Source organism: Pelomonas cellulosilytica, from assembly GCF_021353265.1.
GTDB lineage: Bacteria > Pseudomonadota > Gammaproteobacteria > Burkholderiales > Burkholderiaceae_C > Pelomonas > Pelomonas cellulosilytica.
Genome location: NZ_JAJTWU010000006.1, coordinates 227044 through 338984 on the forward strand (window position 1 = coordinate 227044; position 111941 = coordinate 338984).

A 111941-nucleotide genomic window follows, 5' to 3' on the forward strand; every position below is an offset into this window, starting at 1 on the left:
CCGCCATGTCGCCCTCGGCGCTGGTGAAGCCGTCCTTCAGCATGCCGGCGATTTGGTCGTCAGACAGGCCGTAGCTGGGCTTCACGGTGATGGCCGCCTGCACGCCCGAGGTCAGCTCCTCGGCCGACACGCTGAGCAGGCCGTCCGCATCGACCTGGAAGCTGACACGGATGCGCGCGGCCCCGGCGGCCATCGGCGGAATGCCTCGCAGCTCGAAGCGCGCGAGGGACCGGCATTCGCTGACCAGCTCGCGCTCGCCCTGCACGACATGGACCGCCAGCGCCGTCTGGCCGTCCTTGAAGGTCGTGAAGTCCTGCGCCTTGGCGACCGGGATGGTCGAGTTGCGCTCAATGACGCGCTCCACCAGACCACCCATCGTCTCCAGGCCCAGTGACAGCGGAATGACGTCCAGCAGCAGGATCTCGCCATCGGCCGCATTGCCGGCGAGCTGGTTGGCCTGGATGGCGGCTCCGAGCGCGACGACCTCATCGGGGTTCAGGTTGGTCAGCACCTCGCGGCCGAACAGCTCGCTGACTGCGCGACGCACGACCGGCATGCGCGTGGATCCGCCAACCATGACGGCGCCCTGCACATCCGCCGGCTTGACCTTGGCATCGCGCAGCACGCGCTTCACGGCAGACAGCGTCCTGGCGATCAGCGACTGCGCGAGCTCCTCGAACTGGGCGCGGGTGACTGTCACGCGCAGCTCGCCGGCGTCCAGCGCCGCGACGAGTTCGGCCGACTCGACATCCGACAGGACCTCCTTAGCTGCCCGAGCCGCGACGAGGACGGCGCGCTTGTCGTGAGCGGACTCCACGACCCGCCCCGCCAGCGCCCAGTCGGCCAGCGCACGGTCGAAATCGTCGCCGCCCAGCGCGGCGTCGCCGCCAGTCGCCACGACCTCGAAGACGCCCTTGGTCAGGCGCAGCAGCGAGATGTCGAAGGTGCCACCGCCCAGGTCGTAGACGGCGTAGAGCCCTTCGCTGGCGTTGTCCAGCCCGTAGGCGATAGCCGCGGCGGTGGGCTCGTTGATGAGGCGCAGCACCTTGAGGCCGGCCAACTCGGCCGCGTCCTTGGTCGCCTGGCGCTGGGCGTCGTCGAAGTAGGCCGGCACCGTGATGACGGCACCGAACAGGTCGTCGTTGAACGTGTCCTCGGCTCGAAAGCGCAACGTCGCCAGGATCTCAGCCGACACCTCGACGGGGCTCTTGACGCCTTCGCGCGTGGTGATGCCCAGCATGCCCGGCCGGTCCTCGAAGCGGTAGGGCAGCCGCTCGCGGTGGGCCACGTCGGCCACGCCGCGCCCCATGAAGCGCTTGACGGAAACGATGGTGTTCTCGGGGTCCTCAGCCTGCGCGGCCAGCGCATCGGCGCCGATCTGGCGGCGGCCTTCCGGCAGGTAGCGCACGGCGGACGGCAAGATGACGCGGCCCTGCTCATCCGGCAGGCATTCGGCCACGCCGTGGCGCACGGCTGCAACCAGAGAGTGCGTCGTGCCCAGGTCGATGCCGACGGCGATGCGGCGCTGATGCGGGTCGGGCGAGGCGCCGGGTTCGGAGATTTGAAGAAGAGCCATGGGATCAGGCATCCAAAGCGGCCAGCCGCTTGTCGATGTCGGCGCGAAAGCGCTGGATGAACATCAAGGCACGCACCTGGGAGGCGGCGGCGGGCGCGTCGCCCGCCTCGTCCAGCAAGGTCCGGGCCCGCTCGAGCGCGGCGGTTTCGGCACGGGCCGCCTCGTCGTCCAGCGCCTGTAGTGAAGCTTCGTCCGCGGCGTCGTCCAGCGCCTCGCGCCAGGTCATCTGCTGCATCAGGAAGGCCGGCGGCATCTGCGTGTTGTTCTCGGCCTGCACGGGCGCGCCGCGCAGCTCGCACAGGTAGGCAGCGCGGGCCAGCGGGTCACGCAGGCGCTGGTAGGCCTCGTTGACACGCATGGCCCATTGCATGGCCACGCGCTGCGCAGCGGCACCATCTGCCGCAAAACGGTCGGGGTGAACCTCCGCCTGCAAAGCCTTCCAGCGCGCGTCAATGGCTGCGCGATCCTGCACCTGTCGTTCGGGCAGGCCGAAGAGCTGGAAGTCGTTGTCGGTCAGACGCATGATGATCGAGAAGAAAGCAAAAAGCGCGGCCGGTGCCGCGCTCAGCGAAAGAGCCCGCCACCACTCACACGCGGAATGACTCGCCGCAGCCGCAACGGTCCTTCTCCCGCGGATTGCGGAACTTGAAGCCTTCGTTGAGGCCCTCGCGGACGAAGTCCAGCTCGGTGCCATCGAGGTAGGGCAGGCTCTTAGGGTCAATGAGGATCTTCACCTCGTGGCCCTCGAAGACCACGTCCTCCGGCGCCGCCTCGTCGGCATATTCGAGCTTGTAGGCCAGGCCCGAGCATCCGGTCGTCTTGACGCCCAGGCGCACGCCGATACCCTTGCCGCGCTTGGCGATGTAGCGCTTGACGTGGCGGGCTGCAGCTTCGGTCAGGGTGACGGACATGGGCTCAGGCCGTGGTCGTGGCGTGCTTGGCACGGTAGTCGTCCACCGCCGCCTTGATGGCGTCCTCGGCCAGGATGGAGCAGTGGATCTTGACCGGCGGCAGCGCCAGTTCTTCGGCGATCTGCGTGTTCTTGATCGTCAGCGCCTCATCCAGCGTCTTGCCCTTCACCCACTCGGTCACTAGCGAGCTAGAGGCGATGGCCGAGCCGCAGCCGTAGGTCTTGAACTTGGCATCCTCGATCTTGCCGGTCGCCGGATTGACCTTGATCTGCAGCTTCATGACGTCGCCGCAGGCCGGGGCGCCGACCATGCCGGTGCCGACGTCTTCGTCGCCGTTGTCGAACTTGCCGACGTTGCGCGGGTTTTCGTAGTGGTCAACGACTTTGTCGCTATATGCCATGTTGTTCTCCTCAGTGGGCTGCCCACTGGATGGTGCTCAGGTCCACGCCGTCCTTGTACATATCCCACAGCGGGGACAGCTCGCGCAGCTTGGCAACCCGGTCGGTCAGCACGCTGATGGCGTAGTCGATCTCTTCTTCGGTCGTGAAGCGGCCAATGGTCATGCGCAGCGAGCTGTGCGCCAGCTCGTCGCTGCGGCCCAGCGCGCGCAGAACGTAGCTGGGCTCCAGGCTAGCCGACGTGCAGGCGGAGCCGGACGACACCGCCAGCCCCTTGACACCCATGATCAACGACTCGCCCTCGACGAAGTTAAACGAGATGTTCAGGTTGTGAGGCACGCGCTGTTCGAGGTCACCGTTAATGAAGGTCTGCTCGATGCCGGAGAGGCCGTTCACAAGGCGGTTGTGCAGCGCACGAATGCGTTCGCTCTCCGCGCCCATCTCCTCGCGGGCAATGCGGAAGGCCTCGCCCATGCCGACGATCTGGTGCACCGGCAGCGTGCCCGAGCGCATGCCACGCTCGTGGCCGCCGCCGTGCATCTGCGCTTCCAGGCGCACGCGCGGCTTGCGGCGCACATACAGGGCACCGATGCCCTTGGGGCCGTAGGTCTTGTGCGAGGCCAGGCTCATCAGGTCGATGGGTAGCTGCGTCAGGTCGATCTGAACCTTGCCGGTCGCCTGGGCCGCGTCGACGTGGAAGATGATGCCGCGCTCGCGGCACAGATTGCCCAGTGCGACGACGTCCTGGATGACGCCGATCTCGTTGTTCACGTACATGACGGACGCCAGGATGGTGTCCGGCCGCAGCGCGGCCTTGAAGGCCTCCAGGTCGACGAGGCCGTTCTCCAGCACGTCGAGATAGGTCACGTCGAAGCCCTGGCGCTCCAGCTCACGCATCGTGTCGAGCACGGCCTTGTGCTCGGTCTTCACCGTGATGAGGTGCTTGCCGCGCGTCTTGTAGAACTGCGCAGCACCCTTCAGCGCGAGGTTGTTGGACTCGGTGGCGCCGGACGTCCAGACGATCTCGCGCGGGTCGGCACCAATCAGCTCGGCGACCTGCGTGCGCGCCTTCTCGACCGCCTCTTCCGCTTCCCAGCCCCAGGCATGGCTGCGCGATGCCGGGTTGCCGAAATGCTCGCGCAGCCAGGGGATCATCGCGTCCACCACACGGGGATCGCACGGCGTCGTGGCGCCGTAGTCGAGGTAGATCGGGAAATGCGGGGTCATGTCCATGGAACGACTGCTTGTTTTGAGTTCTTGTCTTACTTGCTGAACGCGCCGCCTAGGGCGAACACCGAGTTCGGCGCGGTCACGCGGATGGGCTTGAGCACCGGCTGGCTGGAGATCGCCCGCTTGACCGGCGCCGCCTCGACCTCGAAGCCCTTGGCCAGTTGCTCGTCGGCCAGCTTGCGCAGCGACACGCTGTCGAGGTACTCGATCATCTTGGCGTTCAGGTTGGTCCAGAGCTCATGGGTGATGCAGCGGCCGCTGTCCTCGCCCATGCAGTTCTCCTTGCCGCCGCAACCGGTGGCGTCCAGCGCCTCGTCTACGGCGACGATGATGTCGGCCACGGTGATGTCCTCGGCTTTGCGGCCCAGCGAGTAGCCGCCGCCAGGTCCGCGGGTGCTTTCCACGAGCTCATGGCGGCGCAGCTTGCCGAACAGCTGCTCAAGATAGGACAGCGAGATCTGCTGACGCTGGCTAATCGCCGCCAACGCGACGGGGCCGGTGTTCTCGCGCAGGGCCAGGTCCAACATGGCGGTGACCGCAAACCGACCTTTGGTGGTGAGACGCATAAAAACTCCTTGGCGAGCCGCCGAACCCAGGGTCAGGCGAACGGTTTCGGGTTACCCCGTACTCACGGGACAATAGCCGAGCGATTCATTTCCGATGATTTTACTCGACTACACGACCGCTCTCAGGGTTGGGGCGATAGCCCGGGTTTCAACCGGGTCTTTGCTGCAGCGCAGCAGTCAGCGCGCGGAACCGGCCTTGCGCGCCGACTCCAGCGGCACGATGTTGTCGTGCACGCGGGCGCCAAACGCCTGCTCGCGCAGTTGGGCCAGCTGGTCCCGCAGGCGTGCCGCCTTCTCGAATTCGAGGTTGCGGGCGTGCTCCAGCATCTGCTTTTCCAGCTGGGCGATACGTTTGGCCAGATCCTTTTCCGACAAGTCCTCGACCTGCGCCGCGGCGAGCAGCTTCGCGTCGTCCCGACCGGCCTCTTCCGAATAGACGCCGTCGATCAGGTCCTTGATCCGCTTTTGCACGCTGCGCGGCGTGATGCCGTTCTCCGCGTTGAAGGCGATCTGCTTTGCGCGGCGCCGCTCGGTCTCGCCGATGGCCTTCTTCATGGAGTCGGTGATCCTGTCCGCGTACAGGATGGCCTTGCCGTTCAGATTACGCGCTGCGCGGCCGATTGTCTGGATCAGGCTGCGCTCCGCCCGCAGGAAGCCTTCCTTGTCGGCGTCCAGGATGGCTACCAGCGAGACCTCGGGAATGTCCAGGCCCTCGCGCAGGAGGTTGATTCCCACCAGCACGTCGAAGGCACCCAGCCGCAGGTCGCGCAGGATCTCGACGCGCTCCACGGTGTCCACGTCGGAGTGCAGGTAGCGCACCTTGACTCCGTTGTCGCTGAGATAGTCCGTCAGCTGCTCAGCCATGCGCTTGGTCAGCGTCGTGATCAGCACACGCTCGTTGACATCGACCCGCTCTCGGATCTCCTGCAGAACGTCGTCGACCTGGTGCGTGGCCGGCCGAACCTCGACGATCGGGTCCACCAGGCCGGTCGGCCGCACGACCTGCTCCACGACCTGGCCGGCGTTGTCCTGCTCGTACTGCCCGGGCGTGGCCGACACGAAGACGGCCTGGCGCATCTTGCGCTCGAACTCGGCGAACTTCAGCGGCCGGTTGTCCAGCGCCGACGGCAGGCGGAAGCCGTACTCCACCAGCGTGGTCTTGCGCGCCCGGTCACCGTTGTACATGCCGCCGAACTGGCCAATCAGCACGTGGCTTTCGTCCAGGAACATGACGGCGTCCGGCGGCAGGTAGTCCACCAGCGTCGGCGGCGGATCGCCCGGCTGGGCTCCGGAAAGGTGCCTCGTGTAGTTCTCGATGCCCTTGCAGTGACCGACTTCCTGCAGCATCTCCAGGTCGAAGCGGGTGCGCTGCTCGATGCGCTGCGCCTCCACCAGCTTGCCTTCCTTGACGAAGAAGTCGACGCGCTCGCGCAGCTCCTGCTTGATCGCCTCTGCGGCCGCGAGCACGCGCTCGCGCGGCGTCACATAGTGGCTGCTGGGGTAGACGGTGAAGCGCGGGATCTTCTGGCGGATCTTGCCCGTCAGCGGATCGAACAGCGACAGGCCCTCCACCTCGTCGTCGAACAGCTCAATGCGAAGCGCCAGCTCCGAATGCTCGGCCGGGAAGACGTCGATGGTGTCGCCGCGCACGCGGAAGTGGCCGCGGCTGAACTCCATCTCGTTGCGCGTGTACTGCATGCGGATCAGGTGCGCAATGACGTCGCGCTGACCCATCTTGTCGCCCACGCGCAGCGTCATGACCATCTGGTGGTAGTCCGCAGGCGAGCCGATGCCGTAGATGGCCGACACCGACGCGACAATGACCACGTCGCGCCGCTCCAGCAGGCTCTTCGTGCAGGAGAGCCGCATCTGCTCGATGTGCTCGTTGATCGCGCTGTCCTTCTCGATGAACAGGTCGCGCTGCGGCACGTAGGCCTCGGGCTGGTAGTAGTCGTAATAGCTGACGAAGTACTCGACCGCGTTCTTCGGAAAGAAATCCTTGAACTCGCTGTAAAGCTGCGCGGCCAGCGTCTTGTTGGGCGCAAAGACGATGGCCGGCCGGCCCAGCCGGGCGATGACGTTGGCCATCGTGAAGGTCTTGCCGGAGCCCGTCACGCCCAACAGCGTCTGGTAGCTCAGGCCGTCGTTCACACCCTCCACGAGCCGGGCGATGGCGGTCGGCTGATCCCCCGCCGGAGGGAAAGGCTGGAACAGTTGGAACGGGGAGCCTTCGAAGCTGACGAATTCGCCCTTGCGTTCCTCGGTGTCACCCTCGGGGGTGGCGATGGCGTTCAGCGCGTCTTGCATGGGGGAATCCTGGGAAAATCGGCGGCTTGCGCAATCCGTCAGCCTATCGCAGAGCCTGACCTGCCGCCCTCCCCCTGCTGCCAACGCCCTTTCAGGAATCCGCCATGTCTTTGTTCGCCGACGTCACTTTGGCCCCCCGTGACCCCATCCTGGGCCTGAACGAGCAGTTCAACGCCGACACCCGCCCCGGCAAGGTCAACCTCGGCGTGGGCGTCTACTACGACGAGAACGGCAAGCTGCCGCTGCTGAAGTGCGTGCAGGAGGCCGAGAAGGCGATGGCCGCCGCGCCCAAGCCGCGCGGCTATCTGCCCATCGACGGCATCGCCGCCTATGACAAGGCCGTGCAAAAGCTGGTCTTCGGCAGCGAACTGAAGCATGTCGCCACCGTCCAGGCCCTCGGCGGCACTGGCGCGCTCAAGGTCGGCGCCGACTTCCTGAAGCATCTGACGCCCGGCGCCAAGGTGCTGATCTCCGACCCGAGCTGGGAGAACCACCGCGCGCTGTTCACACAGGCCGGCTTCACCGTCGAAACCTATCCCTACTACGACGCCGCCAAGAAGGGCATCAACTTCGACGGCATGCTGGCCGCGCTGAACGCGGCGCCGGCCGGCACCGTCGTCGTGCTGCACGCCTGCTGCCACAACCCGACCGGCTACGACATCACGGCCGCGCAATGGGCCCAGGTCGTCGCCACCGTCAAGGCCCGTGGCCTGACGCCGTTCCTGGACATGGCCTACCAGGGCTTCGGCTTCGGCCTCAAGGAAGACGGTGAGGCGGTGCGTCAGTTTATGGCCGCCGGCATCGGCTTCTTTGTGTCGACCAGCTTCTCCAAGAGCTTCTCGCTGTACGGCGAGCGCGTCGGCGCACTGAGCGTCGTCTGCACCGGCGACGAGGAAGCGACGCGCGTACTTTCGCAGCTGAAGATCATGATCCGCACGAACTACTCCAACCCGCCGACGCATGGCGCCCAGGTCGTAGCCGCCGTGCTGTCCGACGACAAGCTGCGCGCGATGTGGGAGGAGGAGCTGGCCGGCATGCGCGTGCGCATCAAGGCCATGCGCTCGGCGCTGGTGAGCGCGCTGAAGGCCGCCGGCATCACGCAGGACCTGGGCTTCGTGACCGAGCAGCTGGGCATGTTCAGCTACTCGGGCCTCAGCGCCGCCCAGATGCAGCGCCTGCGCAACGAGTTCGGCGTCTATGGCGTGGACTCGGGCCGCATCTGCGTCGCCGCGCTGAACGAGGGCAACCTGCCGACCGTCGCGGCCGGCATGGCGGCCGTCATGAAGGGCTGAGCACGCACCGTTGAAGTGCGGAGGATTGGCGGTTTGACCGCCAATCCATGTTGCAGCGCACAATGCTGCAACCGTTTTCTGGCACCATCAACGCTCCATCTCCGTTTCCAAGGCCGCCATGCTGTACCAGCTCTTCGAAACCCAGCGCGCCCTGCTCAGCCCGTTCTCGGAGTTCGCCGCCGCGTCGGCCAAGCTCTACAGCCACCCGCTGTCGCCCTTTGCGCACACGCCGATGGCGCAGAGGCTGTCGGCCGGCCTGGACCTGGCGCACCGCCTCGCCAAGGACTACGAGAAGCCCCAGTTCGACATCAAGACGGTCGAGGTGGACGGCGTCGACGTGGCCGTGCAGGAGCTGGTGGCGCTGGAGAAGCCGTTCTGCCGGTTGCTGCGCTTCAAGCGCTACACCGATGATCAGGCCGTGCTGGCCAAGATGAAGGACCAGCCCACGGTGCTGGTCGTGGCGCCGCTGTCAGGCCACCACAGCACGCTTCTGCGCGACACCGTCCGCCAGTTGCTGAAGGACCACAAGGTCTACATCACCGACTGGACCGACGCTCGCATGGTCCCGCTGGAGGTGGGTCCGTTCCACCTGGACGACTACATCTTCTACGTGCAGGACTTCATCCGCCTCATCGGCGGCGCGGACTGCCACGTCATCTCCGTCTGCCAGCCCACCGTGCCCGTGTTGGCCGCCATCTCGCTGATGGCCAGCAACGGCGAGCCGACGCCGCGCAGCATGACGATGATGGGCGGCCCCATCGACGCCCGCAAGAGCCCAACGGCGGTCAACAACCTGGCGATGAACCGCAGCTTCAGCTGGTTCGAGAACAACGTCATCTACCGCGTGCCGACCAACTTCCCCGGCGCCGGCCGCGCGGTCTACCCGGGCTTCCTGCAACACACCGGTTTCGTCGCGATGAATCCGGACCGCCACCTGTCTTCGCACTACGACTACTTCCTGGACCTGGTGCGCGGCGATGACGAGGGCGCCGAGGCCCACCGCCGCTTCTACGATGAATACAACGCCGTGCTGGACATGCCGGCCGAGTACTACCTGGATACGATCAAGACCGTGTTCCAGGACTTCGCGCTAGTCAACGGTACCTGGGAAGTGGAGGGCCAGTTCGTGCGTCCGCAGGACATCAAGACCACCGCGCTGCTGACCGTCGAGGGCGAGCTGGACGACATCTCAGGCGCCGGCCAGACGCGTGCGGCGCACGACCTCTGCTCGGGCGTAGCCAAGGAACACCAGGTTCACTATGACGCGGTCGGCGCCGGCCACTATGGCATCTTCTCGGGCCGCCGCTGGCGCGACAACGTCTACCCGCAGGTGCGCGACTTCATCGCCAAATACGAAGCCGCACCGTTGAAGAAGACGGCCAAGGCCCCCGTCAAGGTGGCGGCCAAGCCGGCCGCGCCAGCCCGCAAGCGCCGCGCGTGAGCCTCGCGGACCGCATCGACGCCGCGCTACCGCAGACCCAGTGCACCCGGTGCGGCTACCCGGACTGCCGGGCCTATGCCGAGGCCGTGGCCGCCGGTGATGCAAATATCAACCAATGCCCGCCGGGCGGCGCCGAGGGCGTGACGCGGCTCGCCGCCCTCACCCACCGCCCCGCCCTACCGCTGAACCCAGCCAACGGCGTGGAGGCGACGAGGGGCGTGGCCGTCATCGACGAGGCCTGGTGCATCGGCTGCACGCTGTGCATCAAGGCATGCCCGGTCGACTGCATCGTCGGCGCGCCGAAGGCCATGCACGTCGTCGTCGCCGCGCAGTGCACCGGCTGCGAGCTATGCGTGCCGGTCTGCCCGGTGGACTGCATCTCCATGCCCGAGGTCACAGTGACCACCGGCTGGGCTGCCTGGAGCCAGCCGCAGGCCGACGAGGCGCGCGAGCGCTATGCCTTCCATCAGTTCCGCCGCCAGCGCGATGTGCAGGAGAACGACGCACGTCTGATGGCCAAGGCCGAAGCCAAACTGGCCGATGTCGCCGCCGCCTCTGTCATCACGGACCCGGCGATGCTCGACCGCAAGCGCGCCATCATCGAGGCCGCGCTGGCTCGGGCCCGTGCCAAACGGACCTGACAATGCCGGCATGAACGCCGCGCAGATCGACCGCTTCTTCGCCACGCTGAAGGCCGCCAACCCGGCACCGCAGACCGAGCTGGAATTCGCCAGCGTCTTCGAGCTGCTGACGGCCGTGCTGCTGTCGGCCCAGGCCACCGACGTCGGCGTCAACAAGGCCACACGGCGCCTGTTTGCCGTGGCCAACGCGCCGGCGCAGATCCTCGCCCTCGGCACCGAAGGGCTGGAGGCCTACATCAAGACCATCGGCCTGTACCGCAGCAAGGCGCGACACCTGCTGGAGACGTGCCGCATCCTGATCGACCAGCACGGCGGCGAGGTGCCCCGCTCGCGCGAGGCGCTGGAGGCGCTGCCGGGCGTCGGCCGCAAGACCGCCAACGTCGTGCTGAACGTGGCCTTCGGCGAGCCGACGATGGCCGTGGATACCCACATCTTCCGCGTCAGCAATCGCACGGGCCTCGCACTCGGCAAGACGCCGCTGGCCGTTGAGCTGGGCCTGCTGGAACGCGTACCCGAGGCCTACCTCGTGGACGCACACCACTGGCTTATCCTGCATGGCCGCTACGTCTGCCAGGCGCGCCGCCCGCTGTGCGAGGCCTGCGCCGTCGTCAACGAATGCGACCACGGCCGGCACCTAAAATCCGCCACCGCCTGATTCCAACTCCGCCATGGCCAGCCTGACCGACCTGACCGACCGCGTCGAACGCCTGCTGTTGCGCCACGACGAAATCTCCCGGACCAATGCCCTGCTGCAGGAGCAGATCGCGACCCTCACACAGGAGCGCGACAGCCTGCGTTCGCGCCTGAACGCGGCCCGCGCGCGCGTGGACGCGCTGCTGGAACGCCTGCCGGTCGAAGCCCCCAAGGAACAAGAGCAGCCATGAAGCAGATGGAAGTCACCATCATGGGCCAGAGCTACCTGCTCGGCTGTCCGGAAGGCGGCGAGGCCGCGCTGGCGGCCGCCGTGGCCCAGGTGGACCGCGAGATGAGCGCCATCCGCGATGCGGGCAAGGTCAAGGCGCGCGAGCGCATCGCCGTGCTGGCCGCATTGAACCTCGCCTACCAGCTGGCCGACGCACCCCGCGAAGCGCCGGCGGCGCCAGCCGGTTCACCGGACATCGCGTCGCCCGACCTCGACGCCCTGATCAAGCGCCTCGACGAGGCGCTGGGCCACGACGGCCAGCTGCTCTAGGCGCCAGCGGTTCTAGGCAACGACCTGCGGGTAGACCGGCTCGAAGGCACCGCGGCGGATCTCGTCCAGCGTCGGTGCCTCACCGGCCCACAGCACGAGCACCGGGCCGGGCAGGCTCAGGTGCTGTTCGAGCCAGCGGCACAGCTCGTACCGGTCCTCATCCGCCATGCCGGGCAGCTCGACGAAGGCCAGGTAGGCCCGGCGACGCGGGAACTCGCGCAGCGTCTTGCACACCAGCCAGGCGCGCACGACCGGCCGGCAACGTGCCAGTTCCGCCTGCACTTCACCAAGCTCGAACGTCGACAGGTCGTGGCGCGTCACCTGGCTGAAGTACGGCATCTGGTGCAACTCCTCCCAGGCGCGGTCCTCGGCCTCCTCCGCCTGCTTGCGGCGTTCTCGCCAGAGCTTCAGCGCGGCCGCGTCATGCTCGAGGCCGGCGCGAGACGTCTCCAGCGCCTCGACGGCGCGGCGTGCGGCCCACCAGCGGTAGTCGCGGCTCGCGTCCCACAGGCGCTGCAGCGCCTGCAGGCGCGCACCCCGATCGGCGGCCGGCGTGGTCTGCACCAGGCCCTGCAATGCGCCCGGATGCTCGTCGCTGCGTTGCAGTGCCAGCTCGTACAACGGACGCAGGTCGGCATGCGGGTCGAGCTGGCGCCGCAGCGACGCCTCCTCCACCAGCTCGGCCGCGTTGTTGGTGGCACGGGAGGCGGCCAGCGCGTCGGCACGCTCGCGCACGCGGCGCAGCCACGCGTGGTGCTGCTTCCACCCGTCGGCGTTGTCCCTGCACCATTGCTTGTCGAAGTGCTCGATCCAGCGCTCGGCGCCTTCTCCCAGCAGTTGCAGCGCACTGCGCCGTGACCATTCCGGCAGCGCGGGCTGGCCGCCCAGCGCGGCGACGCGGTCGCGCAGCCCCGGGTGGGTGTCCGAGACATTGCTGACCCGCGCGAGCGCCTGCCGCAGCGCCTCACGCGCAAAATCGGGCTCGGGCGTCTGGTTGAGCTGCTTGCGCATCGCCTGGAAGGGGCCGACCGGCAGCGCCGTCGTCGCAGCCGTGCGCCAGTGGTCGGCCCAGAACTGTTCCGACAGCCAGGAACCCTTGACCTCGATCTCCACAAGCGCTGCCGTCGCCACGTCCGTGCCAAGCAGCCGGCCTGAGATGCGGTCGGCCTCGTACTCGTCCTGCCGCGCCAGCGCGAAGGTGCGGGCCGCGAAGCGCGGGAAGTACCAGTTCAGGAAGGCCTGCGTCGCCGCCGAGGCGACGTTCTGATCGCCGCGGATGCTGTCGTGCAGCCGCATCCACGACAGGCGCGTGCGATAAATCCACGCCGCGAACCGACCATGGTCTCCGCGCAGGTGTCCGTACTCGTGCGTCAGCACGGCCAGCAACCGCTGGCGGTCCAGCGCCATCAGCATCGGCAGGCCCAGCGTCAGCGTGTTGACGGCGCCACCCAGCAGCCCCCAGCGCGGTGTCTGCTGGATGCTGGCGTTGAACTCACCATCGAGATAGACCGCGTGGATGGGCGGGCCCTGGATCTTCTTGCGGATGCGCTCCAGTGCTTCGAACAGCAGCGGTGCGTCGCTCGCCGTGAGGGTCACGCCGTCGGGCGCATCGAAGCGCAGCCACAGCGCCCGCAGGCTGGCCCACAACAGGCCGAGCGCGGCCAGCAGACCCCACACCAGCGCGAAGCGGAAGCGTCCGTGCAGCAGGCGCGGCACTAGCCAGACGATCAGGCCGGTGGCCAGCACCAAGCAGCCGATGACCCACGCATAGCCGAGCGCCGCGAACATTGCGACATTGCGTCGGTAAGCGCGGCTGTCCTGCGCGCTGGCCTGCTCGCTCAGCCGCACTAGGTGCACGAATTCGGCCTGGTCCATCGAATGCCTCCCGCGGCCCTGCCGCATCGCCTGGTTGCTTGTCGGGCGCGCATGCTAGCCAAGCTTTGCGCTGCCTCAGCCCCATCGGCGCCAGGGCGATGTCTCAGGTCTTAGAATTCGTGCTGTCCACCGCAGTCCCCGGGGCTTTTATTTCCTTCATCCGATGCTCTTTGAGCAAGGGCTTGGAATATTCCGGACGGGCGTGATCGTCTCGCGTCAGATGAACCCGAAGTCCGGCTGACCTCGCCCACCTGTATACCCCAGGGTGTTCAGGATCTCGGCCCCCAGGATTCGCGGTGGACACCTTCCCGTTCGCCTCCTCACTTAGCATCGGCCGATGAACTACTGGCTGATGAAATCGGAGCCCGACGAGGCCTCCATCCTCGACCTGCAACGCGCCGGCACGCTGCCTTGGACGGGCGTGCGCAACTACCAGGCGCGCAACTTCATGCGCGACGTCATGCGGTTAGGCGACGGCGTGCTGTTCTATCACTCATCATGCCCCGAGCCGGGTGTCGCCGGCCTGGCCGAGGTATGCAGCGCGGCCTACCCGGACGCCACGCAATTCGATCCCGCGAGCCCCTACTTCGACGCCAAATCGCCCCGCGAAGTACCGCGCTGGCTGCATGTGGACGTCCGTTGGCGCGAGACCACCCGGTTGCTGAGCCTGAAGGAAATGCGCGAGGCGCCCGAGCTCGCGTCCATGCAGGTGCTGCAGCGAGGCAACCGCCTGTCCATCACGCCCGTCTCGCCACAGGAATGGCAGGCCGTGCTGAAGCGGCTTCACACCGCCTGAGCGCGCCTGACGCCGCCGTCAGCCGAACGAGATCGACGCCAGCACCACCTGGTTGCCGCCGCGGCGCTGCGCTTCGTGAACGGCCGCCTCGCTGGCCGCCATCAACTCGTCCTGGCGGGACGCCGTGTGCGGGAAGCTGGAGACACCCATTGAGATCGACAGGCCCAGGTCTTCGCCGTTGAGCACGACGATCTGCGCCGCACACTGGCGGCGCAGCTGCTCCATGCGGGCGTGCGCCGTCGCCAGACCGACGCCGGACAGCAGCACCGCGAAGCGCTGCGCGCCGATGCGGCACGCCGAGTCCATCGCCCGCGTGTTGGCGCGCAGCATCCGGCCGATGCCTTCGAGCAGCCGCTGTTGCGCCTCCTCACCCAGCCCCGCGACCGCTGGCGAGGCGTCCAGCGCAATGACGACCAGCGCGAACTCGCGATGCTCACGCGACGACAGGTCGATTTCCCGCAGCAGCAGGTCGTCGAACTGCGGACGCATGTAGAGGCCCGAGACCTCGTCCCGGCCCGAGCCCTGCTGCAGTTCGCGGCGGATCTGCTCCAGCGCCGCCTGCTGCTGCTCGATCTGGGCGAGCGCGCGCTGAAGCTGCACCTCGCGATGCCGCTCCTCGGTGCGCTCATGCCAGACGGACAGCAGGAACTCGGTCCCGAGTGCCAGCCGCGTCACGCTGAATTCGCGTCGGCGCCCCTTGATCTCCAGCTTGTGCTCGGACGCCACCGGGTGGCGCTGGGCCATCACCGTCTGCTCGACGCGGCGCAGCGCCGTCGTCTCGTCCGGCGTCAGGACTTCAGCATCGGTGCGGCCGATGACGTTGTCGCACTCGAACATCTGCGCGAGGCCGGCGCTGGCCACAACGTAACGACCGGTCGCCACGGCCTTGATGGCGGCCTGGCTGCCCAAAGGCTCGATCAGCGACACCATGCCGGCCAGTGCGTCCCCGCCCAGCTCGGCATGCTCGGCCAGCCACAGTGCCAGGCTGCCGGGCTGCGTCGAGGTGGAGTCGGCGGTCATGTCCATGGGATCGTTGTCGATGCAATCCATGCCACCGGCGGGGAACCAGGGCATGCCAAAGGTGTCGAAAGACTGTAGTGGGGCGTCAGTGCGGCCAGCAAGGCGGCCTCACCCCACGAATCGGGCCTCCCCCCTAGAAGGCCTCGGGCATCACATGCCGCCCATCCTAACGAGTTTCAACACCTGGACCCGCGACAATCCGGCCCCATGAACGGGAGGTTTATGCAGGGTTTCGACGCGGTGGTGGTGGGGGCAGGCGCCGCAGGCCTGTTCTGCGCCGGACAAGCCGGCCAGCGGGGTGTCAAGGTCTTGCTCATCGACCATGCGCCACGACTGGCTGAAAAGATCCGTATCTCGGGTGGCGGCCGGTGCAATTTCACGAATCGCGAAGCAGCCCCGGCCAACTTCCTGTCCGAGAACCCCGCCTTCTGCCGTTCGGCGCTGGCCCGCTACACCCCGCAGGACTTCATCAAGCTCGTGCAGCGCCATGGCATCGCCTTCCATGAGAAGCACAAGGGTCAGTTGTTCTGCGACGACAGCAGCGAGCAAATCATCCGCCTGCTGGTGCAGGAATGCGAGGCCGGCGGCGTCACGCGCTGGCAGCCATGCACGGTCGCCGACGTGCGGCCGGTGGCTGGCAGCGGCTTCGAGCTGGACACCAGTCAAGGCACCGTCACCACTCGCCAGCTCGTGGTGGCCACCGGCGGTCTGCCCGTACCCAAGATCGGCGCGAGCGACTGGGGTCTGCGCCTGGCCCGGCAACTGGGCCATCGCATCGTCGAACCGCGCCCTGCGCTGGTGCCGCTGACGTTCGATGCCGAGGCCTGGGCGCCATTCGCTGCACTGGCCGGCCTGTCGCTGCCGGTCGAGGTGTCCTGCGGCAGCGGCAAGGCGCGCATCCGCTTTCTGGAAGACCTGCTGTTCACGCACCGCGGCCTGAGCGGGCCGGCCATCCTGCAGATCTCCAGCTACCGCAACGACGGCCAGCCGCTGCAGATCAATCTCGCGCCGGAACTGCAGCTCGATAAGGATCTGATGGCTGCCAAGGCCACGTCGCGCCGCCAACTCGGCAACGAGTTCGCCGCCCGGCTGCCGCAGCGGCTGGCCGCCGCCTGGCTCGACCGCGCCGGCCTGGACGCCGCCCGCTCAATGCCCGAGTGCCGCGATGCCGACCTGCAGCGTCTGGGTCGCAGCGTCCACGAATGGCAGTTGATGCCCAGCGGCGACGAAGGCTGGCGCAAGGCCGAGGTCATGCGTGGCGGGGTGGACACGCGGGAACTGAGCTCACAGACGATGGAAAGCAAGCGTGTGCCGGGCCTGCATTTCATTGGCGAAGTGGTGGACGTGACGGGCTGGCTGGGGGGCTACAACTTCCAGTGGGCCTGGGCCAGCGCGGCCGCCTGCGCACAGGCGCTGAGCGCCGCCAGCGCGAATTTGGCAAGTGCTTGATTTCCCGGCTACAATCCTCGGCTTTGCTGGCAAACCCCGCGCGTCGATTCGCTGCTTTCTCCAAGTGAGGCAGTAATCCGGAACCTGCTGCTGATCCAGCCGCGAACACCGAGCGCAATCTGAAGGAACTACATGACCACCATCCGCGTCAAGGAAAACGAGCCGTTCGACGTCGCCCTGCGCCGCTTCAAGCGCACCATCGAAAAGCTGGGCCTGCTGACCGAACTCCGCGCCCGCGAGTTCTACGAGAAGCCCACTGCCGAGCGCAAGCGCAAGAAGGCCGCGGCCGTCAAGCGCCACTACAAGCGCGTGCGCAGCATGCAGCTGCCCAAGAAGCTGTACTGAGAACGTCTCTGACGCGACCCGGGGTCCTTACCGCCCCGGCTTGACTCCAAAGCCCGCCACAGGACGCTGTCGCGGGCTTTCGTTTTTGCTTACCCTCACGCCCATGAGCCTCAAAGACCGCATCACCGAAGACATGAAGGCCGCGATGCGCGCCAAGGAAGCCGACCGCCTTCTGACGATCCGCAGCCTGCTAGCCGCCGTCAAGCAGAAGGAAGTCGACGAGCGCATCACCGTAGATGACGCCGCCCTCGTGGCCATCATCGACAAGCTCATCAAGCAGCGCAAAGACTCGATCAGCCAGTTCGGCGCCGCGGGCCGTGACGACCTCGTCGCCAAGGAAACCGCCGAGCTGAACGTGCTGCAGACCTACCTGCCCGAGCGACTGAGTGCGGAGGCCGTCGCCGAGAAGGTCGCCGCCATCGTCGCGGAGCTGGGCGCCAGCGGCCCCGGCGACATGGGCAAGGTCATGGCCGCCGCCAAGGCCCAGCTGGGTGGCGTCGCGGAAATGAGCACCGTGTCCGCCGCGGTCAAGACTGCACTGGCCAAGTAAGGAGATGCCATGAGCCTGCCGCTGCAAGCGCTGACACCCGACGTTTGCGTCGCCCCGCAATTGACACCCGAGGCGATGGCCGAGGCCGCCGCGATGGGCTTCAAGAGCGTCATCAACAACCGGCCCGATTTCGAGCACGGCCCCGATCAGCCGACGTCGGCCCAGATCCAGGCCGCCGCCGAAGCAGCCGGCCTCGCCTACAGGCACCTGCCCGTGGCCGGCGGCTACCAGTCGCCGGAAGAAATCGCTGCCTTCGCACAACTGCTGCAGGAGCTGCCTCGGCCGCTGCTGGCGTTCTGCCGCTCGGGCGCGCGTTCGACGCGGCTGTTCCTGCAGGCGCAGCAGGCCGGCTGACACTGACCTCGGGCTTTCCCCGGGACGCCCCGCCCTCGTGAGAGGACGGGGCGTCTGTACATTGGCGGGCTTTCCTTCGCTGCCCCGCCATGGACGTCCTGCTCTGCCTTGCACGGCGCATCGACAGCCTTAACGACCGCTTCGGCACGGTCGCCGCCTGGGCGGTGCTGCTGTCCTGCGTCATCAGTTCCGCCAATGCCGTCGTCCGCTACGGGCTGGACTACAGCTCCAACGCCTTCCTGGAGATCCAGTGGTACCTGTTTGCCGCCTGCGTGATGCTGGGCGCGGCGCAAGTGCTACGCCTCAATGAGCATGTGCGCGTGGACCTGGCCTACAGCCGCCTGACCGGCCGCAGCAAGGTCGTCGTCGACCTTTTCGGGCTTGTTGTCTTCCTCATGCCGGTCATGGCCTACCTGGCCTGGCTGTCGTGGGGATTCTTCGTCGTCAAGCTCAGCACCGGCATGGCGCCGGAGGATTCCGTCGCCAGCCTGGGCTTCGCCGCCTACATGGCAAAGCTGCTGACGAGCGGCGAGCTGTCAAGCAACGCCGGCGGCCTCATCCGCTGGCCCGCGGCGCTGATGCTGCCGCTGGGTTTCGCGCTCGTCATGCTGCAGGGGATGTCCGAGACGATCAAGCGCGCCGCCTGGCTGGCGCGCCGCTTCGACATGGACACGCATTACGAGAGGCCGCTGCAATGATCCCGATGGAGAGCTTCCCGCCGCTGATGTTCGCGGGGCTGATCGTGATCCTGCTGATCGGCTTTCCGGTGGCGTTCTCGCTGGCGGCGCTCGGACTGGCCTGCGGCTTCTTCGCGGTCAGCCAGGGCTGGTTCCCGCCAGAGTTCATGGCCGCGCTGCCGCAGAACGTGTTCGGCATCCTATCCAACGACCTGTTGCTGGCCATCCCGTTCTTCACGCTGATGGGTGCGTTGCTGGAGAAATGCGGACTGGCCGAAGACATGCTCGACTCCATGGGCCAGCTCTTCGGCCCCGTGCGCGGCGGGCTGGGCTACTCGGTCATCATCGTCGGCTTCATCCTCGGCGCCATCACCGGCACCGTAGCCGGGCAGGTCATCGCTATGGCGATGATCTCGCTGCCAGTCATGATGCGCTACGGCTACGACATGCGCTATGCCACCGGCGTGCTGGCCGCGTCCGGCACGATCACGCAGCTGGTGCCGCCATCCCTTGTGCTCGTCGTGCTGGCCGACCAGTTGGGCCGCTCCGTGGGCGACATGTACAAGGGTGCCTGGGGGCCGTCCATCCTGCAGGTGCTGATCTTCGCGCTCTACACCTTCGTGCTGAGCCGCGTGAAGCCGCATCACGTGCCGGGCGTGCCCAAGGAGGCGCGCACGCTGCAGGGCTTGGCGCTATGGCGCCGGTGCCTGCGCGGGATCATTCCGTCGGCCGTGCTGATCTTCGCGGTGCTGGGCTCCATGGGCGGGCTACCGGGTATCAACACCGCCATCTGCACGCCCACCGAAGCCGGCGCGATGGGTGCCGTGGGGGCCATCATGCTCGCCGCAATGCACCGGCGGCTCAACTGGTCCCTCGTGCGGGAGACGATGCTGGGCACCATGCGCATCACGGCCATGGTGGTGTTCATCCTGATCGGCTCGCGGACGTTTTCGCTGGTCTTCCAAGGCGTGGAGGGCGGTCGCTGGATCGAGCACATGCTCAGCAACCTGCCGGGCGGCCAGCTCGGCTTCCTCGTCGTCGTCAACGCGTTCATCTTCTTCCTCGCGTTCTTCCTCGACTTCTTCGAGATCGCCTTCATCATCTTGCCGCTGCTCGGGCCCGTGGCCGACAAGATGGGCATCGACCTCGTCTGGTTCGGCGTGATGCTGTGCGTGAACATGCAGACCAGCTTCATGCACCCGCCTTTCGGCTTCGCGCTGTTCTACCTGCGCGGCATCGCCGACACGCTGTTCAAGAACGGCTCGCTGCCCAGGCGCGTCCAGTCCAGCGACATCTACCTCGGCGCCCTGCCGTGGGTGGGCATGCAGCTCATCCTCGTGGCCATCGTCATCTTCTTCCCACAGACGGTCACGGCCTTCCTCGATAAGGAGAAGGCCGTGGACCTGAACCAGGCGTCCGAACTGCTGCAGCAGATGGGCGGCCACGACAAGGCCGACGACATCAGCCCAGACGACGCCAGCAAGCTCTTCGCACCCGAGCCGGCTACATCAGCCGGCAGCGCGCCGGCTGACGACGGCAACGCGGTGCGCCGTGCGCTGGAGGACGCGTCGCGGAAGTGAACCCTGCCGGCGGGCGAAAAAAAGCCCCGCAGCGCGGAGCCTGTCGCGGCACGGCATCGGCCGCTCAGAGCTTCTGGGCCTGCATGAAGTCGTCGAAGCCGGCTTCGGCGAAACGGAACCACAGGTTCTGGTCGCGGCGGAAGCTCGCGTAGTCCTCGTACACCTTCTTCCAGTGCGGGTTCCTGGCGGACAGCTCGGCGTAGATGGCCATCGACTCCTTGAACGCCGCCTCCATCACGTCCTTCGGAAACTTGAACAGCTTGGTGCCCGAGCCCACCAACTGCTTGAGCGCCGCCGGGTTCCTGGCGTCGTACCGCGCCTGCATGCCCGTGTGGGCGATCGCCGACGCGGCATCGACAACGGCCTTGTATTCCGCCGACAGGCCGTCATAGGCCTTGGTGTTGATGAAGAAGTCCAGCTGCGGGCCGCCCTCCCACCACCCCGGGTAGTAGTAGTTCGGCGCGACCTTGTTGAAGCCCAGCTTCTGGTCGTCGTACGGGCCCACCCACTCGGCGGCGTCGATCGTGCCCTTCTCCAGCGCAGAGTAGATCTCGCCACCGGCGATCTGCTGCGGTACGGCGCCCAGCCGCTCCATGACGCGGCCCGCGAAGCCGCCGATGCGGATCTTCAGCCCTTTCATGTCGGCGATGCCCTTGATCTCCTTGCGGTACCAACCGCCCATCTGCGCGCCGGTATTGCCGCCGAGGACGTTGACGATGTTGTAGCCGCGGTAGAACTCGCGCATCAGCTTCAGGCCGTTGCCCTCCACCATCCACGCCGTCATCTGCCGGCTGTTCAGCCCAAACGGGATCGCGCAGCCCAGCGCGAAGGTCTCGTCCTTGCCGAAGAAGTAGTACGGCGCCGTGTGGGCGATCTCCACGGTGCCGGCCTGCACGGCGTCCACCACCTGCAGCGCCGGCAGGATCTCGCCGCCCGCGTGCACCGAGATCTGGAACTTGCCGCCCGTCAGCTCGGCCACCTTCTTCGCGAACACCTCGGCAGCGCCGAAGATGGTGTCAAGCGACTTCGGGAAGCTTGAGGCCAGCCGCCAGCGCAGTTGCGCCTGCGCCTGCACGACGGCAGGTGCGGCACTGGCCGCCAGCACACCGGCCAGGCCCGCGTGGCGAACGAAGGAACGACGCTCCATCAAAGTCTCCCGTCTGGTCTGCGAATACCTTCGCAGCGATTCTGGCCGGGCGGGCCCGGCGCGCTCAGTTACCCGCCAGCTTCATGCCCGTCACGAGGAGCGAGCCGACGGTCTTCGTGCCCATCGTGAACTCGTCGGCACCGATGCCGACGATGTTGTGCAGCATGTCCTTCAGGTTGCCGGCGATCGTCACCTCGTGGACCGGGTAGGCGATCTCGCCGTTCTCGACCCAGTAGCCGCTGGCGCCGCGCGAATAGTCGCCGGTCACGTAGTTGACGCCCTGCCCCATCAGCTCCGTGACGAGCAGGCCGCGGCCCAGGCGCCGGATCATCGTCGGCAGGTCGTCACCCGGCGCGGTGGCCCGGCTGGTCATGCGCAGGTTGTGCGAGCCACCAGCATGGCCGGTCGTCTTCATGCCCAGCTTGCGGGCCGAATAGCTCGACAGGAAATAGCCCTGCAGCACGCCGCCCTGCACGACAGAGCGCGCCCGCGTGACGACGCCCTCGTCGTCGAACGGCGAGCTGCCCTTGCCCTTCTTCACGTGCGGGTCCTCGGCGATGTCGATGTGCGGCGCCATGACCGGCTGGCCCAGGCTGTCCAGCAGGAAGGTCGTGCGCCGGTACAGCGCGCCGCCGCTGGTGGCCTGCACAAGCGCGCCCAGCAGTCCGATGGCCACCGTGCTCTCGAACAGCACCGGCACCTCGGCGGTGGCCACCTTGCGCGCCTTCAGGCGTGACAGCGCACGCTCGGCGGCGTAACGGCCCACGGCCTCGGGCGACGCCAGATCGGCCGCGTCGCGCATGGAGCTGTACCAGGCATCGCGCTGCATGTCGTTGCCGCGGCCGGCGATCGGCGCGACCGACAGCGAATGCCGCGAGCTCGCATAGCCGCCGCGGAAGCCGCGCGTGTTGCCCATCCAGAAATGCGACTGCTGTGCCGATACGGCCGCGCCCTCGCTGTTCGCGATGCGCTTGTCCACGCCCAGCGCCGCCGCCTCGCAGCGCAGCGCGATGTCCGCGGCCTGTGCGGCATCGATGGCCCACGGGTGGAACAGGTCCAGCACAGGACGGGCCGCCGGGTCCAGCGAGAGATCGGCCTCGTCGGCCAAGCCTGCGAACTCGTCCTCGGCCGTGAAGCGGGCGATGTCGTAGGCGGCGCGCACCGTGTCGCGGATGGCCTGCGCAGAAAAGTCCGACGTGCTCGCGTTGCCGCGGCGCTGGCCCAGGTAGACCGAGATGCCCAGCGACTTGTCGCGGTTGCGCTCGACGTTCTCCAGCTGGCCCAGCCGTGCCGAGACGGACAGCCCGCAGCCCTCCGACACCTCGGCCCCGGCATCGGTCGCGCCGAGCTTCTTCGCCTCGGCGAGGGCGTCTTCGATCCACTGCTGGAACTGTTCGGGGCTATAGGCGAAACCGTCTTGAGCTTGAGGCATGAACGCAAAGCGCCGGGGGTGCCGGCGCCGTGTTGAATGGGTCGGCGACAATGATAGACCCCGCCTTTCGATGCCATCGATGCACGACCCCGAACCCGACTTTTCCGACGAGGACGACTTCGATCGCCCGAGCAAGTCCCAGATGAAGCGCGACATGACCGCGTTGCAGAAGCTGGGCGAAGAGCTGCTGACGCTGCCCGAATCCCGCTGGCCGCCGCTGGCGCTGCCCGAGATCCTGAGCGACGCCCTCAAGGCCGCCAAGAAGATCACCAACTTCGAGGGCCGGCGACGGCAGATGCAGTACATCGGCAAGCTGATGCGCAAGATCGACCCGGAGCCGGTGCGCGAGGCCGTGGCCGCGTTCAAGCTGGGCCATGCGCAGGACAGCCTGAAGCTGCACCAGTCCGAGCGCTGGCGGGAACAGCTGCTGGCAGACGACGCCGCGCTGCAGACCTTCATCGAGGCGCACGTCAACGTCGACATCCAGCAGCTGCGCAACCTCGTGCGCGCCGCGCGCAAAGACGCGGCCAACGCGCCCGAGAAGCGCAGCGGCCGCGCCTACCGCGAGCTGTTCCAGTTCATCAAGGCCAGCGAGGCCGCGCCAGAGGCCGGCGATGAGTGACGCCATGCCCGAGCCGGTGCGCATCGGCATCGTCTCCATCAGCGACCGCGCGTCCAGCGGCGTCTACGAGGACAAGGGCCTGCCCGCGCTGAAGGCCTGGCTGACGAGCGCACTGCTGAACCCCATCGAGTTCGTACCGCGCCTCATCCCTGACGAACGGGCCGGCATTTCGCAGGCGCTCATCGACCTCGTCGACACCGAAAGCTGCAATCTCGTGCTGACCACAGGCGGCACCGGTCCCGCACCGCGCGACGTGACGCCGGAGGCGACGCTCGCGGTGGCGGACCGCGAGATGCCCGGCTTCGGCGAGCAGATGCGGCAGATCTCGCTGCACTTCGTGCCCACGGCCATCCTGTCGCGCCAGGTGGCCGTCATCCGCGGCCAGGCCTTGATCATCAACTTGCCAGGGCAACCCAAGGCCATCGCCGAGACGCTGGCTGGCCACGAGAAAGCCAGCGGCATCTTCGCAGCCGTGCCCTACTGCGTCGACCTGATCGGCGGGCCCTACCTCGAAACACGCGACGAGGTCTGCAAGGCCTTCCGGCCCAAGAGCGCGCAACGGCCAGCCACCCCGCGCGCATGAGGGCCGCACGGGTCACTGCGGCCGCGCTGCTCGGCGCGCTGCTGGCGGCCGGGCCGGCGCAGGCCCAGTCCGACGCCAAGCCGTCTGTGCTGACCCGCGCCCGACAGGGCATGGCGGCGCCAAGCACCGCACCCAGGCCCGATGCCGCCGCGTCGCTCGCCGCCCTGCCCGACCGTGCTGCCTTCGACCGCCTGGCCCGCGACTTCGAGCCCGGCGCACAGCAGTCGCAGCCGCATGTGCTGTTCGTCGTGGACCGCGCCGACGGCAACCGCGTGCACTTCATCAACACGCGCCGCTTCGCGCTGCATGCCGACTACCTCGCCGCCCGCCACCTGCTGCCAGCGGACGGCCTGCCGCCCAGCACCTACCGCAGCCCCGCGCGCCGCTTCGTGCTCGGCACGCTGAGCCTGCACCCGCAGGGCAGCCGGTGGATCTACGAGTTCTGGCAAGGCGACCGGCTGACGGCCGAGCTGCTGCACCTGGTGCAGGCCGCGCTGGATCGCACGGTGGGCTTCACGCCCGTGGCATTCAAGGCCAACGCGGCGCAGCACGAGGCCACGGCCGCGGACGCCGGACTGCCCGTCATCACGCAGGCCGAGCTGATCCGCGAGCGCCCCTACCTCGCCTACAACACCGGCACGGCCGTCGGCCGGCTGCGCGTGGTGGCGGCGCTGGACGGCACGACCGACATCGAGCCGACCGACATCGTCGTACTGACCGAGGTGCCGCTGGCACTGTCGCCAGTGGCCGGCGTCATCCTGGCCGAACCGTCAACGGCGCTGTCCCACGTCAACCTGCTGGCCAAGGGCTGGGGCATTCCCAACGTCTACCTGCGCGATGCGCAGACAGAGCTGCGCGCCCTCGACGGGCAGTGGGTACGGCTGCAGGCCGACGGCCAGCGCTACCGTCTGACACCCGCCACTGCGGCCGAGGCACGGCCCGCGCACCGACCCACCGCCCGCGTGCTGAAGGCGCCGGACCTGCAGCGTGACGCGCTGATGCCGCTGGCCAGCCTGCGCGAACGCGATGCCGGCGCCTGCGGCGGCAAGGCCGCACGTCTTGGCAGCCTGGACGCGCTGCGTCGCGCCGGGCAGCTGCCAGCAGGCACGGCGCCCGTGCCGGATGGCTTCTGCATCCCCTTCAGCCACTACGCCCGTTTCGCTGCCCAGCCTGCGGTGCGTGCCCGCGTCGACCAGGCGCTCGCCGCGCTGGATCAGGCAACGTCCCGCGGCGAGCGGCGCGACCTGCTGGCCGCCCTGCGAGCCGACCTGCAGCGCATGCCGCTGCCCGACGGCCTGGCGGCGCAGTGGCAGGCCCGCTGGCAGCAGCAACTGGGCAAGGACGGTGTGTTCGTGCGCAGTTCGTCCAACTCCGAAGACCTCGCCAACTTCAGCGGCGCGGGGCTCTACACGACGGTGCCCAACGTGCGCCAGCAACTGGCCGACGCGGTGCTCACGGTGTGGGCGTCAGTCTGGAATGCCGAGGCCTTCGAGGCGCGGCGCACCGCGGGCCTGCGCCACGCCGACGTGGTGATGGCCGCGTTCGTGCAGCGCGCGGTGGACTCGCGCACCTCCGGCGTCATGATCACGCGCGATCCGTTCGACCCCAGCCGGCGCGGCGTGGTCTACGTGTCGGCAAAGCGCGGCATCGGCATCAAGGTCGTGGAAGGCCGGCGCATCGCAGAGCAGGCGCTGTTCGAGCAGCGCAGCGGCTCGGTCGAGCGGCTGAGCCAGTCGGCAGAGTCGACCGAACTGCGGCTGGACGCCAACGGCGGCCTCGTCGAGCAGGCGGCGTCCAGCAGCACCGTGTTGAGCGATGAGCAGGTGCAAGCCCTCGCGCGGCTCGCGCTGGCAGTGCAGCGAGGCCTGGGCGGAGGCGACCAGGATATCGAGTGGGCCATTGGCGGCGATGGCCGCCTCGTGCTGCTGCAGGCGCGCCCCTACGTGGCGGCGGGGCGCTAAAGTCGGGTCACTTCACAAGCCGGCTCATCTCCGCGGCGTCGAAGGCTTCGTCCCGCTGCGCGTCGCAAGGCACACAGTCGGCAACCGGCCTGCCCAGTTCCGCCGACAGCTTGCACACGGCGTTCCACAGCAGCGCGATCTGGTGGTCGTGGCCGGAGGCGCTGTCGATAAGGCCGCGCATCGCGCGGGCCACCGGGTCGTCGCCCTGCGTGACGCCGTAGGCCGAGAAGCCCATACGGGCAGCAGCTTCCTCGCGGGCCTGGTCGCTCTCGGCCTCGATGATGCGAGCCGGGTTGCCAACCGCCGTCGCACCGGCCGGCACCGGCTTGGTGACGACCGCGCCCGAGCCGATGCGGGCATTCGCGCCCACCGTGAAGCCTCCCAGCACGCAGGCGTTGGCGCCGACAATGACGCCCGGACCCAGCGTCGGGTGGCGCTTGGCGCCTTTGACGAGCGACGTGCCGCCCAGCGTGACGCCCTGGTAGATGGTGCAGCCCTCGCCGATCTCGGCCATTTCGCCGATGACGATGCCCATGCCGTGGTCGATGAAGACCTTGCGGCCGATCTTGGCGCCGGGGTGGATCTCAATGCCCGTAAGCCAGCGGCCCCAGTGCGACACCCAGCGCGCCAGCCAGCGGAAGCCGCGTTGCCACAACCAATGGGCACGGCGGTGCATCCACAGCGCATGCAGGCCAGGGTAGCAGGTCAGCACCTCCCACGCCGAGCGAGCGGCGGGGTCGCGCTGGAGGATGAGGGCGATGTCTTCGCGCAGGCGCTGGAACATGGGGCGTCCCTGAAGAAGCTGGCAGGCCAGTGTAGGCAGCCGGTCAAGAGCCCGATCGGGCTGAGGTCTTCTGCATCTGGCGGGCGATGCCGCGCAGGATGTGGACTTCCTCGTTTGTCAGCGCCGCGCGGTTGAAGAGCTGGTTGAGCCGTGGCATCAGTTTCTTTGGCGCGGCCGGGTCGAGGTAACCGATGTCGGTGAGCGCGGCCTGCAGGTGCTCCAGCAGACCTTGCACGGCGCGCCCATCGGCGCGCTCGGGGTCGGGCGTGCGCGCCTGCACGTCGAAGCCGCCGATCGCCTGCCGCAGGTCGTAGGCCAGCAGCTGCACGGCCTGCGCCAGGTTCAGCGAGCCGTAGTCCGGGTGCGTCGGGATGCTCAGCACGGCGTGACAGCGGTAGACATCCTCGTTGCTCATGCCGTAGCGCTCGGAGCCGAAGACGAGCGCGAGCCGCGGCGCCGGCTCGCGGGCGGCCAGGTCGGCGAACAGCGCGCGCGGCTCATGCGTCGGCGGGCCGAAATCGCGCGGCGTCATCGCCGTCGCGCAGGCGAAGTCCACGCCGTCCAGCGCCTCGGCGAGCGTCCCGACGACGCGGGCACGCGCCAGGATGTCCGCCGCGCCGCTGGCCATGGCCACCGCCTCCTCGTGGCACAGCACGTCCGCAAAGCGGGGCGCCACCAGCACGAGGTCATGGAACCCCATCACCTTCATCGCCCGTGCGGTCGCGCCGACATTGCCCGCATGGCTGGTGTTGATGAGGACGAAGCGGGTGGAATGCACGGGTTTACACGTAAGCGGCGGCTAGAATCGCGCGATTATCCGGGCCATCCCCTGGCCGGCCCGACGCTCTTTCCCCCTGTCAGCCCCTTCTTCCCAGCGAGTGCACGCATGCAGCAAACGTCCCTCCATCCCATGCTCAATGTCGCCATCAAGGCGGCGCGTGCCGCCGGCGCCATCATGAGCCGCGCGTCGCTGGACCTCGAGGCTCTGCGCATCAACACCAAGAGCCCGAACGACTTCGTCACCGAGGTCGACCACGCCTGCGAAGGGGTGATCATCGAGACGCTGCTGGGCGCTTATCCCGACCACGGCATCCTGGCCGAAGAGTCCGGCCGCACCCACGGCGCCAAGCATTCCGAGTTCGTCTGGATCATCGATCCGCTGGACGGCACGACCAATTTCATCCACGGCTTCCCCGTGTACTGCACGTCCATCGCGCTGGCGCACCGGGGCGTCGTGCAACAGGCCGTCGTCTACGACCCGACGCGCAACGACCTGTTCTACGCCACCAAGGGCCGCGGCGCCTTCCTGAACGACCGCCGCCTGCGCGTTTCCAAGCGCACCCGCATGAGCGACGCGCTCATCGGCACCGGCTTCCCGTTCCGCCGTGGCGACAACTTCAAGCGCTACTTGAAGATGTTCGAGGAAGTCATGCAGCAATGCGCCGGCCTGCGCCGCCCGGGCGCCGCGGCGCTGGACCTCTGCTATGTGGCCGCCGGCAGCTACGACGGCTTCTTCGAGACCGGCCTACAGCCCTGGGACATCGCCGCCGGCTCGCTGATCGTGTCGGAAGCAGGCGGTCTGATTGGCAACTTCACCGGCGAGGCCGACTACCTGCACCAGCGCGAGGTTGTGGCCGGCAACCCGAAGATCTACGCTCAGCTCGTGCAGACGCTGACGCCTTATTCCCGCGTCATCAAGGAAGACGAGCTGAATGCCCCGGCCCCCGCCGCACCCGCGGAACCGGTCGCCGTGCCGGCCGCCAAGAAGCGCGGCCCGGTACGCATCAAGAAGACCGAAGGCGACGACGCGCCGCTCTGACGTCCGACCGTCTTCCCGCTCGAAGCCCTCCTCGCGAGGGCTTCGTCGCCTCTGGCGGCGTGAAGGAATTGGCAGCGCTACCCGACGACGAACGTGGGAGCGCAAACGTCGTGACATCCGCACGGCCGCACCCCTTAACACTGGGGGAAACCCTTGCCAGAATTCGTTCCGTCACGCGGCCTCGGGTCGCACCCCACCGATACACCGACCAAGAAAGACCCTCCGATGTTCGCTCGCTCCGTTATCGCTCTCGCCCTCATCGCTGCTGCTTCCCTGGCCCAGGCCGACGTCAAGGTGCTGAAAAAGGTTGCTCCCGAGTACCCGAACGAAGCCGTCAAGAAGAACATCAGCTCGGGCAGCGTGCGCGCCAAGCTGAACATCGCCGGCGACGGCAAGGTGGCCAACGTGGAAGTCGTTGAAGCCGAACCCAAGCGCGTCTTCGACCGCGCCGCCATCGACGCGCTGAGCCAGTGGAAGTTCGAAGGCACCGGCGCCGCCCAGACGCACGAAGTCAAGCTGGTCTTCAAGTCGGAAGACTGAGATCCCCGGGGACAGTCCCGACGGACTGTCCGAAGCCTCCCGAAGGACAGCCGGCATGCACGCCGGCTGGCGTGAGGCACATCAACAAGGCCCGCTTTGCGGGCCTTTGCTTTTGGGCGCCAGATAATGCGCGCCCCGATGAAAGCCGACACCGCCCCCGATTTCTCCGCCCACACGCCCATGATGGCCCAGTACCTGGGCTTGAAGGCCGACTTCCCGGACACCCTGCTGCTGTACCGGATGGGCGATTTCTACGAGGTGTTCTACGACGACGCGCGCAAGTGCCACGCGCTGCTGGACATCACGATCACCACGCGCGGCCAGAGCGCCGGGCAGCCGGTTGTCATGGCCGGCGTGCCGGTGCATGCGCTGGAGAGTTATCTCGCCAAGCTCATCAAGCTGGGCGAGGCGGTCGCGATTGCCGAGCAGGTCGGCGAGGTCGGCGCCGGCAAGGGGCCGGTGGAGCGCAAGGTCGTGCGCGTCGTCACGCCCGGCACGATCACCGACACCGAGCTGCTGGCCGACAAGCAGGACGCCGTGCTGCTCAGCGTCAGCGGCCACGGCCGCCGGCATGGCCTGGCCTGGCTGTCGCTGACGCAGGGCGAGATCGGCCTGGCCGAGTGCAGCGATGTGGAGCTGCCGGCGTGGCTGGCGCGGCTGATGCCGGCGGAGATCCTCGTCAACCGCGAGCAGCAGCCGGCGGGCGTCATGCGGGCGCGCTTTCCGGTAACGAATCGGCCGAGCTGGCAGTTCGACGGCGCGTTAGGCCAGCGCAAGCTGAGCGAGCAGTTGGGTGTGGCCAACCTGCAGGGTTTCAACGCGCATGAGCTGACGTTGGCCCACGCGGCCGGCAGCGCACTGCTGGCGTTTGCCGAGCACACGCAGGGCCGTGCGCTGACCCACGTTCGCTCGCTGCGCGTGCAGCGTGCCAGCGACCTGCTGGACCTGCCGCCCGCCACCCAGCGCAACCTGGAACTGGTGCAGACGCTGCGCGGCGAGAGCAGCCCCACCCTCTTCTCGCTGATCGACACCTGCAAGACCGGCATGGGCAGCCGCCTGCTGCGCCAATGGCTGCTGCATCCCCGGCGCGACCGCGCCGAAGCGACCGGCCGCCACGATGCCATCGCGGCGCTGCAGGCCGAGGGCTTCGAGCCGCTGCGCGAGGCACTGAAGTCGGTAAGCGACGTCGAGCGCATTGCCGCCCGCATCGCGCTGCGCCAAGTGCGCCCGCGCGAGCTGACCGGCCTGCGCGCGACGCTGCAGGCGCTGCCGCAGTTGCGCGCCGCCACGCCCGCCCGGTTGCGGGAGGCTGCGCTCACGCCCCCGGGCGACGTGCTTGAACTGCTGGAGCGCGCCATCGCGGCGGAACCGGGGCTGCTGCCGCGCGACGGCGGCGTCATCGCCGACGGCTTCGACGCCGAGCTGGACGAGCTGCGCGGCATCCAGCAGAACTGCGACGGCTTCCTGCTGGACCTGGAGACGCGCGAACGCGCCCGCACCGGCATCGGCAACCTGCGCGTGCAGTTCAACCGCGTGCACGGTTTCTACATCGAGGTCTCGCAGGGTCAGGTCGACAAGGTGCCGATGGACTACCAGCGCCGCCAGACGCTGAAGAACGCCGAGCGCTACATCACGCCTGAGCTCAAGGCGTTCGAGGACAAGGCGCTGTCGGCGCAGGAACGCGCGCTGGCGCGCGAGAAGCTGCTGTACGAGCAGGTCATCGACGCCCTCATCACGCGGCTGGAGCCGCTGACCGCGCTGGGCCGTGCGCTGGCCGGCCTGGATGCGCTGGCCGCGCTGGCCGAGCGGGCGACCACGCTGGGCTGGTGCCGGCCGGAGTTCGTGCCGCATCCCTGCCTGGAGATCGAGGCGGGCCGCCATCCGGTCGTGCAGGCGCGGTTGGCGGAGACGGGCGGCGCAGAGTTCATGCCCAACGACTGCAAGCTCGACGCGCGCACCCGCATGCTGGTCATCACCGGCCCCAACATGGGCGGCAAGAGCACCTTCATGCGACAGGTCGCCCTGATCGCGCTGCTGGCTGCCATCGGCAGCTATGTGCCGGCCACCAGCTGCCGGCTGGGGCCCATGGACGCCATCCACACCCGCATCGGCGCAGCCGACGACCTGGCCAACGCGCAGTCCACCTTCATGCTGGAGATGACCGAGGGCGCGGCCATCCTGCATGCGGCGAGCGACCAGTCTCTCGTGCTGATGGACGAGATCGGCCGCGGAACGTCCACCTTCGACGGCCTGGCGCTGGCGTCGGCCATCGCCAGCCATTTGCACGACAGGACACGCGCCTTCACGCTGTTCGCGACGCACTACTTCGAGCTGACCGAGTTCCCAACCAAGCACCCGATGGCGCAGAACTGGCACGTCTCGGCAGTGGAAAGCGGCGAGGACATCGTCTTCCTGCACGAGCTTCAACCCGGCCCGGCCAGCCGAAGCTACGGCGTGCAGGTGGCCAGGCTGGCCGGCATGCCCGCCAGCCTCGTTCGCCAGGCCCGTGCGACGCTTGAGGCGCTGGAGGCACGGCAGAACGCAGCCGACGACCAGTTCGACCTCTTTGCCGCGCCGCCCGCCCCGCCGGCGCTGCCCGAGCCCAGCGCCCTCGTGCAGACGCTCGACGGCATCGACCCCGATGCGCTGTCGCCGCGCGAGGCGCTGGAGGCTCTCTACAAGCTCAAGGCGATTGCCAAGGCATGAGCGGCGAGACACATGGCCCGACGGATGCTGGCCACCCCGCATGAGCCGGTGCATCGTCTTCGCCCATGCCAACAGCTACCCCGCGGGCTGCTACCGCGTGCTGTTCGAGCGCTGGCGCGGCGCCGGCTGGCGAGTTGAGGCACTGGACCGCTTCGGCCACGACCCGCGCTTCCCGGTCACGAGCAACTGGCGCCAGCTCTGCGACCAGCTGCTGCACTTCATCGACGAGGACGTCCGGCCCGACGGCCCGGTGGCACTGGTGGGCCACTCGCTGGGCGGCATGCTGAGCCTGATGGCCGCCTGCCGCCGGCCCGAGCTGGCCCGCAGCGTCGTCATGCTGGACTCGCCCGTCATCGCCGGCGTCAAGGCGGCCTTCGTGGCCGTCGCCAAGACGACCGGCCTGGCGCATCGCGTGGGCCCCGCGCCCATCGCGCGACAGCGCCGCCAGACCTGGCCTGACCGCGAGGCGGTGCGCCAGCATTTCTCGGCCAAGAAGATGTTCGCCCGCTGGGACCCGCGCGTGCTGGACGACTACGTGCAGCAGGGTTTCGAGGAGGCCGACGGCCAGGTGTGCCTGCGCTTCAGCCGCGAGATCGAGGCCCGCATCTACCGCACGCTGCCCCACCACCTGCCGCTGCTGCTGCGCCTGCGCCCACCGCAATGCCCGGTGAGCTTCATCGGCGGCACGGCGTCGGTCGAACTGCGCCAGGCAGGCGCCGCGGCGTCAATGAAGCTGGCCGGCGAGCGCTGGCGCTGGATGGAGGGCACTCACCTCTTCCCGTTCGAGAAACCCGACGAGACCGCCGGCATGGTGCTCGACCTGCTGGGCTGAAAGCGGGCCTCTCTTACAATCCGAATTTCCCACCACAGCAGCCTGGTCTGGGCTGCTGCAAGACATGACCAAATACGTCTTCGTCACCGGCGGTGTGGTGTCCTCCTTGGGCAAGGGCATCGCGTCGGCCTCCCTGGCTGCCATCCTCGAATCGCGCGGCCTCAAAGTCACTCTCATCAAGCTGGACCCTTACATCAACGTCGACCCCGGCACGATGTCGCCGTTCCAGCACGGCGAGGTGTTCGTCACCGACGACGGTGCCGAGACCGATCTGGACCTCGGCCACTACGAGCGCTTCATCACCACGCGGATGAAGAAGGCCAACAACTTCACCACCGGGCAGATCTACATGTCCGTGCTGGAGAAGGAACGCCGCGGCGACTATCTCGGCAAGACCGTGCAGGTGATCCCGCACATCACCAACGAGATGCAGGAGTTCATCCGCCGCGGTGCCGGCCAGGGCACGCCCGAGGCGGTGGACGTGGCGATCGTGGAAATCGGCGGCACGGTGGGCGACATCGAATCCCTGCCCTTCCTCGAAGCCGCGCGGCAGATGAGCCTGAAGGCCGGCCCGAACAACGTCGCTTTCGTCCACCTGACCTACGTGCCGTGGATCGCCGCCGCCGGCGAGCTGAAGACCAAGCCCACGCAACACACGGTGCAGAAGCTGCGCGAGATCGGCATCCAGCCCGACGCGCTGCTGTGCCGCGCCGACCGCCGCATCCCCGACGACGAGCGCGAGAAAATCTCGCTGTTCACGAACGTGCCCGAGTACGGCGTGATCTCGATGTGGGACGTGAACACGATCTACAAGGTCCCGCGAGTGCTGCACGAGCAGGGTCTGGACCAGCTCATCTGCACCAAGCTCCAGCTCAACACCAAGAGCGCGGACCTGAAGCGCTGGGACAACCTCGTCTATGAGGTCGAGAACCCAAAGGAGCAGCTCACCATCGCCATGTGCGGCAAGTACACCGACCTGTCGGACTCGTACAAGTCGCTCAACGAGGCGCTGCGCCACGCCGGCATCCACAACCATGCCGGCGTGAAGATCGAGTATGTCGACAGCGAGACGCTGACGCCCGAGACGGTCTCCAGCCTCGCGCAGTACGACGCCATCCTCGTGCCCGGCGGCTTCGGCAAGCGCGGCGTGGAGGGCAAGATCCTTGCGGCGCAATACGCCCGCGAGCACAAACTGCCCTACCTCGGCATTTGCCTCGGCATGCAGGTTGCGACCATCGAGTACGCCCGCCACATGGCAGGCCTCGAAGGCGCGAACTCCACCGAGTTCGAGCCCGACACGCCCCACCCTGTCATCGCGCTGATCGACGAATGGCAGGACGCCGACGGCAGCATCCAGAAGCGCGATGCCAACAGCGACCTCGGCGGCACGATGCGCCTGGGCGCGCAGAGCTCCGACGTCAAGACCGGCACGCTGGCCTATGACATCTACGGCCCCATCGTCACCGAGCGCCACCGCCACCGCTACGAGGCCAACGAACATTACCTGGACCGCCTGACCAAGGCTGGCCTCGTCATTTCGGCCATCACGCAGCGCGAGAAGCTGACCGAGATGGTCGAGCTGCCGCGTGAGGTGCACCCCTGGTTCGTCGGCGTGCAGTTCCATCCCGAGTTCAAGTCCACGCCATGGGGCGGCCACCCGCTCTTCACGGCCTTCATCAAGGCCGCGCTCGATCACAAACACCAGGCAGCCTGACCATGAAGCTCTGCGGATACGACGTTGGCCTCGACAAGCCCTTCTTCCTGATCGCCGGCACCTGCTCCATCGAGGGCCTGCAGATCACGCTGGACGTCGCCGGCCTGCTGAAGGAAGCCTGCGACTCACTCGGCATTCCGCTGATCTACAAGGGCTCGTTCGACAAGGCCAACCGCTCGTCCGGCACGTCCAAGCGCGGTGTCGGCATGGATGCCGGCCTGAAGATCCTCGACGAGGTGCGTCGCCAGACCGGCCTGCCGGTGCTGACCGACGTGCACGACGCCACGCAAGTGGCCGAAGTGGCCGCGGTCGTCGACGTGCTACAGACGCCCGCCTTCCTGTGCCGCCAGACGGACTTCATCCGCGCCGTGGCGCAGAGCGGCAAGCCGGTCAACATCAAGAAGGGCCAGTTCCTCGCGCCCTGGGACATGAAAAATGTCATCGACAAGGCACGCGCCGCTGCAGCGGAAGTGGGCCTCAGCGAGGACCGCTTCCTGGCCTGCGAACGTGGCGTCAGTTTCGGCTACAACAACCTCGTGGCCGACATGACGAGCCTGGCCGAGATGCGCAACTCCGGCGCGCCGGTGGTGTTCGACGTGACGCACTCGGTGCAGAAGCCCGGCGGCCTGGGTGGCTCCAGCGGCGGCGTGCGGGAGATGGTGCCAGTGCTGGCCCGAGCGGGCGTCGGTGTCGGCGTGGCAGGCCTTTTCATGGAGACCCACCCTAACCCGGCCGAGGCCTTCAGCGACGGCCCCAATGCCGTGCCGCTCAAGCACATGAAGACGCTGTTGACGCAGCTCGTCGCGCTGGACCGCATCGTCAAGCAGCAGCCGCTGCTCGAGAACGACTTCTCCTGCTGACGCTCCAGCGATGAGGATGCGTCGGACCGAGGTGTTGTCGATGCTGTCCGCTGGCGCCTGACAGCCATGCAGCTGCTCGCCCTGCTGCTGGGCGCCCTGTTCGGCGGTCTGGCGTCGGAGAACTTCGGCGGCGCGCTGCTCGGCGCGGTCATCGGCTGGCTGGGCTGGCAGCAGGTGCTGCAGGGCCGGCGCATCGCCGAGCTGGAACGACAACTGGCCGCCCGCCCGGCATCCGCCCGATCCAGCGCCATGCCGACGGCCGATGTGCGGCCCGTCCCCGGGCAGCCTGTGGTCCCGCCGACGACCGAAGCTGTGGCACCGCGGCCGCAGCCCGTTGCGCCGCTGATCACGACACCACCAGCCGCGATGCCGGTGCCCGGGGCGACGCCCCAGCCCATGTTTCCGCCGCCTCCGGCCCGCCCGCCACGCCATCCCGTACCGATGCCGGCCTGGGCGCAGCGCCTGGCGGCCGCCAACACCATCGTCAAGGTCGGGCTGGCGATGCTGTTCCTGGGCCTGGTCTTCCTGGCACGCTTCGCCGCCGAGAACGTCACGCTGCCGCTGGAAGTGCGCCTGGCCGGCATCGGCGCGACCGGCGTCGCGCTGCTGGCCATCGGCTGGCGGTTGCGGCTGCACTCGCGCGGCTATGGCCTGCTGCTGCAGGGTGGCGGTGTCGCCGTTGTCTACCTGACGCTGTTCGCGGCCGTGAAACTGGCCGGCCTGCAGCCGCTAGCGCTGGTTTTCGCGCTGATGCTGACCGTCTCGCTGCTGGCGGCGCTGCTGGCCGTGCGCCAGGACGCGCAGGCGCTGGCCGTCGTCGCGGCCATGGGCGGCTATGCGACGCCACTGCTGCTGTCCACCGGCGGCGGCAGCATCGCGATGCTGCTTGGCTATGACTTCGTGCTGGGACTGGGCGTGGCGCTCGTCGCATGGTTCAAGCACTGGCCGCGGCTCAACCTCGTCGCGTTCGGCTTTACGGCGCTAATCGCCAGCGCCTGGGGGCTAACCGGCTACACGCCCGCGGACTACGGGGTGGCTCAGGGCTTCCTCGTCGCGTTCTGGCTGCTGTTCACCGCCGTGCTGTTGATGCCCGGCCGGCACGCGCAGCCGGCGGGGCGCTGGCTGCAGTCCACGCTGCTGTTCGGCGTACCGGTCTTCGGCGGCGCGATGCAGTACGCGCTGCTGCGGCCCGATGCGATGGCCATCGCCGTGGCGGCGCTCGTCATCGGCAGCGGCTATGCGGGCCTGGCCGCCTGGGCGCGGCGGCGTGCCGCGCATGGCCTCGTCTTCGAGGCCTTCATCGCGCTGGCGGCTGTGTTCGGCACGCTTGTCATCCCGTTCGCGTTGAGCGCCGAGGCCACAGCCGGCGCCTGGGCGCTGGAAGGCCTGGGCGCCGTGTGGCTGGGCCTGCGCCAGCAGCGGCTGCGCGTGCTGGGCAGCGGCCTGGCGTTGGTCCTGCTAGGCGGCCTAACGCTGGCGGCATCGCTGCCGCTCGCCAGCACGGACGGCACGCGAGCCGCCTCGCAGCTGTTAAACGCACTGCTGATCGCCGCCGCCGGCCTGGGTGCCGCGCGCTGCCTGAGCCGCATGGACGGCCGCCGCTGGCATGCACCGGCCGCCTTCGCCATGGTGAGCTGGGGCACGCTGTGGCTGGGGGTGGCGGCGGCTGTCGTGCTGCGGCACTGGGTGCCGGAGCCGCAGCGCTGGGCCGCGGCCCTGGCCTTCGTCGCCGCCGGCAGTGCCGCGCTGCTGGGCCTGCAGGCGCTGTGGCGCTGGCCCGTGGTGGCCTGGCCCACGGCCGTGCTGCTGCCGGCCTGGACGCTGCTCGGCGCGTGGGGCGCGGTCGTGCACGGCGCGCCGCTGCAGGCCGGTGGCGTCTGGGCGCTTCCGCTGGCGCTGCTCGCACAGGCCCGGGTGCTACACGCCACCGCGCCGCACTGGCCAGCGCCGCTGCGCCATGCCACGCACGCCGGCAGCCTGCTGGCCGTGGCCTTGTTGGGCGCGTTGGAGGCCCGGCACTGGACGGCCGACTTCGGCGACGCCGGCAGCGCATGGGGCTGGCTGGGCTGGCTGGTTGTGCCTACGCTGCTGCTGGCGGCCGTGCTGCGCCAGCAGCGTCATGCGCCTGCCCAGCAGGCCTGGCCGCTGCGCCTGGCGCCCGAGGCCTATGCGCAAACCGGCGCTGGCCTGTTGAGCCTCGCGCTCTCCGTCTGGGCGCTGGTGGCCAACTGGGCAAGCCCCGGCAGCGCCCAGCCGCTGCCCTACGTACCGTTGCTGAGCCCGCTGGACCTCGGCATCGCCGCGGCGCTGCTGGCCGTGGTCACCTGGCTGCGCGGCCCGGCCGCCGCTGCACTGCGCCTGCCGCCATCGACGCTGGCGGTGCCGGCGTCGCTGGCTTTTTTGTGGCTCAACGGCATGTTGATCCGCTGCTTCCACCACTGGGGCGGCGTGCCCTATCACCTCGACGGCTGGCTGGCCTCGCGCGGCGTGCAGACGGGCCTCGCGCTGCTGTGGAGCGCGCTGGCGCTGGTGCTGATGCTGCTGGGCACGCGCCGCGGGCAGCGCGTGCCGTGGCTCGCCGGCGCGGTGCTGCTAGGCGCCGTCGTGCTGAAGCTGATGCTGATCGACCTACAAGGCAGCGGCACGGTACTGCGCATCGTGTCCTTCATCGGCGTGGGCGTGTTGATGCTGGTGATCGGCTATGTTGCGCCGCTGCCCGGCGCCGCCACGACGGAACGTCATGAAACGCCTCGTCATTGAACTGCTTGCGGCACTGGCCGCCACGTCGGCCGGCGCCGCGCCGTACCTGGCAGCCGTCGAAGTCACCCGACCCGCACCTTTCGTCATGCTGGACCCTGGCGCCGATGTCTGGCGGCACAGCCTGGCCTCCGACCTGCGCGACTGGCAGCTGCTGGATGCCCAGGGGCGCCGCGTGCCGTTTGCACTCGTGCCCGACGACGCCCAGACTGCACCGCCCGAGCGCGAGCTGAAGCTGTTCGCGCTCCCGCCGGCCCCGGTATCCGCGTCGGCACCGCCGAACAAGGCACCCGCCGGGTGGTTGCTGGACTTGGGCGAGCCCGCGGACTGGCAAGGCGAACCTCAGCAGCTACGCCTGCGCTGGCCGGCCGACACTGTCTCTTTCCAGGCCGGCTACCGGCTGGAGACGAGTGCCGACCTGCAGCACTGGCAACCGCTGGCCACCGGCCAGTTGCTGGGCCTGCGCCATGCCGACGGCGCGCCGCTGAGCCAGCCGCTCGTGGCGCTGCCCGACCGGCCGCGGCGCTACCTGCGCCTACTGTGGGACGACGCGCCCAGTAGCGTCCAGCCCGACGGCGCCATGCTGCTGGCGGCACCGGCAGGACGGGTGCCGCAACAGCTCACCGGCTCGGCGCCGCTGCCGGCGCCGGATGCCGACGGCGGCTGGGTCGTGCCGCTGGGCGGGCCGCAGCCGCTGCTCAGCCTGCGTCTGTCGGGCACGCAAGGCACCTGGGTGCTGCCCGTGCAGGTGCAGACGCGTCCCGCGCCCAAGGCAACCTGGCAGACCGTCGCGCGGCCCGTGTTCTACCGCGTCGAACGGGCCGGCGCCCCGGCCGACCTGGCACCGGCACTCACGCTGCCGCTGGACGCCGGCGAACTGCGGCTGCTGCCTCCGCCCGGCACCGCACTGCCGCCTGCCGGCACGCTGAGGCTGGACTGGACGCTGCGCCGCGTCCGCCTCGTCTGGGCCGCACAGGGCGAGCCGCCGTTCTCGCTGCGCGTGGGCGCCACCGGTCAGGACGGCGGGCCGCGACCGCTGGCCGAGGTGGTGCCCGACTGGCCTCGCGAGCGGTCGCTCCTGGGCGCTGCATCACTCGGAGCGTTCGCAGCCGATGCCGCCGTCTCAGCCTCCACCGCGCTGCCACCGCGCCGTCTGCTGCTGTGGGCAGTGCTGTCGCTGGGCGCCGCCGTGCTGGGCGGCGTGACGTGGCGGCTGTGGCGGCAGGGGCCCGTCGAGGAACGCAGCACTTAAACTCGCAAGGCTGCGCCGGTCGCTTGTTCTGACACGGTAACCGTCCTTCGGCACACTGCGCCCGCCCGAATTTTTTACCTCCTGGAGACCCTGAATGAGCGCCATCGTTGACATCGTCGGCCGAGAAATCCTCGACAGCCGCGGCAATCCCACCGTCGAGTGCGACGTCCTGCTGGAGTCCGGCGTCATGGGCCGTGCCGCCGTGCCGTCCGGCGCGTCCACCGGCAGCCGCGAAGCCATCGAACTGCGCGACGGCGACAAGGGCCGTTACCTCGGCAAGGGCGTGCTGAAGGCGGTCGAGCACATCAACACCGAGATCAGCGAAGCCGTGCTGGGCCTGGACGCTTCCGAGCAGGCCTTCCTCGACAAGACGCTGATCGACCTGGACGGCACTGAGAACAAGAGCCGCCTGGGCGCCAACGCGATGCTGGCCGTGTCGATGGCCGTGGCCCGCGCCGCTGCCGAAGAGTCCGGCCTGCCGCTGTACCGCTACTTCGGCGGCATGAACGGCAACCAGTTGCCCGTGCCGATGATGAACGTCATCAACGGTGGTGCGCACGCCAACAACTCGCTCGACCTGCAAGAGCTGATGATCATCCCCGTGGGCGCGCCTTCGTTCCGCGAAGCGCTGCGCTGGGGTGCAGAGGTGTTCCATGCGCTGAAGAAGATCCTGCACGACAAGGGCATCTCCACGGCCGTCGGTGACGAGGGCGGCTTCGCCCCCAGCGTCGAGAGTCACGAGGCGGCCATCCAGCTGATCCTGCAGGCCATCGAGAAGGCCGGCTACACCGCGGGCGAACAGATCGCCATCGGCCTGGACTGCGCCGCCAGCGAGTTCTACAAGGACGGCAAGTACGTGCTCGAAGGCGAAGGCGGCATTCAGCTGACCTCGCAGCAGTGGACCGACATGCTGGCCACCTGGGTCGACAAGTACCCCATCATTTCCATTGAAGACGGCATGGCCGAAGGCGACTGGGACGGCTGGAAGATCCTGACCGATCGCCTGGGCAAGAACGTGCAGATCGTTGGCGACGACCTGTTCGTCACGAACACCAAGATCTTGCAGGAAGGCATCCAGAAGGGGATCGCCAACTCGATCCTGATCAAGATCAACCAGATCGGCACGCTGACCGAGACCTTCGCCGCCATCGAGATGGCCAAGCGCGCCGGCTACACCGCCGTCGTGTCGCACCGCTCTGGCGAGACCGAAGACAGCACCATCTCGGACATCGCGGTCGGCCTGAACGCCGGCCAGATCAAGACCGGCTCGCTGTCGCGCTCTGACCGCATGGCCAAGTACAACCAGCTGCTGCGCATTGAAGAAGACCTGGGCGACGTGGCGGTCTACCCGGGCCGCGCTGCGTTCTACAACCTCAAGTAAGCGTTGAAGGCGCTAGCCCTGGTCCTGGCCATCTTTTTGGTGGCCATCCAAGCCCAGCTCTGGACGGGCCGGGGCAGCATTCCCTATGTGGCGCACCTCCGGGAGGAGGTGGCAGCCGCACAGGCTGACAACGAGCAGGCCCGTGCACGCAATGCGCAGCTCCAGGCGGAACTGCGCGACCTGCGTGAGGGCCTGGAGATGGTCGAGGAGAAGGCCCGCTTCGAGCTGGGCATGATCAAGGCGGACGAGGTTTTCGTGCCCGCCGCCCCCACCGCGGCGCCGCTCGCGGCCTCCACCGTCAGGCGCTGATGCTGGCCGACCTCTGGGCGGCGCTGCTGGCGCCTGCCTTCACTGCTTTTGGCAGCCCCGTGTCGTGGCTGGAACTGATGGCCTTCGCGCTGGCCGTGTGGATGGTGGTGTGCAACATGCGCGTCCACCCACTGGCGTGGCCGCTGGCCTTCATCAGCTCGCTGCTGTACTTCGCATTCTTTTGGGATGGCAAGCTCTACGGTGAGGCCGGCCTGCAGCTGCTGTTCGCCGCATTGGCCGTCTGGGGCGGGTGGCAGTGGCGCTTCGGTCGCACGCGCGAGGGCCGGGCGCTGACCGTGCGGCGCCTGGGCCTGCGCGGCTTGGCCGGGCCCGCGCTGCTGACGCTGGCGGCGTGGCCGCTGCTGGGCTGGTTCCTCGCCCGGTTCACAGACAGCCCCCTGCCCTACTGGGACGCCTTCCCCACCGTCGCCAGCCTGCTGGGCCAATGGCTGTTGGCGCGCAAGTACGAAGAGAACTGGCCGACGTGGATCGTCGTCAATACGGTCAGCGTCGTGCTGTTCGGCATCAAGGGCTACTGGCTGACGGTCGTGCTCTACGCCGGCTTCATCCCGATGAGCGTCATCGGCTGGCGTGCCTGGAGGCAGGCGTGAGTCGCCTAGTCGCGCTGCTGGGCGCCGAGTGCACCGGCAAGACGACGCTGGCCGAGGCGCTCGCCGCGCATTGCGGCGGCGGCTTCGTCAGCGAATACCTGCGCGAGTGGTGCGACACGCACAACCGCACGCCACTGCAGTACGAGCAGGCCCACATCGCCAACGAGCAGGCCGCGCGCATAGAGGCCGCCGCCTGCCGGCATGCCGTGGTGTTCTGCGACACGACGCCCATGATCACCGCGCTGTGCAGCCAGCACTATTTCGACGACGACTCGCTGATGGCACCGGCCGTGGCCTTCCAGCGCCGCTGCGACCTAACGCTGCTGTGCGCGCCCGACCTGCCCTGGCAGGCCGATGGCATCCAGCGCGACGGGCCCGAGGTGCGGGCGCGCTTCGACGCCCGGCTGCGCGCGGCGCTGGATGCCCACGGCCTTCCCTGGGTGGACATCCGCGGCAGCGACGACGCGCGCGTCGCGGCAGCACTGCAAGCCCTGCGCGCCATGATGACTCCGGCGGGCTGAACAGGCGGCTGGCGCGCCGTCAGCGCTTGACCACGTCCTGCAGCTGAGAGATCGCGTCAATCGAGCGGTTGATCGCGCGGTCCAGCGTGGCTGCGAGGCTGGGGTTGTCGGCGGAGATGGCCGACAGCTTGGCAGCAAAGCCGAGGTGCAACCCGGCAAGCCAGTTCGGTTGCGGATCGGGCTCGGGGATGGGCGGCCAGTGGATCGGGAACTTGATCTTGTGCGGCCGCGTGGGGCACCAGTCGTCCAGGTCCTGTGCCACGTTCTTCCAGGCCAGGCCCAGCCGGTCTGCCGTCCATGCCGTGTGGGCGAACTCTTGGGCAAGCGCCGCACCGAGCGCCTCGGGCGGCAGCGGCTGCGGATTGAGGGCTGCAGCGTTGACGCGCTCGTGCAGCCCGGCCAGGCCCTGCGGGCCGCGCGGGATCACATCGTAGATGGCGGGCAGGCGGCGGCCGATGATGGCCAGCAGTCGTTGATCGAGATTCATCGTGACAAGCTCCGAAGGGGTCGGCATTCCAGGCGATGCCGGATCGCTGAACCCGGCGCACGAGCTGTGCACCGGGCTCCCTTCAACACTAGTCGCGCCGCGCGGGAACACCATCGTATGGAAGCGGGACAAAGCCGCCGCGGGCGGGCCCCGGACTTGCCAGAGACTGCCGCACTCATCGGCCGAGCAGCAGGTAGTCGAACAGCTGCGTGCCGCCCGCCCCGCCCAGCGGCACCAGCATGGCCTTGAGCAGCGGCTGATCGAAGAACGACGCGAACGCGCCGCGCTGCTCGTTCTCGATCTGCGCGATGAGCCGCTTGTAGGGCTCGACCAGATCGCTCATCGGCTTGCCGCTGCCGGCCAGCCAGCGCAGGTCGGCCTGCATGGACTCCAGCGCCCGCCGCCGCGTGTTCTCGGCTGCCTGCTTGAGCAGGAAGGCCAGGCTGATCAGCGCCAGCACGTAGACGCTCACGGCCACGGCGATGGCAGGCGTCAGCGCCCAGTTGTCGAACAGCCGGCTTCGCGCAACGACCAGCAGCGCCAGCACGACGAAAGGTCCGATGACGAGCCGGGCGACCGGCGCGCTGCGGCGGGCCACCACCTGCACGTCGATCCAGTCGTCCAGCAATGTGTGCCTCGGAAAGCCGCCTTCGGCTTTAGTCCGCTCTTCGGGCCGGGCGTTGAAGCGATGGGACCACAGCGCCTGGTGCTCTTCGCCGAGCGAACGGGCGAACATCTCGATGGTCGCGTCAGGGTAGAAGCTGCGGCCGGCGTTGAGGTGGCGTACGAAGCGCGTCAGCAGCAAGATGGCATCGGCCACGGCCACGATGAGCAGCGGCAGCATCAGCAGGATGACGTAGAGCGTGGCCTTGACGATCTGGCGGTGCTCCTTGCCGCGCACCGGAACTTCCGGGATCTGCCCTTCGGACAAGCCGAGGAACAGCAGCCCGACGAGGCAGATCGTCACGACGAACCACACCAGCACCCGGGCGGCCCGTGGCCGGGCTTCGCCGCGATCACCGTATTCCCGCCACAGCTGGCTGAAGTCGCAGCTGTAACCCACGCCCGGCCGCCAGAACAGCACGCTCACGTGCGTGAACCAGCCTTTGGCCAGATGGCGCAACGTGCTGCGCGAGACGGCCGTCGGCGCGGTGCGCTGCAGGCCCAGCCAGACCGAGTCTTCGCGCAGGCGCTGCAAAGTGCAGGCCCAGGCCCAGTCCAGCGTCCAGAAGATGGTGAACAGCGCCAGCAGATGGATGAGATGCGACGGCCAGGCGCTGACGCCCTCTAGCCAGGCGACCGGCTCGCAGGTGCTGCAGAGTTCGTCGCTGTGCCAGCCTTCGGTCGGCCAGGCCAGTGCCAGCCACCCGCCCGCCATCATCAGCAGCACAACGAGGTGCAGCCGGTCCACGCCCGCCGGCTGTGGCGCTGGTGGCGGCTCTTCCCGGCGGGCGGACAGCAGCGCGGGCAACACGGCCAGCAGCGCGCTGAAGGCCGCCAGGCTCGCCAGCAGCAGCGCATGGATGAAATCGAGGCGGCTGGGCAGCACGAACTCAATGAGGCTGGCCAGCACGTACGAGAACAGTCCCGCATGCAAGGCCACCAGCACGATCGCCGTCATGTCCATCTGCGGCTGATTGGTCGGCGTCGGCACGCGAAGGAAGACACGCCTGGCCTGCTTGATGGCCGGCGTGGACGGCCACACCAGCAGCATCGTGCCTGTCAGCACGACGAGCAACGCGGCCACCAGCATGCGGCTGGTGTTGCTGCCGGGCGGCCGCGCCTGCAGCGCATAGCCGTCCAGCGGCACGGCGTTGCTGCGCCCGATCTCGTACAGCGACGGCTTCTCCAGCACCTTCTCCAACGCCTCACGCTCGCGCTGCTTGCAGCCCTCGTCGCGGCAGCCGGCACGTCGCGCTGCGACGTAGGTGCTGGTCTGGTAGATGTCGCGCAGCGGCGGCGTGCCGGCCTGCAGGTTGAGCGGCGGGGACTCGCCACGCTCCTGGGCCTGCCTGGACTGCGGCGGCGGCGCGTAGAACGCCAACGGCAGGCTGCTGGCCACGACGAGGTTGCGCGTGAAGGCCTGCGTGCGCGGGTGCAGGTAGCGCGCATCCATGTCCGTCGTGAAGAACATGCGGTCCGAGAAGTCCTCGTGCAGTGCCTGCAGCACGAGCAGCTTGTCATGCACGTCATTGGCGAAGATGCCGATGGCGCCGATCGGCGGCAGCCGGGGGTCGGTTTCACTGCGCTTGAGTTCGGCGCCGAGGCGGCGCAGGTAGTCGAGCTGGTCCCGGCTCTCCGGCCACTCCAGCGTGGTGGACGGCTTGGCGGCGACCGGGGTGGCAGTGGTGGTCTCACGCGTGGTCACGCCGTCCAGCCCGCGGAAGAAATACACGACCTCGGGCTTGAGCTGGTCGTTGCCGCCCTGGGCCAGCCGGTATTGCAGCTCGGCCACCAGCGACTGCGCGTAAAGCGAGTCCCGCTCAGCCACGATGACAACCCGGCGCTGGCTGCTGGGCGACAGCCGCTGGCGGATCTCGACGTCGAGCCGGCGGATCAGTTCGCCATCGTTGCCGACCGTGCGCTGCAGTACGACCGACCGGTTCTCCTGGGTGATCTGGCTGAACTGCTCGGTGACGAAGGCATCGAGGTCCTGCTTGTTCAGCTCGGCCAACATGCGGTTGGGGGCCGTGGAGGCGGAGTTGTAGAACTCCGCCCACGACAGCAGCCTGTAGCCATTCTTCACATCCTCCGGCAGCGCCAGGCCCTCCGGCTGTCCCGGCGGGGCACAACGCTCGGCAGCCGGCGAGCTGGCGCCGGCCGGCACGAGCGCGCGGTCGGCCGCGCAACGCAAGTCGGCCAGCGCGGTGCGCAGTGCGTCGGTCGACGAAGGGCCGATGACGGCCAGGTGCGGCGGGCGGCCATCGTTGAACTTCGGGCTGGCGGTGTTGCGTGCCTTCGCCCCCATGACCTGCTCGGTCACGCGCGCCAGCGAGTCGAGCTTGCGCTGCGGCAGCGAGTTCTCGTCCACCCACAGCACCGCAACCTGCGCGTAGCGGGATCGACCTCCCTTGCCCGGCTTGTCGCGAGGCCCGGTGCGTTGCGACAGCAGCTCGTACGGCACGACGAAGCGCTCCGTCGATTTGGCCGGCGCGCTGGCCGCTGAAGCCGGCGCGGCCGGCGGGGCGCTGGCCTTGTCGGCAGGGCTGTCAGCCAGGGCCAGCGTCTTCGCCTTGGCCGGCGCACTGGCGGCGACGGCCGGCGGCAGCAGGTCGAACTCCAGCAGGCTCAGCCGCTCGGCGTTGTCGGGCACGTAGTCCATCGACAGCAGGCCGGCCAGCGTGGCGTAACGCAGCCGGCGACGGGCCTCCTCGGCGCCGACGAAGTCGGCGCCCGGCAGCAGGCCCAGCACGATGAGCGTGTCATCCAGGCTCTGGTCGTGGTCGCGGTCCAGCTTGGCGAGCATGCGGTGCGGGTCCCGCACCTCGGCCACGCGGTCCAGGCAGTCCACGTCGGTGTCCTTAGACGCCTGCTTGCGAAAGCGCTCGCAGCGCTCGGCGCGCTCGCCTTCATAACGGCGCAACGCCGCGAAAGGGTCCTCCCACAGCCGGGCGTTGACCTCAAGCTCCGGGTCCAGCGGCGCCAGCGCGCGCGGCTTCTCGGCCGGCCGCAGCGGCTCGAACGCATGCGGCACCAGTTGCGTGCTGGCCACGAAGGCGACCAGCACGGCCGCGCTCGCCCACGGAAACCCGCCAATGCCGCCCTTGGCCTCTGCCATCGCCCGCTCCCGTCCCGCGTGTTCGCGGGTCAAGCCGGCAAGGTGTCAGCTCGACAAGATCGCGTCAATGACCGGACGGCGCCGCATCCTCACAGTGCATGAGGCGCACGTTGCGGGTCGGCTACTGCAGCGTGCCGCCCTCGGGCTGGCTGCCCGGCGCGAACAAGGCGCCCACGTCCACAGCATCGAAGCGATAGTGCCGACCGCAGAAGTCGCAGCCGATCTCGATGTCGCCCCGCTCGGCCAGCACGCTGTCGGCCTCCTCGCGGCCCAGGCCCAGCAGCATCTGCCCCACGCGCTCGCGCGAACAGGTGCAGGCGAAGCGCGGCGTCTGCGGCTCGAAGCGGGTGACCGTCTCCTCCCAGAACAATCGGCGCAGCACGGTGTCGGCGTCCAGCGTCAGCAGTTCCTCGGCCGTCAAAGTGGCGGCCAGCATCGAGATGCGGTTGAAAGCGTCCGACAGGCCGATGTCGTCTTCGTTGCGGCGGCCCTCAAGGTTGCCCTCGCCCTCCACCGGAAGCCGCTGGATCAATAGACCCGCGGCGATGTCGCCGTTGGCCGCGAGCACAAGCTTGGTGTCCAGCTGCTCGGACTGCAGCATGTAGTGCTCCAGCACCTCGCTCATCTTCTGCAGCGGCTCGCGCTGGTCGCCGTGCAGCGGCACGACGCCCTGGTACGGCTGCTGGCCGGGCAGGCGGTCCTTGGGGTCCAGCGTGATCGCGCAGCGGCCCTGGCCGTGCAGGTTCATCATTGCCTCCAGCGTCGCGCCGGGCTGAACGCCGCCCACGCACTTGGCCGTCACGCGGAACGTCAGGTCGTGCTGCGCCTCCGCCACCGCCAGCTTGACGGGGCCGTCACCGAACACCTGCAGCACCAGCGAGCCGTTGAACTTGATGTTGGCCTGCATCAGCACGGCCGCGGCGCTCATCTCACCGAGCAGGTCGCGCAGCTCGGGCGGGTATTCGTGGCCGGGCTCGCGGCGCGACAGCACCTCGCGCCACGACTCGGTCAGCCGCACCAGCATGCCTCGCACCGGCAGGCCGTCAAACAGGAACTTGTGCAATTCACTCATCGGATTCTTTTCAGGCCGGCGGCATACCGGCGGCCGTTGTTGACGTAATGGGCGGCGCTGGCCTTCAGCCCCGCGATCTGCGCCTCGGTCAGCTCGCGCACGACCTTGGCCGGCGCGCCGACGATCAGCGAGCCGTCGGGGAACTCTTTGCCCTCGGTGACGAGCGCACCCGCACCGACGATGCAATTGCGGCCGATGCGGGCGCCATTCAAGACGATGGCCCCGATGCCGATGAGGCTTTCGTCGCCGACCGCGCAGCCGTGCAGCATGACCTGATGACCCACGGTGACGTTCTCGCCCAGCACCAGCGGGAACCCATGGTCGGCATGCAGCACCGAGCCGTCCTGGATGTTGGAGCCGGCGCCGATGGTCAGCGTGTCGCTGTCGCCGCGAAGCACCGCGTTGAACCAGATGCTGACGCCCTCGCCGAGCGTCACGCGGCCAATGACCTCGGCGCTGTCGGCGACGAACGCGGATGCCGGCACCTCGGGGAGGTGGTCGTCGAGCTGGTAGATCGCCATCGCAGGCCTCCCGTCAAAACCGGCGATTCTAAAATTCACCGATGTCCGACCTCCGCCTGGCCACGCTCGGCCCGCTGCTGATTGCCGATGCGCCCGCCAAGGCGCAAGCCACGCTGACACTGGACGCTGCCGCGCCTATCGATGCCGACGCGCTGCTCGCCGAGCCCGCCGGCATCCCCGGCCGGCCCGAGCTCCCTCGCCTCGTGGCCCACACCACGCTAAAGCCCCCGCCACTGAACACGCCGGCCGGCGTCGCGGCGCTGGTGCATGCCATCGCCCACATCGAACTCAACGCCATCGACCTGGCGCTGGACATCTGCTGGCGCTTCCCAGGCATGCCGGAGGCGTTCTACCGCGACTGGCTCCGCATCGCGCAGGAGGAGGCCACGCACTTCACGCTGCTGCGCGATCACCTGCTGGCACTGGGCTTCGACTACGGCCGCTTCGACGCCCACAACGCGTTGTGGGACATGGCCGAGCGCACGAAACACGATCTGCTGGCCCGCATCGCCCTCGTACCGCGCACGCTGGAAGCCCGCGGCCTGGACGCCTCGCCGGGCGTGCGCGCCAAGCTGGTGGGCGCCGGCGACAAGCGCGCCGGCGCCATCCTCGACGTCATCCTGCGCGACGAGATCGGCCATGTGGCCGCTGGCAACCGCTGGTACCGCTTCCTGTGCGAGCAGCGCGGGCTGGATCCGGTCACGACCTACGCCGAGCTGGCTGCGCGCCACCAGGCGCCGCGGCTGCGCGCACCGTTCAACCTGGCGGCCAGACGCGCCGCCGGCTTCACGGACGAGGAACTCGCCGCGCTGGGTTGACCCGCATCGCCCCGGCCCGCCTGGACGCCACAATCTGACCAACCTGTCAGAATTACCGCTTCACCACCCGCCCGGAGACCCGCATGAGTGCCGACGCGTCCCGCCTTGACGCCTACTGGATGCCGTTCACCGCCAACCGGCAGTTCAAGCAGGCGCCGCGCCTGCTGACGCGGGCGGATGGCATGTTCTTCCGCGACGACAAGGGCCGCGAGGTGCTGGACGGCATCGCTGGCCTGTGGTGCGTCAACGCGGGCCACAACCGGCCGCGCATCGTGCAGGCCATCCAGAACCAGGCGGCGGAGCTGGACTTCGCGCCGCCGTTCCAGATGGGCCATCCCAAGGCCTTCGAGCTGGCCGACCGGCTGGCACGGCTGACGCCCGCGGGCCTCAACCGCATCTTCTTCACGAACTCCGGCTCCGAGTCCGTCGAGACGGCGCTGAAGATGGCCATCGCATACCACCGCGTGCGCGGTGAAGGTGCCCGCACCCGCCTCATCGGCCGCGAGCGCGGCTACCACGGCGTCAATTTCGGCGGCATCTCGGTGGGCGGCATGGTGGCCAACCGCAAGATGTTTGGCAGCCTGCTGGCCGGCGTGGACCACATCCGCCACACGCACGACGCCGCGCGCAACGCCTTCACCGTCGGCCAACCCGCGCACGGCGCCGAGTTCGCCGACGACCTGGAGCGCCTCGTCGCGCTGCACGACGCCAGCACCATCGCGGCCGTCATCGTCGAACCCGTAGCAGGCTCCACCGGCGTGCTGATCCCGCCCCAGGGCTATCTGCAGCGGCTGCGAGACATCTGCGACAAGCACGGCATTCTGCTGATCTTCGACGAGGTCATCACCGGTTTCGGCCGGACGGGCCAGCCCTTCGCGGCCCAGACCTTCGGCGTGACGCCCGACCTGATGACGGTGGCCAAGGGCCTGACCAACGGCTGCGTGCCGATGGGCGCGGTCATCGCGCAGCAGAAGATCCACGACACCTTCATGACAGGGCCGGAACACCTCATCGAGTTCTTTCACGGCTACACCTACTCCGCCCACCCGCTGGCCTGCGCCGCCGGCCTGGCGACGCTGGATACCTACGCCGAGGACGGCTTGCTGACGCGCGCCGCCTCGATGGAGGCCGAGTTCGCGCAGGCGCTGCTCTCGCTGCGCGACGAGCCCAACGTGATCGACATCCGCAACATCGGCCTGGTCGGCGGCATCGAGCTGAAGCCGCTGGACGGCCAGCCCGCCAAGCGCGCGTTCGACATCTTCCTGGACTGCTGGGACCAGGGCCTGCTCATCCGCACGACGGGCGACACCATCGCGCTGTCGCCGCCGCTCATCATCGAGAGCGGCCACATCGCACGCATCATCGACACCTTGCGGGCCGCGCTGCGGCGCGCCGCCTGAGACAACTGCTCCCCCATGAAATGGCTACTCGCCCTGCTGATTGCAGGGTCCGCCCACGCGCAAACCCTGGGCTATCTCGGCCAGCAGATCGTGCCCACCAGCGCCAGCTTCCACGGCGTACCGGTAGGCGGGCTGTCCAGCATCGACTACGTGCCGACGACGGGCCACTACCTCGCCATCAGCGATGACCGCAGCGAATACGGTCCGGCGCGCTTCTACGAGCTGACGCTGGATCTGTCCAAGTTCAGCCGCAGCGCCACGCCTGGCGACGCCGGGGTCGCCTGGGTCAACATGACCACGATGCTAGACGCAGACGGCCGGCCCTTCGGCCGCAACATGGTCGACCCCGAAAGCCTGCGCCTGGACCCCAGGCGTCACCTGATTTACTGGGCCAACGAGGGTCAGCGCAAGGCCGGTGCCACGCAGAACCCGACGATGCGCCGAATGCAGCCGGACGGCGGCTATGCCGGCGACTTCCCCGTGCCGGCCTACTACCTGCCCATCGGCAGCCCCTCCGGCCGGGAGCCGGGCGACATGGGCGTCTACAACAACCTCGCTTTCGAGAGCGTGGCCATCACGCCCGACGGCAAGACGCTGTGGACCATGACCGAGAACGGTCTGGCGCAGGACAGCCCGCCCACCGCCGTCGGCAAGGGCAGCCGCGCGCGTCTGCTGTCGTTCGACCTGGACACCGGCCGCGCCGGCGCCGAGTACGTCTACGACGTGGGGCCTGTGCCCTTCCCGCCCGCCAGGGCCGGCAGCTTCGCCACCAACGGCGTGCCGGACATGCTGGCGCTGTCGGCCACCGAGTTCATCGTCATCGAACGCGCATATGCGGTGGGCGCCGAGACACCGGGTCGCTCACCCGTCACCGGCAAGCCCACGAGCAACACGATCAAGCTCTACCGCATCGACACGCGCGGCGCGACGGACGTGTCGGGCTGGCCCAGCATCCAGGGCCGTGACGTCGTGCCCGTCAAACGCGAGCTGCTGCTGGACCTGTCCTCGCTGACCAACGATGACGGCAGCGTGCTGGCGGTGGACAACATCGAAGGCCTGACGCTAGGCCCCGTCGTGGACGGCAAGCGCACGCTGATCCTTGTGTCGGACAACAATTTCAACCCCGAGCAGTTCACGCAGTTCATCGCGTTGACCTTGGACTAGCCTCTCGCGGAGATGGCGATGGTCGTGGCATCGAGCCGCCAGCACATCGCCTGACGGGCCGGCTTTGTGGGCGGCCCGGGCCCGGTCCGACACACACCCGCCGCATCACATGCATCCCATTCCCTGGCGCGCCTATGCGCTGCTGGCCGCCAGCACCAGCCTGATCGGCAGCTATGTCGGGCTGTCCAAGCTGCTGGTGGCGGCCTTCCCCGTCTTCCTACTGGCCGGGCTCCGGTTCGCCACCGCCGCCGTGCTGATGCTGCCCTGGCTCAGGAAGCCAGCCGACGAAGCCCCGCTGGACGCGCGCTCACGCGGCTTGCTGTTCCTGGAGTCCTTCCTCGGCAACTTCCTGTTCTCCATCTGCATGCTGTTCGGCCTGCGGCAGAGCTCGGCCGTCGTGGCCGGCGTCATCATGGCCGGCATCCCCGCGGCCGTCGCGCTACTGAGCTGGGCGGTGCTGCGAGAGAAGCCCACCGGCCGCGTCTGGGGCGGCATCGGCTGCGCCGTCGCGGGCATCGCGCTCGTCGCGGCCGGCCGCGAAGGCGGTGCCGACACCTCGCCGCTAGGGGCTGCGCTGCTCGTGGCCGCCGTGTTCTGCGAGGCCAGCTATGTCGTCATCGGCAAGAAGCTCACGGCCGGCCTCAGCCCCCGGCGCATCAGCGCACTGATCAATCTGTGGGGCCTGGTGCTGGTGTCGCCGCTGGCGCTGTGGCAGGCGGCCAGCTTCGACTTCACGGCGCCCGAGCCGCACCACTGGGGCCTGCTGCTGTACTACGCAGCCACCGCCAGCGTCTTCACCGTCTGGCTGTGGATGGCCGGCCTGAAGGGCCTGCCCGCAGCCCAGGCCGGCGTGTTCATGGTGTTCCTGCCCCTCAGCACGGCGCTCGTCGGGCTGCTGATGGGCGAGTCGCTGTCCGGCCCGCAGGCGCTGGCCTACGGGCTGGCACTGGCCGGCGTGCTGCTGGCGACATGGCCGGGGCGCGGCGCGCGTCGGTAGGATGCCGGCATGTCCCTCGAAGCCGATCTCGCGCGCTGGCGCGAGCACCTGACCCGTTTCGCCGCGCTACTCGGCAACCCACCCGACCGCCAAGCCCTGCCCGCGCCGGACGCCCGGCCCGGCCACTGCCTGATCTTCGCGCCGCATCCGGACGACGAATGCATCGTTGGCGCGCTGCCGTTGCGCCTGCAGCAGGAAGCCGGCTGGCGCGTCACCAATGTTGCAGTGACGCTCGGCAGCAATCCGCAACGGCGCGCCGCGCGCTGGGCCGAGCTGCAGGACGCCTGCGGCGTGCTGGGCTTCGGCTGCATCGGCGTCGGTGCCGAAGGCCTGTCGGATGTGCGGGCCGATGCCATCCAGCCGGCGCAGATCGACGCGCTGGCCGCCGTGCTCGCCGAGCACCGCCCCGACCTCGTCCTCACGCCGCATGCGCTGGACAACAACCCCAGCCACCGAGGCGTGAACCGTCTCGTCGTCGAGGCGCTGGCCGCCGCCAAGCTGGACACGGTGCTGGCGCTCACCGAGTTCTGGTCCACGCAGGCCGCACCGAATGCGCTTGTGCAGACGAACGTGGCCGACACCGCCCGGCTGCTCGCCGCGCTGGAGCGCCATGCCGGCGAGATCGAGCGTAACCCCTACCACCTGCGCCTGCCGGCCTTCCTGGCCGATGCAGTGCGCCGCGGCGGCGAGACGGTGCTGGGCGCCGGTGAAGCGCCGCCCGACTTCGCCTACGCCACGCTGTACCGCCTCGTCGCCTGCCGGGCCGGCCAGGCCGTGGCCGACTTGCCCCGCCGCGTGTTCCCGGCCGACCAGGCCCTGTCCTCCCGGATGCTCCAGCCATGACCCGACCGACCCACCTCCGCATTCACCAGTTCGCCGGCCTGCAGCCCGGCCCGCGCCTGCTCGTAACGAGCGCCGTGCACGGAAACGAGGTGCACGGCACGAAGGCGATGGCCGAGATCGCCCGCCAGCTGGACGCCGGTCAGCTGACGCTACGGCGCGGCACGCTGACCTTCGTGCCCATCGTCAACCCGCTGGCCCACCAGCTCGACCGTCGTGAGGGCGACCGCAACCTCAACCGCAACCTGCGCCCGCCCGTCATCGCACAGGACTTCGAGGACCGCATCGCGCGCGTGCTGTGCCCGCTGATCGCGCAGCACGACGGCATCCTGGACCTGCACAGCTTCCAGAGCGCCGGCCAGGCCTTCGCGATGATCGGCCCGCGCAACAACACCGGCGAGCTGGAACCCTTCGCGCAGGAAGCCACCGAATCGGCGCTGGCCGGGCGGCTGGGCGTCAGCCGCATCGTCGAAGGCTGGCTGTCGACCTATGCGCTGGGACTGCAGCGCCGCCAGCAGCGCCAGAGCGACGGCTCGCGCCGCGCCCAGTTGATCTCCGACCCGCACTACGGCGTCGGCACGACCGAATACATGCGCTCCACCGGGGGCTGGGCCATCACGCTGGAATGCGGGCAGCACCTGGACCCGAACGGCCCCGAGGTCGCGCGGCTGGCCATCCTTCGCACACTGGTGTTCCTGGGCATGTTGGATGACGCCGCGGTCGAACCGCACCGGCCGGCCCAGCCGCCGGAGGTTCTGCAGCTCTACGACGTCATCGACCGCGAGGACATGGGCGACAGCTTCGAGCACGCCTGGGCCAGCTTCGATGCCATCAAGCGCGGCCAGCAGATCGGCACGCGCGCCAGCGGCGAGGCAGTGCTCGCGCCCAGCGAGGGACGCATCGTGTTCCCGAACGTCAAGTCGCAGCCGGGCACGGAGTGGTTCTACCTGGCGCGGCCGAGCGACCGGGTGCTAGGCTGACCCTCGTCGCCCGGCGGAGCGCCGTCACGGCGCGAGCTTGTCCTGCGTCTTCGTCTCGAAGTCGCTGGCATCGTGCCGCTCGTGCAGTTGCTCGGCCGGCTCGCCCCAGGTGCGGTTGACCATCCGGCCACGCCGCACCGCCGGCCGCTGGCCGATCTCGTCGGCCCAGCGGAGGACGTGGCGGTACTCGTGCACGGACAAGAACTCGCCCGCGCCGTAGAGCTGCCCCTTCACCAGCGCGCCGTACCACGGCCACGTGGCGATGTCGGCCACCGTGTACTGGTCGCCCGTCAGGTAGCGGCGCCCGGCCAGCAGCCGGTCCAGCACGTCCAGCTGGCGCTTGACCTCCATCGCGTAGCGGTCGATGGGGTACTCCTGCTTCGTCGGCGCATACGCATAGAAGTGGCCGAAACCACCGCCCAGGAAGGGCGCGCTGCCCATCTGCCAGAACAGCCAGCTCAGCGTCTCGGCGCGCGCGGCCGGATCGGTCGGCAGGAAGGCATGGCCGAACTTCTCGGCCAGATAGACGAGGATGGCGCCGGACTCGAACACACGCACGGCTTCCGGCCCGCTGCGGTCCAGCAACGCCGGGATCTTGGAGTTGGGATTCACGGCGACGAAGCCGCTGCCGAACTGGTCGCCCTGCTGAATGCGGATCAGCCAGGCGTCGTATTCGGCGCCCACATGGCCGGCGGCCAGCAGCTCCTCCAGCAGGATGGTGACCTTGGCGCCGTTGGGCGTGCCCAGCGAATACAGCTGCAGCGGATGCCGGCCTACGGGCAGCTCGGACTCGTGCGTCGCGCCGGCCATGGGGCGGTTGATGTTGGCGAACTGGCCGCCGTTGGCCTTGTTCCAGATCCAGACCTGGGGCGGGGTGTAGGGTGTGGGTGTGAGTGAGGTGGTGTCAGTCATGGCGGCAACGCTAGCGCAAAAGCCTGCTTGCCGTTCCGCTTGACGTGATAAAGCGCCTCGTCGGCCGCGCGCACCAGCGTCTGTGAGCCGATGCCATGGACGGGCACGCAGGCCACGCCGATGCTGACGCCCACGCTGACTTCCTCGCCCGTGGACAACATAACCGGCCGAGACAGGCCGTCGATGAGATCGCCCATCACCTGCGCCAGCACCCCATCCATCGGGCCCACGTCACGCAGCGCAATGAGGAACTCGTCGCCGCCCAGCCGCGCGACGAGGTCGGACGAACGGCGCACAGCCGCGCGCATGCGCTCGGCGCATGCCACCAGCACCTCGTCGCCGGCCGCATGGCCGTGCATGTCGTTGATCTGCTTGAAGCCGTCCAGGTCCACGCAGGCCACGCACAACGCACCGCCGCGCGAGCACGTGTCACCCAGAAAGCGCTCCAGCGTTGCCATGCCAGCCGCCCGGTTCTTCAGCTGCGTCAGCGCATCGTGCTCGGCGCGGCGGCGCATCGCGTGCTCATCGCTCTTGCGCTCGGTGATGTCGTAGATGACGCCCTCAACCGTGCGCTCGCCCGCGGGCTGCACGGAGATGAGGCAATGGACCCAGCGGCGCACGTCGCCTGTCTGCAGTTCCAGGTCGGCCGACACCGTCTCGCCACGCGCTGCCGCCTCGTCGATCATCTGCCGCACCTGCTCGGGTCGATGAAATACCCGGGCGAAGAAATCCACGTCGCCGTCAGCCCGCAGCTCATCCATCGTCAGGCCCACGACGCGCGACACGGTGGGGTTGCCGTTGATGAGCCGGCTCTCCGCGTCGAGCACGAAGATGCCCGCGCTGCTGGAATCGAAGATCTGCCGGTATTGCGCCTCCATGGCTTCAACCTCGGCACGCAGCCGGCGTTCGGTCAGCAGCGCACGCTCGTTGGAGTCCAGCAACTCGTTGGCGCCGTCGATCAGCAGGCCGATCTCGTCACCGGCATGGTCCGGTGGCGTTTCCAGCCGTTCGCCATGACCCGGCTTCATGCGGCGCAGCGCCAGCGACAACCGCACGATGGGACGCGACACCAGGCGGGCCGCCAACAGGTACAGCACCAGCGCCAGCAATGCGGCCTGCCCGACCATGGCTGCCGCCAGCGTGTAGGCCTCCCGGTCGGCGTCAGCCTGCACCTTGGCGTCGTTGAGGTGCACGCGCAGCTGGCCCAGCACCTCCCCGGCATCGAACGGCGATGCCAACGGGCGCGTCAGCAACGTGGTGGCGCGGCGCTCGGGCGCCCCGCCACGTCGCGCACCGGCCAGCACCCGGCCATCGAGCGCCACGACCTCCACTGCGTCCACCAATTCGTTGCGCGCCAGGCCGCCCGCCACTTCCTGCAGCAGCACTTCGTCCTTGGCATAGGCGCCGATGGCCAGCGTCTTCTCGACGGCGGTGGCCAGCACCTCGACGTTGTTGCGGCTGCTCGCCAGCGCGCGCGCCTGCCCCAACTGGTACGCCAACGTGGCAGCCACGACCGCCAGCAACACCGCGCTGAGGACGACCAGGCTCATGAAGCGCAGTTGCAGGCTGCTACCGCCCCGCAGGCGACGAGGGGGTGGCGTCATTTGGCAGCCGCCTCACGGATGACGAGCACCGTGCGCAGCCCCGGGTCCCCGGGCTCCTTGCTGAGCCAGCCCAGCGCGCTGGGGTTGCGACGCAGCACGCCGGCCATGGCGGCCTCGTCGGGCAGCGCCTGCGGCGGCACGCTCTGGCCGGAGAACATCAGCCGCGACCAGTAGCTGTTCACCTGCGCGACGCTGAGCCCAGTGAGGGCCTCGTAGAAGGCGGTCCGCCGCGGGTTGTCGCGCGGCAGGTCGAAGATCAACGCGAACTCGCCGTTCGCGAAGGCCCGGCTCCGGCCCATGAAGAGATCCACGGCCTGCTTCTGCGTCAGGCTGCGCTGCGGGTTGCTCGCGTGCACGACGACGAAGAAATCCGCCCACGCCGGCGAGGCCAGCGCCAGCAACGCAGCAGCGAGGAGCGTGCGAAGCATCATGGCGTCAGAACATGAAGTCCACGACTGCCGTCGCGACGCGCGCGGCCGACGGCTGGCCGCTGGCCCGCGTCCATAGGCCCGAGCCGGCCTGGCCGATATGCATGCGGTCCCACTGCAGCTTCAACGCAGCCTGCGGATGGAAGTCCCAGCGCAGGCCGACAGACCAGCCGGCCTGCTGCACGCGTGTGCCGTTCACATTGGCCACGACGGCCGCGGCCACCGACTGTGCCTGCGCGGCTGCTGACGGGCCGAGTAGCGGCGACAGCAGCGGAAGCCAGGCCGGCTCCGGCTGCACTGGCATGCCGTCGCGGGTGCGGCCGTAGCCGATGAACGGCGTCCAGTCGCCCAGGTGCCGGCCCACCGTGGCATAGACGGACGACTGCTTGATGAGCGGCGCGGCATCGATATGCACGGCCTCGACGCTCCACTGCCAGTCGGCCAGCTCCTGGCGTACGCCCAGCTCCAGGAACGTCGTCCAGATCCCGGCCGTTCCCAGCCGGGCGCTGAGCTGGCGGGCTTGGTTGGCGACCGCCGGGATCGGCAGCACAGCCAGTTGGTTCAGCCCCTCGACGATAGGCTGGGCGCCGGACAGATCGATGTCGATGCGAGTGCGCGCGGCGCTGCCCCGCAGCAGCAGCCCGCCCTCATCGCGCGAGAGCATCGCGCCGAACAGGCGGCGCACGCGGCTGGGTACGGTGGTCTGCGGGTCACCGATGGATGCGGTGCCGGCCATGAGCTTGACGCGCCACTGCGTGTCGCCGTCCAGCCAGCTGCGCCCCACGTCCGCGCCGTCCAGCGCAGTGGGCAGCATGCCGTACAACTCCACCGGTGGGCGCGCGGCGGTGAAGCCATAGCCCACGTTGCGGTAGTCGGCCATCAGGAAAGTGTCGAGATTGACGCGCCCCAGGCGCAGCGTCCAGTGGGCATCGGGACGCCAGGCGGCATAGGCCCACTCCAGTGCATCGCCGTCCCTGGCATACAGCGCCCGCCGCTTGCCGATGACTTGGGCGACCAGCTCGAAACGGCTGCCGAGGCTGTAGTTCAGCTGCAGGCCCAGGCGGCTGTCGACATCGGCGCTCCACGTCTCATCGCGGCCCGGCTGGGTCAGCTCGCGGCGAAAGCCCCACCCCGCCGGCGCGCTAGTGTGCGTGACACCCAGGCTGCCGAAGCCGCTGAATCGCAGCCCGCCCTCGGGGCCGGCGGCCTCTTCAGCAGGCGCAAGCCCGGCCAATGCCGCGGCGGCCAGGCCGACGAGCGAGTGGCGGGACCACGAACGGAAGCATCGGGAATCGGTGAAAGCCATGACGGAGGGGGACTGCTGCATCATTATTGGGCGCCGGCCCGGGCTTGGGCCGCGGCAGACCGCCCTCCCCGGCAACAGCGTCACGCTTGCCCACCCGACCCCGCGCCGACCTCGCCTTGAGGCCGTGAAAATGCCGCACATGCGAATTGATTTCATCTCCGACGTCGTCTGCCCGTGGTGCGCCATCGGGCTGCATTCCCTGGAAGCCGCCGCCGCCCGCATCCCCGGGCTGGTGCTGGACCTGCACTTCCACCCCTTCGAGCTGAACCCGGACATGGGACCGGAAGGCCAGGACATCGAGGAACACCTGGCGCAGAAGTACGGCGCCAACGTGGCCCAGTTGGCCGGCACGCGCCAGGCCATCCGCGAACGCGGTGCGGCGCTGGGGTTCGAATTCCGCATGGAGGCCCGCAGCCGCATCTACAACACCCTCGACGCACATCGCCTGCTGCACTGGGCCGGCGAGTCCTTCGGCGCGCCGCTGCAGCGGGCGCTGAAAGGAGCGTTGCTGAAGGCCTACTTCACGGACGGCCGCAACGTGTCCGACCCCGCCGTTCTGCTGGACATCGCCACGGCTTCCGGGCTGCCTGAGGCCCAGGCTCGCCAACTGCTGGCCACCGACCGCTACCAGGCGGAAGTGCGGGACGCCGAGGCCCAGGTGCAGGCCCAGGGCATCCACAGCGTACCGGCCATCGTCGTGAACCAGCGCCACCTGATCCAGGGCGGCCAGTCGGTCGAGGTGTTCGAGCAGTTGCTGCGGCAGGTGCTGGCCGAGCCATCCTGAGACAATCCCGCCCAACCTCCCGAAGCCCGCCGCTGGCGGGCTTCCTGTTTTGCCTGACAACATGTTCAAGAACCTGATCATTTACCGCATCGGCGAGGGCTGGACGGCCGACGCCCACCAGCTGGCCGAGCAGTTGGCCAAGGAAACCTTCCTGCGCTGCGAGCCCACGCAGCCGCTAGCCGTGGGCTGGGCGCCGCCGCGCGGCATCGAGCACGCGCCGCTCGTCGAGGTCGTCGATGGCCACTGGCTCATCAAGCTCAAGCGCGAGGCGCGGCTGCTGCCCTCCTCCGTCGTGCAGGAGCGTGTCGACGAGCTGGCCGAGCACATCGAGGAAACGACCGGCCGCAAGCCCGGCAAGAAGGCCCGCAAGGACCTGAAGGAGCAGGCCCAGCACGAGCTGCTGCCGCGCGCCTTCACGAAGACCTCGGCCACGCAAGTGTGGATCGCACCGAAGGACCGACTGCTGTTCGTCGACGCCGGCTCCAGCGCCCGGGCCGACGAGGTCGTCACGCTGCTGATCCAGGCCAGCCCCGGGCTGTCACTGCAGCTGGTGCAGACGGCCGAGAGCCCCGCCGCCGTCATGGCCGCCTGGCTTATGGACGGCGTGACGCCGGAGGGCTTCCAGATCGAGCGTGAATGCGAGCTCAAAGGCAGCGACGACCAGAAGCCCGTCGTGCGCTACGCCCGCCATGCGCTGGACATCGACGAGGTCCGCGCCCACCTGACCAGCGGCAAGATGCCCACGCGGCTGGCGCTGAGCTGGCGAGAACGCGTGGCCTTCACACTGACCGAGGGCTTCACGATCAAGAAGATCAGCTTCCTGGACCTGGCCTTCGAGGGCCGACCGGAAGCCAGCGGCGACGAGGCCTTCGACGCCGACCTCGCGCTGGCCACCGGCGAACTGGGCCGGCTGGTGCCGGCGCTGATCGAGGGGCTGGGCGGCGAGCATGACTTCGCCGCCGCGGGCACGACGCCGGCAGCCCTGCCGGCCGCCGGGGAACAGGCCGCACCCGCAGCCGAAGAAGCCTTCAGCGAGTCGCCGCCCTGGTGAGGGGGGCGGCGGCGGGCCAATAGCCCCGCGTCGCCAGCTGCCAGGGCGCGAGCTCGCGCCGGCTGACCGGCTGCCCGCCGGCCAGTTGGCCCGCCGTCCACGAGGTGTGCGCCCAGGCGCGCTCGGTGAGCGCGTCCCGCCACGCCAGTAGCGCCGTCATGAGCCCAGGCTGCAGCCAGACGTCCCAGCAGGGTTGCCCGGGCGCCAGGCGCTTCAGGCCCAGGTGGACGGCATCGGCCAGCAGCTTCAGCCGTGCCTCGGCCGCCACGCTGCCGCAGGCGGGCAGCAAGCCACGCAACAGCCGATTTCGCGAGGCCGCGGGACCGGCGGTGACGGTCAGCAGCCGCTGCACCTGCTGCAGTGCCGTGCGCACTGACGTAGCAGGCAGCGGCGCACACAACGGCAGCGCTGGCGCAGCCTGCGGCTGCGTGGCATGGGCCGGGCCAAGCATCAGCACGGCCAGCCGCAGCCATTCGACCGGCGCCAGGCTGGACGTGGGCTCGGCACGCCGCGACAGCGCGAGCACCTCGTCGAAGCTGCGACCGCCCTTGATGCGGTTGACGCGGGCCGACAGCATCGCCAAGTTGGACGCGGCATAGGCACCGTCGTTGTTGAGGCGATCGACCGATGCATCACGGCCCAGGCGTGTGCCGTACGTCAGCGGCTCGCGGGTGACCGGGCAATGGCTGACATCCAGCCGGTGCAGCAGGTCGACGGTCACGTCGGCGGCAACGGCCCGGCCGCGCACCAGCGCCCCCAGCCGCAGCTGCAGCCACTTGCGCACGAACCGGTCGTCCTGCCGCGGGCGCGCGGCCCGGCTCGCGGCAGCGGCTTCGAAGCCCTCTCGCACGGCCGGCGGCCAGCACGGCTGCGGCGGGATGCGGCACAGGCGGTGCAGGTCGTGGCCGAGGCGACGCCCGGCCTCGACCGCGTCCATGGTATCGACGAGATTCACGATGAATCCTCCAGCAACTGGCCACGCCCCGCTGCACGGGGCGCGGCGGCCCGTCAGAAGCCCAGCTTCAGCGTCACCCGCACGGTGCGCGGCTCGGCGGGGTGAACATGCCTGTCGGCCACCGGCGCGACCTCACCGGGCAGCTGCGATTCGTAGAAGTACTCGATGTCGTTGACCTTGCGGTCGGCCAGGTTGAAGACGTCCATCGTCAGCTCCGCCTGGCGCCACAGCTTGCGGGCCACGCGCAGGTTGGTCGTCAGCGACGGGCGCGACCGCACGCTGTTGTCCTCGATGAGCGCGCCCGAGCCGAGATAGCGCCACTGCAAGCTGGCCGACCAGGACCCGAGGTCGCGCAGCGTGACGGCGACGGAGGCGACCTTGTCGACCGCGTTTGGGATTCGACTGCCGGCCGGATCGGCGCCCTTGAAGCGCGCGTGCGTCCAGGCCAGGTCGGCGTCGACCAGCAGCCACGGCACCGGCACGTAGCGGTTGTTCCACTCGATGCCGCGCCGCCGGCTCGGTCGGTTGGCCTCGGTTGCGCCGGCATCCCCGACGTAGACCAGCTCGGAGTCAAAGTCGAGCGTCCACAGCGCCAGCGACGACTGCAGGCCGGGCACCCACTCCGTGCGCGCGCCCAGCTCCAGGCCCCGCGCGGCGACGAGGCCGGGCACATGGTCGACGGCCTCGCCGGTCCTCGGGTCGATGCGGGCCGTGGCGCCCCGCGCATCGTTGCTGTGGAAGCCGCGGCCGGCGTTGAGGAACAACTCGGTCTTCGCCCACGGGCCGACGATGAGCGCGAACTTGGGCGAGTAGAGGTGAGCCGACACCCGGCCCGAGTTGGCCGCGTTCGTCAGGCTGTCGACGCGGAACTGCGCCTGGTCGGCGCGCAGGCCGACGATGCTGCGCAGCCAGGGCGTCAGCTCCACCGTCGTCTGACCGTACACGCCGGCCAGCGACTCGCGCACGTCGTCGTCGCGCGTCGTCGCGGTGATGTGCCGCTCGACGGTGTCGAACAGCCCCACGCGGATGCGGTCCTGGCGCAGCTGCACGCCGAACTCGCTGCGCGCGGGCAGGTCGCCCAGCCGGTGGTCGACGGCATGGCTGGCGTTCAGGCCGTAGACGTTGCGACGGTCCTGCTGCGAGAACTGGTCGCCATCCTCCGGCCGCTCCATCGCATACGTGAAGTTGCTGAAGAGCTGGAGCCGGTAACTCATCGCGTAGGCCGCCACGCGCGTCGCGCCAGCATCGCTGTCACGGTGCCATTCGCCGGACAGGCTGGTGCGGCGCGTCTGGCCGCCGTCGCTCGGATCGATGGCATCGAAGCGGCCGAACGGCCGGCCGTCGACGGTGCCGGCGTGGATCAATCGCTCGGGCACCTGGTCCGTCGAATTCCACCGGGCGTCATAGGCCATCAGGCTGGCGCTCCAGCCTTCGGCCCGTGTGCCGGCCGACAGCGTCAGCACGCCGTTGCTCTTGCGTAGGTGCTCGGGCTGCCTCCACGGACCGTCGTTGTGCTGGGCCTCGATGGCGCCGAGCAGGGTCAGCCCGCCGCCCACTGCGGTGGACGCGCCGCCGACGAAGCGCTGGAACTGCCGCTGCCCCAGCGTCAACGCGACGAAGTTTTCGTCCAGCGTGCGGCGATAAGCGATGTCGGCCGAGCCGGCCGCCGAGAAGTCGCCGTTGCGGGCGAAGTACGGGCCCTTGCGGTACTCGATGCGGTCGACCAGCTCGGGGATCAGGAAGTTCAGGTCCGAGTAGCCTTGGCCGTGACCGTGCGTAGGCATGTTGACCGGTATGCCGTCGACGGAGGTGGCGAAGTCGGTGCCGTGATCCAGGTTGAAGCCGCGCAGGAAGTACTGGTTGGCCTTGCCGTCGCCCGAGTGCTGCGTGACGATGACGCCGGGCACGAACTCCAGCACCTCGCCGGGCCGTAGCGCTGGGCGGCTCTTCAGCAGCTCGGCGCGGATGACGCCCTGGGACGCCGCATCGGCGCTGCCGACGGCGTTGTCGTAGTGGCGGCCGCTCACCTCCACGCGTTCTAGCGGCGTGGCGACGGCCTCGGTGTCAGGCTCGGCAGGCGCGGCCGAAGTGGCCAGCGATAGGCACGCGGCGGCAAACAGCGTCGGCCGCGAAGGGATCTTGGACATGGAAGGTCTCGTGGTTCGGCCTGCGCGCAGGCGCAGGCACTGGCCGTCACGGGCGGACAGGCCAAGGCAAGTGATGGCGCGAAGGATCGGCGGCGGGCCGCCGGGCGGTCGCTCAGCCGCGGGGTGGTGCGAGCAGCGGCGCGACGACGCGATCGCGCCAGTGCTGCAGCGGCGCGGCGGGCCGGCCCCCCCGTGGCGCGACATCCACGGCCAGCGCGCCGGGCAGCCAAGCCAGGAAGGCGGTCACGCCGGGCTCATGCGCCGCGTCGTCACCGCCGTCGCTCAGATCAACGGCGTCCGTCGTGTCCGCCGTGTGCCGGTGGTAGACGCCGCCATGCTGATGCAGCCCGGCGGCCGGCCCGCGGCTCGCCACCCAGGCGGGCGCAGGCGCCTGCAGCCGCGCGTCCTGCGCGGCGTGCAGCCGGTCCAGCACGGCGCGTAGCGGCTGGGCCAGGCGGGTGAACACGTCAGCCCGCGAGGCCGCCGCAGTGTGCACGTGGCGATGCCCGTGGATGCCCGCCACGAGCTGCACGATGCTTTGCAGCGGCAGCACGACCAGCAGCAGCACAAGCAGGCTGGTGCGCGTTCGGCGCAGGAGGATCAACAGGACGGGTGGCACGGGTTTGGCGACGTGAGGGCAGCAGGCCGGGGCGCATCGTCGGGCGCTGCGGTTGCCTGCGTGTGACAGCAGCTGCAGCTTCTACGCAGCCCGGCCGCGTCTGGACGCACGCTGACGTGCGATCACCAGCTCGTGAACGGCCGCACGGCGAGGTTGGCGTTGACGTACCGCCCGTCGCCGGTGACGTCCTCGCCCAGCCATTGCGGATGGGTGAACGCCTGCTGCTCGGACGCCAGCTCGATCTCGGCCAGCACCAGCCCGGCGTTCGCGCCGACGAACTCGTCCACCTCCCAGGTCATGCCATCCACGACGCACAGGTGGCGCACCTTCTCCACGACCGGCCCGTCGCACAGACCCAGCAGCTCGGCGGCATCGGCCAGCGGGATCGGATACTCGAACTCGGCGCGCGTGGCGCCCCGCGTGCGGCCCTTGATGGTCAGCCAGCCCGCCTCGCCGGCGATGCGCACGCGCACGGTCCGCGCGGGGTCTCGGCTGAGGTAGCCCTGGCTGAAACGCGTGGCACTGGCAGCCGCCTGCCGCCACTCGTCGTTGCGGACGAGGAATTTGCGTTCGATCTCGATGCCCATCTGCTGTCGCTCACTGCACGGTGCGGGGCGCGCAGTGTGCCTCAGAGGTCAAGGCGCGGTGGTGAACGACCAGGCCAGGTGCAGCGGCTGGTCAGCCAACGTCGCGTCGAGCTCCACGCGGTAGGTCGTGCCCGCCGCCAGCGGCGCATTCGGCACCAGCGCGGCTTCGCCGCTGTCGAGCACGCCGTTGCGGTCGTTGGCCGCGGTGATCAGCGTCGCGTCGACGGCCCCGCCATCGGTGGCGCGCGTCATGACGAAGCGGCTCACCTGCACGGGCGCCGCCGCGTGGATCGAGGCCGGGTAGCCCTCCACGACGCCAGCTTCCAGCGGCTTCATGTCCGAGCGCTGCATCTGCGCCGGCAGGCTCGTGGCGCCGTCGCGCGGCCAGAAGGCGTAAGTCGCAGCCGGGGTCGGCGGCGTGTCGGCCAGCAGCGCGGCGTCCAGCACCAGCGTCCGCTTGGCCGAGCCGGGCAGTCCCGAGCCGCCCACGCCGAGATCCCGCATGCGCGCGTCCAACAGGAAGACGCGGCCGTACAGGCTGTGCAGCATGTAGTTGACGGCATCCCAGGGCGGCAGCTCTGCATTGGCCGGCACGTCATAACCCAGCATGACCTCGCTGCGCACACGGACGTTCGCCTGGTCGGGCACCGTCACGCCTGCACCGGCCAGGCGCTCGGCGAGCGTCGCGCCGGTGAAGCACGGGCGATCGGGCTGTTCATCCTGCCCAGCGTGGTTGTTGGTCGCGCTGTAGCGGGCATGGGCCTGGGCGGCCGTGTCCAGCGCGGTGTCCCGCACGAACGGCGACAGGCCCACGGTCGTTCGCACTAGATTCAGCAGCAGGAAGACGTTGGTTCGTACCGACGATGCATCGTCGCCGGTGCAGCCCGTCGTCGGATCGGGCGTGGGCTCGGGCACGCCGGACGACGGCGTGCTGGGCGGCGCAACGACGCCGGAGGCCGCCGGCTCCGTAGGAGGCGGCGCGGTCCCGACGGCGGCACCACCGCTGCCACCACCGCACGCGGTCAGCAAGAGGGTCATCAACAGCGCACAGAACGAAACGCCCGGCTGGCGTCGGATGAGGAACATGCAAACTCCGCGGCCGGGTATCGACCAGACATGCACCGGCACAGCGCCCGGCAGTTCCATTGGAGAAGGGCGCGTCCGGCAGCAGGGTCGGCAACCGCTCGCTCGTCTTGTAGGACAGCGCCGGTTTTGCGCGGAGCGGCGTCCCTCAGAAGAGCGCTTGCTGGTCACCCGCCAGTTGGCCGGCCGAACGGGCCTCGATGAGCAGCAGGCGGCGCTTCGTCTCCAGCCCTCCCGGCGCCGAGAAGCCCGTCGGTGCACCGCCCGCGCCCATGACGCGGTGGCAGGGCACGATGGGCGGGAAGGGGTTGTGGCCCGCCGCGCGCCCCACCGCCCGGGCCCCGCCGGGCTGGCCCAAGGCCGCGGCGATCTCGCCGTAGGTGCGCGTCCGGCCGACCGGGATCGTGCGCGTCAGCCACAGCACCCGCCGGTCGAAGTCGGGCAGGCGCCGGTCGTCGAGCGGGATGTCGAGCAGCTCGCGGTGGTCAGGCGTTTCACCGGCCAGCAGCCGCTGCACGGCGGCGATGGCACGCTGCACCGGCTCGGGCGGTGGCGCCTCATGCGCATCGCCGAAGCGCTGCTGCATCAGCGCCCGCAGTGCCGCCACGTCGCCGGCCGGCAGCTGGGAGCCGGCGATCCCCTGCGCCGCATCACCACGCCACGCGATGCCACAGGCGCCGAGGGCCGTGTCGAACACGGCGAACCACACCGGCGCGCGAGGGCTCAACCGCCCTGCCCTCGCCGCGCCGCCGTCGCCTGTGCAGCCACTTCGCGCGGCGGCAGGGTCTTGAGCCGGTGGTCGCTCCACACCTGGCGCCAGCGCCGCGCACCGGGCGTGCCGTTCCACAGCCCCAGCGCATGGCGCATCGCGTACGCCCACGACCGGCCACTGGCGTGCACGCGGTCCAGGTAGTCCAACCAGCGGGCCTCCACGTCGTCGCGGCTCGTGGCGGGGTCACCGGCACCGAAGAAGCGCGAGTCCCACTGCGCCATGCTCCAGGGCTCGTGGTAGGCCTCACGGCCGATCATGACGCCGTCCACCTTCAGCAGCTGTGCAGCGATCTCATCGAGCGTCTTGAGGCCGCCGTTGATGGCGATCGTGAGGCGCGGGAAGTCGCGCTTGAGCTGCGCCACGACGTCGTAGCGCAGCGGGGGGATTTCACGGTTCTCCTTCGGAGACAGGCCTTGCAACCAAGCATTGCGGGCGTGGACGATGAAGACCTCGCAACCGGCAGACGCCACCGTGCCGACGAAATCGCGCACGAATTCGTAGCTCTCGATCCTGTCGATGCCGATGCGGTGCTTGACGGTGACGGGCAACGCCGTCGCGTCGCGCATGGCCTTTACGCAGTCGGCCACCAACTGCGGCTCGGACATCAGGCAGGCGCCGAACGCGCCGCGCTGCACGCGCTCGCTGGGGCAGCCGCAGTTCAGGTTGACCTCGTCATAGCCCCAGCGCTCGGCGAGCCGGGCACAGGCGGCCAGGTCCTCCGGCTCGCTGCCGCCCAGCTGCAGCGCGACGGGATGCTCCTCGGCGTTGAAGTCCAGGTGCCGGGGCTGGTCGCCGTGCAGCAGCGCGCCGGTCGTCACCATCTCGGTATAGAGCAGCGCGTGGCGGGTGATAAGGCGGTGAAAGTACCGGCAATGGCGATCGGTCCAGTCCATCATGGGCGCCACGCTCAGGCGCCAGGGGGAAAAGCCGGTGCCCGGCTGCTGTTCTTGCTTGGAATCCATCCGGACGGTCAACCCACTGCCAAGTAGCGGATTGTGCCTGCCGGGGCTGCGGGAACCGCGTTTGCTCCGCGAAGGCCCCATGCCGAGACGCCTCCGAGCCACTGCAATGCCTACCTCCCCTTCGCCACTCCTGCCCCATTTGCCATGCGCCGATACGTGACGACCGGCGGTCAGCAGGAGCCGCTGCCACACTCGCGCCGCGTGTTGCTGCTGGTGGACTTCATCAACCCGATGAGCTTCATCGGCGCCGACGATCTGGCGCCGCACGCGCTGGCGGCGGCGCGTGCGGCAGCCGCGCTGAAGCAGCGCTTCGATGTCGCGGGCGAGCGCACGATCTACGTCAACGACAACTTTGGCCAATGGCGATCCGACTTCCGAACCCTTGTCCAGCACTGCCGACGCCAGCGCGGCCCCGCCGCACAGCTGGTGCGTCAGCTCTCCCCTGGGGCCGACGACCTCACCGTGCTGAAGCCCCGCCATTCCGGCTTCCACGCGACACCGCTGGAGCTGCTGCTGGAGCAGCTTGGCACACGGCAACTGGTCATCGCCGGGCTCGCCACGGACTACTGCGTGATGTGCACCGCGATGGACGCCTTCGTGCGCGGCTACAGGCTGTGGATCCCGGCGGACTGCACGGCGGCAGAGTCGCCCGAGAAGCACGAACTTGCGCTCGCATGGATGCATGACGCGTTGAAAGCCGACATTCTCCCTGCCGCCCGGCAGCCACTCCGCGCCCGATGACGACGAAGATCATCCTGCTGCGCCACGCCGAGAAGCCATCAGCCGACGGGACCGTTGGCGGGGTGGATGCAAGCGGCAGGCCCAATGACGACGACCTGAGCGTGCGCGGCTGGCAGCGCGCCGGGGCACTGGCGCGCTTTTTCGCACCGGGGGGCGGCAGCCTGGGCGTTCCGAGGGCGCTCTATGCGAGCCGTCCGACCGCCGAGCACCCCAGCCGGCGCGCCGTCAGCACGCTGCAACCGTTGGCCCGGTGGCTGGGCCTGCCGCTGAACCAGAGCTTCACCTGCGGCCAGGAGCCTGCGCTGACACAGGCGCTCGCAACGGACGAAGGGGTGACGCTTGTCGCGTGGGATCACCGCGGCCTGTGCCGCATTGCGCAGGCGCTGGTTGGCGCCGCCGCGCCGGACCATTGGCCCGCTGGCTGCTTCGACCGCTACTGGATCTTCAGCCGCGACGCCGATGGATGGCGGCTGGCGCCGCAGCCCCAACAGCTGCTCGACGGCGACGACTAAACGACCAAGAATTCAGGCGAGATCGCTTAGCGGATGCTCGCCGGCCGGCCACGGGCTCGCGAAGAAGGCGGCCACCTCGGCCGGGTCCACGTCGGCCAGCGTGGGCGGATGCCAGCGCGGCGCATGGTCCTTGTCAACGGCCAACGCCCGGATGCCTTCCACCGTCTCGCTGCGGGCGGCGCCCCGCAGATGAAAGGCGTGATGCACCAGGTCGCGCTCTAGGCGAAGGTCGTCCGCCAGGCTGAGCCCGCGCGCGCGGCGCACCAACTCCAGCGTGACGCACAGCATCAGCGGCGAGCGCTTGAGCAGCGTCTCGTGGGCCTCGCGCGCCCAGTCGTCCTCCGCCGCGGCCAGCGACGCCAGGATGGCCGACAGGCTGGCCTGGCCGAAGTGGCGATCGATGCGGTCCAGCGTGGCCTTCGGCGCAGACGCCGGCGCGAGGTCGGCACGCTCCATGACAGTCGCCACGACGTGCTCGGCGCTCGGCTGGCTGCCGTGGCGCAGGTCGTCCACGAGGGCGGGCCACTGCTCGGCGCGCACGTACACGTCGCCGAGTCCCCACTCCAGCGCGTCGCCGACGGCGATGGCCTGGCCGGTCAGAGCCAGCCACTCTCCCACATGGCCCGGGCACTGCCCGAGGAACCAGCCACCGCCGACGTCGGGGAACAGGCCAATGCCCGTCTCCGGCATCGCGAGCCTGGAGTTCTCGTTGAGCACGCGCAGCTTGGCGCCCTGGCTGATACCCATGCCGCCCCCCATGACGATGCCGTCCATCAGAGCGACATAGGGCTTGGGGTAGTGGTGGATGAGGTGGTTGAGGCGATATTCCTCGGTGAAGAACTCGCCCAGCGCCGAGTCGCCAGCGAGGGCCGCCTGGTGGAAGAAGCGGATGTCGCCGCCCGCGCAGAAGGCCGCCGGTTTGCCGTCGCGACTTGCGCCCAACACGGCGACGGCCTGGATTTCCGGCTGGCCGGCCCAGTGGCGCAGCAACGCCGTCATGTCGCGGATCATCGGCAGCGACAAGGCGTTCAGCGCCTGCGGCCGGTTTAGCGTGATGAGGCCCAGGCAGCCGTTGACGTGGGCCAGGATCTGGCCGTCGGACTGGAGCGTCGGGATCAGGTCGGTCATGCGTTTTTCAGGGCGGTGTCACGGGAGGAAGGAGCCAGGGCCTCGTTGGCGACCAGCGCGGCGAGCACAAGGCTACCGCCAATCAGCGCCGCGTCTCCTGGGTGTTCGCCCGCAAAGGCCCACGCCCACAAGACGCCCAGCAGCGTCTCGGACTGGCCCAGCAGCGCGATTTCATGGCTGGGCAGCTCGCGGGCGAGCCGCACGGCCAGCAGGCACGGGATGGCGAGCTGGAAGACGCCCAGCAGCGCCAGCAGGACCAGGTCGTGCGCGCCGGCCTGCAGCGGCCAGGCCGGCGGCAGCGTGGCGCCGGCCGACATCAACGCGCCGAGCAGCACGGCCGGCAGCATGTCCTGACCGGCGCCCTGCCCCACCTTCTGCAGCAGACACCAGTTGGTGGCGGCAGCCAGCGGTACGCCCAGCGCCACGATCACACCCGCCAGGCGACCGCCAGCACCGGCCTGCTGGCCGAACATCCACGCAATGCCGATGCCGGCCACGACGATGGCGGCCCAGGTGCGCCGGGGAATGTGCTGGCGCAGGAAGGCGCGCGCGAACAGCGCCGTCAGGAGCGGCCCGAGGGACATCGTGACCAACACGTTGGCGACCGTCGTCAGCGATAGCGCCACCATGAAGGCGGTGAACATGACAGCCCAGCAGACGCCCGATGCCCACACGGCCACGCCGCGCAAGGCCGGCCACAGCGCCCGACCCCGTATGGCGCCGAGCAGGACGACCAACGCCGCCGCGTTGAAGGCGCTGCGCCAGAACGTGATCTCGAACCCGCGCGCCGCCTCCAGCTGCCGCGTGACAACGCCCGCCGAACTCCACATCAGCGTGACCAGCAGCATCAGCAAGACGGCAGACCGGTGACTCATGAACGAGCGCCCCTGAAAAGGGGCGCGGGCAATCAACTGGCGAGGGCGCCCCTCTTGGAGGGGGCTGAGCCCGGACATGAGCAGTCCTGACGACGGTTCATGCCCAGCGAAGGACGGGACCTCCAGCGCCCGGCAAGGGGAGCACAGGGTGCCGCGCCGGCATGCGTTGCGAGCTCAAGCTCGCGACGCACGCTTTCTTTCGTTTTCGGTCAGGAAGCGCTTGCGCAGGCGCACGCTCTTGGGCGTGATCTCGACCAGCTCGTCGTCATCGATGAAGTCCACGCCGTACTCCAGCGTCAGGTCGATCGGCGGCGTGACCTTGATCGCGTCTTCCTTGCCGCTGACGCGGAAGTTGGTCAGCTGCTTGGTGCGCGTGGCGTTGACGACGAGGTCGTTGTCGCGGTTGTGGATGCCGACGATCATGCCTTCGTAGACCGGGTCGTTGGGCTTGACGAACATGCGGCCGCGGTCGTCCAGCTTGCCCAGCGCGTAGGTGAAGATCTCGCCGTCGTCCATGGAGATCAGCACGCCGTTCTTGCGGCCACCGATCTCACCCTTGTGCGGCTCGTAGCCGTCGAAGATGGACGAGATCAGGCCCGAACCGCGCGTCAGGTTCATGAACTCGTTGGCGAAGCCGATCAGGCCACGCGCGGGGATGCGGTACTCCAGGCGCACGCGACCGTTGCCGTCCGGCTCCATGTTCAGCATCTCGCCCTTGCGCAGGCCCAACGCCTGCATGACGCCGCCCTGGTGGGTTTCTTCAACGTCGGCGGTCACCAGCTCCATAGGCTCGCTCTTCACGCCGTCGATGTCCTTGAACATCACGCGCGGCTTGGAGACGGCCAGCTCGTAGCCTTCACGACGCATGTTTTCCAGCAGGATGGTCAGGTGCAGTTCACCGCGGCCGCAGACCTCGAAGACGCCGTCCTCGTCGGTCTCGGAGACGCGCAGCGCCACGTTGTGCTGCAGTTCCTTCTGCAGACGGTCCCAGATCTGGCGGCTGGTGACGTACTTGCCTTCACGACCGGCCAGCGGACTGGTGTTGACGCAGAAGTTCATCGTCAGCGTCGGCTCGTCCACCTTCAGCATGGGCAGCGGCGTCGGGTTGGCCGGGTCGGTCACGGTCACGCCGATGCCGATCTCCTCAATGCCGTTGATCAGCACGATGTTGCCAGGGCCGGCTTCCGTGACCTGCACGCGATCCAGGCCGTGGAAGGTCAGCACCTGGTTGATGCGGCCATTGACGGACTTGCCGTCCGGGCCTTCCATGACGGCGACCTGCATGCCGGGCTTGATCGTGCCCTGGCTGATGCGACCCACGCCGATGCGGCCGACAAAGGTGGAGAAGTCCAGCGCCGAGATCTGCAGCTGCAGCGGTGCCTTGGCATCGCCGGACTGGGCCGGCACATGCTTCAGCACCGTGTCGAACAGGGCCGACATGTCGGGGCCCCACTGTTCGCCGGGGGCACCTTCGGTCAGCGAGGTCCAGCCGTTGATGCCGGAGGCGTAAACGACCGGGAAGTCCAGCTGCTCGTCAGTGGCACCGAGGTTGGCAAACAGGTCGAAGGCGGCATTGATGACCGCGTCGGGCTTGGCTCCCGGCTTGTCCACTTTGTTGACGACGACGATGGGCTTGAGGCCCAGCGCCAGCGCCTTTTTCGTGACGAAGCGCGTCTGCGGCATCGGGCCTTCCTGCGCATCGATCAGCAGCACCACGCCGTCGACCATCGACAGCGCTCGCTCCACTTCACCGCCGAAGTCCGCGTGTCCGGGCGTGTCGACGATGTTGATGTGCGTGCCGCCCCAGCTGACCGCACAGTTCTTGGCCAGGATGGTGATGCCCCGCTCGCGCTCGATGGCGTTGCTGTCCATGACGGTATCGACGACCTTCTCGTGGTCGGCGAACGTGCCGCTCTGGCGCAGCAGCTGGTCGACCATGGTGGTCTTGCCGTGGTCGACGTGGGCAATGATGGCGATGTTGCGGATCGGGGTGGTCATGGGACTTCTCGGGGTGGAACGTGTACGGTCAGCCTTGGCGGTGCGTCAGGCGGCGAGGATCGCCTGCACTTCAGGCGGTGTCAGCAGGCGATCGGGAATGAGTTCGCCGGCGGTGATGTGGGCGCTGCCGAGGAAGGCGCGCGGCTCGGGGCCGTAGACGCGCACGCGCTCGGCGTCCGGCGCCTCCACGCGGCGTCGAAGGCCGGACAGGAAGCGCACGGCATCTGCCATGTTCAGGCGCAGCTCCGGCGTATCCAGCAGCAGGCGGTCGGGCGAGGTCAGCAGGCCGGCACGCTGCTCGTCCGGCAACGCCTCGATCTGCGCGAGCGTGACGCTGCCCTCCAGCGTCAGCGCGCCGGACCCGGTGCGCCGCAGCGCCGCGAGCGAGGCACCACAGCCCAGCGCCGCGCCGATGTCCTCGGCCAGCGTGCGGATGTAGGTGCCCTTGGTGCAGCGAACGTCCAGCGTCACGGTGCCAGCGTGCATCGCGACGATGTCGATGGCGTGAATCGTCACGCGGCGGCTCTTGCGCTCGATCTCGATGCCCTCGCGGGCGTATTCGTACAGCGCCTTGCCTTCGTGCTTGAGCGCCGAGTACATCGGCGGCATCTGGTCGATCTCGCCGGTGAAGGCGCCGCAGGCCGCGGCGATCTGCTCGGCCGTGATGCCGTCGGGATCGCGGCGCTCCAGCACCTGCCCTTCTGCATCGCCCGTCGTCGTGCGGATGCCCAGCGCGAGCGTCGCGAGATAACGCTTGTCGGCATCCAGGCTCAGCTGGCTGAACTTGGTCGCCGCGCCGAAGCACAGCGGCAACAGGCCCGTGGCCAGGGGATCAAGCGTGCCGGTATGGCCGGCCTTCTCCGCACGCAGCAGCCACTTGGCCTTCTGCAGCGCGTCGTTGCTCGACAGGCCCAGCGGCTTGTCGAGCAACAGCACGCCGTGCAGCGGGCGGCGCTGGATGCGTTGGCGGGGCGGGCGGGCCGCGGCGACGACCTCAGTCATTCGGTTCCTCGCCCTCGTCCGCCGCCCGCGTGGCGTTGGCCCTGCTGATCAGCGCGCTCATCTCAGCCGCACGCTCGGTCGTGCGATCGAACTGAAAGTGCAGCGTCGGCACGGTGTGGATCTGCAGTCGCTTGAACAGGCCGTTGCGCAGGAAGCCGGCAGCCTCATTCAGCGCCTCCTGCGTCTCGGCAGGGTCGCCGATCAACACCGAGAAGAACACCTTGGCGTGGGCGTAGTCGGGCGTGACCTCGACCGCGCTGATCGTGGCCATGCCGATGCGCGGGTCCTTCAGCTCGCGGATGAGCTCGGCCAGATCACGCTGGATCTGGTCGGCGACGCGGAAGCTGCGATTGGGGATGGCGCGTTTGTGTTTCATGGTGCGATCTCCTGAAAGAACAAACCCCGCCCCGAGGGGCGGGGTTCACCTTCAGAGTGAAGCGTTACAGCGTGCGGGCCACTTCCTTGATTTCGAAGAACTCGAGCTGATCACCTTCCTTGATGTCGCTGTAGTTCTTGAGCTTGATACCGCACTCGAAGCCTTCCTTGACCTCGCGCACGTCATCCTTCTCGCGCCGCACCGATTCCACCTCACCCGTGTAGATGACGGTGTTGTCGCGCAGCAGGCGGAAGCGCGCGCCACGGCGGACCAGGCCGCTGGTGACCATGGAGCCGGCCACCGTGCCGATCTTGGAGGCGACGAACACGACGCGGATCTCGGCCGTGCCCAGTGCTTCTTCGCGCTGCTCGGGCGCCAGCATGCCGGACATCGCCTTCGTCACGTCGTCCACAGCGTCGTAGATGATGCTGTAGTAACGCAGATCGACAGCATTGCCCTCGGCCAGCTTGCGCGCGCCGGCATCGGCCCGCACGTTGAAGCCGATGATGACGGCCTTGGACGCGATGGCCAGGTTGACGTCGCTCTCGCTGATGCCGCCGACCGCTGCGTGGACGATCTGCACCTTGACCTCGGCGTTGCTGAGCTTGAGCAGCGAAGCGGCGAGCGCTTCCTGCGAGCCCTGCACGTCGGCCTTGACGATGAGCGGCAGCACCTGTGCCTGGCCTTCGCCCATGTTGTCGAACATGTTCTCGAGCTTGGCGGCCTGCTGCTTGGCCAGCTTGACGTCACGGTACTTGCCCTGGCGGAAGGTCGCAACCTCGCGGGCGCGGCGCTCGTCGGACAGCACCATGAACTCGTCACCGGCCTGCGGCACTTCAGTCAGGCCCTGGATCTCCACCGGGATGGACGGGCCAGCCTCGGTGCTTGCCTTGCCGTCCTCGTCGAGCATGGCGCGCACGCGGCCGTAGGTCGAGCCGGCCAGCACGACGTCGCCGCGCTTGAGCGTGCCGCTCTGCACCAGGACGGTGGCGACCGGGCCGCGGCCCTTGTCCAGCTTGGCTTCGATGACCAAGCCCTTGGCCATGGATTCCACCGGCGACTTCAGCTCCAGCACCTCGGCCTGCAGCAGCACCTGCTCCAGCAGCTCGTCGACGCCCTGGCCGGTCTTGGACGACACGCCGATGAAGGGCGAATCACCGCCGAAATCTTCCGGTACGACCTCTTCGCCAACCAGCTCGCTCTTCACCCGCTCGATGTTGGCGTCGGGCTTGTCGATCTTGGTCATCGCGACCACGATGGGCACGCCAGCGGCCTTCGCGTGGTGGATGGCTTCCTTGGTCTGCGGCATGACGCCGTCATCGGCTGCACAGACCAGGATCACGATGTCGGTTGCCTTGGCACCGCGAGCCCGCATCGCCGTGAAGGCCGCGTGACCCGGGGTGTCCAGGAAGGTGATCATGCCGCGCGGGGTTTCCACGTGGTAGGCGCCGATATGCTGCGTGATACCGCCAGCTTCGCCAGCCGCAACACGCGAGCGGCGGATGTAGTCCAGCAGCGAGGTCTTGCCGTGGTCGACGTGGCCCATCACGGTGACGACCGGCGCACGCGGCAGCGCTTCGTGCTGCTGCTCGGCGCTGGCGCCCTCTTCTTCCAGGAAGGCGTCCGGGTCATCCAACTTGGCGGCCATCGCCTTGTGGCCCATTTCCTCGACCACGATCATGGCCGTTTCCTGGTCCAGCTGCTGATTGATGGTGACCATCTGGCCCAGCTTCATCAGCTGCTTGATGACCTCGGCAGCCTTGACCGACATCTTGTGGGCCAGGTCAGCCACCGAGATCGTCTCGGGGACATGGACCTCGATAACCTGCTGCTCGGCCGGCGGCGTGAAGGTGGAGCCGCCTTCATCGCGGCCACCACGACCACCGCGGCCGCCGCGGGCCGGCGCACGCCAGTTGCCGCCGCCCGGACGACCAGCGCCGGCAGGGCCAGCGCCGACGGTCTTGATGCCACGCTTCTTGGCGGCATCGTCGGCCCAGCTGGACGACAGCTTCTCGGACTTGACCGACTTCTTGTCGCCCGGCTTGGCGCCCGCACCGGCCGGTGCGGCAGCGGCCGGCGTCGGAGCCCCGGCCTTCTTGTGGATGGTGCCCTTGATGCCCGCGCCTTCGGCCGGCTTGGGTTCTTCCTTCTTGGCCGCGACGAGCACCTTCTTCGGCGCGTTCATCATCGCGCGGATCTTGGCAGCCTCATCCTCGGCGGCCTTGCGGCGGCGGGCCAGGTCGTCTTGCTTCTGCTTCTCTTCGGCAGCGGCATCGACGGCCTTGACGACGCGCAGCGCCGGCTTGGGCGGCTCGACAACGGGCGCCGGCGCGGCGGCTTCTGGCACAGGGGTCGGCGCGGGCGCCGGCGCAGCCACAGGCTCAGGCGCCGGGGCGGACTTCGCGGTCCGCTTGGCAGCGGCAGCCTTGTTGATCGCGGCGGCTTCGGCGGCGGCAGCGGCGGCGCTGCGGGCACGCGTCTCGGCCTGCTCGTCCGCCTTGCTTTCGGCCTTGGCCTGCGCGGCCTGCTGAGCCTGGGCGGCGGCTTCAGCGGCGGCGGCCTCGGCGGCGGCGCGGGCTGCTGCTTCGGCAGCAGCTGCTTCGGCAGCGGCCTTCGCGGCCGCGGCTTCGCGGGCTGCGCGCTCGGCCTCCTCGCGGGCCTTCACCTTGGCTGCAAGTTCTTGTTCCTGCACACGCAGGGCCTCCGCCTGGGCCTGGGCCTCTTCTTCGCGACGGCGCAGCTCGGCGTCATCGGGGCCGGCAGACGCCTCGTCAGAGGCATCGTCACGCTTGACGAAGGTGCGCTTCTTGCGCACTTCGACCTGGATGGTGCGGGCCTTGCCAGAGGCATCGGCCTGCTTGATCTCGGTGGTCGACTTCTTGACGAGGGTGATCTTCTTCCGCTCGGTGCCTGCGGTGCCGTGGGTGGAGCGCAGGTGGTCGAGCAGGCGTTCCTTGTCGGTCTCGCTCAGCGAGTCGTCAATGGAAGACTTCTTGACGCCCGCGGCTTGCAGCTGCTCCAGCAGCGTGCCGGCCGGCTTGTTCAGCTCGGCAGCGAATTGGGCGACGGTAGTCACGGCCATGGGTGGGGGTCCTTCAAATTGCTTTCGGTGCGGCGCGGCGTTCAATGCGGATCAGTCGTTGAACCAGTGTTCGCGGGCCTTCATGATCAGCGCGCGCGCAGCCGCTTCGTCCAGGCCGGACAGGTCGACCAGCTCGTCCACGGCCAGGTCGGCCAGGTCGTCGCGGGTGTTAATACCGCCTGCTGCGAGCTTGGCGAGCAGTTCGGGCGAGATGCCTTCCAGGTCGCGCAGGTCTTGCGAGACCTCCTCGACCTTCTCTTCCTTGGCGATTTCCATCGTCAGCAGCGCATCCTTCGCACGGGTGCGCAGCTCGGTGACGGTGTCCTCGTCGAAGGCCTCGATCTCGAGCATTTCCTGCATCGGCACGTAGGCGACTTCTTCCAGGCTGGTGAAGCCTTCGGCGATCAGGATGTCGGCCACCTCAGCGTCCACGTCGAGTTTCTCGACGAAGAGTTTGCGGATGCCTTCGGTTTCCTGCTCCTGCTTGGCCGCCGATTCCTCAGCCGACATGATGTTGATGCGCCAGCCGGTCAGCTCGGAGGCCAAGCGCACGTTCTGTCCGCCACGGCCGATGGCGATCGCGAGGTTCTCCTCGTCGACCACCACGTCCATCGCGTGCCGCTCTTCATCGACCACGATGGACTGCACGTTCGCCGGGGCCAGCGCGCCGATGACAAACTGCGCCGGGTCCTCGCTCCACAGCACGATGTCCACACGCTCGCCGGCGAGCTCGTTCGTCACCCCGTTGACACGCGAACCGCGCACACCTACGCAAGTGCCGATCGGGTCGACGCGGCGGTCATGGCTGACGACGGCGATCTTGGCGCGCGAGCCGCTGTCGCGGGCGCAGCTCTTGATCTCCAGCAGGCCCTGCTCGATCTCAGGCACTTCCTGCGCGAAGAGTTCCTTCATGAACTCGGGCGAGGAACGCGACAGCATGATCTGCGGGCCGCGCTGCGTCGGGTCCACGCCGAGGATGACGGCACGCACGCGGTCGCCGGTGCGCAGGTTCTCTTTCGAGATCATCTCGCTGCGCTTCAGGCGGCCTTCCACGCGACCGCTCTCGACAATGATGTCGCCCTTGTCCAGGCGCTTGACGGTACCGACGAAGATCTTCTCGCCGCGCGACATGAAGTCGTTCAGCAACTGCTCACGCTCCGCGTCACGGATCTTCTGCAGGATGACCTGCTTGGCAGCCTGTGCACCGATACGGCCGATGGGCACAGACTCGACCGGTTCCTCGATGTGGTCGTCCACCTCGATGTCGGGAATCTGCTCCTGGGCTTCGAACAGCAGGATCTCGGCGTCGGCGTTCTGCAGGCCGGCCTCGTTGGGGACGACGTGCCAGCGGCGGAAAGTCTCGTAATCGCCGGAGTCACGGTCCACGCTGACGCGAATGTCGGCCTCACCGCCGTAAATCTTCTTGGTGGCCGAGGCCAGTGCGGCTTCGACCGCACCGAACACGACATCGCGCTCCACGCTCTTCTCGCGCGAGATCGCGTCCACCAGCATCAACATTTCGCGGTTCATTGCTTGAGACCTCCGTCAACCTTGTCTTGGCCGGGCGCCACCTCGAGAGGTTCGCCCGCTTGTTTCTTGGGAGCCGCCGCCTTCGGCATCTTCTTGGGCTTGATCACGCCCCGCTGGCCGGGCTTGCGGTCCGGCGCACGTTCGCCGCCTCGGCCCTTGAAGCTGATCACCGGCACGAGACGCGCGTCGCGCACCTCTTCCAGCGTGAAGTCCAGCGCCTGCTCGGCTGCACCGTCATCGAACACGATGCGCCAGGCCTGATCGCTGGCCACGTCCGGCTGCGTGCCCAGCACGCCGCGGTACTTCTTGCGTCCTTGGAACGACAGCTTCAGCGTGATGTCGATTTCCTGGCCGACGAAGCGCGCATAGTGCGCTGCGTTCCTCAGCGGCCGGTCGAGCCCCGGCGAGGACACCTCGAGCCGGGCGTAATCGAAGCCTTCGACCTCCAGTACGTACTGCAGCTGGCGGGTCACCTTCTCGCAGTCGTCCACCGTGATCAACTCGCCAGCATCGGCCTGGGCCGGCAGCTTGTCGATCGTCACGCGCAGCAGTCCGCCGGCACTGCGTTCGCAGTCCACGAGGTCGTAACCGAGGCCGGTCACGGTCGTTTCCACAGCGGTTTGCCAACTCATGCGGGATGCGCGTTCCTGATTCAGGGAAGAAAAACGAAAAGCAAAAAAAATGGGCTGGATGAATCCGCCCACCTCGTTCACCAAATCCTGCCTCCGGGGGATATCGTCCGGCGCGGGTTTTATTCTGGTGAAGCTCGTATTGTACTGTGCAAGCCCCATGCCGGCAAGTTGCCGGGCCGCCGCATGCCAGAATCGCGGGCTGTTTGGGACCTCACAGGAGACATGAATGGGCTTTCTCGCCGGCAAGCGGCTGCTGATCACGGGCGTGCTGTCGAACCGCTCCATCGCCTACGGCATCGCCCGCGCCTGCCACCGCGAAGGTGCCGAGCTGGCTTTCAGCTATCAGGGCGAGCGTTTCAAAGACCGCATCAGCGAATTCGCAGCGGAGTTTGGCTCCAGCCTGATCTACGACTGCGACGTGACCAGCGACGAGCAGATGGAAGCGCTGTTCAACCAACTGGGCGAGGTCTGGCCGGAGTTCGACGGTTTCGTCCACTCCATCGGTTTCGCCCCGCGCGACGCGATTGCCGGCAACTTCCTCGACGGCATGACGCGCGAGAACTTCCGGATCGCCCACGACATCTCGGCTTACAGCTTCCCGGCGATGGCCAAGCTGGCCGTGCCCCGCCTGCGCCCCGGCGCCGCGCTGCTGACGCTGAGCTACCTCGGCGCCGAGCGTTACGTGCCTAACTACAACACGATGGGCCTGGCCAAGGCTGCGCTGGAAGCCAGCGTGCGCTACCTGGCCTACGACCTGGGCGCCAAGGGCGTGCGCGTCAACGGCATCTCGGCCGGCCCGATCAAGACGCTGGCCGCCTCGGGCATCAAGGATTTCGGCAAGCTGCTGACCCAGTTCGCCGCCTCCGCGCCGATCCGCCGCAACGTGACGATCGATGACGTCGGCAATGCCGCTGCCTTCCTGATGTCCGACCTGGCCGCAGGCGTCAGCGCGGAGATCATGTATGTCGATGGCGGCTTCAGCCACGTCGCCCTGGCCAGCGGCGAATAACTCACACGCACCAACGACAAGGGGGCCATCGGCCCCCTTTTGTTTTGCCTTACTGCTTGACGCAGTCGACGTAATAGAAGCCGCGGCCCGTCTCTTCGTCGATCTCGTGCACGAGGCCGTGCACATCCGTCGCGAAGCCAGGGAACTTGGCATTGAAACTGCGCGTGAACTTCAGGTAATCGACGATCTTCTTGTTGAAGCGCTCCCCCGGGATCAGCAGCGGGATGCCCGGTGGGTAAGGCGTGAGCAGCGACGTCGTGATGCGGCCTTCCAGCTCATCGATGCCCACACGCTCCGTCTTGCGCTGGGCGATGTGGGCGTAGGCATCGGTGGGCGTCATGGCCGGCTGCAGATTGGACAGGTACATGTCGGTGGTTAGCCGCGCGATGTCACCCTCGGCATAGGCCAGGTGGATGGCCTGGCAGAGGTCGCGCAGGCCCATGCGCTCGTACTTCGGGAACTGCGCGCAGAACTCCGGCAGGATGCGCCACATCGGCGCATTCTTGTCGTAGTCATCCTTGAACTGCTGCAGTGCGGTCAGCAGCGTGTTCCAGCGGCCCTTGGTGATGCCGATGGTGAACATGATGAAGAACGAGTAGAGGCCCGTCTTCTCGACGACGACGCCATGCTCGACGAGGAACTTCGTGACGACGGACGCCGGAATGCCGCTGGCGGCGAAGCGCCCTTCCATGTCCAGCCCGGGCGTGATGATGGTGGACTTGATCGGGTCCAGCATGTTGAAGCCTTCGGCCAGCGCGCCGAAGCCATGCCAGTCCTCGTCGGCGTGCAGCATCCAGTCGGCAGACACCGGCTCGCTGCCCTCTTCCGCGCGCAGGTAATCCGGCCCCCAGACCTTGAACCACCAGTCGTCGCCGTAGTCGGCCTCCACCTTGCGCATCGCGCGGCGGAAGTCGAGCGACTCCTTGATGCTCTCCTCAACGAGCGCCGTGCCGCCGGGCGGCTCCATCATGGCGGCCGCCACATCGCAGCTCGCAATAATCGAGTACTGCGGCGACGTCGACGTGTGCATCAAATAGGCCTCGTTGAAGAGGTGCTTGTCCAGCTTGACCGTCTGCGAGTCCTGCACCAGCACTTGTGACGCCTGCGAGATGCCGGCCAGCAGCTTGTGCGTGGACTGCGTCGCGTAGACGACCGCCTCCTTCGGGCGCGGGCGGTTCTTACCCATCGCATGGAACTGGCCGTAGAAGTCGTGGAAGGCCGCGTGCGGCAGCCAGGCCTCGTCGAAGTGCAGCGTCGGGATGTAGCCGTCGAGCTTCTTCTTGATCGTCTCGGTGTTGTAGAGCACACCGTCGTAGGTGCTCTGTGTCAGCGTCACGATGGACGGCTTGACGTTCGCCGCATCGACATGCGCCAACAGCGGGTTGGCGGCGATCTTGGCGCGGATGGCCTCCGGGCTGAACTCGCTCTCCGGGATGGGGCCGATGATGCCGTAGTGGTTGCGCGTGGGCGTCAGGAAGACTGGAATCGCACCGCACATGATGATGGCGTGCAGGTTGCTCTTGTGGCAATTGCGGTCGATGACGACGACGTCGCCCGGCGCGACCGTGTGATGCCACACCATCTTGTTGGACGTGGACGTGCCGTTGGTGACAAAGAAGCAGTGGTCGGCATTGAAGATGCGCGCTGCGTTCTTCTCGCTGGCCGCAACGGGGCCCGTGTGGTCCAGCAACTGGCCAAGTTCCTCGACGGCATTGCAGACGTCGGCGCGCAGCATGTTCTCGCCGAAGAACTGGTGGAACATCTGGCCCACGGGGCTCTTCAGAAAGGCAACGCCGCCGGAGTGCCCCGGGCAATGCCACGAGTAGGAGCCGTCGGCTGCGTAGTCCATCAGCGCCTTGAAGAACGGCGGCGCCAGGCCATCGAGGTAGCTCTTGGCCTCGCGGATGATGTGGCGCGCCACGAACTCCGGCGTGTCCTCGAACATGTGGATGAATCCGTGCAGCTCGCGCAGCACGTCGTTCGGCAGATGCTGACTCGTGCGCGTCTCGCCGTAGACGTAGATCGGGATGTCAGGGTTTCGGAAGCGGATCTCCTCGATGAACTTGCGAAGGTTCAGCACCGCCGGATCGAGGTCGGGGCCGGGCGTGAACTCCTCGTCGTCGATCGACAGGATGAAGGCGGACGCGCGGCTCTGCTGCTGGGCGAACTGCGACAGGTCGCCATAGCTTGTCACACCCAGCACCTCCATACCCTCCTTTTGGATGGCTTCGGCCAACGCGCGGATGCCCAGGCCCGAGGTGTTCTCGGAGCGGTAGTCCTCATCGATGATGACGATGGGAAAGTGAAAACGGATCATCGGCGGCCTCCAGCGGGCGGGCATCAAAAAACGAAGCGGCGAAGTGTAGGGCCGCGATGTGTTCGGCCTGTGTCGTTGCCGTCTATACACTGGACTGAAACGAAGGGGATGAGAGGAGACACGATGGACTGGAATCCGGCCACCGTCTGGTGGGTCGCAGCGGGCGCGCTCGTGGCAGCCGAGCTGACCACCGGCACGTTCTATCTGCTGATGCTCGCGCTGGGCGCTGCTGCCGGCGCCATGGCCGCCCACGGAGGGCTGGCCTCCTCTTCTCAGATGCTGGCTGCCGCGCTGGTCGGCGGCATCGCCGTCGTGGGCTGGCACCTGCGCCGTGACCGCCTGCCGGCACCGGCTGGCAGCAACCCCGACGTCAATCTCGACATTGGCCAGCGCGTGCAGGTGGACACCTGGACACCCGACGGCCGCGCGCAGGTCCACTACCGCGGCGCAGCCTGGCAGGCGCGCTTCGTCGGCACCCCACCCGCTCCGAGTGGCGCCTATGTCATCCGGGCGCTGGAAGGCAACTGCCTGCTACTGGACCGCGAGGCCTGAACCAATGTTTCCCGAAAGCACTTCCATGACCGTTGCCCTCGTCCTGCTCGTCATCGCCGCCATCTTCATCGTCCGCTCGATCAAGGTCGTGCCACAGCAGCACGCATGGGTCGTCGAGCGGCTGGGCAAGTACCACGCCACGCTGACCCCCGGCCTGAACTTCCTCGTGCCATTTGTGGACCGCCTGGCCTACAAGCACTTGCTGAAGGAGATCCCGCTCGACGTGCCCAGCCAGATCTGCATCACCAAGGACAACACGCAACTGACGGTGGATGGCATCCTGTATTTCCAGGTCACCGACCCCATGCGCGCCAGCTACGGCGCGAGCAACTACGTCGTGGCCATCACCCAGCTGGCCCAGACCACGCTGCGCTCCGTCATCGGCCGCATGGAACTGGATCGCACGTTCGAGGAGCGCGACGTGATCAACAGCTCTGTCGTGCAGGCGCTGGACGAGGCGGCGCTGAACTGGGGCGTCAAGGTGCTCCGCTACGAAATCAAGGATCTGACGCCGCCGCCGGCCATCCTGCATTCGATGCAGGCGCAGATCACCGCCGAGCGCGAAAAGCGCGCACTGATCGCAGCGTCCGAGGGCCGCCGCCAGGAACAGATCAACATCGCCACCGGCGAACGCGAGGCGGCGATCGCCAAGTCGGAAGGCCAAAAACAGGCGGAGATCAACAAGGCCCAGGGCGAGGCGGCCGCCATCACGGCGGTGGCCGACGCCACGTCGGACGCCATCCGCAAGATCGCCGCGGCGATCCAGCAGCCCGGCGGCGATCAGGCGGTGCAGCTGAAAGTGGCGGAAAAGGCGGTGGAGGCCTTTGCGCAGCTCGCCCAGAAGAACAACACGATGATCGTGCCGGGGAACGTCAGCGAAGTCGCAGGCCTGATCGGCACGGCGATGGGATTGCTCAAGGCCGGCAACAAGGCCTGAACATCAGCCCAATGCAAAAAAGCCCGCGAGGGCCCTGGTGAAGGGCGGTCGCGGGCACAAAGACGTTCGGGGGGCGCCGAACGAAAGCGGTGAGGAGACGCTTTCCTGATCAGCCGCCGAAATAGGGCAGACCGAGAACTTCGTAAATCAGTTTCCACATGCTGAGCTCCATCGGCCTAGTGGCCAAAAATCGATGAAGTCAGTGTCCCGGACGACTCGCAGTTAGGGAACTACAAACCCTTGTAGTGGCCACTGCGCCTTGTGGCTACAGCAGCCCTAGTTCCATCGCCTTCAGAACCGCGTGGTTCTTGGTCGAGACGTCCAACGCCCGGAACAGCTGCTTCATGTGGTAATTGACGGTGTTCTCGCTGATGCCGAGAAGGCTTCCCACCACCCACGCGCTCTTGCCATCCATCGTCAGGCGGAGGATTTCCAGCTGCCGGGCACTCAGCTTGGGCGCCGCCACAGGCATGAGCAGACGGGACGCAGCATCCTGTGCATGCACGGCCAGCAGCTGAAGGTCGGCCAACATCCGACTCAGCTTCACCGGATCAGTCGGAAGCGGGCGCTCCCGGTCAACGCCGAGCAGGAAGCGTCGGTAGCCTGGCATATGCACACTGACAGCCAGGCCGGTGCGGTACCCGAACGGCGCTTGCATCTCCCAGAGGTCACCCGCCCCTGCGTCAACGTAGAGACGCTGGTCGTAGATGAGCGGTGCAGCATTGCGCATCACGTGGCGGTGCACCGGATCGCGTTGCGCATTCTCGGCATTGCTGGCCGCAGCAAGGAACTCCGGCGGCGTGTTGCCGATGGGGATGTACTCCGATTTGCCGCCGACACCTCGCTCGATGGCCAGCACTCCGGCGATGAGCCCGAAGTCCATGTCGTGCGCGAAGTCGATCAGCCCCTGCCGGAAATCCGCGAAGTTTTTCGCTTGGCTGACTTGTTCGTACCGCTGCAAGTTCATCTGAGCATCAGGCGCTACTAGGGTTGGTAGGCGCAGCGCGCCGCCGACGAACGCAAACTGCAAGTCATCCAGATGACGGGAGACACGAATGCAGATAGCAGCTTGGCAACTGATGGCCTGCGAAACGGTCGTTAAGACTGTAAACGAGTTTGAAATGGTGACCCATGAACTCCGTCAAGTCGGCAGCAGCGTGAGAGTGGATAACGCACGGTGCGGACTGCGTTGCGGACAGGAGGTGTGGGCCACGGAGGACGACCTACCGATCCAGATCGCGTGGGAATGGACAGAGATCCAACCCGACATCGTGGCGCTGTTCGACCCGATGAACATCCTGTCCAACGTGGCGCTCATCGACCGCGATGGCCACGCGCTGGCTCGGTCGCGGCGGATGCTTCACCTCAACAATGTCGTGCATCGGCTCGACTGGCGCCCCGCCATCGACCGACCACGCTTTGCCGCGATCGCCCCGTAATGGGTTATGATGGCGGGCTTGCAGGAGAGGTGGATGAGCGGTTTAAGTCGCACGCCTGGAAAGCGTGTGTGGGTTAATAGCCCACCGCGGGTTCGAATCCCGCCCTCTCCGCCAAAGTTCAACGGGCCCATTGGGGCCCGTTTTGCTTTTGCGACGAACAGGTTCGCCATCTTCAGCAGCACTTCATCCCGCCCAAAGTGCAATTCGTCGCGCCGCGATGGCGACGATGCACGCGTGGCGCAACACTGCGACCTGCACCTTGCCGCCCGCAAGCTGGAGCCACGATGTCGCAACCGTTCCCAAAACCCGCCCAATGGATGAGCCTCTGCCTGATGGCAGCGCTGTGCGGCGCCGGCATGCCCGCCCAGGCCAGTGAGGTGGTCAAACTTGCACGGCTCGTCACCAGCGGCAAGCGAAGCGCCGGCGATGCGCCCCGCGCGCCAGCGCAGGAGCCCCGGGCGGGCTCAGGCGGCAGTGGGACGCAGGCACACGGCAATGGCAGCAATGACGATGCCGGCACGGCCCCCGCGCCGACTCGTGGCGTCTCTTGACGCTTGATTGCTTGCCAACTGGCCGACGCTGACAAAGCGTCAGCCCCAAAGACAAACGGCCACACAAGGTGGCCGTTTGCGCGTCGGGCTGCCCCGATTCGAATTTTGGCGGAGTGGACGGGGCTCGAACCCGCGACCCCCGGCGTGACAGGCCGGTATTCTAACCAACTGAACTACCACTCCGCGTGGGATGAGTTCAATATCGCCTTGCAGCCATATCCGAGTTCATCAAACTCGCCGCCTTGCGACGGAATCTCAAACCCTGTCCTGCGACAGAACCTGGCGTCCCCTAGGGGATTCGAACCCCTGTAGCCACCGTGAAAGGGTGGTGTCCTAGGCCTCTAGACGAAGGGGACAAAACCAACTATTGCGTGCCACCAACAACCAGCAAAGGATATTGGTGGAGGTAAGCGGGATCGAACCGCTGACCTCTTGCATGCCATGCAAGCGCTCTCCCAGCTGAGCTATACCCCCGCTCATTTGAACGGTCGCAAAAGACAAACGGCCAATAAATTGGCCGTTCATGCTGGAATCCTTGGCGGAGTGGACGGGGCTCGAACCCGCGACCCCCGGCGTGACAGGCCGGTATTCTAACCAACTGAACTACCACTCCGCGTGGGATGAGTTCAATATCGCTTTGCAGCCATATCCGAGTTCATCAAACTCGCCGCCTTGCGACGGAATCCAAACTATGTCTTGCGACAGAACCTGGCGTCCCCTAGGGGATTCGAACCCCTGTAGCCACCGTGAAAGGGTGGTGTCCTAGGCCTCTAGACGAAGGGGACTAAACCTTCTGCTTGAACCGCGCGCCGCCAAATGATCAAACCATTTGGTGGAGGTAAGCGGGATCGAACCGCTGACCTCTTGCATGCCATGCAAGCGCTCTCCCAGCTGAGCTATACCCCCTGCGTTTTCAACTTTACCGTTACCGGCTTTGTTGTTAACGGCGCTGTTCAAGCGAGACCAAGAGTATATGACGAATTTCAGGGCGTTTGCAAGCGGTCGAGCACTTTTTTCTTGTCGAACAGGGCCAGCACAGCATCCAGACTCGGAGTTTGCGCACGACCACACACCAGCACGCGCACCGGCACGGCCAGTTGAGGCATCTTGAGCCCGGTCGCGGCGAGGGTTTCCTTCAACGCCTGCTGGATCGTCGTCTTGTCCCAATCGGTCAGCGCAGACAGCCGCGTCGCAAATACCGCGAGCGCCGGGCGCACCGCGTCGGTGACGTGCGCGGCAAGGTCGTCCGCCGACGGCGTGACAGGGCCGAAATACATCGCCAGCCAATCGGCCAGGGCGGCCACCGTCGAGCAGCGGTCCTTGAACAGCCCGACCTTCGGCAGCACCTCGTCGACGGTCGCCACGATGCCCTTGACCGCGAGCTGTGAAACCGTCAGCGCCGCCAGCCGCTCTTCGTCGATCTGCTTGAGGTAATGGCTGTTGACCCAGTCCAGCTTGGCGGGATCCCACTGAGCCGGGCTCCGGGACAGGTGCGAGCCGTCGAACCACGCCACCATCTGCTCGGCCGTGAACAGCTCGTCGTCACCATGGCTCCAGCCCAGGCGCGCCAGGTAATTCAGCATCGCTTCCGGCAGATAGCCGTTGTCGGCGTAGGCCGTGACACTGACCGCGCCGCGGCGCTTGGAAAGCTTCAGTCCATCATCGCCCAGAATGATCGGGAGGTGGCCGAACTGCGGCAGCGGCGCGGCCAGCGCGTTGAAGATGTTGATCTGCCAGGGCGTGTTGTTGACATGCTCGTCGCCACGGAAGACGTGGCTGATGCGCATGTCCCAGTCGTCGACGACGACGGCGAAGTTATACGTCGGGACGCCGTCCTGCCGCACGATGATCAGGTCGTCGATCTCACGGTTGTTGATCGTGATCGACCCTTTGACGAGGTCGTTCCACGTGACGTCGCCATCGACCGGGTTGGCAAAGCGGATGACGGGCTTCACGCCCTCCGGCGGCGGTGGCAACGTCTTGCCGGGCTCTGGGCGCCAGCGGCGGTCATACAGTGTCTTCTCGCCGCGCGCGCGCTGAGCCTCACGCATGGCCTCCAGCTCTTCGGGTGTCGCGTAGCAACGGTAGGCCCTGCCTTCGGCGATGAGCTGGTCGACGACCGCCTGGTAGCGGTGCAGGCGTTGCATCTGGTAGACGGGGCCCTCGTCATAGTCCAGACCCAGCCAGTTCATCGCCGCAATGATCTGGTCCACCGAGTCCTGCGTGGAGCGGGCGACGTCGGTGTCCTCGATGCGCAGCACGAACTCGCCACCATGGTGGCGGGCGTAGGCCCAGGAATACAGCGCGGTGCGGGCTGTGCCGAGATGCAGAAAGCCGGTCGGCGACGGCGCGATGCGCGTGCGGACCTTGTCGAAAGCGTTGGAACTCATCGGGTCGTCAGGGTGGAAAGGCCGCGCAACAGGTCGTCGGTGATGTCGTCGACATGCTCGAGGCCGACGGCCAGGCGGATCAGGCCCTGGCCGATGCCGGCTGCCTGGCGCTGGGCCTCGGTGAGGCGACCATGCGAGGTCGTGGCGGGGTGGGTGATGATGGTCTTCGTGTCGCCTAGGTTGGTAGCGATGGAGATGACGCGCGTGCTGTCGATGACGTGGAAGGCGGCGGCGCGTGCCGCCTCCGGCGTGTCGGCCTTCAGGTCGAAGGACAGTACTGCCCCGCCCTGCCCGCCCTGCTGGCGCATCGCCAGGTCATGCTGCGGGTGGGAGGCCAGGCCGGGGTAATAGACGCGATCGACCTCCGGCTGGGCTTCCAGCCAGCGGGCCACGGCGAGGGCCTGCTCGCTCTGGGCCTTCATGCGCAGCGACAACGTCTCCAGCCCCTTGAGCACCACCCAGGCGTTGAACGGCGCCAGCGTCATGCCGACGGTGCGCAGCACCGGGCCGAAGATGTCGCGGATCAGCTTGTTGGGCCCGCACAGCGCGCCAGCCATCACGCGGCCCTGGCCGTCCATGTACTTGGTGGCCGAGTGCATGATGATGTCGGCGCCCATCTCCGCCGGGCGTTGCAGCGCCGGCGTGGAGTAAGTGTTGTCGACGGCCAGCAGCGCGCCGGCGCCATGAGCGATGTCGGCCAACGCGCGGATATCGCAGATGTCGGTCAGCGGATTCGTCGGCGTCTCCGCGAACAGCAGCCGGGTCGTCGGCTTCAGTGCGGCACGCCACTCGGCGAGGTCGGTCTGAGATACGAAGCTCGTCTCGACGCCGAACTTGCCGAACTCCTTGACGAACAGGTTGATCGTCGAGCCGAAGACCGAGCGCGAGCAGATGACATGGTCGCCTGACTTCAGAAGGCCCATGGCCAGCAGCAGGATGGCGCTCATGCCGGTGGACGTCGCAATGGCGGCCTCGGTGCCCTCCAGCGCGGCCATGCGCGCCTCAAGGCTGCGCACGGTCGGGTTGCTCGTGCGCGAGTAGGTGAAGTCCTCCGAATTCGCGAACTTACGCGCCGAAGTCTCTGCATCCGACTGCACATAGGCCGTCGTCAGGAACAGGCCCTCGGAGTGCTCGCCATGCTGGCTGCGCGCCAGGCCCGTGCGGATGGCCAGAGTCTCGGGGCGCAGGCCCTCGGGCAGCGGGCGGCGGTTGTCGTCGGCCATGGTTCAGTTCTCCCTGGCGCTTTGCAACGCCAGCCGGGTGCGGGCATCGGCGTCTTCCTCGCTCGGCTGGCTCGTACGCTGCTCGCGCATCGCCGCGAAGTCGGCCAGGCTCACGTCGCCGGTCACGTAATGGCCGTCGAAGCAGCTGGCCTCGAAGCCGGTCAGGTCCGGACGCAGTGCCGCCACGACGCGCTTCATCGCGTCCACATCCTGGTAGATCAGCGCATCGGCGCCGATGTACTCGCGGATCTGCTCGATCGTGCGGCCATGGGCGATGAGCTCTTCCTGCGTCGGCATGTCGATGCCGTAGACATTGGGATAGCGCACCGGCGGCGCGGCGGACGCGAGGTAGACCTTGCGGGCGCCGGCATCGCGGGCCATCTGCACGATCTCTTTTGACGTCGTGCCGCGCACGATGGAATCGTCAACGAGCAGCACGTTGCGCCCCTTGAACTCCACGCCGATCGCATTGAGCTTCTGGCGCACACTCTTCTTGCGCGCGCCCTGCCCCGGCATGATGAAGGTGCGGCCGACGTAGCGGTTCTTCACGAAGCCCTCGCGGTAGGGTTTGCCGATGCGATGCGCCAACTGCATCGCCGACGGCCGGCTGCTTTCGGGGATCGGGATGACCACGTCGATCTCGTTGGGAGGCATCGTGGAGATGACACGCTGCGCCAGCGTCTCGCCCATGTTGAGCCGCGCCTGGTAGACCGAAATGCCGTCCATGACCGAGTCAGGCCGCGCCAGGTAGACGAACTCGAACATGCAGGGGTTGAGCTGCGGGTTGTCGTTGCACTGCTCGGTGTGCAGCTTGCCGGTCATGTCCACGAACAGCGCCTCGCCCGGCGCCAGGTCGCGTTCCAACTGGTGGGCCGTGCCCTCCAGCGCGACGCTTTCGCTGGCAACCATGAAGTCACCGTTTCCCGCGCGGCCATAGCACAGCGGCCGGATGCCGAACGGGTCGCGGAAGGCCAGCAGGCCGTAGCCGGCGATCAGCGCGATGACGGCATAGCTGCCCTTGATGCGCTTCTGCACGGCGCGCACCGCCGCGAAGACCTCCTTGGGCGTCAGCGGCAGGTCGCGCGCGGCCATCTCCAGTTCGTGCGCCAGCACGTTGATCAGCACCTCTGTGTCGCTCTCGGTGTTGATGTGGCGGCGATCGATGTCGAACAGCTCGTCCTTCAGTGCATGCGCATTCGTCAGGTTGCCGTTGTGCACCAGCACGATGCCGAACGGCGCGTTGACGTAGAAGGGCTGGGCCTCCTCTTCGCTGTAGGCATTGCCGGCCGTGGGGTAGCGCACCTGGCCGAGGCCGATGTTGCCGGGCAGCGCGCGCATGTTGCGGGTTCGGAAGACGTCCCGCACCATGCCGCGGGCCTTGTGCATGAAGCACTTCTGGCCCTGCATCGTAACGATGCCGGCCGCATCCTGGCCGCGGTGCTGCAGCAGCAGCAGCGCGTCGTAGATGAGCTGGTTGACGGGAGAGGCAGCGAGAGTGCCGACGATGCCGCACATGGCGTGATCCTTAGTCAGTCAATTCCGTCTCAGATGGGGTCATCGAGCGGGAAACAAATTGGGCGAGAGGTTCGGGCAGCAGCGGCGCGGCGTCGCGCAGCACGCCGCTGAGCACGGGCGCCGCGAGCGAGGCCTGCCAGGTGGTGGACTGAGCCAGCGGCGACGCGCCGACGACCAGCACCAGCAGCAACGCGATGAACACGCCACGCAGCGCGCCGAAGCCGGCGCCACCCAGGCGGTCCAGCACCGACAGCGGCGTCGCGTGGATCACGGCCTTGACGAGCCGCGTCGCCAGGCTCCAGACCAGCAGCACCGCGATGAAGGCGATGACCAGCGACACGAGATGGACGGCCATGGGGCCTAGGCGGCCGGGAGGCATCCAGGCCTCGATAACCGGCGCCAGCGGCGGCGCGGCGAAATAGGCCACCACCCAGCCGGCCAGCGACATCACCTCGAAGATGAGGCCGCGCCACAGGCCGATGCCGATGGAGATCAACAGCAAGACCGCCAATGCGAGATCGACCCAGCTCAGCGCGATGTCCATAGGTCCGCGTCAGAGCGTGAGGATGGCGCCAGGCAGGCCCGCACCCTTGAGCTTGGCGGCCGCACGCTCGGCCTCGTCCCGGCTGGCAAACGGGCCCAGCCGCACGCGCACGCGGCGGCCATCGGCCGTGTCGACCGCCTGGGCATAGGTCTTAAGGCCCAGCTTCTCGACCTTGCTGCGCACGTCCTGCGCCGTCTTGTTCTCGCCGTACGCCCCCACCTGGACGATGTAGCGCGCAGCACCAGCCGCGGCCGCCTCCCTGCCGTCCAGCAAGGCCTGGGCACGCGCACCGTCGCCGGCCGTGCGGGGCTTAGCCTTGTCGGCGGCCTTGTCGGCGACCTTAGGGGGCGCCTTGTCGACCTGCTTCTCCGCGGCCTTCGCCGGCGGCTTCTCGGCAACATGCTCGACGGGCTTGTCCGCGATCGGCTTGTCGGCGGGGCGCTCTGCGGGACGCTCCTCCGCCTTGGGCTCGACCGGCAGGTCCGCACCAGCCACCGACGCTGCGGTTGCGGCCAGCGACGGATCGGCTTGCGCCAGCGGTTCGCGGGTCGGCACCGTCAGCGGCGGTGCCGTCTCCTTGCGCGGGATCTCGATTGGCAGGTCGACCGGAATGGGCCGGGGCTGCGTCTCGAAGATCAGCGGGAAGCCGACGACGCCGATGGCCACCAGCACCGCGGCGCCGATGAGGCGGCGCCGCGCCCGCACGCGCAGCAGCTGCACGTCATCTGCGGCGCTGGCCTTGGCGCCAGACTTGGCCGAGGACTTCTTGGGCGCCGCAGCCGCGTCGGCTTCGTCGCGCTTGAGGAAGGAAAACAGGCCCATCGGCGGCGTCTGGCTCAGTGGAAGGTGGGGTGCTGCGGCGCGGTGGCGCCAGCGGTCACGCGGGGGATGCCCTGCTGCAAGACTCCTCCCACGGTGTAGAAGGAACCAAAGACAAGGATTCTATCGGCCGAGGTCGCCCCGGCGGCCGCCGCCTGCAGGGCGTCCAGCGGGCTGGCATGGGTGTGCGTCTCGACGCCGGTCGGTGTCTTCAACCCGGCGGCGAGGAAGGCCGACTCCAGCTGCTCGGCACTCGCTGCCCGGGGCAGCGGCAGGTCCGTGAAGTGCCACACGTCCACCAGCGGCGCGATGCGGGCCAGGATGCCGCCCAGGTCCTTGTCCGCCATCGCGCCGAAGACGGCATGGGTGCGCGGGAAGAAGCCCATCTGGTCCAGGTTCTGCGCGAGCGCCGCCACCGCGTGCGGGTTGTGCGCCACATCCAGCACGACGGCCGGCTGGCCGGCCAGCACTTGGAAGCGGCCAGGCAGTTCGACGAGCGCCAGGCCCGTGCGCACGGCCTGGGCGCTGATGGGCAGACGGTCGGCCAGCACCTCGAACGCGGCCAGCACGCCGGATGCGTTCAGCAGCTGGTTCACGCCCCGCAGCGCCGGATAGGACATGCCCGAGTAACGCTTGTCCCGCCCGGCCCATTGCCATTGCGTTCGGTCGCCGCTGAACGTGAAGTCCCGGCCAAGCTGGCGCAGGTCAGCGCCCAGCTCGGCCGCACGGGCCGCGAGCGACGCCGGTGGCATCGGATCGCTGACGACGACCGGCCGGCCGGCGCGCATGATGCCGGCCTTCTCGCGGCCCACGCTCTCGCGGTCGGGGCCGAGGAATTCAGTGTGGTCGAGGTCGATGCTGGTGATGACGGCGCAGTCGGCGTCGATGACGTTGACGGCGTCCAGCCGGCCGCCCAGGCCTACCTCGAGGATGACGAGATCCAGCGGCTCGTGCTGCAGCCGGCGCATGATGGCCAGCGTCGTGAACTCGAAGTAGGTCAGCGTGATGTCGCCCCGCGCAGCTTCCACCGCTTCGAAATGCGACTCCAGCGACTCAGCGGCGACCGGCGCGCCGCCGACGCGGCAGCGCTCCTGGAAGTGCACAAGATGCGGCTTGATGTAGAGGCCAACGCGGTAGCCGGCGTGCAGCGCGATGGACTCCAGCATCGCGCAGGTCGACCCCTTGCCGTTGGTGCCGGCGACGACGACGGTCGGCCCCTCGAAGGCGATGCCCAGCCGCTCTTTCACCGCGCGCACGCGGTCCAGCGTCATGTCGATGGTCTTGGGGTGCAGGCGCTCGCAGTGGGCGAGCCAGTCGTCAAGCGTCATGGCGGATCACTGAAAAACAAAAGCCAGGCACGGGGCCTGGCTCGGAGGTTGCCGGGTCGCGTTCAGGCCACCGCATCGGCGCTCTGGCGCTGCAGCATCGCGAGCTGGCGGGCAATCGTCTCGCGAAGCTGGCGACGGTCGATGATCATGTCGACGGCGCCCTTCTCCATCAGGAACTCGGCGCGCTGGAAGCCCGCGGGCAGCTTCTCGCGAACTGTGTTCTCGATGACGCGCGGGCCGGCGAAGCCGATCAACGCCTTAGGTTCGGCCAGCACGATGTCGCCGACGAAAGCGAACGAGGCCGACACGCCGCCCATCGTCGGGTCGGTCAGCACGCTGATGTAGGGCAGCTTGGCTTTGGCCAGGCGGGTCAGCGACGCATTCGTCTTGGCCATCTGCATGAGAGACAGCAGGCCTTCCTGCATGCGCGCGCCACCGGTCGCGGTGAAGCAGATGAACGGCGTCTTCTGCTCGATGGCCGTCTCGACGCCGCGCACGAAGCGCTCGCCGACGACGGAGCCCATGGAGCCGCCCATGAAGTCGAACTCAAAGCATGCCGTGACGACGGGCACGCTCATGACGGCGCCGCCCATGACGATCAACGCGTCGGTCTCTCCGGTGGATTCCAGCGCTTCCTTCAGGCGATCGGGGTACTTCTTGCTGTCCTTGAACTTCAGCGCGTCGACCGGGAGAACCTCCTGGCCGATCTCATAGCGGCCTTCCGCGTCCAGGAAGGCGTCCAGGCGTGCGCGGGCGCCGATGCGGTGGTGGTGGGAGCACTTGGGGCAGACGTTGATGTTCTGCTCCAGGTCGGTCTTGTAGAGCACCGTCTCGCAGCTCGGGCACTTGATCCACAGGCCCTCGGGGACCGTGCGGCGGTCGGCGGGGTCACCTTGCTGGATCTTGGGCGGGAGCAGTTTGTCGAGCCAACTCATGGTCAAGCGTCCTTCTTGTCGAGGGCGGCGCGGATCTCGCGGATGAAGGCCGCGCCGGTAGAGGCAACATTATCGGCGGGCTGGCGCTCCAGCAGTTCGACCAGCTTGGAGCCGATGACGACCGCGTCCGAAACGTCGGCCACGGCCCGCGCCGTGGCGCCGTCGCGGATGCCGAAACCGACGCCCACCGGCGTGCTGACATGCCGGCGGATGCGCGGCACGGCCTCAGCGACGGCGGCCGTGTTCAGGTGGCCGGCACCGGTCACGCCCTTAAGCGACACGTAGTAGACGTAGCCGCTGGCGAGTTGGCCGACCTGGGCCATGCGCTGTTCCGTGGACGTAGGAGCGAGCAGGAAGATCGCGTCCATGTTGGCGGCGCGCAGCCTGGCTGCGAACTCCTCGCACTCCTCGGGCGGGTAGTCGACGATCAGAACACCGTCCACACCGGCCGCCGACGCATCGGCCACGAAGGCATCCTGCCCATAGCGCTCCACCGGATTGGCATAGCCCATCAGCACCAGCGGCGTGGTGTCGTTGCGAGCGCGGAACCCGCGCACGAAGGCCAGCACCTGGCGCAGGCCGATCCCGTGCTTCAGCGCGCGTTCACCGGCGCGCTGGATGACGGGGCCATCGGCCATCGGGTCGGAGAACGGCACTCCCAGTTCGATGACATCGGCGCCCGCCTCGGCCATGGCCAGCAGCAGATCGACGGTAGCGCCGGGGTGCGGGTCGCCCGCGGTGACAAAGGGGATCAGCGCCTTGCGGCCTTGCGCCTTTAGTGCGGCGAAGGTGGTGTCGATGCGGCTCATGCCCGGCCTCCCGGCAGCGTGACGACGGACTCGCCGCCCTTGACGGATTGCCCACGGCAGGACGGGCGGCAGTAGAAGTCGGCCTGGGACAGGTCTGCCACGGTGCCGATGTCTTTGTCGCCTCGACCCGAGAGGTTGACGAGCAGGATCTGGTCCTTCGCCATCATCGGCGCGATCTTCATCGCGTGGGCGACGGCGTGGCTGGACTCCAGAGCCGGGATGATGCCCTCGGTGCGGCACAGGTGATGGAAGGCCGCCAGCGCCTCGGCATCGGTCACGCCAACGTACTCGGCGCGGCCGATGTCCTTCAGGTGCGCATGCTCGGGGCCGACGCCGGGGTAGTCGAGGCCGGCCGAGATGGAGTGCGTCTCGGTGATCTGGCCGTCCGCATCCTGCAGCAGATACGTGCGGTTGCCATGCAGCACGCCGGGGCTGCCGGCCGACAGCGTGGCCGCGTGCCGGCCGCTGGCGATACCTTCCCCGGCCGCCTCCACGCCGATCAGACGGACCTGATCGTGCGGGATGTAGGGGTAGAAGATGCCGATGGCGTTGCTGCCGCCGCCGACGCAGGCGAGCACGGCATCGGGCTGGCGGCCCGTCATCTCGGGCATCTGCACCAGGCACTCGTCGCCGATGACGCGCTGGAAGTCGCGCACCATCATCGGGTACGGGTGCGGGCCAGCCACGGTGCCGATGATGTAGAAGGTGTTCTCGACGTTCGTGACCCAGTCACGCATCGCCTCGTTCAGCGCGTCCTTCAGCGTCTTGCTGCCGCTCTCCACCGGCACGACGGTCGCGCCGAGCAGCTTCATGCGGTAGACGTTGGGCGACTGGCGCTTGACGTCCTCGCTGCCCATGTAGACGACGCATTCCAGGCCATAGCGGGCGCAGATCGTCGCCGTGGCCACGCCGTGCTGGCCGGCGCCGGTCTCGGCGATCACGCGCGGCTTGCCCATGCGCTTGGCCAACAGTGCCTGGCCGATGACGTTGTTAATCTTGTGCGCGCCGGTGTGGTTCAAGTCCTCGCGCTTGAGGTAGACCTGCGCACCGCCCAGCTCGCGACTCAGCCGCTCGGCGTGGTAGATCGGGCTCGGACGGCCGACGAAGTGCGTGAGCTCCTTCTTGAACTCGGCGATGAACTCGGGGTCGTTGCGGTAGTGCGCGTAGGCATCCTTGAGCTGGTCCAGCGCGTGGACAAGGGTCTCGGAGACGAAGCTGCCGCCATAGGTCGGCTTCGCAGGCGCGCGGAAATGCCCGGAGGCATCGGGCTGGTCGTACTGGAACATGGTCTTTCCCCTAGCGGGAGAGTTCAGCATCGGCGCCGCTGTCAGCGAGACGAACGGCGCGGCAGAACTCATGAATCAGGTCGGCGCTCTTGATGCCCTTGGACACCTCGACGCCGGAGCTCACATCAACGGCCCAGGGCCGCACCCGTGCGATGCCATCGGCGACGTTGACTGCATTCAACCCACCAGACAAAACGAGCCGAGAGCTGACGCTTGGAGGAATGAGTGACCAATCGAAAACCTTGCCGCCACCGCCATAACCGTCGACATGGGCGTCGAGCAGCAAGGCCTGGGCGTTGGGAAATTGAGCAGCGAAGTCTAGCAAATCGACGCCGGGCGCCATGCGGGCAGCCCGCAGGTAAGGTCGCTTGGTGCGGTCGCAGTCGGCGGGCGTTTCGTCGCCATGGAACTGCACCAGCATGTTGGGCAAAGCCTCGATGCCCGCCTGCAACTCGGCGTCGGTGGCGTTTACGAACAAGCCCACCGGCGTCACGAACGGCGGCAGCAGCCGGGCCAGCGACCTCGCCCGCCCGGGCGTCACGGCGCGCGGACTCCTGGCGTAGAAGACAAAACCGATGGCGTCGGCGCCGGCCGCCACCGCCGCTTCGACATCGGCCTCGCGGGTCAGACCGCAGATCTTGATTCGGGTCATGGGAGCCAATCGAGCGCGGCGACATGCCGCGGAATGTCCAGCTCGGCATCGTAGGTCGGGCCGAGGAAGTAGAGGCCGTCGGGCGCAAAGGTCGGCGCGGCCACTTTGCGGTCGCGCGCCGCCAGCACGTCGCTGACCCAGTCCACCGAGCGCGTGCCGCTGCCGACGGCCAGCAGGCAGCCCATCAGGTTGCGCACCATGTGATGCAGGAAGGCGCTGGCCTCGAACTCGAACCGCCAGTAGGCGCCGCGGCGCTGCACGGTGATTTCGCGCAACGTCTTCACCGGCGACGCCGCCTGGCATTCGGACGAGCGGAACGACGAGAAGTCGTGTTCGCCGATCAGGCGCCCGGCTGCGGCCTCGAGCGCCGACTGGTCTAGCGGACGGAAGATCCAGCCGCATTGCCCCGACTCGATGGCCGGACGCACGGCCGACTCCAGCAGCAAGTAGGCATAGCGCCGGCCGCGCGCCGAATTGCGCGCGTGGAAGGCGTCACCCGGGAACCGGCTCCACTGAATGGCGATGTCAGGCGGCAGGTAGCGGTTGACGCCGCGCACCCACGAGAACGGCTCGCGCTCGACGTCTGTGTCGAAATGGATGACCTGGTTGATGCCGTGCACGCCGGTGTCGGTGCGCCCCGCGCAGATCGTGCGGACGGGCTGGGCCGCGAACGCGGACAAGCCTTTTTCGAGCGCATCCTGGACCGTACGCCCCCCGGGCTGGCTCTGCCAGCCGTTGTAGCCGCCGCCGCGGTAGCTCACCCCAAGTGCAACTCTCATCGATCCTCAAATGATCATGTGCATTGAGCGGTTCAAGCGCCATGCAGCAACAAAAACGCCCGGCCAGGCCGGGCGTCGAAGTATCGCGGTTCGGATCAGCGCAGCTCGTTCAGCATCGCCTGCGCACGGTCCCGTAGCGAACCGCTAGCGCGCTGGATCAGCTCCTGCAGCACCTCGCGGGCCCCTTCGGTATCGCCGATCTGGCGGAACTCGTCGGCCAGCTCCAACTGACGCACCAGCGGGTCGCCTTCGTCGTCGCTTAGCGCATCGAGCGCCTCGGCCATCTTGCCAGGCTGCGTCTCGCCCGGGTTCGTCGGCTCGCCGAGATCGAAGTCCAGGTCCATCGACGGAGCCTTGGCCGCGGCAGGGCTGGGCGACAGGCCACCCATCGCACTGACATCGAAGCTCAGGTCCGGCGCCGGCGGCGCCGAGCGCAGGCCGCGGCTGGAGATGTCGAAATCCATCGTCATTGGCGCCTGCTCGACAGAAGCCGGCATGGCTTGTGTCGAGGCCATGGCCGTCGGAGATACCGGCTCCGGCGCATCGAGGTCCAGATCCAACGCCAGATCGAAACCGCTGGCCGGCCCGGGATCCGAGACGCCGCGAGACAGCGCTTCCGTTCCGAGATGAGCCGCGGCCGCCTTGGCGCTCGGCGGAAGCGCCGTCTGCGGCAGCGTGCTCGCGTTCATCGGCTCGGGCCGCTCGGCGTGGTCGTCATGCAGCAGCGGCGCACCACCGGGTTGATAGAGCGGATTGTCCGGGTCGATGGTGCGACCCAGCTCCTGGGCCTTGGTCCAGTCCTCGCCCGCACCCTTGGTCTCGGCGTAGAGCTGAACGGCCAGCTGCTCGAAGCCTTTGGTGTCGCGGCGCTTGGCGTAGACCTCCAGCAACTTCAGGCGGATGGCCAGTCGCGTCGGGTTGGCGCGCAGTGCCTCCTTCAGAATCTCCTCGGCCTGCAGGTCGCGACCGTAGGCGAGGTAGACGTCGGCCTCGGCCACCGGGTCCACGTCGCCGATGGCATCGAGCTGGCTCAGCGAGTAGCTCATCGACGACTGGCCGCTGTTCTGCGCGTCGCGCGTGTCCACGCGCTGGCCGCCGGTGCCACCGAAGAAGGAATCGGGCTGCAGGCGGCTTTCGTGGAAGCCCGTCTCGGCTGCATGCGCCGGGCGACGCGAGCGGAGCCGGTACAGGCCGAAGCCCCCCAGCACGGCCACGAAGGCACCCGCCAGCGGCAGCACGAACGGGTTGTCGAGCAACTGCTCCAGGAAGCCTGGAGGTTCAGCAGCGGGAGGCGGCGGGAGCGGTGCACTCCGGGCGGCAGGCATGGAAGCCGCCGCACTGGCTTCGGCGGCCGGCGCCGGCGCGGAAGCCACTGCAGACGCCACCTCGGCTGCTGCGACGACCGGGGCCGGCAGCGTTGTCGCCGCCGGTGCGGGCGCTGGCGCGGACGCGACGGTCGCCGGCTTGGTGCCGGCTGCGCTGGACAGCTTCTTTAGCTCCTCGACGTTACGCGTCAGCTCGGCAACGCGCGCCGCGGCGTCCTTCTTCTCCGTCTCCTTGGACAGCTTGGTCTCGGCCGCGCTGGCCGGGCCCGCCTTGCTGAGCGTCAGCTTGTCCGGCGTCGGGGCTGCCGCGGGTTTGCGGTCATCCACGGCGGCCTGGACCTGACCCTTGGACTGGCGCTCGCTCTCGGTGTTCTGCAGCGTCGGGGCCGCAGAAGCCAGGCGCTGGCGGTAGGCGGAGAAGTCGGCGCTCTGCGCCATGATGATGCGGCGCGCCTCGGCCGCCGGCACGGATGCCAGCGCCTCGCTGCCCGGCACCTGCAACACGGAACCAGACTTCAGCAGGTTCATGTTGCCGTCGATGAAGGCATCGGGATTGTTGCGGAACAGCCCCACCAGCATCTGGTCGAGCGAGATGCCCGCCACCTGCGTACGGCCAGCCACTTTGGACAGCGAGTCACCCGGGCGGACCGTGTACTCGGATGCCGCCGTGACGGGCGGACGCACAGTCACCGGCGCGGGTGCACGGCCGGCGTTGGCGGGCGCGGCCGCCGTGCCATTGCGCGGCAACGCGGACGTGACGGCCGGTGCCGGCGCAGGCACGGCCTCCGACGCGACCACAGGCGCCGGCGCCGCAGCCATCGCAGGCGGCGCGGTGACCACGGGTGCAGGCTTCGGCAGACCCGGCGGGTCGAACAGCAGCGTGTACTCCCGCACCAGCCGGCCGCCGGACCAGGTCAGCTCCAGGATGACATCGACAAATGGCTCCTGCACGGCACGGTCGCTGCTGACGCGCAACATCGTGCGTCCACCCTGCCGCACGACCTGGACCTGCGTCGACGTCAGCACCGGGTTGTAGTCCACCCCCGTCGAACGGTAGGACTCGGGGGGCGCTACCCGCACCTTCAACGTAGACGCCTCTTCCGACGTCAAGCTGGTCACGTCGATCTCGGCGCGCATGGTTTCACCCAGCGCCGACTGCACGTTCAACTTCCCCAGGCCCAGCGCCTGAGCACCACTGCCGGCCACGAGAAGCGCGGCGGCCAGTGCCAGGCGGTGGTGGGCAAAGCCCATAGGGCGAACTCCCTCGGATGCGTCGCGGATGTGGTCTTTCAAGGCATTCCCCAAAGCAACAAGGCGGGGCAATGGGCCCCGCCTGTCTCGATCTTCAGCGCGTGCTGCACGAACCTAGTTGGCACGGTGTGTCCTGCGTCGAGTCTGGAATCAAAAACACAACGGCATCAAGCATATACGCTGAAATGCTCACGCGATACCTGATGTGTCGCTTGGTTTCCATAACGATGCCCGGGTCAACCCTAGATCATGCGTAAAAGACCGTAAGCGATGAATCAGCGTTCGAGCAGGATGCGCAACATGCGACGCAGCGGTTCAGCGGCACCCCAGAGCAACTGGTCGCCGATGGTGAAGGCACCCAGGTATTCCGGCCCCATCGCCAGCTTGCGCAAACGGCCAACGGGGATGGTCATCGTGCCAGTGACGGCGACCGGCGTGAGATCACGGATCGTCGCTTCCCGTGTATTCGGCACGACCTTCACCCACTCGTTGTCGGCGGCAATCATGGCTTCGATATCGGCCAGCGGCACGTCCTTCCTGAGCTTGAAGGTCAGCGCCTGGCTGTGGCAACGCATCGCGCCGACACGGACACAGAAGCCGTCGACGGGGATGCTGTCCGAACCGAGGATCTTGTTCGTCTCCGCCATGCCCTTCCACTCTTCCTTGGACATGCCGTTGCCGAGGTCCTTGTCGATCCAGGGGATCAACGAGCCGCCCAGCGGCACGCCGAAGTTGGCAGTCTCTTCAGCCGACAGCGAGCGCTGCTTGGCAATGACCTGGCGGTCGATCTCGAGGATGGCGCTCTTCGGGTCGTCCAGCAGCGACTTGACTGAGGCGTTCAGCGTGCCGTACTGCGTCAGCAGCTCGCGCATGTGCTGGGCGCCGCCGCCGGAGGCCGCCTGGTAGGTCTGCGTGGACATCCACTCGACGAGGCCGGCCTTGTACAGCGCGCCGACGCCCATCAGCATGCAGCTGACGGTGCAGTTGCCGCCGATCCAGTTCTTGCCGCCGTCGGCCAGCGCCTTGTCGATGACTGGGCGGTTGACCGGGTCCAGGATGATGACGGCGTCGTCCGCCATGCGCAGCGTGGAGGCAGCGTCGATCCAGTGGCCCGTCCAGCCCGCGGCACGGAGCTTGGGGAAGACTTCGGTCGTGTAGTCGCCACCCTGTGCCGTGATGATGACGTCGCAGCGCTTCAGCTGGTCGATGTCGAACGCGTTCTGCAGTGACTTCTCGTTCTTCGCCTGGGCCGGGGCGGCGCCACCAGCGTTGGAGGTCGAGAAGAACAGCGGCTCGATCAGGTCGAAATCACGCTCGGCGGTCATGCGCTCCATGAGCACGGAGCCCACCATGCCGCGCCAGCCTACGAGGCCTACCAGGGTCGTCATCATCTTTCCTTTCGTCTTTCGGTCACCAAACCCCATCCACTTCGGGCCCCGGCTCGTTCGCCGGGTTTGGAGGGGCGAGACGAGACGGAGCGTTAGCTCTTAATGGTTTTGGCGGTCGTGATGGCCTTGACGACGGCATCGCCCATCTCGCGGGTCGAGACCTTCGTCGTGCCTTCACTCCAGATGTCGGCGGTGCGCAAGCCCTGGGCCAGCACGGACTGCACGGCCGTCTCGATACGAGCAGCAGCGTCGGCGTGGTTGAGGGAGAACTTGAGCATCATGGCAGCGGACAGAATTGTAGCCAGCGGGTTCGCGATTCCCTGGCCGGCGATGTCCGGCGCACTGCCGTGAGACGGTTCGTAGAGGCCCTTGTTGTTCGCATCCAACGACGCCGACGGCAGCATGCCGATGGACCCGGTCAACATCGCGGCCTCGTCGCTCAAGATGTCGCCGAACATGTTGCCGGTCACGACGACGTCGAACTTCTTCGGCGCCTTGACGAGCTGCATGGCCGCGTTGTCCACGTACATGTGGTCCAGTTGGACGTCCGGGTAGCTCTTTTGCACCTCGGAGACGACATCCTTCCACAGCTGCGAGGTTTCCAGCACGTTGGCCTTGTCGACGCTGGTCAGGCGCTTGTTGCGCTTCTGCGCGGCCTGGAAGGCGACGTGGGCGATGCGCTCGATCTCGGGGCGCGAGTAGCGCATCGTGTCGAAGCCCTCTTCCGCACCTGGGAAGTGGCCATCGACAGCTGTGCGACGGCCACGCGGCTGACCGAAGTAGATGTCACCGGTCAGCTCACGAATGATGAGGATGTCCAGGCCGGCCACCAGCTCGGGCTTCAGTGACGACGCATGCGTGAGCTGCTCGTAACAGATGGCCGGGCGGAAGTTGGCGAACAAGCCCAGCGCCTTGCGCAGGCCCAGGATGGCCTGCTCAGGGCGCAGTGCGCGCTCCAGCTTGTCGTACTTCCAGTCGCCCACGGCGCCGAACAGCACCGCGTCGGCCTCCTGCGCCAGCTTCAGCGTGGCCGGCGGCAGCGGATGGCCGCTGGTCTCGTAGGCCTTACCGCCGACGTCAGCCCAGTCGAGCTGCAGCGGCAGGTCCAACGCCTGCAGCACCTTGACGGCCTCGGCCATGATTTCCGGGCCGATGCCATCGCCCGGCAGGACTGCGATTTTCTTGAGAGTCATGTCAGACGATCCGGTGGTTCAACCAGGGTTTGGCGGCGATGCGCTGCGCCTCATAGGCGCGAATCTTGTCCTGATGCTGCAACGTCAGGCCGATCTCGTCGAGGCCGCCGACCAGGCATTCCTTGCGGAAGGGCTCGATCTGGAACGGCAGCTCCGCCCCGTCGGCCTTGACGACGACCTGGCGCGGCAGGTCGATGGTCAGCTGGTAGCCCGGGAAGGCATAGACCTCATCGAACAGGCGTGCGATGGCCGACTCGGGCAGCACGATGGGCAGCAGCCCGTTCTTGAAGCAGTTGTTGAAGAAGATGTCGGCGAAGCTCGGCGCCAGGATGGCACGGAACCCGTACTGCTGCAGTGCCCAGGGCGCGTGCTCGCGGCTGGAGCCGCAGCCGAAGTTGCTGCGCGCGATCAGCACGCTGGCACCCTGGTAGCGCGGCTGGTTCAGCACGAAGTCCGGGTTGGGCGTGCGGCTGGCCGGATCCTGGCCGGGCTCGCCGCGGTCCAGGTAGCGCCATTCGTCAAACAGGTTGGGGCCGAAGCCCGAGCGCTTGATCGACTTCAGGAACTGCTTGGGCATGATCGCGTCGGTGTCGACGTTCTCACGGTCCATGGGCGCGACGACGCCCTGGTGGATGGTGAACTTGTCCATGTCAGGCGATCGTCCGAACGTCAACGAAATGGCCGGTCATCGCGGCCGCGGCGGCCATCGCGGGGCTGACGAGGTGGGTGCGACCACCCGCGCCCTGGCGGCCTTCGAAATTGCGGTTACTCGTCGATGCGCAGCGCTCGCCCGGCTCCAGCCGGTCGGCGTTCATCGCCAGGCACATGGAACAGCCCGGTTCGCGCCACTCGAAGCCGGCAGCCTTGAAGACCTGGTCCAGCCCTTCGGCTTCGGCCTGCGCCTTCACGAGGCCCGAGCCCGGCACGACCAGCGCCAGCTTGATGTTCCTGGCCACGCGGCCGCCAACGCGGCGCACGACGGCCGCGGCCTCGCGCATGTCCTCGATGCGGCTGTTCGTACAGGAACCGATGAAGACCTTGTCGACATGGATGTCGCTGATAGGCTTGTTCGGCTCGAGCGCCATATAAGTCAGCGCACGTTCGATCGCGCCTCGCTTGACGGCGTCCTTCTCCTTATCGGGATCGGGCACGCGGTCCTCGATGGACAGCACCATCTCCGGCGACGTACCCCAGGTGACCTGCGGGCGGATCGCCGTGGCGTCGATCTCGACGACCTTGTCGAAATGGGCGTCGACGTCGGAATGCAGCGTGCGCCAGTAGGCGACAGCCTGGTCCCATTCGACGCCGGTGGGCGAGAACGGGCGGCCCTTGACGTAGTTGATCGTCGTGTCGTCCACGCCGATGAGGCCGGCGCGCGCGCCCGCCTCGATGGCCATGTTGCAGACCGTCATGCGGCCTTCCATGCTCAGCGCACGGATCGCCGAGCCGGCGAACTCGATGGTGTAGCCCGTGCCGCCGGCCGTACCGATCCTGCCGATGACGGCCAGCACGATGTCCTTGGCGCCACAGCCCTTGGGCAAGGCTCCTTCGACCTTGACGAGCAGGTTCTTTGCCTTCTTGGCCGACAGCGTCTGCGTCGCCAGCACATGCTCGACCTCGCTGGTGCCGATGCCGTGCGCCAGCGCACCGAAGGCGCCGTGCGTGGACGTGTGGCTGTCACCGCAGACGACGGTCATGCCGGGCAGCGTGGCGCCCTGCTCCGGGCCGATGACGTGCACGATGCCCTGGCGCTTGTCGCTCATCTTGAACTGCGTGATGCCGAAGCGGTCGCAGTTGGCATCCAGCGTGTCGATCTGCAGCTTGGAGATGGGGTCAGCGATGCCCTGCGAACGGTCCGTCGTCGGCACGTTGTGATCGCTGACGGCCAGGTTGGCCGACAGCCGCCAGACCTTGCGGCTGGCCAGGTCCAGGCCTTCGAAGGCCTGCGGGCTGGTCACCTCGTGCACGAGGTGACGGTCGATGTAGAGCAAGGCCGTGCCATCCGGTTCGGAGTGCACGACATGCTCGTCCCAGAGCTTGTCGTAGAGGGTTCTAGCAGTCATTGCTTCTCTCGGGGAATAAGGGTGTCCACGAAGCGTTGCACCACGGTGGGCAGGCGCTGTTGGCGCAGCACACCGAGGTAATAGTCGCGCTCGGCCCAGGACTCTTCAAGTCGCAGGCAGCGCACGCCGAACACGCGGGTGAAGCGTTCGGCCGGATGTTCAGGCAGCACGGCCACGCCGAGGCCGGACTCGACCAGCTGCGCAATGCCGTCGAAGCCGCGCACTTGCAGGCGCGCGTTCAGGGTCTGGCCGCGCGCCGCCGCCTGTTCGCGCATCAGCTCCTGCGCGCTGGCACCGGCATGCAGGCCGATGAGGTCGTAGGCCAGCAGGTCGTCGAAGCTGACGGCCTCGCGGTGGGCCAGCGGGTGCTTGAGCGGCACCAGCGCCGCGAGCCGGCCGCGGGCGAAGGCCCAGGTCTGCACACGGTTGTCCAGCACCGGCGCGGTGAAAATGCCCACGTCCGCCCTCCCTTCGGCGACGGCGGCCTGCACCTCGGCGCTGGTCAGGTCTTCCAGGCTGATGCGGATCTGCGCATGCGCCTGCGAGAACTCGACGAGATACGGCGGCAGGCACTCGGCGATTGCGCTCGTGTTGGACGCGATGCGCAGATGGCCCTTGATGCCGCGCGAGAACTCCATGACCTCCGTCTCGAGGGCGTAGAGCGACGCATGCAACGAGCGGATGTGGCGCACAAGCGCGCGACCCGCCTCGGTCGGCTCCACACCGCGTGCACGGCGCTCGAAGAGCTGCACGCCCAGGCGGCTTTCCAGGTCGGACAAGCGCTTGCTCGCTGCGGCCAGCGCCAGGTGCTCCTGGGCCGCGCCGCGGGTAATCGAGCGCGTCTGCTCGATGGCCAGCACGAGGTTGAGGGTGGTGAGATCGTGGCGCATGATCGTCTGGACTCCAGCATAGCCTTCGCGAAGAACCGAATTCTGCGCCAAAAAACGATTACCGCTTCGCGTGAGACGAATTAAAGCCTACCCTGGCTGACGCGATCTGAGGGGCGATTCCCCCGCTGCACGGACCATGGCGACGGGGAGCCCGAGTCCAGAATGAAACCTGTCGCCGCGCGCTGGCCTCGACGGGCGTTCGGCAAGGCCTGCCCGCGGCGGGCCGCTGCACCACCTCTCCGCCAAGGAGCCCCGGAATGCTTCTCGAGGACGACTCGTTCGCCGCTCACGCCGCCCACATGAAGGGCGAGTTCCTGCGCACGCCGCTGCTAGACACGCTGCCCAAGCCAGAAGGCAAGAAGGCGCTGATCATCGGTTCGTGCCTGGCCAACTACGTCATCCGCAAGGATCTGTGGTGCGCCTCCGACCTGCTGCTGTTCAACGGCGGCGCGCTGCAGGACATCAGCGGCATCGTCGGCGGCTACGATTTCGTGCTGGTCCAGGTGCCGCTGCGGGCCATCCTGCGCGACGGCGAGCTGTGGCACACACCGTACGCACAGCCCGAAGCCTACGAGGCCGCGTTCGAGCAGGCCCGGATGCGCCTGCAGGAGTACCTGGCCGAGTGCCTGCGCGGCTGCGCGGACAAGTCTGTCTTCGTCACCAACTTCCTCGTGCCGGTGCTGAACCCGATGGGCAAGCTTCTGCCCAAGTACGACCTGCGCAACCTGCAGTTCTTCATCCAGCAGCTCAACGTGGAACTGGAACGCCTGCTGCAACGCCGAGGCGCGCACAACAGCTTCGTGCTGGATGCCGACGCGGTGGCTGCCACGCTCGGCAAGCGCTTTACGTCCGACGAGTTCTTCAATGCGCTGAACCACGCGGCGCCGGGCGAGGTCGACGAACTGAACGAGCTGGACGTCGGCGAGCTGGAATTCCCGCGCCTGGACCCGCTGCCCGCCAAGCGGCTGCACTGGGAGCTGCACGACGCACGGCTGTTCGGCCGCATGCTCAGCCACGAGCTGCAGGCCATGTTCATGACGCTGACGCAGCCCACACCCATCAAGCTGATCGTCACCGACCTGGACAACACGCTGTGGCGCGGCGTGCTGTCCGAAGAGGCAAACGCCCATGACGGCCGCATCCCGGAACGCGTCAACAAGGCGTTCTACAACAACTTCGGCGTCGACGACGGCAGCCTGTACCGGCTGGCCGAAGGCTTCCCCTATGGCATCACCGAGGCGCTGCACTACTGCAAGCAGCGCGGCATCCTGCTTGCCATCATCTCGAAGAACAGCCACGACGACACGGTCCGCAACCTGGAGCGCGTCTATGCCGGCAAGCTGCGGCTGGACAGCTTCGTGTCCGTCAAGATCAACTGGGACAGCAAGGCCGAGAACATGCGCCAGATCCTGCAGGAGGTGAACCTGCTGCCGGACAACGTGCTGTTCCTCGACGACAACCCGGTCGAGCGGGAACTGATGCACCAAGCTTTCCCCAAGCTCAAGGTCATGGGCAAATGGATCATGTACGCCAAGTCCACGCTGCATCACAGCGTGTTGACCGAGGTGCCATTCATCAGCAACGAGTCATCGCAGCGCACCGAGATGCTGCGCACGGCCCTCACGCACCGGGACGAGTACGAGGCCTCCAAGGCCGGCAACGCGCTGGACCGGCTCGAGATCGCCATCCAGGTGGCCGAGGTGCCCGCGGACCCGGCTGCGCCCGCCTTCGCCCGCGCGGTCGAGCTGCTGAACAAGACCAACCAGTTCAACCTGAACGGCCTGCGCACGAGCGCGGCCGATCTGCAACAGCTGCAGCTCAGCGGCTGCCGGCTCTTCTCGCTACATGCGCGCGACAAGTTCACTGAGCACGGGCTGGTGGGCTTTGCACTGGTCAACCCCAACGGCATCCTCGTCCAGTGGGCCATCTCCTGCCGCGTGCTCGGGCTGCAGGTGGAGCGCAGCTTCCTTAACGCGGTGATGCGCCGCCTGGGCCTGCCGCGGCTCGTGCTCCACTACGTCTCCACAGACAAGAACTTCCCGCTGACGACCTGGCTCAAATCGCAGTGCACCCAGGACGGCGGCTTGCACACGCTGCCGCTGACAGACGACCCTGGCCACGTGCACCAGGCCGCCTAAGGGGCGGACGCCTGACGTGCGGCTGCCTGCTTCAGCAGCCCGCGCAGCGCGTTGCGGCTGTGCGCGCCGAAATGCGACAGCAGTCGTGCGACCTCGCGCAGCAGCGCGTCTCGCTGGCCCTGCATGTCACGCGCCAGCTCGGGGCCCAGCACTGCCTCGTTGGCGGCGAAATCGAACTGCGGGTCCGAGACGAACTTGGCAGGCGCGCCGACCACGATCGCCGCATCCGTTCGCGGCCCGGCCGTGAACGCCTCCAGCGCCACCACGTCGCGCACGTAGGACGGGCTCCACGCCGGGTAGCGGCCGTCCAGCGCCAGATCGCGCAGCGCCTGCTCCAGCGGGCCGTCGCGGCGGTGCTGGGCGTTCTCCACGATCCAGCGCGTCTGGAAGTTCTCCAGCACGAAATGCCGGTTGCCCTGCAGCACGACCAGTCCCTGGCGGTCGGCCGGCGCTCCCAGCTGCGCCTTGAGGTTGGCCCAGATCATGTGGCCCAGCGTCGCGCTCGGCGCGGCACTCGCGTGATAGGGCTGCGTCAGGTCCTCGACGTGATGAAGCGCCATGCCGGCAAAGCGCCAGCCCCAGTAGGCGTGACCGGTCTGCCAGGCCAGCACGGCCAGGCCGCCGTACTGCTGCACGCGCAGCTCGGCGAACGTGCGGGTGAAGCTGCGTGCCAGCGTGTTGAAGAGCCTCCCCTGGTGGAAGAAGCCCATGTGGAACGGCGCCTGCGAACCGACGGCGATGGCCGCGTTGCCGAAGGGCTGCTTGCCGAAGCCGTAGGACGGGTGCTGCGGACTGCCAGGGTTGTCATCGAAAAGATTCACGTCGTGCCCATAGTCGGGCTCGTCGCAGCCCGACGCGAGGACCGCCAGGGGGGCCACCGCCTCGCCGGGCTGCAGTGCGACGAAGCGCTGAGTGGCGCCTTTGCCGTTGGCCACGGCGCTGACCTGACTCGCGGCCAGCGGCGCGCGGACGGTGTCGGGCTCGCGCGCGTCGATTTGCACGTACAGGGTCAGCCGCGCGTCGGGCGACAGGCGCAGCGCGCGCAGGAAGGCCGCCCGCCGCTCCGCGTCGCTTCGGCGGGCATCTGGAACCAGGCGAAGCGCATCGGGGCGCGGCGCATGGCCCTTCAGGTGTTCACGCGCCCAGTCCTCCTGCGCATCCAGCAAGCGCGCGATGGCCGGTTCCTCGGCGAGCAGGAAGTCGGCGAGGGGCTCGGCCGTCACGGGCGGCGCGTCGGCCACCTCGGGCATATGCTCGAAGGCGCGGTAGCACATCGGGCTGTGGTTGCCCCAGGCCTGCGCCAGTGCAGGCAGGAGCGAGGCGATCAGGGCAAGGACCAGGCGCATCGGGAACAACGATCAGGAACGGGCCGCGCATTCTGACCGCAGGTCAGCGCCAACCTTGCGGTGGGTGTCAGGCGGACAACGCCGCCACGACATCGGGCGGCGCCTGCACCAGCTCGATCAGCACGCCCTCGCCACCAAACGGAAACTGTTCGTTGCCCTTGGGATGTACGAAGCAGATGTCGTGGCCCGCGGCGCCACGGCGGATGCCGCCGGGCGCAAAGCGCAAGCCCTGAGCCTCCAGCCACTGCACGGCCACGGGCAGGTCGTCCACCCACAGGCCGATGTGGTTCAGCGGCGTGGCGTGGACGGCGGGCTTCTTCTCCGCGTCCAGCGGCTGCATCAGGTCCACCTCCACCGCATGGGCGCCCTGCCCCAGCGTGCAGATGTCCTCGTCCACGTTCTCGCGCTCGCTCTTGAACGTACCGGTCACGGGCACGCCCAGAAGCTCCACCCACAGGTGGCGGAGCTTGCCCTTGTCGAGGCCGCCGATGGCGACCTGTTGCAGGCCGAGAATCCTGAAAGGACGCGGTGTCGTCATGCGAACCTCAGAATGGGCTGGTCCACCGACAGGCTCTCGCCCGGCTTGGCAAGGATCTCGGCCACCTGCACGTCCTGCGAGGCGGTCAGGATATTCTCCATCTTCATGGCCTCGATAACGGCCAGGCGCTCGCCGGCCTGCACGGCCTGCCCAACCTGTGCGGCAAGATTCACCAGCAGGCCAGGCATCGGCGACAGCAGCAGCTTGGACGTGTCCGGCGGTGCCTTGTAGGGCATCAGCGCCTGCAGCTCCGCGGCGCGCGGGCTCAGCACGGTCACCTCCAGCGAGCGGCCGCCGTGCTGGATGCGGTAGGCCAGCGGATTCTTCGCCGTACCGCGCTCGGCCTGCGCGGTGAAGGACCGGCCGTTGACGGTCCCCGTGATGCGCACGTCATTGAGCCGGGAGCTGCTGACGATGCGGTAGTCGCGCCCGCCTACCTTCACCAGCGCCTCGCCGAGCGCCCCGGCGAACTCGCTGATGTGCAGCGCGTGCTGCTCGGTATTGCCACCGCCCAGATTCACGACCGCGACGTAGTCGTGCTCGATCTGCACCTCATGGCCCGGCAACTGGCCGCTGATGCCGGCCTCACGCTCGCGCGCCTTGCGGCGAATGAAGCCGGCCAGCGCGACGAGGAACAGCGAGTCGTCATGGGGCACGTCCTCGGACTTGAAGCCGCCGGCGTAGTGCTGGGCGATAAAGCCGGTGTTGAAGTTGCCGGTCGCGAAGTCCGGGTGCGCCAGCAGCGCCGCCTGGAACGGGATGTTGCTGGACACGCCACGGATGACGAAGCCGTTGAGCGCCTCGCGCATCTTCGCAATCGCCTCGGCGCGGTCCTGACCATGCACGATGAGCTTGGCGATCATCGAGTCGTAGAACATCGGGATCTCGCCGCCTTCGTAGACGCCGGTGTCCACGCGCACGCCGAAACGCTGCGGCTCGGCCTGAACCATGCCGGCTTCCGGCGGCTGGTAGCGAACGAGGCGGCCGGTGCTGGGCAGGAAGTTGCGGAACGGGTCTTCTGCGTTGATGCGGCACTCGATGGCCCAGCCGTCACGCTTGATGTCGGCCTGCGTGAAGGGCAGCGGCTCGCCGGCGGCGACGCGGATCATCTGCTCGACAAGGTCCAGCCCCGTGATGCACTCCGTGACCGGGTGCTCCACCTGCAGCCGCGTGTTCATCTCCAGGAAGTAGAAGTCCTGGTTCTTGCCGACGACGAACTCCACCGTGCCGGCGCTCTGATACTTGACGGCCTTGGCCAGTGCCACGGCCTGTTCGCCCATGGCCTTGCGAGTGGCCTCGCTGATGAAGGGCGACGGCGCCTCCTCGATGACCTTCTGGTGGCGGCGCTGGATGGAGCACTCGCGTTCGTGCAGGTAAACGACGTTGCCCTGGGCGTCGCCCAGCACTTGGATTTCAATGTGGCGCGGCTGCTCGACGAACTTCTCCATGAAGACGCGGTCGTCGCCGAAGCTGTTGCGCGCCTCATTGCGGCAGGAGGTGAAGCCCTCGAAGCAGTCCTTGTCGTTGAAGGCCACGCGCAGGCCCTTGCC

101 protein-coding genes, 7 tRNA genes and 1 pseudogene (2 of these 109 only partly in view) are annotated in these 111941 nt (G+C 68.1%); 45 read left to right on the forward strand and 64 right to left on the reverse strand.

The window, feature by feature from the left end; translation table 11 throughout:
- The 7 genes from hscA to uvrB all read right to left on the reverse strand — a co-directional run.
- Positions 1–1576, reverse strand: partial view of a Fe-S protein assembly chaperone HscA gene (gene hscA, locus LXT13_RS16420; RefSeq protein WP_233373040.1) — the 5' portion only. It extends 269 nt beyond the left edge of the window; only the first 1576 of its 1845 coding nucleotides appear in the window; its start codon is at positions 1574–1576; its stop codon lies off the left edge, out of view.
- Positions 1577–1580: 4 nt separating this feature from the next.
- Positions 1581–2099: a Fe-S protein assembly co-chaperone HscB gene (gene hscB, locus LXT13_RS16425; RefSeq protein WP_233373041.1), complete on the reverse strand. Its 519-nt coding sequence runs from the start codon at positions 2097–2099 to the stop codon at positions 1581–1583.
- Between the two features lie 64 nt (positions 2100–2163).
- Complete coding sequence (gene iscA, locus LXT13_RS16430) at positions 2164–2487, reverse strand: iron-sulfur cluster assembly protein IscA (protein WP_233373042.1); 324 nt, start codon at positions 2485–2487, stop codon at positions 2164–2166.
- Positions 2488–2491: 4 nt separating this feature from the next.
- On the reverse strand, positions 2492–2887 hold the full coding sequence (iscU, locus tag LXT13_RS16435; RefSeq protein WP_233373043.1) for a Fe-S cluster assembly scaffold IscU: 396 nt from the start codon (positions 2885–2887) through the stop codon (positions 2492–2494).
- A gap of 10 nt (positions 2888–2897) precedes the next feature.
- Positions 2898–4118 (reverse strand): IscS subfamily cysteine desulfurase, encoded by a 1221-nt coding sequence (locus LXT13_RS16440; protein ID WP_233373044.1) that lies wholly within the window; start codon positions 4116–4118, stop codon positions 2898–2900.
- Positions 4119–4147: 29 nt separating this feature from the next.
- On the reverse strand, positions 4148–4681 hold the full coding sequence (iscR, locus tag LXT13_RS16445; protein ID WP_025563988.1) for a Fe-S cluster assembly transcriptional regulator IscR: 534 nt from the start codon (positions 4679–4681) through the stop codon (positions 4148–4150).
- A gap of 177 nt (positions 4682–4858) precedes the next feature.
- Entirely contained in the window at positions 4859–6988 is a 2130-nt protein-coding gene (gene uvrB, locus LXT13_RS16450; RefSeq protein ID WP_233373045.1) for an excinuclease ABC subunit UvrB, read from the reverse strand.
- Between the two features lie 104 nt (positions 6989–7092).
- Here uvrB and LXT13_RS16455 point away from each other — a divergent pair, with 104 nt between their 5' ends.
- The 6 genes from LXT13_RS16455 to LXT13_RS16480 all read left to right on the forward strand — a co-directional run bounded on the left by LXT13_RS16455 (position 7093) and on the right by LXT13_RS16480 (position 11554).
- Positions 7093–8280: an amino acid aminotransferase gene (locus tag LXT13_RS16455; protein WP_233373046.1), complete on the forward strand. Its 1188-nt coding sequence runs from the start codon at positions 7093–7095 to the stop codon at positions 8278–8280.
- A 118-nt stretch (positions 8281–8398) separates the two neighbouring features.
- The gene (locus LXT13_RS16460; RefSeq protein WP_233373047.1) at positions 8399–9721 is read left to right on the forward strand and encodes a polyhydroxyalkanoate depolymerase; all 1323 of its coding nucleotides are present in this window, start codon (positions 8399–8401) and stop codon (positions 9719–9721) included.
- Positions 9718–10362, forward strand: a complete 645-nt coding sequence (gene rsxB / locus LXT13_RS16465) for an electron transport complex subunit RsxB (protein WP_233373048.1) — start codon at positions 9718–9720, stop codon at positions 10360–10362. Before LXT13_RS16460 ends, rsxB begins: the two co-directional genes overlap by 4 nt.
- Positions 10363–10372: 10 nt before the next feature.
- Positions 10373–11017 carry an endonuclease III gene (gene nth / locus LXT13_RS16470; protein WP_233373049.1) on the forward strand — a complete coding sequence of 215 codons (645 nt, stop codon included), beginning with the start codon at positions 10373–10375 and terminating at the stop codon, positions 11015–11017.
- 13 nt (positions 11018–11030) lie between these two features.
- On the forward strand, positions 11031–11246 hold the full coding sequence (locus LXT13_RS16475) for a DUF904 domain-containing protein (protein WP_233373050.1): 216 nt from the start codon (positions 11031–11033) through the stop codon (positions 11244–11246).
- The gene (locus tag LXT13_RS16480) at positions 11243–11554 is read left to right on the forward strand and encodes a cell division protein ZapA (protein WP_233373051.1); all 312 of its coding nucleotides are present in this window, start codon (positions 11243–11245) and stop codon (positions 11552–11554) included. The genes LXT13_RS16475 and LXT13_RS16480 overlap by 4 nt, the downstream gene beginning before the upstream one ends.
- A gap of 12 nt (positions 11555–11566) precedes the next feature.
- On the opposite strand, the gene LXT13_RS16485 is transcribed toward LXT13_RS16480, so the two are convergent.
- Positions 11567–13429 carry a M48 family metallopeptidase gene (locus LXT13_RS16485; protein ID WP_233373052.1) on the reverse strand — a complete coding sequence of 621 codons (1863 nt, stop codon included), beginning with the start codon at positions 13427–13429 and terminating at the stop codon, positions 11567–11569.
- Between the two features lie 337 nt (positions 13430–13766).
- On the opposite strand from LXT13_RS16485, the gene LXT13_RS16490 reads away from it, so the two are divergent.
- Positions 13767–14225, forward strand: coding sequence for an EVE domain-containing protein (locus LXT13_RS16490; RefSeq protein WP_233373053.1), 459 nt, complete (start codon positions 13767–13769; stop codon positions 14223–14225).
- Positions 14226–14243: 18 nt separating this feature from the next.
- Here LXT13_RS16490 and LXT13_RS16495 read toward each other — a convergent pair whose 3' ends face one another.
- Positions 14244–15299, reverse strand: coding sequence for a GGDEF domain-containing protein (locus tag LXT13_RS16495; protein WP_233373054.1), 1056 nt, complete (start codon positions 15297–15299; stop codon positions 14244–14246).
- A gap of 168 nt (positions 15300–15467) precedes the next feature.
- Here LXT13_RS16495 and LXT13_RS16500 point away from each other — a divergent pair, with 168 nt between their 5' ends.
- The 6 genes from LXT13_RS16500 to LXT13_RS16525 all read left to right on the forward strand — a co-directional run bounded on the left by LXT13_RS16500 (position 15468) and on the right by LXT13_RS16525 (position 20200).
- On the forward strand, positions 15468–16694 hold the full coding sequence (locus LXT13_RS16500) for a BaiN/RdsA family NAD(P)/FAD-dependent oxidoreductase (protein ID WP_233373217.1): 1227 nt from the start codon (positions 15468–15470) through the stop codon (positions 16692–16694).
- A 132-nt stretch (positions 16695–16826) separates the two neighbouring features.
- The gene (gene rpsU / locus LXT13_RS16505; protein WP_012346814.1) at positions 16827–17039 is read left to right on the forward strand and encodes a 30S ribosomal protein S21; all 213 of its coding nucleotides are present in this window, start codon (positions 16827–16829) and stop codon (positions 17037–17039) included.
- 103 nt (positions 17040–17142) lie between these two features.
- A complete protein-coding gene (locus tag LXT13_RS16510; RefSeq protein ID WP_233373055.1) occupies positions 17143–17589 on the forward strand; it encodes a GatB/YqeY domain-containing protein in 447 nt (148 codons plus the stop codon).
- A gap of 9 nt (positions 17590–17598) precedes the next feature.
- Positions 17599–17943, forward strand: a complete 345-nt coding sequence (locus tag LXT13_RS16515) for a protein tyrosine phosphatase family protein (RefSeq protein WP_233373056.1) — start codon at positions 17599–17601, stop codon at positions 17941–17943.
- An 89-nt stretch (positions 17944–18032) separates the two neighbouring features.
- On the forward strand, positions 18033–18641 hold the full coding sequence (locus LXT13_RS16520; protein ID WP_233373057.1) for a TRAP transporter small permease subunit: 609 nt from the start codon (positions 18033–18035) through the stop codon (positions 18639–18641).
- A complete protein-coding gene (locus LXT13_RS16525) occupies positions 18641–20200 on the forward strand; it encodes a TRAP transporter large permease (RefSeq protein ID WP_233373218.1) in 1560 nt (519 codons plus the stop codon). Before LXT13_RS16520 ends, LXT13_RS16525 begins: the two co-directional genes overlap by 1 nt.
- A 64-nt stretch (positions 20201–20264) precedes the next feature.
- Here LXT13_RS16525 and LXT13_RS16530 read toward each other — a convergent pair whose 3' ends face one another.
- A complete protein-coding gene (locus LXT13_RS16530) occupies positions 20265–21347 on the reverse strand; it encodes a TRAP transporter substrate-binding protein (protein WP_233373058.1) in 1083 nt (360 codons plus the stop codon).
- Positions 21348–21411: 64 nt separating this feature from the next.
- Positions 21412–22779: a metalloprotease PmbA gene (pmbA, locus tag LXT13_RS16535; RefSeq protein ID WP_233373059.1), complete on the reverse strand. Its 1368-nt coding sequence runs from the start codon at positions 22777–22779 to the stop codon at positions 21412–21414.
- A gap of 79 nt (positions 22780–22858) precedes the next feature.
- Between pmbA and yjgA the strand changes: the two genes are divergently transcribed.
- The 3 genes from yjgA to LXT13_RS16550 are packed head-to-tail and all read left to right on the forward strand — an operon-like array spanning position 22859 to position 25945.
- On the forward strand, positions 22859–23401 hold the full coding sequence (gene yjgA / locus LXT13_RS16540; RefSeq protein WP_233373060.1) for a ribosome biogenesis factor YjgA: 543 nt from the start codon (positions 22859–22861) through the stop codon (positions 23399–23401).
- Positions 23394–23984, forward strand: a complete 591-nt coding sequence (gene mog, locus LXT13_RS16545) for a molybdopterin adenylyltransferase (RefSeq protein WP_233373061.1) — start codon at positions 23394–23396, stop codon at positions 23982–23984. Before yjgA ends, mog begins: the two co-directional genes overlap by 8 nt.
- Positions 23981–25945: a PEP/pyruvate-binding domain-containing protein gene (locus tag LXT13_RS16550; protein WP_233373062.1), complete on the forward strand. Its 1965-nt coding sequence runs from the start codon at positions 23981–23983 to the stop codon at positions 25943–25945. The genes mog and LXT13_RS16550 overlap by 4 nt, the downstream gene beginning before the upstream one ends.
- Positions 25946–25952: 7 nt before the next feature.
- On the opposite strand, the gene cysE is transcribed toward LXT13_RS16550, so the two are convergent.
- Complete coding sequence (gene cysE, locus LXT13_RS16555; RefSeq protein WP_233373063.1) at positions 25953–26729, reverse strand: serine O-acetyltransferase; 777 nt, start codon at positions 26727–26729, stop codon at positions 25953–25955.
- A gap of 43 nt (positions 26730–26772) precedes the next feature.
- The gene (locus tag LXT13_RS16560; protein WP_233373064.1) at positions 26773–27507 is read right to left on the reverse strand and encodes an RNA methyltransferase; all 735 of its coding nucleotides are present in this window, start codon (positions 27505–27507) and stop codon (positions 26773–26775) included.
- A gap of 108 nt (positions 27508–27615) precedes the next feature.
- On the opposite strand from LXT13_RS16560, the gene LXT13_RS16565 reads away from it, so the two are divergent.
- The 12 genes from LXT13_RS16565 to LXT13_RS16620 all read left to right on the forward strand — a co-directional run bounded on the left by LXT13_RS16565 (position 27616) and on the right by LXT13_RS16620 (position 42031).
- The gene (locus LXT13_RS16565) at positions 27616–28548 is read left to right on the forward strand and encodes an inositol monophosphatase family protein (RefSeq protein WP_233373065.1); all 933 of its coding nucleotides are present in this window, start codon (positions 27616–27618) and stop codon (positions 28546–28548) included.
- Between the two features lie 225 nt (positions 28549–28773).
- Positions 28774–29088, forward strand: a complete 315-nt coding sequence (locus LXT13_RS16570) for an energy transducer TonB (protein WP_233373066.1) — start codon at positions 28774–28776, stop codon at positions 29086–29088.
- A gap of 138 nt (positions 29089–29226) precedes the next feature.
- On the forward strand, positions 29227–31794 hold the full coding sequence (mutS, locus tag LXT13_RS16575) for a DNA mismatch repair protein MutS (protein ID WP_233373067.1): 2568 nt from the start codon (positions 29227–29229) through the stop codon (positions 31792–31794).
- A 40-nt stretch (positions 31795–31834) separates the two neighbouring features.
- On the forward strand, positions 31835–32626 hold the full coding sequence (locus LXT13_RS16580) for an alpha/beta fold hydrolase (protein ID WP_233373068.1): 792 nt from the start codon (positions 31835–31837) through the stop codon (positions 32624–32626).
- 64 nt (positions 32627–32690) lie between these two features.
- Positions 32691–34340, forward strand: a complete 1650-nt coding sequence (locus LXT13_RS16585; protein WP_233373069.1) for a CTP synthase — start codon at positions 32691–32693, stop codon at positions 34338–34340.
- A 2-nt stretch (positions 34341–34342) separates the two neighbouring features.
- Positions 34343–35200: a 3-deoxy-8-phosphooctulonate synthase gene (gene kdsA / locus LXT13_RS16590; protein ID WP_233373070.1), complete on the forward strand. Its 858-nt coding sequence runs from the start codon at positions 34343–34345 to the stop codon at positions 35198–35200.
- 66 nt (positions 35201–35266) lie between these two features.
- A complete protein-coding gene (locus tag LXT13_RS16595; RefSeq protein WP_233373071.1) occupies positions 35267–37960 on the forward strand; it encodes a DUF2339 domain-containing protein in 2694 nt (897 codons plus the stop codon).
- Entirely contained in the window at positions 37941–39209 is a 1269-nt protein-coding gene (locus LXT13_RS16600) for a DUF3999 family protein (RefSeq protein WP_233373072.1), read from the forward strand. Before LXT13_RS16595 ends, LXT13_RS16600 begins: the two co-directional genes overlap by 20 nt.
- A gap of 94 nt (positions 39210–39303) precedes the next feature.
- Positions 39304–40590, forward strand: coding sequence for a phosphopyruvate hydratase (gene eno / locus LXT13_RS16605; RefSeq protein ID WP_233373073.1), 1287 nt, complete (start codon positions 39304–39306; stop codon positions 40588–40590).
- Between the two features lie 3 nt (positions 40591–40593).
- Positions 40594–40899 (forward strand): septum formation initiator family protein, encoded by a 306-nt coding sequence (locus LXT13_RS16610; protein WP_233373074.1) that lies wholly within the window; start codon positions 40594–40596, stop codon positions 40897–40899.
- Entirely contained in the window at positions 40899–41510 is a 612-nt protein-coding gene (gene pnuC / locus LXT13_RS16615) for a nicotinamide riboside transporter PnuC (RefSeq protein ID WP_233373075.1), read from the forward strand. Before LXT13_RS16610 ends, pnuC begins: the two co-directional genes overlap by 1 nt.
- Complete coding sequence (locus tag LXT13_RS16620; protein ID WP_233373076.1) at positions 41507–42031, forward strand: AAA family ATPase; 525 nt, start codon at positions 41507–41509, stop codon at positions 42029–42031. The genes pnuC and LXT13_RS16620 overlap by 4 nt, the downstream gene beginning before the upstream one ends.
- A 19-nt stretch (positions 42032–42050) precedes the next feature.
- Here LXT13_RS16620 and LXT13_RS16625 read toward each other — a convergent pair whose 3' ends face one another.
- From LXT13_RS16625 to LXT13_RS16640, 4 genes are all read right to left on the reverse strand, one after another.
- Positions 42051–42518 (reverse strand): hypothetical protein, encoded by a 468-nt coding sequence (locus tag LXT13_RS16625; RefSeq protein WP_233373077.1) that lies wholly within the window; start codon positions 42516–42518, stop codon positions 42051–42053.
- Positions 42519–42693: 175 nt separating this feature from the next.
- On the reverse strand, positions 42694–46329 hold the full coding sequence (locus tag LXT13_RS16630) for a hypothetical protein (protein WP_233373078.1): 3636 nt from the start codon (positions 46327–46329) through the stop codon (positions 42694–42696).
- A gap of 88 nt (positions 46330–46417) precedes the next feature.
- Positions 46418–47368: an Hsp33 family molecular chaperone HslO gene (gene hslO, locus LXT13_RS16635; RefSeq protein WP_233373079.1), complete on the reverse strand. Its 951-nt coding sequence runs from the start codon at positions 47366–47368 to the stop codon at positions 46418–46420.
- Positions 47365–47889, reverse strand: a complete 525-nt coding sequence (locus tag LXT13_RS16640; RefSeq protein WP_233373080.1) for a gamma carbonic anhydrase family protein — start codon at positions 47887–47889, stop codon at positions 47365–47367. The genes hslO and LXT13_RS16640 overlap by 4 nt, the downstream gene beginning before the upstream one ends.
- A 41-nt stretch (positions 47890–47930) precedes the next feature.
- Between LXT13_RS16640 and LXT13_RS16645 the strand changes: the two genes are divergently transcribed.
- From LXT13_RS16645 to LXT13_RS16670, 6 genes are all read left to right on the forward strand, one after another.
- The gene (locus tag LXT13_RS16645) at positions 47931–48707 is read left to right on the forward strand and encodes a ferritin-like domain-containing protein (protein WP_233373081.1); all 777 of its coding nucleotides are present in this window, start codon (positions 47931–47933) and stop codon (positions 48705–48707) included.
- Between the two features lie 83 nt (positions 48708–48790).
- A complete protein-coding gene (gene aptA, locus LXT13_RS16650; protein ID WP_233373082.1) occupies positions 48791–50107 on the forward strand; it encodes an omega-aminotransferase AptA in 1317 nt (438 codons plus the stop codon).
- Positions 50108–50122: 15 nt separating this feature from the next.
- Complete coding sequence (locus LXT13_RS16655; RefSeq protein WP_233373083.1) at positions 50123–51271, forward strand: esterase-like activity of phytase family protein; 1149 nt, start codon at positions 50123–50125, stop codon at positions 51269–51271.
- Between the two features lie 109 nt (positions 51272–51380).
- Complete coding sequence (locus LXT13_RS16660; protein ID WP_233373084.1) at positions 51381–52268, forward strand: DMT family transporter; 888 nt, start codon at positions 51381–51383, stop codon at positions 52266–52268.
- A 9-nt stretch (positions 52269–52277) separates the two neighbouring features.
- Positions 52278–53111: a PIG-L deacetylase family protein gene (locus LXT13_RS16665; RefSeq protein WP_233373085.1), complete on the forward strand. Its 834-nt coding sequence runs from the start codon at positions 52278–52280 to the stop codon at positions 53109–53111.
- The gene (locus LXT13_RS16670) at positions 53108–54088 is read left to right on the forward strand and encodes a succinylglutamate desuccinylase/aspartoacylase family protein (protein WP_233373086.1); all 981 of its coding nucleotides are present in this window, start codon (positions 53108–53110) and stop codon (positions 54086–54088) included. The genes LXT13_RS16665 and LXT13_RS16670 overlap by 4 nt, the downstream gene beginning before the upstream one ends.
- A 24-nt stretch (positions 54089–54112) precedes the next feature.
- Here the strand turns inward: LXT13_RS16670 and yghU are convergent, their stop codons facing one another.
- From yghU to LXT13_RS16690, 4 genes are read right to left on the reverse strand one after another with little or no spacing between them, the layout of a single operon-like run.
- On the reverse strand, positions 54113–55000 hold the full coding sequence (gene yghU / locus LXT13_RS16675; protein ID WP_233373087.1) for a glutathione-dependent disulfide-bond oxidoreductase: 888 nt from the start codon (positions 54998–55000) through the stop codon (positions 54113–54115).
- Positions 54997–56604 carry a sensor domain-containing diguanylate cyclase gene (locus LXT13_RS16680; RefSeq protein WP_233373088.1) on the reverse strand — a complete coding sequence of 536 codons (1608 nt, stop codon included), beginning with the start codon at positions 56602–56604 and terminating at the stop codon, positions 54997–54999. Before LXT13_RS16680 ends, yghU begins: the two co-directional genes overlap by 4 nt.
- Entirely contained in the window at positions 56601–57032 is a 432-nt protein-coding gene (locus LXT13_RS16685; RefSeq protein WP_233373089.1) for a hypothetical protein, read from the reverse strand. Before LXT13_RS16685 ends, LXT13_RS16680 begins: the two co-directional genes overlap by 4 nt.
- 7 nt (positions 57033–57039) lie before the next feature.
- Positions 57040–58338, reverse strand: coding sequence for a hypothetical protein (locus LXT13_RS16690; RefSeq protein WP_233373090.1), 1299 nt, complete (start codon positions 58336–58338; stop codon positions 57040–57042).
- A gap of 139 nt (positions 58339–58477) precedes the next feature.
- Between LXT13_RS16690 and LXT13_RS16695 the strand changes: the two genes are divergently transcribed.
- Both LXT13_RS16695 and LXT13_RS16700 read left to right on the forward strand, forming a co-directional pair.
- Positions 58478–59122: a DsbA family oxidoreductase gene (locus LXT13_RS16695; protein WP_419964681.1), complete on the forward strand. Its 645-nt coding sequence runs from the start codon at positions 58478–58480 to the stop codon at positions 59120–59122.
- A 61-nt stretch (positions 59123–59183) separates the two neighbouring features.
- Positions 59184–60173 carry a recombination-associated protein RdgC gene (locus tag LXT13_RS16700; protein ID WP_233373092.1) on the forward strand — a complete coding sequence of 330 codons (990 nt, stop codon included), beginning with the start codon at positions 59184–59186 and terminating at the stop codon, positions 60171–60173.
- On the opposite strand, the gene LXT13_RS16705 is transcribed toward LXT13_RS16700, so the two are convergent.
- The 7 genes from LXT13_RS16705 to dusA all read right to left on the reverse strand — a co-directional run bounded on the left by LXT13_RS16705 (position 60151) and on the right by dusA (position 67298).
- The gene (locus tag LXT13_RS16705; RefSeq protein WP_233373093.1) at positions 60151–61128 is read right to left on the reverse strand and encodes a hypothetical protein; all 978 of its coding nucleotides are present in this window, start codon (positions 61126–61128) and stop codon (positions 60151–60153) included. The genes LXT13_RS16700 and LXT13_RS16705 overlap by 23 nt on opposite strands.
- Positions 61129–61181: 53 nt before the next feature.
- Positions 61182–63275, reverse strand: a complete 2094-nt coding sequence (locus LXT13_RS16710) for a TonB-dependent receptor (RefSeq protein WP_233373094.1) — start codon at positions 63273–63275, stop codon at positions 61182–61184.
- 112 nt (positions 63276–63387) lie between these two features.
- Positions 63388–63894, reverse strand: a complete 507-nt coding sequence (locus tag LXT13_RS16715) for a hypothetical protein (RefSeq protein ID WP_233373095.1) — start codon at positions 63892–63894, stop codon at positions 63388–63390.
- A 122-nt stretch (positions 63895–64016) separates the two neighbouring features.
- Positions 64017–64481: a CYTH domain-containing protein gene (locus LXT13_RS16720; RefSeq protein WP_233373096.1), complete on the reverse strand. Its 465-nt coding sequence runs from the start codon at positions 64479–64481 to the stop codon at positions 64017–64019.
- Positions 64482–64529: 48 nt separating this feature from the next.
- Positions 64530–65567 carry a CAP domain-containing protein gene (locus LXT13_RS16725; RefSeq protein ID WP_233373097.1) on the reverse strand — a complete coding sequence of 346 codons (1038 nt, stop codon included), beginning with the start codon at positions 65565–65567 and terminating at the stop codon, positions 64530–64532.
- Between the two features lie 145 nt (positions 65568–65712).
- Complete coding sequence (locus LXT13_RS16730) at positions 65713–66291, reverse strand: methylated-DNA--[protein]-cysteine S-methyltransferase (RefSeq protein ID WP_233373098.1); 579 nt, start codon at positions 66289–66291, stop codon at positions 65713–65715.
- On the reverse strand, positions 66288–67298 hold the full coding sequence (dusA, locus tag LXT13_RS16735) for a tRNA dihydrouridine(20/20a) synthase DusA (protein WP_233373099.1): 1011 nt from the start codon (positions 67296–67298) through the stop codon (positions 66288–66290). The genes LXT13_RS16730 and dusA overlap by 4 nt, the downstream gene beginning before the upstream one ends.
- Before the next feature lie 144 nt (positions 67299–67442).
- Here dusA and LXT13_RS16740 point away from each other — a divergent pair, with 144 nt between their 5' ends.
- Both LXT13_RS16740 and LXT13_RS16745 read left to right on the forward strand, forming a co-directional pair.
- Positions 67443–68039 carry a cysteine hydrolase family protein gene (locus LXT13_RS16740; protein WP_233373100.1) on the forward strand — a complete coding sequence of 199 codons (597 nt, stop codon included), beginning with the start codon at positions 67443–67445 and terminating at the stop codon, positions 68037–68039.
- Positions 68036–68551, forward strand: a complete 516-nt coding sequence (locus LXT13_RS16745; RefSeq protein ID WP_233373101.1) for a hypothetical protein — start codon at positions 68036–68038, stop codon at positions 68549–68551. Before LXT13_RS16740 ends, LXT13_RS16745 begins: the two co-directional genes overlap by 4 nt.
- A 12-nt stretch (positions 68552–68563) precedes the next feature.
- Here LXT13_RS16745 and LXT13_RS16750 read toward each other — a convergent pair whose 3' ends face one another.
- The 8 genes and pseudogenes from LXT13_RS16750 to rimP all read right to left on the reverse strand — a co-directional run.
- Positions 68564–69679 carry an enoyl-CoA hydratase/isomerase family protein gene (locus tag LXT13_RS16750; protein WP_233373102.1) on the reverse strand — a complete coding sequence of 372 codons (1116 nt, stop codon included), beginning with the start codon at positions 69677–69679 and terminating at the stop codon, positions 68564–68566.
- Positions 69676–70554, reverse strand: a complete 879-nt coding sequence (locus tag LXT13_RS16755; RefSeq protein ID WP_233373103.1) for a DMT family transporter — start codon at positions 70552–70554, stop codon at positions 69676–69678. The genes LXT13_RS16750 and LXT13_RS16755 overlap by 4 nt, the downstream gene beginning before the upstream one ends.
- Before the next feature lie 174 nt (positions 70555–70728).
- A complete protein-coding gene (gene typA, locus LXT13_RS16760; protein WP_233373104.1) occupies positions 70729–72552 on the reverse strand; it encodes a translational GTPase TypA in 1824 nt (607 codons plus the stop codon).
- Between the two features lie 45 nt (positions 72553–72597).
- Complete coding sequence (gene truB, locus LXT13_RS16765; RefSeq protein ID WP_233373105.1) at positions 72598–73554, reverse strand: tRNA pseudouridine(55) synthase TruB; 957 nt, start codon at positions 73552–73554, stop codon at positions 72598–72600.
- Complete coding sequence (gene rbfA / locus LXT13_RS16770; RefSeq protein WP_233373106.1) at positions 73547–73930, reverse strand: 30S ribosome-binding factor RbfA; 384 nt, start codon at positions 73928–73930, stop codon at positions 73547–73549. Before rbfA ends, truB begins: the two co-directional genes overlap by 8 nt.
- A gap of 64 nt (positions 73931–73994) precedes the next feature.
- Positions 73995–77012 carry a translation initiation factor IF-2 gene (gene infB, locus LXT13_RS16775; protein ID WP_233373107.1) on the reverse strand — a complete coding sequence of 1006 codons (3018 nt, stop codon included), beginning with the start codon at positions 77010–77012 and terminating at the stop codon, positions 73995–73997.
- A 51-nt stretch (positions 77013–77063) separates the two neighbouring features.
- Positions 77064–78542, reverse strand: coding sequence for a transcription termination factor NusA (nusA, locus tag LXT13_RS16780; RefSeq protein WP_233373108.1), 1479 nt, complete (start codon positions 78540–78542; stop codon positions 77064–77066).
- Between the two features lie 140 nt (positions 78543–78682).
- Positions 78683–79174: pseudogene (gene rimP, locus LXT13_RS16785) on the reverse strand (ribosome maturation factor RimP); the annotation flags it as partial.
- Positions 79175–79400: 226 nt separating this feature from the next.
- Between rimP and fabI the strand changes: the two are divergent.
- On the forward strand, positions 79401–80183 hold the full coding sequence (gene fabI / locus LXT13_RS16790) for an enoyl-ACP reductase FabI (RefSeq protein WP_233373109.1): 783 nt from the start codon (positions 79401–79403) through the stop codon (positions 80181–80183).
- A 49-nt stretch (positions 80184–80232) separates the two neighbouring features.
- On the opposite strand, the gene LXT13_RS16795 is transcribed toward fabI, so the two are convergent.
- Positions 80233–82500, reverse strand: coding sequence for an arginine/lysine/ornithine decarboxylase (locus LXT13_RS16795; protein WP_233373110.1), 2268 nt, complete (start codon positions 82498–82500; stop codon positions 80233–80235).
- A 123-nt stretch (positions 82501–82623) separates the two neighbouring features.
- On the opposite strand from LXT13_RS16795, the gene LXT13_RS16800 reads away from it, so the two are divergent.
- Entirely contained in the window at positions 82624–83052 is a 429-nt protein-coding gene (locus LXT13_RS16800) for an NfeD family protein (protein WP_233373111.1), read from the forward strand.
- Between the two features lie 25 nt (positions 83053–83077).
- A complete protein-coding gene (locus LXT13_RS16805; RefSeq protein WP_233373112.1) occupies positions 83078–83989 on the forward strand; it encodes an SPFH domain-containing protein in 912 nt (303 codons plus the stop codon).
- A gap of 265 nt (positions 83990–84254) precedes the next feature.
- Here the strand turns inward: LXT13_RS16805 and LXT13_RS16810 are convergent, their stop codons facing one another.
- On the reverse strand, positions 84255–85019 hold the full coding sequence (locus LXT13_RS16810) for a helix-turn-helix transcriptional regulator (RefSeq protein WP_233373113.1): 765 nt from the start codon (positions 85017–85019) through the stop codon (positions 84255–84257).
- A gap of 25 nt (positions 85020–85044) precedes the next feature.
- Here LXT13_RS16810 and LXT13_RS16815 point away from each other — a divergent pair, with 25 nt between their 5' ends.
- From LXT13_RS16815 to LXT13_RS16825, 3 genes are all read left to right on the forward strand, one after another.
- Entirely contained in the window at positions 85045–85428 is a 384-nt protein-coding gene (locus LXT13_RS16815; protein WP_233373114.1) for a hypothetical protein, read from the forward strand.
- 23 nt (positions 85429–85451) lie between these two features.
- Positions 85452–85542: transfer RNA gene (locus LXT13_RS16820), tRNA-Ser, on the forward strand.
- Between the two features lie 170 nt (positions 85543–85712).
- Entirely contained in the window at positions 85713–85979 is a 267-nt protein-coding gene (locus LXT13_RS16825) for a hypothetical protein (RefSeq protein WP_233373115.1), read from the forward strand.
- A 106-nt stretch (positions 85980–86085) separates the two neighbouring features.
- On the opposite strand, the gene LXT13_RS16830 is transcribed toward LXT13_RS16825, so the two are convergent.
- The 23 genes from LXT13_RS16830 to LXT13_RS16940 all read right to left on the reverse strand — a co-directional run bounded on the left by LXT13_RS16830 (position 86086) and on the right by LXT13_RS16940 (position 106369).
- Positions 86086–86162 (reverse strand) — tRNA-Asp (locus tag LXT13_RS16830).
- A gap of 97 nt (positions 86163–86259) precedes the next feature.
- A tRNA-Glu gene (locus LXT13_RS16835) sits at positions 86260–86335 on the reverse strand.
- A gap of 42 nt (positions 86336–86377) precedes the next feature.
- A tRNA-Ala gene (locus LXT13_RS16840) sits at positions 86378–86453 on the reverse strand.
- A 62-nt stretch (positions 86454–86515) separates the two neighbouring features.
- Positions 86516–86592: transfer RNA gene (locus LXT13_RS16845), tRNA-Asp, on the reverse strand.
- 96 nt (positions 86593–86688) lie between these two features.
- Positions 86689–86764, reverse strand: a tRNA-Glu gene (locus LXT13_RS16850).
- A gap of 45 nt (positions 86765–86809) precedes the next feature.
- Positions 86810–86885: transfer RNA gene (locus LXT13_RS16855), tRNA-Ala, on the reverse strand.
- A gap of 77 nt (positions 86886–86962) precedes the next feature.
- Complete coding sequence (gene gltX, locus LXT13_RS16860; protein ID WP_233373116.1) at positions 86963–88369, reverse strand: glutamate--tRNA ligase; 1407 nt, start codon at positions 88367–88369, stop codon at positions 86963–86965.
- Positions 88366–89592 (reverse strand): O-succinylhomoserine sulfhydrylase, encoded by a 1227-nt coding sequence (locus tag LXT13_RS16865; RefSeq protein ID WP_233373117.1) that lies wholly within the window; start codon positions 89590–89592, stop codon positions 88366–88368. The genes gltX and LXT13_RS16865 overlap by 4 nt, the downstream gene beginning before the upstream one ends.
- 3 nt (positions 89593–89595) lie before the next feature.
- Positions 89596–91107, reverse strand: a complete 1512-nt coding sequence (purF, locus tag LXT13_RS16870; RefSeq protein ID WP_233373118.1) for an amidophosphoribosyltransferase — start codon at positions 91105–91107, stop codon at positions 89596–89598.
- A gap of 10 nt (positions 91108–91117) precedes the next feature.
- Positions 91118–91651, reverse strand: coding sequence for a CvpA family protein (locus LXT13_RS16875; RefSeq protein WP_233373119.1), 534 nt, complete (start codon positions 91649–91651; stop codon positions 91118–91120).
- A 9-nt stretch (positions 91652–91660) separates the two neighbouring features.
- Complete coding sequence (locus LXT13_RS16880; protein ID WP_233373120.1) at positions 91661–92473, reverse strand: SPOR domain-containing protein; 813 nt, start codon at positions 92471–92473, stop codon at positions 91661–91663.
- Positions 92474–92487: 14 nt separating this feature from the next.
- On the reverse strand, positions 92488–93798 hold the full coding sequence (folC, locus tag LXT13_RS16885) for a bifunctional tetrahydrofolate synthase/dihydrofolate synthase (protein ID WP_233373121.1): 1311 nt from the start codon (positions 93796–93798) through the stop codon (positions 92488–92490).
- A gap of 62 nt (positions 93799–93860) precedes the next feature.
- Entirely contained in the window at positions 93861–94733 is an 873-nt protein-coding gene (gene accD / locus LXT13_RS16890) for an acetyl-CoA carboxylase, carboxyltransferase subunit beta (RefSeq protein ID WP_233373122.1), read from the reverse strand.
- Between the two features lie 2 nt (positions 94734–94735).
- Positions 94736–95542, reverse strand: coding sequence for a tryptophan synthase subunit alpha (gene trpA / locus LXT13_RS16895; protein ID WP_233373123.1), 807 nt, complete (start codon positions 95540–95542; stop codon positions 94736–94738).
- A complete protein-coding gene (trpB, locus tag LXT13_RS16900) occupies positions 95539–96828 on the reverse strand; it encodes a tryptophan synthase subunit beta (RefSeq protein WP_233373124.1) in 1290 nt (429 codons plus the stop codon). Before trpB ends, trpA begins: the two co-directional genes overlap by 4 nt.
- Positions 96829–96838: 10 nt before the next feature.
- Positions 96839–97480: a phosphoribosylanthranilate isomerase gene (locus LXT13_RS16905; RefSeq protein ID WP_233373219.1), complete on the reverse strand. Its 642-nt coding sequence runs from the start codon at positions 97478–97480 to the stop codon at positions 96839–96841.
- Entirely contained in the window at positions 97477–98259 is a 783-nt protein-coding gene (truA, locus tag LXT13_RS16910) for a tRNA pseudouridine(38-40) synthase TruA (protein WP_233373125.1), read from the reverse strand. The genes LXT13_RS16905 and truA overlap by 4 nt, the downstream gene beginning before the upstream one ends.
- Positions 98260–98354: 95 nt before the next feature.
- Entirely contained in the window at positions 98355–100835 is a 2481-nt protein-coding gene (locus LXT13_RS16915; protein ID WP_233373126.1) for a motility hub landmark protein FimV, read from the reverse strand.
- Between the two features lie 275 nt (positions 100836–101110).
- The gene (gene asd / locus LXT13_RS16920) at positions 101111–102223 is read right to left on the reverse strand and encodes an aspartate-semialdehyde dehydrogenase (RefSeq protein WP_233373127.1); all 1113 of its coding nucleotides are present in this window, start codon (positions 102221–102223) and stop codon (positions 101111–101113) included.
- A 92-nt stretch (positions 102224–102315) separates the two neighbouring features.
- Positions 102316–103416 carry a 3-isopropylmalate dehydrogenase gene (gene leuB / locus LXT13_RS16925; protein WP_233373128.1) on the reverse strand — a complete coding sequence of 367 codons (1101 nt, stop codon included), beginning with the start codon at positions 103414–103416 and terminating at the stop codon, positions 102316–102318.
- A gap of 1 nt (position 103417) precedes the next feature.
- Entirely contained in the window at positions 103418–104065 is a 648-nt protein-coding gene (gene leuD / locus LXT13_RS16930; RefSeq protein ID WP_233373129.1) for a 3-isopropylmalate dehydratase small subunit, read from the reverse strand.
- A 1-nt stretch (position 104066) separates the two neighbouring features.
- Positions 104067–105479 (reverse strand): 3-isopropylmalate dehydratase large subunit, encoded by a 1413-nt coding sequence (gene leuC, locus LXT13_RS16935; protein ID WP_233373130.1) that lies wholly within the window; start codon positions 105477–105479, stop codon positions 104067–104069.
- Entirely contained in the window at positions 105476–106369 is an 894-nt protein-coding gene (locus tag LXT13_RS16940; RefSeq protein ID WP_233373131.1) for a LysR family transcriptional regulator, read from the reverse strand. The genes leuC and LXT13_RS16940 overlap by 4 nt, the downstream gene beginning before the upstream one ends.
- Before the next feature lie 257 nt (positions 106370–106626).
- Here LXT13_RS16940 and LXT13_RS16945 point away from each other — a divergent pair, with 257 nt between their 5' ends.
- Positions 106627–108507 carry an HAD-IIIC family phosphatase gene (locus LXT13_RS16945; protein ID WP_233373132.1) on the forward strand — a complete coding sequence of 627 codons (1881 nt, stop codon included), beginning with the start codon at positions 106627–106629 and terminating at the stop codon, positions 108505–108507.
- Here LXT13_RS16945 and LXT13_RS16950 read toward each other — a convergent pair.
- From LXT13_RS16950 to accC, 3 genes are all read right to left on the reverse strand, one after another.
- Entirely contained in the window at positions 108504–109853 is a 1350-nt protein-coding gene (locus LXT13_RS16950) for a phospholipase C/P1 nuclease family protein (protein WP_233373133.1), read from the reverse strand. The two genes, LXT13_RS16945 and LXT13_RS16950, sit on opposite strands and share 4 nt — an antisense overlap.
- 67 nt (positions 109854–109920) lie before the next feature.
- Positions 109921–110391, reverse strand: coding sequence for a VOC family protein (locus tag LXT13_RS16955; RefSeq protein ID WP_233373134.1), 471 nt, complete (start codon positions 110389–110391; stop codon positions 109921–109923).
- On the reverse strand, positions 110388–111941 hold the 3' portion of the coding sequence (accC, locus tag LXT13_RS16960; RefSeq protein WP_233373135.1) for an acetyl-CoA carboxylase biotin carboxylase subunit. The gene runs 492 nt beyond the window's last position; 1554 of the gene's 2046 nt are visible here — the last part of the coding sequence; its start codon lies off the right edge, out of view; it ends in the stop codon at positions 110388–110390. The genes LXT13_RS16955 and accC overlap by 4 nt, the downstream gene beginning before the upstream one ends.

What these genes read in the sequence shown, in the direction of transcription:
- LXT13_RS16695 (WP_419964681.1), top strand. Translation starts at nt 58,478, where the DNA reads ATGCGAATTGATTTCATCTCCGACGTCGTCTGCCCGTGGTGCGCCATC.
- LXT13_RS16585 (WP_233373069.1), top strand. Translation starts at nt 32,691, where the DNA reads ATGACCAAATACGTCTTCGTCACCGGCGGTGTGGTGTCCTCCTTGGGC.
- iscR (WP_025563988.1), bottom strand. Translation starts at nt 4,681, where the DNA reads ATGCGTCTCACCACCAAAGGTCGGTTTGCGGTCACCGCCATGTTGGAC.
- yjgA (WP_233373060.1), top strand. Translation starts at nt 22,859, where the DNA reads ATGCACGACCCCGAACCCGACTTTTCCGACGAGGACGACTTCGATCGC.
- LXT13_RS16595 (WP_233373071.1), top strand. Translation starts at nt 35,267, where the DNA reads ATGCAGCTGCTCGCCCTGCTGCTGGGCGCCCTGTTCGGCGGTCTGGCG.
- LXT13_RS16580 (WP_233373068.1), top strand. Translation starts at nt 31,835, where the DNA reads ATGAGCCGGTGCATCGTCTTCGCCCATGCCAACAGCTACCCCGCGGGC.
- yghU (WP_233373087.1), bottom strand. Translation starts at nt 55,000, where the DNA reads ATGACTGACACCACCTCACTCACACCCACACCCTACACCCCGCCCCAG.
- LXT13_RS16665 (WP_233373085.1), top strand. Translation starts at nt 52,278, where the DNA reads ATGTCCCTCGAAGCCGATCTCGCGCGCTGGCGCGAGCACCTGACCCGT.
- LXT13_RS16440 (WP_233373044.1), bottom strand. Translation starts at nt 4,118, where the DNA reads ATGGACATGACCCCGCATTTCCCGATCTACCTCGACTACGGCGCCACG.
- LXT13_RS16570 (WP_233373066.1), top strand. Translation starts at nt 28,774, where the DNA reads ATGTTCGCTCGCTCCGTTATCGCTCTCGCCCTCATCGCTGCTGCTTCC.
- eno (WP_233373073.1), top strand. Translation starts at nt 39,304, where the DNA reads ATGAGCGCCATCGTTGACATCGTCGGCCGAGAAATCCTCGACAGCCGC.
- LXT13_RS16645 (WP_233373081.1), top strand. Translation starts at nt 47,931, where the DNA reads ATGTCCGACCTCCGCCTGGCCACGCTCGGCCCGCTGCTGATTGCCGAT.
- cysE (WP_233373063.1), bottom strand. Translation starts at nt 26,729, where the DNA reads ATGTTCCAGCGCCTGCGCGAAGACATCGCCCTCATCCTCCAGCGCGAC.
- LXT13_RS16915 (WP_233373126.1), bottom strand. Translation starts at nt 100,835, where the DNA reads ATGGGCTTTGCCCACCACCGCCTGGCACTGGCCGCCGCGCTTCTCGTG.
- nth (WP_233373049.1), top strand. Translation starts at nt 10,373, where the DNA reads ATGAACGCCGCGCAGATCGACCGCTTCTTCGCCACGCTGAAGGCCGCC.
- infB (WP_233373107.1), bottom strand. Translation starts at nt 77,012, where the DNA reads ATGGCCGTGACTACCGTCGCCCAATTCGCTGCCGAGCTGAACAAGCCG.
- LXT13_RS16805 (WP_233373112.1), top strand. Translation starts at nt 83,078, where the DNA reads ATGACCGTTGCCCTCGTCCTGCTCGTCATCGCCGCCATCTTCATCGTC.
- LXT13_RS16670 (WP_233373086.1), top strand. Translation starts at nt 53,108, where the DNA reads ATGACCCGACCGACCCACCTCCGCATTCACCAGTTCGCCGGCCTGCAG.
- kdsA (WP_233373070.1), top strand. Translation starts at nt 34,343, where the DNA reads ATGAAGCTCTGCGGATACGACGTTGGCCTCGACAAGCCCTTCTTCCTG.
- LXT13_RS16515 (WP_233373056.1), top strand. Translation starts at nt 17,599, where the DNA reads ATGAGCCTGCCGCTGCAAGCGCTGACACCCGACGTTTGCGTCGCCCCG.
- nusA (WP_233373108.1), bottom strand. Translation starts at nt 78,542, where the DNA reads ATGAACCGCGAAATGTTGATGCTGGTGGACGCGATCTCGCGCGAGAAG.
- typA (WP_233373104.1), bottom strand. Translation starts at nt 72,552, where the DNA reads ATGACCACCCCGATCCGCAACATCGCCATCATTGCCCACGTCGACCAC.
- LXT13_RS16565 (WP_233373065.1), top strand. Translation starts at nt 27,616, where the DNA reads ATGCAGCAAACGTCCCTCCATCCCATGCTCAATGTCGCCATCAAGGCG.
- folC (WP_233373121.1), bottom strand. Translation starts at nt 93,798, where the DNA reads ATGACGCTTGACGACTGGCTCGCCCACTGCGAGCGCCTGCACCCCAAG.
- mutS (WP_233373067.1), top strand. Translation starts at nt 29,227, where the DNA reads ATGAAAGCCGACACCGCCCCCGATTTCTCCGCCCACACGCCCATGATG.
- LXT13_RS16640 (WP_233373080.1), bottom strand. Translation starts at nt 47,889, where the DNA reads ATGGCGATCTACCAGCTCGACGACCACCTCCCCGAGGTGCCGGCATCC.
- LXT13_RS16500 (WP_233373217.1), top strand. Translation starts at nt 15,468, where the DNA reads ATGCAGGGTTTCGACGCGGTGGTGGTGGGGGCAGGCGCCGCAGGCCTG.
- aptA (WP_233373082.1), top strand. Translation starts at nt 48,791, where the DNA reads ATGAGTGCCGACGCGTCCCGCCTTGACGCCTACTGGATGCCGTTCACC.
- purF (WP_233373118.1), bottom strand. Translation starts at nt 91,107, where the DNA reads ATGTGCGGCATCGTCGGCACTCTCGCTGCCTCTCCCGTCAACCAGCTC.
- uvrB (WP_233373045.1), bottom strand. Translation starts at nt 6,988, where the DNA reads ATGCAAGACGCGCTGAACGCCATCGCCACCCCCGAGGGTGACACCGAG.
- mog (WP_233373061.1), top strand. Translation starts at nt 23,394, where the DNA reads ATGAGTGACGCCATGCCCGAGCCGGTGCGCATCGGCATCGTCTCCATC.
- accD (WP_233373122.1), bottom strand. Translation starts at nt 94,733, where the DNA reads ATGAGTTGGCTCGACAAACTGCTCCCGCCCAAGATCCAGCAAGGTGAC.
- rpsU (WP_012346814.1), top strand. Translation starts at nt 16,827, where the DNA reads ATGACCACCATCCGCGTCAAGGAAAACGAGCCGTTCGACGTCGCCCTG.
- LXT13_RS16495 (WP_233373054.1), bottom strand. Translation starts at nt 15,299, where the DNA reads ATGCCCTGGTTCCCCGCCGGTGGCATGGATTGCATCGACAACGATCCC.
- leuD (WP_233373129.1), bottom strand. Translation starts at nt 104,065, where the DNA reads ATGGACAAGTTCACCATCCACCAGGGCGTCGTCGCGCCCATGGACCGT.
- leuB (WP_233373128.1), bottom strand. Translation starts at nt 103,416, where the DNA reads ATGACTCTCAAGAAAATCGCAGTCCTGCCGGGCGATGGCATCGGCCCG.
- LXT13_RS16815 (WP_233373114.1), top strand. Translation starts at nt 85,045, where the DNA reads ATGCAGATAGCAGCTTGGCAACTGATGGCCTGCGAAACGGTCGTTAAG.
- LXT13_RS16480 (WP_233373051.1), top strand. Translation starts at nt 11,243, where the DNA reads ATGAAGCAGATGGAAGTCACCATCATGGGCCAGAGCTACCTGCTCGGC.
- fabI (WP_233373109.1), top strand. Translation starts at nt 79,401, where the DNA reads ATGGGCTTTCTCGCCGGCAAGCGGCTGCTGATCACGGGCGTGCTGTCG.
- LXT13_RS16745 (WP_233373101.1), top strand. Translation starts at nt 68,036, where the DNA reads ATGACGACGAAGATCATCCTGCTGCGCCACGCCGAGAAGCCATCAGCC.
- LXT13_RS16905 (WP_233373219.1), bottom strand. Translation starts at nt 97,480, where the DNA reads ATGACCCGAATCAAGATCTGCGGTCTGACCCGCGAGGCCGATGTCGAA.
- LXT13_RS16485 (WP_233373052.1), bottom strand. Translation starts at nt 13,429, where the DNA reads ATGGACCAGGCCGAATTCGTGCACCTAGTGCGGCTGAGCGAGCAGGCC.
- LXT13_RS16460 (WP_233373047.1), top strand. Translation starts at nt 8,399, where the DNA reads ATGCTGTACCAGCTCTTCGAAACCCAGCGCGCCCTGCTCAGCCCGTTC.
- dusA (WP_233373099.1), bottom strand. Translation starts at nt 67,298, where the DNA reads ATGGATTCCAAGCAAGAACAGCAGCCGGGCACCGGCTTTTCCCCCTGG.
- LXT13_RS16550 (WP_233373062.1), top strand. Translation starts at nt 23,981, where the DNA reads ATGAGGGCCGCACGGGTCACTGCGGCCGCGCTGCTCGGCGCGCTGCTG.
- LXT13_RS16955 (WP_233373134.1), bottom strand. Translation starts at nt 110,391, where the DNA reads ATGACGACACCGCGTCCTTTCAGGATTCTCGGCCTGCAACAGGTCGCC.
- pmbA (WP_233373059.1), bottom strand. Translation starts at nt 22,779, where the DNA reads ATGCCTCAAGCTCAAGACGGTTTCGCCTATAGCCCCGAACAGTTCCAG.
- LXT13_RS16755 (WP_233373103.1), bottom strand. Translation starts at nt 70,554, where the DNA reads ATGAGTCACCGGTCTGCCGTCTTGCTGATGCTGCTGGTCACGCTGATG.
- LXT13_RS16720 (WP_233373096.1), bottom strand. Translation starts at nt 64,481, where the DNA reads ATGGGCATCGAGATCGAACGCAAATTCCTCGTCCGCAACGACGAGTGG.
- LXT13_RS16865 (WP_233373117.1), bottom strand. Translation starts at nt 89,592, where the DNA reads ATGGCCGACGACAACCGCCGCCCGCTGCCCGAGGGCCTGCGCCCCGAG.
- trpA (WP_233373123.1), bottom strand. Translation starts at nt 95,542, where the DNA reads ATGAGCCGCATCGACACCACCTTCGCCGCACTAAAGGCGCAAGGCCGC.
- LXT13_RS16655 (WP_233373083.1), top strand. Translation starts at nt 50,123, where the DNA reads ATGAAATGGCTACTCGCCCTGCTGATTGCAGGGTCCGCCCACGCGCAA.
- truA (WP_233373125.1), bottom strand. Translation starts at nt 98,259, where the DNA reads ATGAGAGTTGCACTTGGGGTGAGCTACCGCGGCGGCGGCTACAACGGC.
- LXT13_RS16710 (WP_233373094.1), bottom strand. Translation starts at nt 63,275, where the DNA reads ATGTCCAAGATCCCTTCGCGGCCGACGCTGTTTGCCGCCGCGTGCCTA.
- LXT13_RS16475 (WP_233373050.1), top strand. Translation starts at nt 11,031, where the DNA reads ATGGCCAGCCTGACCGACCTGACCGACCGCGTCGAACGCCTGCTGTTG.
- asd (WP_233373127.1), bottom strand. Translation starts at nt 102,223, where the DNA reads ATGACGACCCTGGTAGGCCTCGTAGGCTGGCGCGGCATGGTGGGCTCC.
- iscU (WP_233373043.1), bottom strand. Translation starts at nt 2,887, where the DNA reads ATGGCATATAGCGACAAAGTCGTTGACCACTACGAAAACCCGCGCAAC.
- gltX (WP_233373116.1), bottom strand. Translation starts at nt 88,369, where the DNA reads ATGAGTTCCAACGCTTTCGACAAGGTCCGCACGCGCATCGCGCCGTCG.
- trpB (WP_233373124.1), bottom strand. Translation starts at nt 96,828, where the DNA reads ATGTTCCAGTACGACCAGCCCGATGCCTCCGGGCATTTCCGCGCGCCT.
- hslO (WP_233373079.1), bottom strand. Translation starts at nt 47,368, where the DNA reads ATGAGTGAATTGCACAAGTTCCTGTTTGACGGCCTGCCGGTGCGAGGC.
- LXT13_RS16795 (WP_233373110.1), bottom strand. Translation starts at nt 82,500, where the DNA reads ATGATCCGTTTTCACTTTCCCATCGTCATCATCGATGAGGACTACCGC.
- LXT13_RS16740 (WP_233373100.1), top strand. Translation starts at nt 67,443, where the DNA reads ATGCGCCGATACGTGACGACCGGCGGTCAGCAGGAGCCGCTGCCACAC.
- LXT13_RS16490 (WP_233373053.1), top strand. Translation starts at nt 13,767, where the DNA reads ATGAACTACTGGCTGATGAAATCGGAGCCCGACGAGGCCTCCATCCTC.
- LXT13_RS16455 (WP_233373046.1), top strand. Translation starts at nt 7,093, where the DNA reads ATGTCTTTGTTCGCCGACGTCACTTTGGCCCCCCGTGACCCCATCCTG.
- LXT13_RS16625 (WP_233373077.1), bottom strand. Translation starts at nt 42,518, where the DNA reads ATGAATCTCGATCAACGACTGCTGGCCATCATCGGCCGCCGCCTGCCC.
- truB (WP_233373105.1), bottom strand. Translation starts at nt 73,554, where the DNA reads ATGACTGAGGTCGTCGCCGCGGCCCGCCCGCCCCGCCAACGCATCCAG.
- rbfA (WP_233373106.1), bottom strand. Translation starts at nt 73,930, where the DNA reads ATGAAACACAAACGCGCCATCCCCAATCGCAGCTTCCGCGTCGCCGAC.
- LXT13_RS16880 (WP_233373120.1), bottom strand. Translation starts at nt 92,473, where the DNA reads ATGGGCCTGTTTTCCTTCCTCAAGCGCGACGAAGCCGACGCGGCTGCG.
- LXT13_RS16875 (WP_233373119.1), bottom strand. Translation starts at nt 91,651, where the DNA reads ATGGACATCGCGCTGAGCTGGGTCGATCTCGCATTGGCGGTCTTGCTG.
- LXT13_RS16750 (WP_233373102.1), bottom strand. Translation starts at nt 69,679, where the DNA reads ATGACCGACCTGATCCCGACGCTCCAGTCCGACGGCCAGATCCTGGCC.
- LXT13_RS16685 (WP_233373089.1), bottom strand. Translation starts at nt 57,032, where the DNA reads ATGCTTCGCACGCTCCTCGCTGCTGCGTTGCTGGCGCTGGCCTCGCCG.
- LXT13_RS16680 (WP_233373088.1), bottom strand. Translation starts at nt 56,604, where the DNA reads ATGACGCCACCCCCTCGTCGCCTGCGGGGCGGTAGCAGCCTGCAACTG.
- LXT13_RS16945 (WP_233373132.1), top strand. Translation starts at nt 106,627, where the DNA reads ATGCTTCTCGAGGACGACTCGTTCGCCGCTCACGCCGCCCACATGAAG.
- LXT13_RS16690 (WP_233373090.1), bottom strand. Translation starts at nt 58,338, where the DNA reads ATGGCTTTCACCGATTCCCGATGCTTCCGTTCGTGGTCCCGCCACTCG.
- LXT13_RS16520 (WP_233373057.1), top strand. Translation starts at nt 18,033, where the DNA reads ATGGACGTCCTGCTCTGCCTTGCACGGCGCATCGACAGCCTTAACGAC.
- leuC (WP_233373130.1), bottom strand. Translation starts at nt 105,479, where the DNA reads ATGACTGCTAGAACCCTCTACGACAAGCTCTGGGACGAGCATGTCGTG.
- LXT13_RS16530 (WP_233373058.1), bottom strand. Translation starts at nt 21,347, where the DNA reads ATGGAGCGTCGTTCCTTCGTTCGCCACGCGGGCCTGGCCGGTGTGCTG.
- LXT13_RS16940 (WP_233373131.1), bottom strand. Translation starts at nt 106,369, where the DNA reads ATGCGCCACGATCTCACCACCCTCAACCTCGTGCTGGCCATCGAGCAG.
- LXT13_RS16660 (WP_233373084.1), top strand. Translation starts at nt 51,381, where the DNA reads ATGCATCCCATTCCCTGGCGCGCCTATGCGCTGCTGGCCGCCAGCACC.
- LXT13_RS16725 (WP_233373097.1), bottom strand. Translation starts at nt 65,567, where the DNA reads ATGTTCCTCATCCGACGCCAGCCGGGCGTTTCGTTCTGTGCGCTGTTG.
- iscA (WP_233373042.1), bottom strand. Translation starts at nt 2,487, where the DNA reads ATGTCCGTCACCCTGACCGAAGCTGCAGCCCGCCACGTCAAGCGCTAC.
- LXT13_RS16825 (WP_233373115.1), top strand. Translation starts at nt 85,713, where the DNA reads ATGTCGCAACCGTTCCCAAAACCCGCCCAATGGATGAGCCTCTGCCTG.
- LXT13_RS16700 (WP_233373092.1), top strand. Translation starts at nt 59,184, where the DNA reads ATGTTCAAGAACCTGATCATTTACCGCATCGGCGAGGGCTGGACGGCC.
- hscB (WP_233373041.1), bottom strand. Translation starts at nt 2,099, where the DNA reads ATGCGTCTGACCGACAACGACTTCCAGCTCTTCGGCCTGCCCGAACGA.
- pnuC (WP_233373075.1), top strand. Translation starts at nt 40,899, where the DNA reads ATGCTGGCCGACCTCTGGGCGGCGCTGCTGGCGCCTGCCTTCACTGCT.
- LXT13_RS16950 (WP_233373133.1), bottom strand. Translation starts at nt 109,853, where the DNA reads ATGCGCCTGGTCCTTGCCCTGATCGCCTCGCTCCTGCCTGCACTGGCG.
- LXT13_RS16600 (WP_233373072.1), top strand. Translation starts at nt 37,941, where the DNA reads ATGAAACGCCTCGTCATTGAACTGCTTGCGGCACTGGCCGCCACGTCG.
- LXT13_RS16510 (WP_233373055.1), top strand. Translation starts at nt 17,143, where the DNA reads ATGAGCCTCAAAGACCGCATCACCGAAGACATGAAGGCCGCGATGCGC.
- LXT13_RS16800 (WP_233373111.1), top strand. Translation starts at nt 82,624, where the DNA reads ATGGACTGGAATCCGGCCACCGTCTGGTGGGTCGCAGCGGGCGCGCTC.